We start from the raw sequence: 113,641 nt of genomic DNA, 5'->3' as shown, positions 1-113,641 counted from the left end.
AGCTTCGAAGTCGGCACGGGGGATGCCTTCGTCATTCCCTCCGGCGCCGAGCATGGCTGTGTCTGTTTGCAAGCGGGAGAGTTGATCGACAACTTCACCCCGCGTCGCGACGATTTTCTGTAACAGGAGTTTTCATGACCCATGTCGAAACCCGCCACGCCATCCATCCCGACCATGCCAAGGCGATGGACACCGAAACATTGCGTCGTCACTTTCTTGGAGAGGGACTGTTCGCGGATGGCGAGATCCGGCTGATTTATACCCATTACGACCGCTTTACCCTTGGGGGTGCGGTGCCAGCAGGCAAGACGCTGACGCTGGACAAGATCGACGAAACCAGGACCGAGACATTTCTTGAACGGCGCGAGATGGGCATCGTCAACATTGGCGACACCGGCACGGTCGAGGCCGCCGGCCAGTCATGGGATATGAAGAAAGGCGACGTGCTGTATCTGGGCATGGGATCGGGCGCGGTGACGTTTTCCGGACATGGAAGATTCTATATTACCTCGGCACCCGCGCATCGCGCGCTGCCCTGCCGCCTGGTTACGGTCGAAGAGGCGAAAGAGGTCAAGCTCGGGGCGGTCGAAACCAGCAACAAGCGGACCATCCGGCAGTTCATTCACCCTCTGGTCATGGAAAGCTGCCAGCTCGTGCTTGGCTATACCACGCTTGAGGACGGATCCGTCTGGAACACCATTCCCAGCCACCACCACGACCGCCGGATGGAGGCCTATCTTTATCACGGGATGGACCCTGAATCGCGCGTGCTCCACCTGATGGGCGAACCGCAGGAGACGCGGCATCTGTTCGTGGCGAATGAGCAGGCGGTGATCTCGCCCACATGGTCGATCCATTCCGGAGCCGGGATCGGCAGCTATACGTTCATCTGGGCCATGGCCGGGGATAATGTCGATTACACGGACATGGATTTCGTACAACCGGAGGATATGCGGTGAACCCATTTTCGCTCGAGGGTCAAACGGCGCTTGTGACGGGTGCGAATACCGGCATCGGTCAGGCCATCGCAGTCGCCATGGCACAGGCCGGCGCCGAAGTTATCGCGGCCGGTCGTCGCGATTGCGACGAGACGCTGGCCATGATGGGCCGCAAGGGGCGTGGGATGCGGCTCGACTTCGCGGACCCGATGGCCGCGAAGGACGTCTTCTCCGCTGAGCCTATCGACATTTTGGTTAACAATGCCGGGACCATCCGCCGCGACGATATTGAGGAGTTCTCGGAGGCCGATTGGGACGAGGTGATGGACGTCAACCTCAAGGCGCTGTTCTTCACCTGTCAGGCGTTTGCACGGGCGGCCCTGCCCCGAGGCTCGGGAAAGATCGTCAATATCGCCTCGCTGCTGTCATTTCAGGGTGGAATCCGCGTGCCATCCTATACCGCCAGCAAACATGGTGTGGCGGGGCTGACCAAGCTGATGGCGAATGAATGGGCTGCGCGCGGCTTGAACGTCAACGCCATTGCGCCCGGCTACATCGAAACCAACAATACCGAGGCGCTGCGCCGCGATCCCGAACGCTCGCAAGCGATCCTCGACCGGATCCCGGCGGGTCGCTGGGGCAAGGCCGAAGATATCGGACAAACCGCCGTTTTCCTTGCTGCACCAGCGTCTGAATATGTTAACGGCGCGGTGCTGAATGTGGATGGAGGCTGGCTTGCCCGATAGATTGTACCGCGCAAGGCTCCGTTGCAGACATCTCCAGCGACGGCAGTCGTCCCTTCGCGGGACGGAGTCATGATGCGAGACGCTTTTCGATGAAGCCCATGGCTTCGGTCATAAGACGCCACCCGACACCGAAGGCGCGTTCGATCATACGTTTCTCGCCGATGGGATCGCGGGTCAGATTGGCCTTGTTGCGCTAATCGGAGGCCAGGATGATCGGCCCTTTACCCATAGGCTTCAGGCGACGGCTTCGATCTCGGTCCGTCCAAGGGCCGAGTAGCGGTTCATAATAGCGATGCGGGTTTGGATTTCGGCGGTCTGGCGATGAGGGTCTCTTGAAATGATCCGATCACCGAAAAGCTTGAGGCGGTTCGTCTGGGCCTCGACGCGACTTCGGGCATGATAACCACCCGGTTTTCCCAGGTCGATCGCCCTAGACACCGCGTTGCCCGGAAGACCTCATCTCGTGAGGTTGCGGCGGGGCAAATTGGCTTCCAGACTCGCGACCAGACCGACGGTCTGGCGAAGCGGAGGGCCGAACAACACTTTCAGCGACAGGCAGGTCTGAATGGCGCTGTCGGAGAAGTTCTCTGGATGACCACGCTTGCCGCTTTGGTCCGCCTTCCAGGGCATTTCATGATCGAACCAGATGGACAACGTTCCTCACCGCTTCAGGGAAGCGTTTTTATCAGACCAGTTGGATGTGCAGTAGCGGGGGTCGGCAAGCTTTGCCCTACCAACGATCTAACCATCAGGACCCCCAAGCTGAATCCCTCTGGCCGATATTTGCAATAACCCCTAGCGGTCCCGGACCGCGCCGGGCTTCTGCTGTGCCGCGTGGCGACGTGCGGAATTACAAGGCTTGGCGCGCTCCGTGATTTGCGCAAGAACATGCAGAGGCGGCGCGCCGAGCCGGGATCGGCCGGTTTTTCCATGCACGGGAGAGAAATGCATCATGTCCAAACCTGACCTTCTGATGATCGGTCCGCAGAATGACGATGTCACATCGGCACTTGAGGAGAGGTTCAAGATCCACAGATACTGGGAAGCAGAGGACAAGCAGGCCCTGTTGAAAGATCTGTCCGACAAGGTTCGGCATATCGCGACCGGCGGAAGTCATGGCGCCTCCAGAGAGATCATCGAGGCGCTGCCCAAGCTCGAACTGATCTCTTCTTTCGGTGTCGGCTATGACGCGGTCGATGTGACAGCCGCGCGTGAAGCGGGTGTCCGGGTCACTAATACGCCGGATGTTCTGAATGACTGCGTTGCCGAGGTGACGTTGGGGCTGATGATCTCGCTGGCCCATCGTATACCTCAGGCTGATCGCTATCTGCGGGATGGCAAATGGGAAAGCGAAGGGTCCTATCCCCTGACCGACGAGCTGACGGGCAAGCGAGCGGGCATTCTCGGGCTGGGTCGCATCGGCAAGGAGATCGCCCGGCGCTTGCAGGCGTTCAAGATGGAAGTCGTTTATCACGGGCGCAATCGCCAGCCCTACGAGCCTTACCCATATTACGACGACCTTGAGACGATGGCCCGCGAGGTGGACTGGCTGATCGTGATCGCGCCGGGGTCCAGGTCAACCGACGGGATTGTCAGCCGGCAGGTCATCGAGGCACTCGGCCCCGAAAGCTATCTCGTCAATATCGCGCGCGGATCGCTCGTGGACGAGGATGCGCTTGTCGAGGCTTTGGTATCGCGCAAGATCAAGGGCGCGGCCCTTGACGTCTTCGCCGCCGAGCCGAAGGTTCCCGCGAGGCTGATTCCGCTGGATAACGTCGTGATGCTGCCACACACGGGCAGCGCGACGCACAAGACACGCAAGATGATGGGCGATCTCGTGGTGAAGAACCTGCTGGCGCATCTCGATGGCAATCCGCTGATCTCACCGGTGGTCTGAGATCGCGGCAGGCGCCTTCTGGCGGCGATCCAACTGGTCCGCAAAACCCGGTTCCGCTTTACGCATCAAGGCAGGCGGCGCGCACCGCACGCCGATCGGTCTTGTCCGTCGCGCCGCGAGGGAGCGGAGCATTCTGCATCCAGAATCGTTCGGGGATCTTGAATGCGGCAAGGCGGGATTCCAGAAACTTGGTCAGCTCTGCCTCGGTGACGGATGCACGCAGCTGAAGCGCTGCCCCTGCGACCTCACCGAGCCGGTTGTCCGGCACCGAAAACACACAGGCTTCGATCACCGCCGGATGGGCGTGCAGAGCCTCTTCGACCTCGGCGCAGGATATATTCTCACCGCCACGGATCACGATATTCTTCTTGCGATCATGGATGGTGACAAAGCCGTCACTGTCCACCGAGCCGATGTCCCCCGTCGAAAGCCAGCCGTCACGCAACACCTCTGCGGTGGCGTCCGGCCGCCCGAGATAGCCGCGCATCACCGCGACGCTTCTGACCTGAAGTTCGCCCGGCTCGCCGACCGCGCATTCTTTGCCGCTTTCATCCATGACGCGCAGTCTCTGGATCGGGGGATAAAGCCGGCCGGCAGCGTCGGGTCGGGCGGTGTAGTCGTCACCGATCATGCCGATGCCCAAGGCGGTGGTCTCTGTCATGCCCCAACCGGTCGCGACAGTGCCGGCGGGAAAGGCGCGGGCCAACCCGGCGACATGCGCGGCGGGCCGTTTGGCGCCGCCTGATCCCATATAGCGCAGCGAGGGCAGCTCGATCCCGGCGGCCTCCACCGCAGCAGTCAGATCTGCGGTCTGGGTGGGCACGCCGATAAAGCGTGTCACCTCTTCGTCGCGGATGATCTTGATCGCCTCCTGCGCGTCCCATTTGTGCATGATGGTGATCTTCGCGCCCACGGGAATGCCAAGCATGTAAAGCGGATATAGCGCGGTGACGTGAAAGAACGGGGTGACCACCAGATAGGACGGAGGCATCGGGGCCGGTTGAGGCTCATCGGGTCCGGCCATCAGCGGCTTGAGATGGGGCTGCATCATCCAGCTCCAGACCGCGTTAACCACGCCACGGTGTGTCTGGATCACCCCTTTCGGCGCACCTGTGCTCCCAGAGGAGTACATGATTGCAAATTCGTCATCCGGCGCAATCTGAGCCTCAGGCATAGGGGCGTCGATATGGGTCGCGACGAGTGCCGACCAGTTATGCGCACCCTGTTCCTCGGCGTCCCTGATCCCGACCAGCTTCAGATCCAGACGGTCACGGAGCGGCATCAACCGTTCCAGACGCGGCCCGTCGGCGATTGCGACGCGGGCGTTGCAGTCGGTCATGCCGAATTCCAGCTCTTGCGATGTCCACCAACCGTTCATCAGGACCGGTACGGCTCCGACGACAGAGATCGCATGCAGCGCGATCACCATCTCGGGATAGTTTCGCGTGACGATTGCCACGCGATCGCCCGCGCGGACGCCAAGCTGATCACGCAGCGCCGTTCCTGCGGCGGCAACTTGCCCGAGAAAGCTGTTGAAACTCAGGCGCTCATCCCGATACACCAGATGGGTCTTGGATCCACCGCCATAGGCGGCCCGTGCGCCGAGCAGCATTTCGGGGACAGTCTGCGGGGCGTTTGCAAAGATCGGGTAGCGTTCCCCGCGAATTTCGATTTCCTTGAGCAAAAACGTGGGATTCGTTGTCGTCACATATGCGACTGCCTCTTCGAACCCAAGCGAATGTGGTTCGATATTCCGAGGGTGTTCCGGGACCGTGTCACGGGTCATCTTGTCCTCCCTGGGCATGGGCGGATTTTCACTGATCGCGAAAACCGTGGCGTACCGCACAACGAAACCCAATTCCGCAGCAATGAGCAACCCTAAACTGCGCATCGCAGCAGATGACAGCCACGCCCCGAGAAACTGCACGAGATTCGCCGCCGCGAGTATGCGTATGTCGCCTTGGTGCAGGCCAACGCGAGGTGCCGGCTGGTTTGCGGGGTTGTGCATCATCTCCTCCTCGCGCACACGCAGAGTACGGCGATCAGCAGCTTTGCGTTGGGTGACAGGGGGAAAGGCCCGCAATGCTCTCTCCCGGTGCAGTTTCCGGGTTTCCCGTAGATAAAGCGTCAAAGCCTGCTCAAGCCCAAGGCTGCCATCTGTCAATAGCCACGACAGTGTAGGGATCCCGTCCACAAAACACAGGCGCTTGCGAATGCGGCAATGCTATGGAAGGAAGCCTATGTGAAGGATGCCGCCAGTCACCCCAAGCCATGCGGAGTTCGTCCGCGCCAGGTCCGCTAGATGGAGCTGGCGCGTCAGTCCCGCTATGTGCCGCCCCGCGATGCGGCTGTTCTGCTTCTTGTGCGACACGGCGAATCCATGCCGGCCATCCGGGATCAGAGTTTTCAACTCCGGGACGGGCAGGGCGATCCGGAGTTGCACCCGGACGGAAAGGCCCAGGCCCGTCTGGTCTGTGCCCGCCTTTTACGGGAGGGCGTAGACGCCGTGGTCGTCTCGACCTTAACGCGCACGCAACAGACCGCCGCGCCGCTGCTTGAGGCGACCGGGTTGAAGCCGGTGATCGAGGCGGATCTCCGAGAGGTCCATCTCGGCGAATGGGAGGGCGGTGCCTATCGCTTCCACGCGGCTGAAGGGCATCCTGCCATCCGGCGGGCCCGTGACCTCGGAGAGTGGGGCGAAATTCCGGGGGCAGAAACCACGGCAGAACTTCATCGGCGGGTCCGGGCGAGCCTGATCCGAACCGCGCAGGCTCATCCGGACCAGCGGGTTGCCTGCTTCGTTCATGGCGGTGTCATCGGAGCAGCGCTGTCTCTTGCGACCGGGGCCGCACCCTTTGCATTCAATGGCGCTGCGAATGGCTCGATCTCAGAACTGGTCGTGAAGGGCCAGCATATGCAGGTCCGCCGCTTCAACGATTGTGCGCATCTCTAGCCCGCGCACTCTTGTCAGTCATTTTTTGAAATGCAATTCTGCTAAGCGAAACGCAGAAAGGGAGGATCACCATGCGCGACGCCGTCATCGTTTCCACTGCCCGCACGCCGATCGGGAGGGCCTTCCGGGGCGCGTTCAACGACACCCAGGCGCAGACCCTGATTGGACATGCGGTCAAGCACGCGGTCGAGCGCGCAAATGTCGATCCGAACGAAATCAGGGACTGCATCGTCGGCTGCGCCATTCAGCAGGGATCGACAGGCGGCAATATCGGCCGCCAGGCCGTGATCCGCGCGGGCCTGCCGGATACGGTTTCCGGGATGTCCCTGGATCGCCAATGCGCATCTGGCCTGATGGCCATCGCGACGGCGGCCAAGCAGGTCATTCACGACGGGATGGATGTGGTGATCGGGGGAGGGGTGGAAAGCATCTCTCTCGTCCAGAACCAGAATATGCGTCAGGACCGTAGAATGGATCCGTGGATCAGCGAGCATCGTCCGGAGCTCTATATGTCCATGCTGGAGACGGCGGAGATCGTGGCCGACCGCTACGATGTCAGCCGCGAGGATCAGGACGCCTATGCGCTTCGCTCGCAGCAGCGCACTGCTGCGGCTCAGGAGGCGGGCAGGTTCGACGATGAGATCGTCCCGCTGACCACTGTGATGAAGGTTCAGGACCGCGAGACGGGCGAGATTTCCGAGCGAGAGGTAACGCTGGACAAGGACGAGGGCAACCGCCCGGACACGACGCTCGAAAAGCTTCAGAAGCTGGACCCGGTCTTCAAAGACGGCCAGCGGGTAAAGCAAGGGAAGTTTATCACCGCAGGGAACGCTTCCCAGCTTTCGGACGGGGCTTCGGCCAGCGTGGTCATGGAGGCGGGCAAGGCGGAAAAGCTGGGGCTTTCTCCGCTGGGCCGTTATGTCGGCATGATGGTCGGCGGGCTCGGTCCCGAAGAGATGGGTATCGGCCCGATTCACGCGGTTCCCGAACTTCTGCGCGTCCACGGCTTGTCCGTGGAGGATATCGGTCTTTGGGAACTCAATGAGGCATTCGCCAGTCAGGTGCTGCAATCAGCACGGGTTCTGGGCATCCCCGACGATATCCTGAACGTCAATGGCGGTGCGATTTCGGTTGGCCATCCCTATGGGATGTCCGGTGCCAGAATGGTCGGTCATGCCCTGATCGAAGGGAAGCGCAGGGGGGCGCGCCATGTGGTCTGCACGATGTGCGTCGGTGGGGGGATGGGTGCTGCAGGGCTGTTCGAGGTTCTGTGACTCAGAGCTTGCGCAGCGGGACGCTCGCTGCGACGGCAGCGCAGGCCAGGGCCATGAGCGCGATCGCCCCAAAGATCGCAGAGAACGCCGCATCGAAGGTCCCGGGCCGGATTTCCGCCGGCACGTCGCTGCGCGTCATGAGGCCTTCGAACAGCGCCTGCGCGCTGGGATCGCGTGAGAGCACCACGTAGAGTATCGTGCTTGAAAGCGCCGTGCCGCAGGCCGCGCCCATCAGTCGCGACACGTGGATGGTCGAAGAGGCCGAGCCGAGATCACTCGCTGCCGCGGCCAATTGGACCACGATCTGCACCGGACCCAGAACCGTGCCCATGCCGAGCCCTATGAAGAACAGTCCGAAAAGGATCGCGTGCAATGACAGGCCCGGAACCAGAGAAAAACCGGCGAGCACCAGCGACATGCCGGTCATTCCGCAGACCGCCCAGGACAGGACCATGCCGGTCCGCGCGACAAGCTGACCTGTGGCCAGCGAGCTAACCACCAGCCCGACGCTGATCGGAAGCATGGATATCCCGATTTCGGATGAGGAAAGACCATGAACGGTGCGGTAATAGATCGGCAACACGACAAGAAGCGGCACCGAGCAAACCCCATACAGCATGACTGCGAGATTGACCCGGCGGATCGAGCTGTCGGATATGACCGCTGGCGGGATAAGCGGATGCGTGCTGCGCCGTTCCTGGATTATGAAAAGGATCAGCGCCACAGCGGCGGCACCGCCCAGTGTGGCGGCGACCCGAGTATCGCGTGCGCCCGCCTCGGAAATTGCCACGAGTGCACCGACGAAGATCGCCAGCAAGAAGACGCCCGCGATATCGAGTTGAAACGGCGCTCGCGGCAGGTCCCGGTCAGGTAAGCGCCGGGCAAACCACAGAATAGCCAGTCCAAACGGGATGTTCAGCAGAAAGATCGCGCGCCAGTCGGCGAACTCGGTTAGCAGCCCGCTGAGGATTGGTCCTGTCGCATAGGAACCGACCACGAAGGTCGCGATATAGCCCTGATAGCCCGCGCGTTGACGGGGCGGGATACGTTCGGCCAACAGGGCGGAGGCAAGGGCGACCAGACCGCCGGCGCCAATGCCCTGAACCGACCTGAACGCCACCAGAGCCCAGAACTCCGGCGCAAGGATGCAAAGCCCCGATGCCGCGATGAAAAGGCCGGCCGCAGGTCGCAGCATGGGTTTGTGCCCGAAGGCGTCGCCGAGACGCCCGAAGACCGGTGCCGCGACCATCATCGCCACGAGATATGCCGAGATGATCAGGGGCGCGCGGGTCGGCTCTCCGAATTCCGCAGCGAGCGCGGGCAGGGCCGTGGCGACGATGGTGTTGTCCCCGAACGAGACGAACATCGCCAGGGACACCACAGGGAATAATAACCAGAAGCTGCGCCGTCCCTCTGCGAGATCGGCGGCATCCGGTTCGAGCGTGGTCATGTCCCGTCAAGCGCCTGGAGCCCGCCCTCGACGAAAAGCGGGATGCGTTTGCCAACCGCGGCCGCTTTCGCCGGGTTGGAGGCGTTGCCTTCAAGACCTCGCTTCTTCACGCCCTGTATGATCGCGGCCATTCGGAAGAAGGCGAAGCCAAGATAGAAGCCGAAATCGGAAATACCCGGCAGATTCCGGCGCGCGCAGTAGGATCCGATGAAGGCCTCGTCACTGGGTAGCCCGAGCGCCTCACGCTCAAGCCCGGCCAATCCGCGACCCTCGTCACCGGGGGGCATCTGCCACTGCATGATGACAGCGGCGAGATCGGCATAGGGATGCCCGATCGTGGACAGTTCCCAATCCAGCACGGCGCGGCAATCGGTGCCTTCCGCGGCGAAAATCATATTGTCTATGCGGTAGTCTCCGTGAACCAGAGTGCGCTCGCCCTGATCCTCGGGGATACGCTCGCTCAGCATGTCGATCAGCCGGTCCATGCGCGGCATCGGTTCCGTTTCCGAGGCGCGATACTGCTTGGTCCAGCGTCCGATCTGGCGCTCGTAGTAATTGCCGGGTGGGCCATAGTCAGACAGGCCCCGTGCGTCGATGTCGACCTCATGCAAGGCGGCGAGCACGCGGGCCATTTCATCCGTCACGCCGCTGCGAGTGGCGTCGTCTTCTCCCGGAAGGTCGGGGCGCGCGAAATTGCGACCCGGCACCAGATCCATCACATAGAACATCGAGCCGATGACGCTTTCATCCTCGCAAAGAAAATGCATCTTCGCGACCGGAACGTCACTGTCCTCCAGCGCGGACTGGACCCGGAATTCGCGATCCACCGCGTGAGCAGATTTAAGAAGCTGTCCGGGCGGCTTGCGGCGCAGCACGAGGTCTCGACCGGGCAACGAGAGACGATAGGTCGGGTTCGACTGGCCCGTGTCGAACTTGGTGACCTCGACCGGTCCTTCGAAACCCTCGATCCGTTGCGAAAGATACCGGGTGAGGGATTCGATATCCAGTGTAGCAGCGTGGCGCATGTTGGGCTCCTCAGGCAAGGGCGTGAAGCGCGGCGATTATTGGCGCGCTCGGATGCGGCAGGCAATTGTCATCCTTCGCGCGGAAGGACGTCTGCCCATGGCGGGTGATGCAGCGTTCAGCCATTTTTCCCATATTCCGCACAGCAGAATTACATTCCATTTTCTCATTGACAAGCCGGTCGGCGCGCGATGTGCTACGGTCAACTGCAGAGAGGTAGCCGTCATGCGAGCAATGCTGAGCCATTCGCCCGGTGGACCGGAGACGCTGGAGCTTGCGGATCTTCCGGACCCCGCCCCAGGGCCCGGTCAGGTCTGCATCAAGGTTGCTGCGGCGGGTGTCAACTTTCCGGACACGCTGATCATCAGGGATCTCTATCAGGTCAAGCCGGAGCGCCCGTTTGCTCCCGGCGGTGAAATCGCTGGAACGATTTCGGCGGTGGGCGAGGGGGTGTCGCTTGAACCGGGCACGCGGGTTGTCGCACTGACCGGATTTGGAGGCTTCGCAGAGGCTGTAATTGTGGATGCGTCACGGGTCCTGCCGATCCCCGACGCGATGCCTTTCGACGAGGCCGCCTGTTTCGTTTTTACCTACGGGACCTCTCATCATGCGCTGAAGGATCGGGCAAGGCTGGCTGCTGGCGAGACGCTTCTGATACTCGGTGCTTCCGGTGGGGTAGGCGCTGCGGCGATCGAATTGGGCAAGGCCGCAGGCGCAAGGGTGATCGCTGCGGTATCATCGGCCGAAAAGGCCGCGTTCTGCCGCGAGATCGGGGCCGATGAGACGATCATCTACGGTCGTGAGATGGATCGTGAGGGTCAGAAGGCTTTTTCGAACCGCGTGAAGGAACTGACGGATGGCGAGGGCGCCGATGTGGTCTATGACGCCGTTGGGGGCGACTATACAGAGCCAGCCTTGCGCGCGACCGCATGGAACGGCAGGTTTCTTGTTGTCGGCTTTCCGGCGGGCATCCCGAAGCTGCCGATGAACCTGCCGCTTCTCAAGGGTTGCGAGATCGTCGGTGTTTTCTGGGGCGCCCATACCCGCCGCGAACCAGAGAAACATGCTGAAAATATGGCCGACCTGTTTCGATTGCATGGCGAAGGAAAGCTGCGGCCCCGTATCCATGCGCGTTACCCGATAGAGCGGGCCGGGGACGCGATTGCAGCACTGTCTGAGCGGGGGGTGATGGGCAAGGTGCTTGTCACCATGCAGTCGTGAGCGCCTCGGCAAATGCGCTTCAGCAACTTCACGCCCAGATCGGCAAAGATCTGGGCAGCTCGGACTGGGTGCTCGTCGATCAGGCAATGATTGATCGCTTCGCAGAGGTTTCCGGCGATCATCAATGGATACATCTGGACGCCGCGCGGGCGAAAGAGACGCGCTTTGGCGGTACCATCGCACACGGTTTCCTGACGCTTTCGCTGGCCTCTCGCTTTGTCCAGGATGCGCTGACTCCACTGAAAGACGTGCTGATGTCGGTGAATTACGGCTTCGACAGGCTGAGATTTCTGTCGCCCGTGCCCGCGGGTTCGCGCGTTAGGGGGCGCTTTGTTCTCGAAGGTATTCAACGTCGCGATGCAACATCGCTTCTACGGACCCTTGGCCTGACGATCGAGCTTGAAGGCTCTGACAAGCCCGCGCTCGCTGGGAGCTGGCTGGGTCTCGCGATCTTTGCAGATTGAATCAAAGGGAGATGCAGGATGTTTTGCAGAGTGCTAACGGATCGCGCGCCGGCTGTCATTGCGCCCGACAGAAAAATCGAGATCTGCGGGCCGCTTGCCTTCTCCGGGTGACACCGGCGGAGAATTAGTTTCGCATGGTTACGCTGACGTCCTGTGCTCGGATCACACTCGACACCGAGCCGCTGTATTGAAAGCCCGGACCGCACAGAGAAGCAAAGGAGCAAATGATAATGGCCAACGCAGACGCCGCCGCCGTCGTCACCACCGAGCGCCATGACGATGTCGCGCTGATCCGTATCGACAATCCCCCTGTGAACGCTGCCGGCATCGCCTTGCGCGAGGGGCTGGTCAAGGCCGTCAGGGAACTGACGGCGGATGGCGAACTCAAGGCTATCGGCCTTTATTGCGCCGGGCGCACCTTTGTCGCCGGGGCCGATATTCGCGAATTCGGGAAACCTCCGAAGAAACCCTCGTTGCCCGAGGTTTGCACTGTTCTTGAGGATTCTACAGTGCCGATCGTGGCGGTTACCCACGGCACGGCGCTTGGCGGCGGGCTGGAAATCGCGCTGTCCTGTCAGGCACGCGTCGGGATCAAAGGCTCCAAGATCGGTCTGCCCGAGGTGAAGCTTGGTCTGCTGCCCGGCGCAGGCGGAACCATTCGTCTTCCGCGTGTCACCGATACGGAAACGGCGCTCGGACTCATCACCAGCGGCAACCCCATCGCTGCCGAGGAGGCACTCCGGGCGGGCATTCTGGACCGCGTCGAAGAGGGAGAGCCGGCCGAGGTCGCGCTTGCAATGGCCAGGGCCCTGCGGGACGGCGAATTGAAGCCGCGCAGAACGCGTGACCTTGATCCCTCGATTGACGAGACCGTGTTGAAAGACGCGCGCGCAAAGTTCGAGAAGCTGGGTTCCAAGGGCAAGGTGCCCATGCGCGCTCTGCTCGCCATGTCGCACGCAGGGGACAATTTCGAGGACGCGCTTGCCAGCGAGCGAGAGCTCTTCATGGAAGCGATGAAAAGCGATGAACATGCCGGCCTCAAGCATGCGTTCTTTGCAGAACGCGCCGTCTCGAATATTCCCGAAGCCAGGGAAACGCCTCGCGACATCGACTCGGTTGGCGTCATCGGCGGCGGGACCATGGGTTCGGGGATTTCGACGGCGATGCTGTTGTCGGGACTGCCGGTCACGCTGGTCGAGACCGCAGAAGACCGTGCCGACGCGGCGCGCCAGACCATCGAGAAAAATCTCGATGGGGCGGTGAAGCGCGGGAAGCTGCAAGCGGAGAAGCTGGATTCGGTCAAGGGAAAGCTCACCGTCACCACTGATATGCAGCTGCTGAAGGACGTTGATCTGGTCATCGAGGCTGTCTTCGAAAGCATGGAGGTCAAGCATGATGTGTTCGGCCAGCTCGACAAGATCTGCAAACCCGGTGCGGTGCTGGCTTCGAATACCTCCTATCTCAATATCGACCGCATTGCCGAGATCACCTCGCGGCCGGAGGATGTGATCGGGCTGCATTTCTTTAGCCCGGCGCATGTCATGCGTCTTCTCGAGGTGGTCGTGGCGGACAAAACCGCGCCGGACGTGGTTGCCACCGGGTTCGCTCTGGCCAAGCGCCTCAAGAAAGTGGCCGTGCGGGCGGAGGTTTGCGACGGGTTCATCGGCAATCGGATTCTGTCGCATTATGCGAAATCCACCGGCTACATGATGCTGGACGGTGCCTCGCCGCAGCAGATTGACGCGGCCCTTGAAAACTGGGGGGCCGCGATGGGTCCGTTCTCGGTGGGTGATCTGGCCGGGCTCGATATCGGCATGGCCGAACGTAAACGCCGCGCGCCGACGCGTCCCGCAGAGGAGCGTTATGTCGAGGTGGCTGATCGTATCACCGCCGAGGGTGATTACGGCCGCAAGACCGGCAAGGGCTGGTATGTCTATGAGGACGGCAAAAAGACCGGGCCGAACCCCGATCTTGAGACATATCTGTCCGAAGAGCGGGAGGCAAAAGGCATAACCCCACGCGAGTTCTCGGATGAGGAAATCGTGGAGCGTTACATCACCGCGATGATCTCGGAAGCGACCCGCGTCGTAGAGGAAGGTATCGCGCTGCGCCCCATCGACGTCGATGCCGTGTTTCTTTTCGGCTATGGCTTCCCTCGCCACAGGGGCGGCCCGCTGCACACCGCTGATCAGATCGGCGCCAAGACCCTTGTGGACAGGATCGAACGCTACGCCGAGGAAGATCCCCATTACTGGCAGGTGCCCGACCTGCTGCGCCGAATGGCCGCAGAAGGCACGAGCTTTGCCGAGATGAATGAGAAAGGCTGATCCATGGACTTGACCTTCACCCCTGAGGAGGAAGCGTTTCGCCACGAGGTCCGCAGCTTCTTTCGTGAGAACCTGCCGGACGATCTTCGCGAGAAGGTTCGCGGCAACAGGCCGCTTGCCAAGGAAGATTACGAGCGCTGGCAGGCGATCCTGCATGAGAAGGGCTGGCTCGCGGCGTCCTGGCCCGAGAGATATGGCGGTCCCGGATGGACCGCCACCGAGCGCCATATCGTTGCCGAGGAAATGGCGCTGGCCTATGCGCCGAGGCTGGTCGCCTTCGGTCTGAATATGCTGGGGCCGGTCTTGATCAAGTTCGGGAGCGAAGAGCAGAAGAAGACGATCCTGCCGCGCATCCTGGATGGAAGTGACTGGTGGTGCCAAGGTTATTCCGAACCGGGCGCCGGGTCGGATCTTGCCAACCTCAAGACGACCGCCACTCGCGACGGCGACGACTATATCATCAACGGACAGAAGACCTGGACCACCCTGGGTCAGCATGCCGACAAGATCTTCTGTCTTGTGCGCACCGACCCGGAAGCGGCGAAGCCCCAGGAAGGAATCAGCTTCATCCTCGTCGATCTGGAGACGCCGGGCATCGAAATGAGGCCGATCCGCACGATCGACGGCGGCTATGAGGTGAACGAGGTGTTCTTCACCGATGTACGCGTGCCGGCGGCCAATCTGGTTGGCGAGGAAAATGCGGGCTGGACCATTGCGAAATACCTGCTGACGCACGAGCGCACCAATATTGCCGGTGTCGGCTTCGCGGCGCGCGACCTTTCCGCATTGAAGGAACTGGCCGCGCGTTCGTTCCGCAACGGCAAGCCGCTGTCAGAGGACCCTCTCTTCATGGCCGAGCTGATGAGGACGGAGATCGATCTGGAAGCGATGCGCATCACCAATCTGCGCGTCCTCGCAGAAAGCGAAAGCGGCGCCGCTGGCGGGCCGGAAAGCTCGATGCTCAAGATCAAGGGGACGGTGATCCTTCAGAAGCTGAACAGCCTGACGCGCCAGGCGCTCGGGGCGGCGGCCGCACCGTTTCCGGCAGACGCCCTTCCTCCGAACCTGCTGACTGTGGCACCGGAAAACGCCTCCGCCGCCGCGACCTATTTCAACAATCGGAAGCTGTCTATCTTCGGTGGATCGAACGAGATCCAGCGGAACATCATCGCCAAGGATCTTTTCGGAAAGTAAGCTCATGGATTTCACACCCACCGAAGACCGCAGGATGCTGTCGGACACGCTGCGCCGATTTCTGACCGATTCCTATCCTTTCGAAACCCGCAACAAGCTCGCATACGATCCGCCGTATCATTCGCCAGAAAAATACACCGAGTTGGCCGAGCTCGGGGTGATTGGCGCTTTCGTGAAAGAGGATGCCGGAGGGTTCGGCGGCGAGGGGTTCGATATCACGACGGTATTCGAGGAAATCGGCCGCGCCCTCTGCCCCGAGCCTCTGTTGGGCACGCTGATGTCGGTTCGTGCCCTCGCTGATCTGGGAAAAACCGACATGGTCGAGAAGATCATCGCCGGCGAGATCCGGCCGGCATTCGCAGTGTTCGAGCCAGAGGCGGGCGAGCGGTTGGACGACATCCGGACCGAAGCGTCAGGCAAAAAACTGACGGGGCGCAAATCTGTCGTCTACGGTGCGGAAGGTGGCGACCTTATTCTCGTCGCCGCACGGCTTTCGGGGAATATCGCTCTCTACGCTGTCCGTGACGCCGAAATCTCCGGCTATGCCATGATGGATGGTGCCGGTGCGGGCGAGGTGCTGCTCGACAATACCGAAGCGGAATTGCTTTCGGAAGATTGCCGCGAGGTGATCGAGGCGGCGCTTGATGCGGGCCGTCTTGCGCTTTGCGCCGAGGCTGTCGGTGCGATGGATGTGCAGCAGGCCATGACCATCGATTATATGAAGCAGCGAAAGCAGTTCGGGCGCCCCATCGCCGCGTTTCAGGCGCTTCAGCATCGCATCGTCGACATGGCAATCGAGATCGAGCAGGCGCGCTCGATCACCATTCTCGCGGCATCGCATCTTGGCGGCGAGCATCGGTCGCGTTTTGTTGCCATGGCCAAGAATCTCGTCGGACGGGCCGCCGAGCTGATCTCGGAAGAATCGGTTCAGCTTCATGGCGGGATCGGAATGACGTGGGAATATCCGGGTGCGCATTATGCCAAACGGCTTGTCATGATCGATCACCAGCTTGGCAGCGCCGAGTCTCATCTGCTGCGACTGATGGAGGCTGCCTGAGAAGGGAGCGACCGGGAGACGCGTCTCAAGCAAAGGAAAAAAGAGAGGCCGGGATCAGATCGTCCCGGCCTTTTGTCGTTTCACCTTTCAGACGCGCTCAGCCGTAAAAATATTCCGGTATCCAGAGCGCGATGCCAGGGAAGATGATGATCAGCAGCACACCGAGGATCGTCACAAGCACATAGGGAACGACGCTGGCATAGATATCGCCCATGGTCACATCCGCCGGAGCCACACCTTTCAGATAGAACAGGTTAAAGCCGAAGGGCGGCGTCATATAGCCGACCTCCATCATGATGATGAAGAGAATGCCGAACCAGATTGCGTCGAAACCCGCCGACTCGACGATGGGCAGGAAGACCGGCAGGGTAATCAGCATGATGCCAACCGGGTCCAGCACCATTCCGAACAGAAACAGGATGAACAGCATGAACGCCAATGCGCCCCAGTTTCCGCCCGGCAGCCCGGTCATGAGATTCGAGATCAGGCTCGATGCACCGAGCGCGGTATAGGCCGTCGAGAATGCGTGAGCGGCAAACAGGATCCAGATGACGAGCGCGGTGAGGCGGAGCGTGGCAATCGCTGCCTGGTGGATGACCTGCCACGACAGCTGCCTGTTAACGCCGGTCGCGACAAGCGCGCCGAAGACCCCGATCGCGGCGGCCTCTGTCGGCGTTGCGAAGCCGCCGAAGATGGCACCGAGAACGATGGTCACGATGAGGATCGGCAGGATGACAGCCCGAAGCGAACGCAGCTTGTCCATCAGGTCGCCACGCTCTTCCTTTGGGAGCGCAGGGCCGAGTTCGGGCTGGATCAGGCAGCGCACGCCGATATAGACCGACACAAGGGCGAACAGCAGCAGCCCGGGCCCGATCCCCGCCGCAAAGAGGCGGCCGACGGAGACCTCGGTGAGCAGCGCGTAAAGCACCATCAGGATCGACGGCGGTATCAGGATGCCCCAGCCGCCGCCCGCATTGATCGCGCCGAGCGCCAGTTTCTTGTCATAGCCGCGCTCTAGCATTTTCGGCAGGGCGATCGTGCCCATCGTCACGACGGCAGCGCCGGAGATGCCAGACATTGCGGCGAAGATCACACAGATCAGCACGGTGCCGATGGCCAGCCCGCCGCGCAATCCGCCGAGCCATTTATGCATCATGTCATAGAGGTCGTCCGCGACTCCTGATTTTTCCAGCAGAATGGCCATGAAGACGAAAAGGGGGATCGCCATGAGTGTTGCGTTCTGCATCGTCTCCCACATTTTCGACGCAATGAGGTAGAAGCCCAACGGCCCCATCTCGAAGAACAGGAAGATGACCGAAACACCCCCGAGAACGAAGGCGAGCGGCGCGCCGAGCATCACGAAGACGAGCAGAGAGCCGAAGAAGAGAAAGGTAAGGAGTTCAACGCTCATTGGGCAGGCTCCGCGCGCTTTTCTGCTTCGGTATCGGAGGGTGTCGCGGGCACGCCAAACACGTCTTCCGGAACCGGAAGCCCGCGCAGCACGCGTATATCGGACCAGAGCCGCACGATGGCCTGCAACAGGAGTAGGATCGCCGCGACCGGGATGAGTGCCTTCGTCGGCCAGAGCGGCGCTTTCCAGACGGAGTTGGAGCGTTCCAGATCGGCAATAGACTCCGCCGCGATCTCCCAGCCCTGCCAGAGAAGGATGCCAACGAACAGCAGCAGTAGAGGGGAGGTGACGATATCCACGAGCGCTTTGCGTTTTCGGGACAGGCGGCCGTAAAGAATGTCGACATTCACATGCCCTCGCTCGGCCAGCAGATACCCGCCGCCGAGGATGGCATATGCGCCGAAGATCAGCGTGGCCAGTTCAGCCGTCCAGATCGCGGGCGCGCCGAAAAGATAACGAAGCACGACATCCGCAAACAGAAACGCGAAGATTATCAGAACAGCAAGCGAGACCCACCGCCCGATGAACCGGTTGGTCTGGGTGACGGCGCGGGCAATTGACAACATGAGGTCGCTCCGGACGCGAGAGGCGCGCGCGGAAAAGGCCCGCGCCCGCGGCTTTCAATCAGCTCGTGTAACCCAGATCGGTCATGAGGGTGCGATAGATGTCCGCTGCGGACGCCGCATTCTCGCCCTTCTGCCCCTCGGTTTCCAGAATGCTTGCCGATGCCTCCTCCAGAAGGCCAAGAACATCTTCGGGAAGCTCGACGATCTCGATGTTGTTCTGCTCGATTCCTTCGCGAAGGGCGATGGCCTCCTGATGCTGGTACTCAGCCGTGCGCAGGAAGAACCGGTTTTCGACCACGTCGAGAAGCGCGGTGCGCAGTTCATCGGGAAGCTCGCCGAGCGCATCCATATTGATGATCCAGGCATCGGTCGTCTGCGCCAGAACCGGCTTGTAATGGTATTTGCAGACTTCCCACAGCGACATGGACTGCGCACCGATTGCCGCGCCCCAGTGCGCGCCGTCAACCACACCCGAACTGATCGCCTGATACAGCTCGGAGCCCGGCACGTATTGCGGCGCGGCCCCGGCGGCGGCGAGATAGTCGAGCATGGTGCCGGACGAGCGGATCTTCAGACCCTCGAAATCGCCCGCATTCTCGATCTTCTTCGACAGCGTCATCTCGGTGGGCAGGACCTTTTCGGCACGGATGGTCACGCCTTCGCTTTCGAGGTCTTTATTGACGAGGTCTTCGATGCCGAGATTCTTGGTGGCGTGCTCCATTTCCCAAGCCTGGCGCAGCGTGCCGGGAATCCCGTAAAGGAAGGACGCGGCTGCGGCATTGTCCTCGATATAGGAGGGGCTGATCGAGCCCATCGGCACGACGCCGCGGCGCACCACATTGAAGATGTCGGGACCCTTGGCGAACTCACCTGCGCCGAGAAGTTCAAGCTTAAAGGCGCCCTCCGTGCGCTCTTCCAGCGCGGTGGCGAGCGCGCCGAGGCTGCCGTCAAAGGAACCCGATGCTTTCGGCCAGTGCGACTGCACGCGCCAGGTGACTTGTGCCTGCGCGCTTGCGCGGCCAACCATGGCAGGCGCGGCGAAGGCTGCGACAGCGCCGCCGCGGATCATGGTGCGCCGGTTGATACCCTTTGTATTGCTGGTCATGTCTTCCTCCCTGGATGCGCGGCGAGCGGCAGCGCGATGACAGAATGCTGCCGTTCTCCCGACCCTTATTCAAGAGGACGATAAGCGCGCTGGCGCGGGCAAGTCAACAAGCGGAACTATATTTCGCAATGCGGACAAAAATGCTTGTGTCGCCTTGACCGCTGGAAGATCATCCCCTTAGGCTCACTGACAAATGTCAGGGGCTCTAGACGTACTAATCCCGGTTTTCTCTCATCTTTGTCCTGAGGGTCTCATGTCTCACGCGCTTTCCGAAGACGAACTGCACGATCTGCGGATGTCTGCCGACGCTCGTCCCCTGCTTGAAAAAGTGATCCGTCACGTCCACGACAACTGCATTCCCGCCGAGGCAGAATATCAGCGTCTCGGAAAGGATCGCGCCGAACGTTTCGCTTTCGCGCCCGGCCAGCTCGAACTTCTGGAAGATCTGAAGCGCAAGGCGCGCGAAGCCGGGCTGTGGAATTTCTTCCTGCCCGACTCGGAAACCGGCGAAGGGCTTTCGAATCTGGACTACGCCTATATCGCTTTCGAATTGGGCAAGTCGTCGCTGGCGCCCCAATCGCTCAACTGCGCCGCGCCGGACACAGGGAACATGGAGGTGCTAGAGCGCGTCGGCACCCCCGCTCAGAAGGAGCGGTGGCTCAAGCCGCTTCTGGCCGGAGAGATCCGCTCTGCCTTCGCGATGACAGAGCCGGATGTGGCGTCTTCCGATGCCAAGAATATCAGCACGAGCGCGGTGCTTGAGAATGGCGAGTGGGTTCTGAACGGCGAGAAATTCTATATTTCGGGCGCGGGCGATCCGCGCTGCAAGATACTGATCGTGATGTGCAAGACATCGCCTGAAGCAGAGGCGTTTCGTCAGCAGAGCCAGATCCTCGTGCCAATGGACACGCCGGGTCTGGAGATTGTCGGGCCGATGACGGTATTCGGGCAGGATCACGCCCCGCACGGCCATATGCATCTGCGCTTCAATGACGTGCGCGTGCCCGAAGAAAACATCCTGTGGGGCGAGGGTCGCGGTTTCGAAATCAGCCAGCTTCGCCTTGGTCCGGGCCGCATTCATCACTGCATGCGTTCCATCGGCTCGGCCGAGAAGGCCCTCGATCTGATGATTCATCGGGGCACCACACGTGAGGCCTTCGGCAAGCCCATCATAGACCTCGGCAAGAACATGGAGACGATTTCGCGCGCTCGAATCGATATCGACGCGATGCGGCTGTTGGTGCTCAAGGCGGCCAAGGCAATGGACGTGCTGGGCAACAAGGAGGCCCGGATCTGGGTGTCTAAGGCCAAGGCGATGGTCCCCGAGATCTGCTGCCGAATCATCGATGAAGCGATGCAGATCCACGGCGCGACCGGCATAAGCCAATGGTCCGACCTGCCGTCTATGTATGCGCATCAGCGGACGCTGCGCTTTGCCGACGGTCCCGATGAGGTGCATCACCACGTCATCGCGCGCGCCGAGCGTCAGGCTTTCGAGGCCTCCAATGAGCGCCAGGCGGTCGCGCAGGAAGCATCGCGGCGATGAATGTCTCGGGCAAACTCGCCGTTGTGACCGGCGCAGGGGGCGGAATCGGTCTCGCTCTTGGCAGGCGTCTTGTCGCGGAGGGGGCGAGGGTTGTCTTCTCCGATCGGGACGAGATGGCCTTGCGCGATGTCGCGGGGATCGGCCGGACAGAGGTCGTCGACGTTGCAGAGCCGGGAGCGACCGAGGCCATGATTGACACGGTGGAAGGAGAGCTCGGACAGATCGATCTTTTCTGCTCGAATGCCGGAATCATGCGTCGCGGCGGCGTCGAAGTGCCGGACCAGGACTGGCAGCATATGTGGGATGTGAATGTCATGGCCCATGTGCGGGCCGCGCGGCATCTCATCCCGCGCATGGCGGCGCGCGGCGGAGGCTATCTTTTACACACCGCCTCCGCTGCCGGATTGCTCAGCCAGGTCGGCTCTGCGCCTTATGCGGTCACGAAACACGCCGCTGTGGGCTTTGCGGAATGGGTCGCCCTGACCCACGGGGATGACGGGATCAGGGTCTCGGTGCTATGCCCGCAAGCGGTGAACACGGATATGGTCAGAGGCAACGAGTCCGGCGTCGCCAGCCTCGACGGGATGCTGGAACCCGATGCGGTGGCGGATGCAGCGCTCAGGGGTATTGCGGAAGAGCGCTTTCTGATACTGCCCCATCCCCAGGTGCTGGACTACATGCGCAACAAGACAGAGAGTTACGACCGCTGGATCGGTGGCATGCGTAAGCTCAACCGGCGCTTCGCGAAGAGCAAGGATGGTTGACGCCTCGGCACAACTTCTCGGGCTTCTCGACATGGAAAGCCTCGAGGTCGATCTCTTCCGGGGGCACGATCTGCCCGATCCGGGAAGCCGACGGATCTTCGGCGGTCTGGTCGTGGCGCAGGCGCTGATGGCGGCTTACGAGACGGTAGAGGACCGAAGCCGCGTCTGCCATTCGCTGCACGCGTATTTTCTGCGCGGAGGCGATCCCGAACAGCCAGTGATCTATCAGGTGGACCGCTCGAGGGACGGCGGAAGCTTCAGCACCCGCCGGGTCGTGGCGATCCAGCACGGCGCACAGATCTTCCATCTTTCGGCATCCTTCCACATCGCAGAGGAGGGCTGGGAACACCAGCACGCCATGCCTGCGCTGCCGGGGCCGGAGGAATGGACCGACCGGCGCGAATTGCGCTCGGAGGATGCCGCAAGGATCAAGGATCCGCGCGTGCTCGATTATCTGCGGGATCGCGCGATCGAAGTGCGCGAAGTCGAACCGCGCGACATTTTCGAGCCTGAGCCGGTGTCGGACCGAAACGCCGTCTGGTTCCGGATTCCCGCGGCCAAGGGGCAGGACATACGAATGCAGCAATGCCTGCTGGCCTATGCGTCGGATATGGGACTTCTGGGCGCCGCACTCCGGCCACATGGGCTAAGCTGGTTCCAGGGCAAAGTCATGAGCGCCAGCCTGGACCATGCTATGTGGTTCCATAGCGATGTCCGTGCCGAGGACTGGCAGCTCTATGCGATGGATTCGCCCTTTGCCGGCGGGGCTCGGTCCTTCAACCGAGGCAGCATCTATGACCGTTCTGGCCGCCTCGTCGCGAGCGCCGCGCAGGAGGGGCTCATGCGCCCGCTTCGAAAGAAGAGCTGATCCCCTATTCGTAGACCGACCATCCGCCATCGATGATGAGGGTCTGCCCTGTCATCCATGCGCCCGCATCGCTGGCCAGGAAATGCACAGCGCCGGCGATATCGTCCGGCTCGCCCAGGCGTTTGAGCGCATAGCTTTCCGCGACCTGTCTTGCACGCTCCTCGTTCTCCCAGAGTTTCCGGGCAAAGTCGGTCTTTACCAGCGCCGGAGCAATTCCGTTCGCGCGGATGTTATCCTTGCCATAGCAGACTGCGAGGTTCCGAACGAGCTGAGCGTCAGCGGCCTTGGTCAGCGCATAGGTCCCGAGCATATCCGAGCCTTTGAACCCCGCGATTGAACTGATGACGACGATCGCGCCGCCGCCAGCCTTTTGCATGCCGGGGATCACCCGCTTGGCCAGTCGCATGTTCGACCGGATATTGACGCGAATGGTCTTTTCGAACGCATCATCGGGAATGTCGAGGAACGGTCCGTGATAGGGATTGACCGCGGCGTTGCAGACAAGCACATCAACCGGACCGAGTTTTTCTTCGGTCGTTTTCACCAGATCTTCGAGTTCGTCATCTCGCGAGATATTCGCGGGAATGGGCGTGGCGTCACCCCCTGCATCACGGATCTCTGCGGCCACGCGCTCGCAATCCTCTGCGGTGCGGCTCGAGATCACGACGCGTGCGTTTGCAGCGGCGAGCGCCTCTGCCGACGCCCGGCCGATACCCTTGGTGGACCCCGTGATGAGTGCCGTCTTACCGGAAAGATCGAACAGGCGCATGATTTCCTCCCTTGACGTCACGATAAAACGGAGGCCTGAACATCTTGTCAACCAACTGCGGAACTCAATTTTGCGAGGCGGAACGTTTGGAGTATGATAACGTTGCGAGAGCGGTCGTGAAGGCAGAGATGCTTCATCCTCAGATGCGGCGCGCCAGATGGCCCAGAAGTGCCGGAACGGTTTCCTCGACAACAACGATGGCTGTCGTTAAGACCATTCGAGCCCTATCGCCGCTGGTCCGGCAAAGCGCTCCAGATCTCATCCTAGAGCGCTATCGCAAGGAAAGACCCTGAGATGATGGAAGATCATATCGATCTCGATCTAGGCACAGATCGCAACTTTGTCACCGCGCTGGCGCGGGGGCTGGAAGTTCTGCGCTGTTTTCGCCGCAACGAGACGAGCCTGTCTAACAGCGATATCGCGCAGCGCACCGGCTTGCCGCGCCCGACCGTGACACGTCTGACCCATACGCTGTGCCAACTCGACTACCTTGTGCATATGGAGGACTCAGGAAAATATCGCCTCGGGGCGGGCGTTCTGAGGCTCGGCTATGGGGTTCTGGCCGGTATCGATATCGCCAGCCGCGCATCGGAAGTGATGCGGGGGCTTTACGAGGGGGGGCCGAACCCCAACGCGACGGTGGCCTTCGGTGAGCGCCATCAACTGAGCATGATCTACACATCCGTTCACCGCCCGAACAGCGACGTATCGCTGACACTCGGTGTGGGGTCTCGATTGCCGCTCTTTCGGTCCGCGATGGGGCGCGCGCTTCTCTGTGCCCTTCCCGACGATGTCCGCGAGAGACTGCTTGTCCAGGCGGAAGACGCCGGCCGCGAGAACATCAAAGAGATCCGCAAGGGGCTGGAGCGCGCCTTTGAAGAATATGCCGAATACGGCTGGTGCTCTTCCTTCGGCGACTGGCGTCCGCAGATCAGCGGAATCGCGGTGCCGATCCTGTCGTTGCATGGGGACCGTATCTACAGCATGAACGTAGGTGCCCCCAGCTTCCTTATCACGCCTGACGAGCTGCGCGAACATTACGGCCCCCGCCTCATCGCGGCGGGGCGGGCTCTGAGCGACATTCCGGGCCGGCTTTGACCGACGCAGCCAGCCGTCCGGTTACATCGCCTCGATCCCCGCGCCAAGGCGGCGCGAGATGGTCGATGAGATCTGCGTCAGCGCCCTGACGATCACCTCCCGCTTGTCGGGCGTCGCCTCGCGCACGGGCAGGCTGACGGCAACGCCGGCCACGGCTTCGTTGGAGGCGTTCAGGACAAGGGCGCCGAAGCAGATCATACCGTCGCTCACCGCCTGGTTGTCTATGGAATAGCCGCGCTGTCGCGCCTCTGCGACGAGTTGCAGAAGCTCATCAAGCGACTGTGGCGAATGCGGTGTCATCGGCGGCGGCAGACCATCCGCGAAACGATTCCGGATCTCGGTCTCTGACATGCGGGTCATGAAGGCCTGCCCGGTGGCGGTAAATGCCATCGGCAGACGCATGCCGATGCTGAAGTTGAACCAGGGCGTATGATCGGAGTTGCGCGCGCCGATATAGACGACGTCGTTGCCGTTCAGCACCGACAACGTGATGGTCGCGCCCTGAAGCTGGTCGGTGCCTTCATCCCAGATCCGGGCAAACTCTGCCGTCACATCGCTGCGGCGCGCGAAGGCGCGCGACCAATGCATGACATGCGGGCCGATCGCGTAGCTGTTGTCGGAGTTCCGCACGAGCAGGCCGAGCTCTTCAAGGGTACTGCACTGCGCGTGGACCGAGCTTTTCGCCAGCCCCAAGCGTCTCGCCATGCTTGCAATGGTCAGGCTGTCGGGTTCATCGGCAATGAGATCCATGAGCGCGGTCGCCCGACCGATGGCAGGGACAGAGAGTTTACGACTGCGATCGGTCGCCATCGGTTCTCTCATTTTAAGCTTTTCAGCAAGCGAATGTTTGACACAGTCCGAATCCGCGTTATCATCCAGAATAATGAATATCGTTCAGTATACTGGACGCCTACGCATGCCGCAAGCGTTTCGGGAGGCGCTGGCGGCGGTCGCTGGATGCGCCGTCGCACAAGCGCGGCCGCGACTGAGCATAAAAAGCGGGTCGGCTTCATCGAGCTAACCTGATATTTCGGGAGGAGACACATCATGAAATACCACATCGCCGCGCTGACGCTTTGCACGGCCATCGTCCCCGCGACGGTCGGCCACGCGCAAGAGGACAGCTTCAAGATCGGGGTGCCGGTCTTCCTGTCCGGAGCCGCCGCCGGCCCGTTCGGCGAGCCGGAAAAGAATGCCGCTGAACTGTTGTTCGACGCGCTCAATGCCGGTGAGGTTCCGGCCCCCTATGACAGCGTCGGGATCAACGGCCGCAGCATCGTCGGCACCTTCACCGATGAGGCCTCGGATGCCGCAGTCGAGTATCGCAATCTCGTCGATCGTGAGGCGGTCGATGCGGTGATCGGTTATACGTCGTCGGGGAACTGCCAGACGGTCGCGCCGCTCGCCGAGGAGCTGGAGACCTTTACCGTTTTCGTCGATTGCGGCACACCGCAGATTTTCGAACAGGTGGTGACCGATCCGAAGTTTCTGTTCCGGACCGGGCCGACAGCAACACCCGATGCCGTGGGCGCGGCCCGCTATCTGGTCGATACCGGCGCGGATCTGTCGCGCGTGGCCGGCGTGAACCAGAATTACGCCTGGGGTCAGGACAATTGGCGGGATTTCACGGCCTCTCTTGAAGCGCTCGATACCGGTGCAGAGCTGGTTTCGGAACAGTTTCCGCAGCTCGGCGCCGGGCAATACGGTGCGGAGGTCTCGGCGCTGCTGACATCCTCCCCGACGGTTGTGTTCAGCTCGTTCTGGGGTGGCGACCTCGAGGCGCTGGTCCTGCAATCGGCCCCGCGTGGTCTTTTTGCGCGCTCGACGGTGCTGATGACCTGCGGCGAGGCTCTGTTCCCCGTCATCGCCAAGGATGTGCCGGAAGGTGCGATCATCTCGGCGCGCGGCCCGTATAGCGTGTTCGCGCCAGAGAATGAACTCGCAAGCTGGTTCACCGCAGCCTATGAAGAGCGCTTCGGTCAGAAGCCCACCTATCCGGCCTGGAAAATGGCGCAAGCGGTGCTGGGCACCAAGGCTGCATTCGAAGCGGCGGGCGAGAATGCGACAGGCGCGGAAGCGGCCGAAGCTTTCGCCGGCATGGAATTCGAAGCCCCCTCCGGCACGGTTCGCATGGCCAATGCCAATGGCCACCAGGCCATCCAGGGCATCGGCTTCGGCACCTATAAGCTGAGCGAAGACGGTGAGCCGGGTGTCGAGAATGTCATTTTCTACGACGCCGAATGCGTGAGCCCACCCGCTGATATGACCGCGGAAGAATGGATCGAGTCGGGCTTCGAAGGTTCGACTTGCAGCTGAGCCGTGATCCTTGGGCGGATCCCTGTCGCAGGGATCCGCCAACTGCATTCGAGCTTCCGGGACAGTAGATGCTGAAATTCACCGCCATTATGCTCGACGGCATGAACTACGCCGCCTGGCTCTTTCTGGTCGCAGTAGGGCTCACGCTGATCTACGGTGTGATGCGTATCCTGAACATCGCACATGGGGCCTTCTACGCTATAGGCGCCTATATCTGCGCCTCGGCGCTCGGGGCCTATTACGGTGCGGGATTGCCTCAGGCCGGGGCGTTTCTGGCGATGGGGATGGCCGCCGTTGTCGTCGGCTTCGTGGTGGGTCTGGCCATCGAACGCGGCGTTCTAAGATTTCTGACCGGGAAGGACGAGGTGCTGATGGTCCTCGTCACCTATGCAATGTTCCTGATCCTCGAAGATGCGGTAAAGCTGATCTGGGGCGTGAACAGCTATTTCGTCTATGAGCCCTATGCCTATTTCGGCTTCGTCGAGATCGGTGGGCTTCCATATCAGGTCTATGATCTGCTGATGGTGGTGCTGGCCGTCGTGCTTGGCTTTGCCCTGTGGTTCTGGCTCGAGCGAACGCGGATGGGCCGGATGACGACCGCTGTGGTGGCCGACCGCGAGATCAGCGCGGCCATGGGCATCAATGTCACGCGGATATTCTCTACAACCTTCGTCATCGGCACCATCTTCGCGATGATCGGCGGTGTCATCACGGCGCCGAAAATCGCGATCACGCCAGGCATCGGGGTTGAGGTCATCATCCTTGCTTTCGCAGTCGTGGTGATCGGCGGCCTGGGCTCGATCCCCGGTGCGGCGATCGGCGCGATCTTTGCGGGTTATGCGCGTGCGCTGTCGGTGCATCTCGCGCCCGAGTTCGATCTCTTTGCGATCTATGCTGTGATGGCTGCGGTTCTGGCGGTCCGGCCTCACGGGCTTTTTGCGAAAACCTCGGGGCGAAAAATATGACGAAGACGGATTTCCGCCGCGAACATATCTATATAGCGATCCTCGCCTGCCTGCTGATCGCCGGGTTCTTTTTGCCGGGGTGGCTGCGCTTTCTTTTGCAGACGGCGCTGGCGGGCGGTCTTGTCGCGCTTGGCGTCGCGCTTCAGATGCGCGCAGGGTTGGTGAATTTCGGGCAGGGCCTTTACTATTGTATCGGCGGCTATGCGGTCGGGATGCTGGCGGCGAAGCTGGGCATCACCGATGCGGCTCTGCTGCTGCCCGCGGCGATCCTGGCGTCACTGCTGACCGGCGCAGTGCTGGGCCTGCTTCTTGCGCGCTACCGGGAAATCTTCTTCGCCATGCTGTCACTGGCCGTGTCGATGATCCTCTACGGACTTCTCGTCCGGGCATCATGGCTGGGGTCCACCGACGGCTTCAATATCCCGCCGGTCAGCTATCTGGGCTGGTCACCCGAACGTGCGATCCGGCCTGCGATAACCTATGGTGTCACCGCCGCTCTCACCGTCTTGTCCTGCCTCGTCGTGGCGCGTTATCTGCGCTCGGGCGCAGGTATGCTGTGCGAAGCCGTGGCCGAGAATGAAATCAGGCTGGAATATCTGGGCGCTTCTCCGAAGCGGATCGTGTTCATCGCGATTGCCGTTGCCGCTGCGCTGTCTGGGCTCGGCGGCGGTCTGTTCGCCATTTCGACCGGGCATGTCGATCCGACGATGACGAACTGGACGACGTCGGGCCAATTCGTCTTTGTCGCGCTGCTCGCGGGGCGTGGCAGCGCAATCGCGCCGGTAATTGGGTATTTCCTGCTGCAACTCGTGAGGACCTATGCGCTCGATATCGCGCCGAACGCATGGCAGATGATCCTCGGAGCGGTGATGCTGAGCGTGATCCTGCTGCTGCCTGACGGGCTGTGGTCTCTGGTGCAGAAACGGAGAAAAGCATGACCCGCGAAGCCATCCTGCGCACGGAAGGACTTGGCAAAAGCTTCGGCGGCGTCGTCGCGGCAGAGAACATCTCCATCGCCATGTATCCTGGTGAGACACTCGCCGTGATCGGTGCCAACGGCGCTGGCAAGACGACGTTCGTCAACATGGTGACCGGGTATCTCACGCCCTCCACCGGTCGGATCAGCTTTCGGGGCCAGGACATCACCGGCTGGTCGCCCAAGGATACGGCGCGTGCCGGGATCCGTCGCAGCTTCCAGATCAGCCAGATCTTCCCCGAGCTGACCTCGCTGGAAAACCTGATGATCGCAGATGTCGCCGCCAAGGAAACCAGCGGCGGGCTTTGGGCGCCGTCCATCACGGCCGCGCGGGTCGAGGCCGCGGGCGTTGTCCTGGAACGTTTCGGTCTGGAACGGTTTGGCGATCACGTTGTGGGAACGCTGCCGCAAGGTGTCAAGAAGCAGCTCGATATCGCCATGGCGGCGGTCAACGACCCTGCCGTCATTCTGCTGGACGAGCCCACCTCTGGCGTGTCCGTCGATGAAAAGATCGAGATGATGGAGACCGTCATCAAGCCGCTTGAGGACGGTGAAACGACGCTTATGTTCATCGAGCACGACATGGATATCGTCGAGCGCTTCGCGCGGCGCACCGTGGCCTTCTATGAAGGTCAGATCCTCGCGGATGGGCCGACCGAAGAGGTGCTGCGCAACGACAAGGTGCGGCAGTATGTGGTCGGAGGCGCCCATGCTTGAGACACGCGATCTCGATGCCGGCATAGCAGGGACCACCATCCTGCGCGGTGCCAGCCTGTCGATCCGCAGCGGGTCCTCTGCCGGTCTTGTGGGCCGCAACGGGGCCGGCAAGACCACCTTCATGCGGGCGGTGATGGGTTTGATCCCGCCCTCGGGCGGCACCGTTATGATTGACGGCCAGGACGTCACGTCGGCGCCCGCACATATCCGCGCATCGCTCGGCGTGGGCTACATGCCCGAAGATCGGCGCCTGATCCCGGAATTCAGCGTCGAGGAAAATATCCTTTTGCCGATCCGCGCCACCGGTCAGGGCGGATACGAAAAGCGGCTCAGCATGGTCTATGAGCTCATGCCCGAGATCGCGCGCTTCTCGGAACGCAGGGCGCTGGCGCTTTCGGGCGGGCAGCAGAAGCTGGTGGCGCTGGGTCGTGCGATGATGATCGGCACGCGGCTGCTGCTCCTGGATGAACCATTCGAGGGCGTCGCACCGGCGCTCGCCCAGCGTCTGATCGAGGTAATTTCATCGCTGCGGGGCGAGGGCCTGTCGGTGCTGCTGTCCGAATCCGACCACGTCCATTCTGCGGGTCTGATCGACTCGCTTTTCGTGATCGAGCGCGGAGAGATCACCGAGCGCAACCCGTCGGCGCAGGATGAAACTCCGGCCCATTGATATTCAAAAAGGGAGGAAACTGACGATGAAAACCGCATTTACAGCCATTCTGGCCGGAGCAGCGTTGTTGTCGAGCTCGCTCATGGCGCAGGAGGCCAGTGACGACGCGGAACCCGCCGCAGCCGCCGAGGCTCAGGCGGGCGCCGATCAGGCAGAGTCAGAAGATGGCGCTGCCACCGAGGACAGCGCCGCCCAAGACTGGTTCCCCTCGACATACGGAGCCGATGACGAACTCGGCGCCGCCAATCTGCTGTCGCCGGAACTGGTGCTGAAGGCCGCAGAGCTGGTGACCGAAGGGAAGGCCTATCCGCTCGGCATTCCGGTCGGCGCAAACACGCCCGGCTTCGGCGTTCGGGAACTCGACATCAATATCTTCATGCCGGGCCAGGAGGGGGGCAGCTCGATCGGGCCGAATAAAATGACCTATGTGGATGATGTCATCATGGGCTGGGTGGGTCTGGGCAGCCAGATCGACGGTCTCGGACATCTGGGAATCGACAATGTTTTCTATAACGGGAACACTCCTGCCGACTATGTGACGACTGGCGGCCTGACGAAGATGGGCATTCACAACATCCCGCCCATCGTGACCCGCGGACTGGTCATCGACGTGGCCGGCGCGCGCGGCGTCGATGTGATGGAGGCCGGCGAATATATCTCGCTCGACGAGATCCAGAGCATTCTCGAGGACAGCGATCTCACCGTGGAGGAAGGCGACGTCGTTCTGCTGCATACCGGTTGGCTGAGCCTGATCGAAAGCGAGCCGGAACGCTTCGCGGAAGGAGAGCCGGGGATCGACCGGGTTGCCGCAGCCTGGCTTGCCGAACAAGGCGCCATCGCGGTCGGGGCGGACACGTGGGGGCTGGACGCGGTTCCGGGGCCCGAAGGAACCGCGTTTTCCGCGCATCAGGAGCTGCTGGCGAAGAACGGGGTCTATATTCTGGAGAACATGGCCACTCAGCAGCTTGTAGATGACGGTGTGACCGAGTTCATGTTCGTGCTTGGCCAGCCCCGTCTCGAAGGCGCGGTGCAGTCGATCATCAATCCGGTCGCGATACGCTGACCGGCAGCCACCACAGGAGAGATCCGATGAAGGCCAAAGTCGCCCTGCTCAGGGAAATGTCGCTGCCGCGCCCCTATGGAGAAAGCAAGCCGCTCGATATTGTCGAAGCTGAACTTGCCGATCCGGGGCCCGGCCAGGTTCTGGTGCGCATGGCGGCGGCGGGTTTATGCCATTCGGATCTCTCTGTCATCAACGGTGACCGGCCGCGCGACACGCCGGTGGCGCTTGGCCACGAAGCCTCCGGGGTGATCGAAGCGGTTGGGCCAGGTGTGTCGCGGCTGAAAGAAGGCGATCATGTCGTGATGGTCTTTGTGCCCTCCTGCGGTCACTGCGTGCCCTGCGCCGAAGGCAGGCCCGCTCTGTGCGAGCCTGCCGCTGCGGCCGGTGCGGAGGGCACCTTGCTCGGGGGGGACCGCAAGATCAGCGTGGATGGGCAGGTGGTCAACCATCACATCGGTGTATCGGCCTTTTCGACCCATGCGGTGATGTCCGAAAATTCCTGCATCCGCATCGATGACGACATTCCGCTCGACAAGGCCGCGCTTCTTGGCTGTGCCGTTCTGACCGGCGTGGGGGCGGTGCTGAATTCCGGTGCGCTCAAGATGGGCGAAAGCTGCGCCATCGTCGGGCTCGGCGGGGTCGGGCTGGCCGGATTGCTGGGGGCCGTCGCAGCCGGTGCCGAAACGACCGTGGCTGTGGATCTGTCCGAGGACAAAAGGAAGCAGGCGCTCGAACTGGGTGCCACCCATGCGATCGACCCGACGGAAGAGGGCGCCGAGGCTCGGGTGAAGGAATGGACAGGCGGCGGTGTCGATCTGGCCGTCGAGCTGGCCGGCGCCGCGCCGGCGCTGGAATTTGCCTATAGGATCACAAGGCGAGGCGGAACCACCGTGACAGCGGGACTGCCACATCCAGACGCGCGTATCTCGCTTCCGCCGGTATCTATCACTGCTGAAGAGCGCTGCATCAAAGGCTCCTATGTGGGTTCATGCGTGCCGCTTCGCGATATTCCCCGCTTTGCCAAACTCATGCAGACCGGCAAGCTGCCGATCGAGAAGCTCATGACCCATCGGCTGCGTCTGGATGAGATCAACGAGGGGTTCGAACGCCTCGCGGCGGGCGACGCGATCCGGCAGGTGATCGTCTTCGACTAGGCAAGCGGTCGTCAGACAGATGTGTTCCGGGCGGGGATGGTCCTCGCCCGTCCTCGCTCAGCCGGGGAAGCGAAACCGCGCCAGCGTCTCGTCCTTGATCCGGATCGAAAATCCCGGCTGATCCGGCGGCATATAGGCGCCGTTGCGGATCTCGCAGGGGTCGGTGAAATGCTCGTGAAGATGATCGACGAATTCGATCCGCCGGTCCTCGCGCGTGCCGCTGACGGCGACATAGTCGATCATCGACAGATGCTGCACATATTCGCACAGCCCCACCCCTCCTGCATGGGGCCAGACCGGAAGCCCGTATTTCGCGGCCATGAGCTGCACCGCAAGCACCTCGTTCAATCCGCCCAGACGGCAGGCGTCGATCTGGACCACGTCGATTGCACCGGCTGTGATGAACTGCTTGAAGATGATCCGGTTCTGGCACATTTCGCCCGTGGCAACACGTATCGGCGCGACCGCCTCGCGGATGGTTCGGTGGCCCAGCACGTCGTCGGGCGAGGTCGGCTCTTCGATGAAATAGGGCTTGGCGAAGGCCAGTCTGTCGACCCAGTCCACGGCCTGCCCAACCTCCCACACCTGGTTGGCGTCGATCATGAGCGCGACGTCCCAGCCGAGTTCCTCGCGGGCGATGGTCAGCCGCCGGATGTCATCGTCCAGATCGCGGCCCACCTTCATCTTGATATGGGTGAACCCGGCGGCCTTCGCCTCGCGGCACAACCGACGCAGCTTGTCGTCCGGATAGCCGAGCCAACCGGCCGAAGTGGTATAGCAGGGATAGCCATTGGCCTCGAGATCGGCGATGCGCGCCTCGCGGCCATCGGTGGCGCGTTCGAGGATTTCGCGCGCCTCGTTCGGGGTCAGCGCATCGGAGAGATAGCGGAAATCGACAATCCTGAGAATGTCTTCGGGGCGCATATCGGCCACAAGTCGCCAGACCGGCTTACCTTCGGCCCGCGCCCACAGATCCCAGACCGCGTTGACGATAGCGCCGGTCGCCAGATGGATGACCCCCTTGTCGGGGCCGACCCAGCGAAGCTGGCTATCGCCCGTTACATGGCGCCAGAACCGGCCCGGATCCTCGCGGATCCAGTCCAGATCCAGCCCGACGACGCGAGGCGCTAGGGCGCGGATGGCAGCCTCGCACAGCTCGTTGCCGCGTCCAATGGTGAAGGTCAGCCCAAATCCTTCCAACCCGGCATCGGTTTCCAGCACGACATAGGCAGCCGAATAGACCGGATCGGGATTCATCGCGTCCGAGCCGTCGAGCGCGCCTTCGGAGGGAAAGCGCAGATCGAAGCTGCGCAGCCCGGTGATCCTCATCCGTCGGCCACCACGTCCTGACGCTGCTGGCCCAGCCCTTCGATCCCGAGCTCGACCACGTCACCGGGTTTCAGGAATCGGGGCGGCTTCAGCCCCAGCCCGACGCCGGGCGGCGTGCCGGTCGAGATGACGTCGCCCGGATGCAGCGACATGAACTGTGACAGATAGCTGACCAGATGCGCGACCCCGAAGACCATGGTCGCCGAGCTGCCATTCTGCATCGTCTCACCGTTCACGGTGAGCCACATCGACAGGTTTTGCGGGTCTGCGATCTCGTCCCTGGTCACCAGCCACGGCCCGATCTGACCGAAATTGTCGCAGCTCTTGCCCTTGGTCCACTGCCCCGAACGCTCGATCTGGAAAGCCCGCTCAGAGACATCGTTGGTAACGGCATAGCCGGCCACGTGATCCATCGCCTCGGCTTCCGTCACGTATTTGGCGCGTTTCCCGATGATGACCGCAAGCTCGACCTCCCAATCGGTTTTCTGTGAACCGCGCGGGATGATGATGGGATCATTCGGCCCGCAAATCGCCGAGCTGGCCTTCATGAAGATGATCGGCTCCTTCGGGACCTCGGCACCTGTCTCGGCGGCGTGATCCGAGTAGTTCAGGCCGATGCAGATGAACTTGCCCGTGCCCGCCACACAGGGTCCGAGACGCGGGTCGCCCTCGACGAGCGGCAGGGTAGACGGGTCGATTTCGGCGATATCCCGCAGCCGGGCCGGATCGATATTCGCGCCGGAAATATCGTCGACATGGCCGGACAGGTCGCGGATCCGTCCCTGAGCGTCGATCATCCCGGGCCTTTCCGCGCCCGGTGCACCGTAGCGTAGCAGCTTCATGACATTTCTCCTTAAATCGTCCACCCACCGTCGATGCAGACAGCCTGCCCGGTGGTATAGCTTGCCCCCGCGAGATACAGCGCCAGATCCGCGATTTCCTCGGCCTCGCCAATCCGGCCCATGGGTTGCCGGGCGATGAAATCGCGCCGGGCCCGATCGTAATCGCCGGTTGACGAAAGCCTTTCGTCAAGCGAGGGCGACTGCACCGTGCCCGGGCAGATCGCGTTGCAGCGGATGCCCTGAGTCACGAAGTCGGCCGCGACGGATTTGGTCAGGCCCAGAACCGCGGCCTTCGTCGTGCTGTAGACAAACCGATTGGGCACGCCCTTGATCGAGCTGGCGACCGAGCTCATGTTCAGGATGCACCCTTCGCCGCGCTCGATCATTCCCGGCAGCACCGCCCGGATCATGCGGATCATCGAGCGGACGTTGAGATCGAAGGCGAAGTCGAGATCCGTGTCTGGCATGTCCAAAATCGTTCCGCCATGCACGAAACCTGCGCAGTTGAACAGCACATCGACAGGTCCAGATGCCGCCACCAGATCGTTGACCATCCTGTCGTCCAGCACATCCAGCCGGTCGGTGCGGATGCCCGGGGTGTCGTCGAGCGTTGCGAGCGTTTCCGCGTTGATGTCCGTCGCCAGAACCTCTGCGCCTGCGCGGGCGAAGGCCTCGGCTGTGGCGCGCCCGATGCCCTGTCCCGCTGCGGTGATGAGCACGCGCTTTCCTGTCAGATCAATCATGCCGTCCCCTGTTTCTCGATGATATAGATATGCTCGCAGGCCATCACGACCTGATCATGCTGGTTGAGCACTTCGACCGTTTCGAAAAGCCGCCCAGCGTTGGGTCTTTTGGGATCGTCCTCCTTGCGCGCGGCGGTGACGCGGGTGCGGATCGTGTCGCCGATGAAGACCGGGCGGACGAAGCGCAGCCGGTCATACCCATAGGAGAACGCGACCGGATTGATGACCGTCGCGGTCAGCCCGATGCCTATGGCGAAAACCATGGTGCCATGGGCGATACGCTGGCCGAATTCGCTATCGGCCATGAACACCGAATCCATGTGATGCGGAAAGAAATCGCCCGTATGGCCGGCATGGACGACGAAGTCCGTCTCGGTGATGGTGCGGCCAAAGGTGACCCGGCTTTCGCCGATCTCGATGTCTTCGAAGTAGCGGGTGATTTCCATCAGGGCAGGCTTTCGATGGGTGTGGCGGGTTGATTGGATGATCTATAGGCCGCCTCGACAAGCGCCATCGTGCGCCATGCATCCTCGACCGGCGAGATGAGTTTCTCCTCGCCTTCAGCCGCGCGCTGAAGATTGTGCATCCGTCCGGTGAATGCGTCAGGAAACCATGCGCCTGTCAACGGCACATCCAGCCAGTCGCCGCCTTTGGGACAAAGGCGCAGGATGTCCTTCTCGCCCGTTGGATAGTCGAGATTCACGCCGAATTGCAGATAGGCTGCGCCTTCGGTCCCGGCGACGCGCATCTCGCAGGCCTGATGGGGCCGGCCGAAATTCCAGTCGTGGTTGATCGACAAGGTGCAGCGGACCCGGTCTCCGTAATCGAGGATCGCGGATGTGCGGGTCTGGGCGACCCCATGTGCGGGATGGCCGAGCGTTTTCGCATGCACGCCGACAGGATCGCCGAGCAACTGGCGTATGCTGTCGAGATAATGGATCGAGTGCATCGTGATCTCGATCCGCGGCAGACCGTCAAGAAACGCCCAGAGGCTCCACGGCGTCGCCAGCACGCCGTGCAGTTCCACATCGACAAGCTCGCCCAGCCATCCTTTCGCGATGGCATCACGCAACGCGATCATCATCGGGGCGAAGCGCAGCTGAAAATTTACCGCTGCCAGCAATTTGCGCGCGCGGCAGACGCTCAGGATCTCGGAAGCTCCGGCGAGATCCATGCCCATCGGTTTCTGGATCAGCACCGGCGCGCCCTCGGGTAATGCGGCGAGAATCGCGGCATGGGCGGCGGGCGGCGTGGCCAGATCGAACACAGCGCCTTCGACAGCCGCAGCCTCCTCGACCGAGGTGAGGGCGCGAAAGCCAAGATCCGCCGCTTTCTGCGGTTCGGGGTCATAGATCCCCGCAATTTCGTAACCGCCTTTGGCATAGGCGGGCAGATGCGCGTCGCGCGTGATTGAGCCCGCGCCGAAGATCACGATGGGCCGCCGCCGCGTCGAGCCAGGCCAGTGCCGGGTCAGGCTGCCAGCGTCACTCATGGAAGAACACCTCTTCCATCGGCGCCCACCACTCGCCCTCTCTGGCACTATCCATCTTGCGCTGGCAGGGTTCGCATAGCGCCCACCATTCCCGCGTCACCGGATCGGCGGCCATTTTGGCCTGATCCGCTGCCCAGTCAGCGCCGTGATACTCGAAATGTGAGAACAGGAGGTTTTCCGGCTCGCGCAGATAAATCACGTAGTTGCGGATATTACAGGCGCTGATGGTCTTGAGCACGCCCGGCCACGCCCTTGCGTGAAGCGCCTTGTATTCGGAGATTTTCTCGGGCCTGATCCCGATGACGGAACCCATGCGGATCATGTCGGGGCCTCCGTTATGGTCATGTTGAATTCGGGAATTGCGCGGGCTGCGATGGCCTCTGGATCCCAGTCGATGCCGATGCCGGGGGTTTCGGGTGCGAAGGCATGGCCATTCTCGATCCTCAGCGCGCTGCCGGTGATGTCATCGAGCTGCGGAATATATTCGACATAACGCCCGTTCTGCACCGCGCAGACAAGGCTGACATGCAGCTCCATCAGGAAATGCGGGCAGACCGGCAGATCGAATCCCTCGGCCATATGCGCGACCTTGAGCCAGGGTGTGATACCGCCGATCCTGCCAGCGTCGACCTGGATGATCCCGCAGGCGTCGCGCGCCGCATATTCTGCGAAATGACGGATCGAATAGAGCGACTCTCCGACTGCGATGGGGATCGGGCTCGATCGTGCCAGCGACGCATGTCCGGCAATATCGTCCGCGGGCAGGGGTTCTTCGATCCACGCCAGCCCGAACGGCGCGAGCGCCTCGGCCCGTCGGCGCGCGCTGTCGCGGGCAAAACCCTGGTTGGCGTCGGTCATGATTTCGTAGCTGTCGCCGACCGCATCGCGCAGCGCCTTCAGCCGGGCCACATCATCGGCGATGGCGGAGCGCCCGATCTTGACCTTGGACCCGGTAAACCCCTGCGCCTTCGCGGCAAGCGCGTCCTCGACAATGGCCTCTGTCGGCAAATGCAGCCAGCCGCCTTCTGTCGTATAGCAGGGTGCCGATGCCCGTGCCCCGCCCGCGAGTCGCCACAGGGGCAGTCCCGCTTTGCGGCAGCGCAGATCCCACAACGCGGTGTCGATGGCGGCAAGCGCGATCGAGGTGATCGCCCCGATCGTAGTGGCATGGGTCAGAAATTCGAGATCGTGCCAGATCGCCTCGACCTCGGTCGCATCGCGCCCGATCAGGCGCGGGCAGAGATGATCGGCCAGCAGGCGCATGACCGACGAGCCGCCAGTCCCGATTGTATAGGAATACCCGATGCCCTGCGCGCCGTCGCTGTCGGTGACGGTGACGAGCGGGGTTTCCTGACTGACGAAGCTCTGGATCGCATCCCTGCGTTCGACCTTTGGTGCAAGATCGACCATCGCCAGCTCAACGCGTTCGATCCTTGCCATCATGCCTCCCTCAGGCTGCGGCCGGTCTCAGCGTCGAACAGATGCGCGCGCGACAGGTCGAACTGGAACTCGACCGTATCGCCGCTTCGGATGGGGCGGGGGTTGAGCATCCGGCTGGTCCATTCGGCCCCGGCAAAGCGGACGAACAGCAGCGTCTCATTGCCGAGCGGTTCGGTCAGGGCGACCTGCAGCGGAAGCGTTTCGACATCTGTTCCGCTATGCAAACCGTGGCCCACCGGATAGACATCGTCGGGACGCAGGCCGAAGGTGACCCGGGCGCCGTCCTCGAGCCGGTCGAAATAATCGCGCGGCAGTGGCAATTCGGCCCCATCCGCGAATCGCAGCCGGTCGCCGCGGCGCTGCGCATCCGCAATGTTCATTGGCGGAGAGCCGATGAATCCAGCGACAAAGCGCGTGGCCGGTCTGTTGAAGACCTCGTCCGGCGTGCCGGCCTGCTCGATCCGCCCGTCCCGCATGATGACGATGCGGTCGGCCAAAGTCATCGCCTCGACCTGATCATGGGTCACATAGACCACCGTAGCGCCGAGCCTCGCATGGAGCTTCTTGATCTCGGTCCGCATCTGCCCGCGCAGCTTGGCGTCGAGATTGGAGAGCGGCTCATCGAACAGGAACACGTCCGGGCTTCGCACGATGGCGCGCCCCATGGCCACACGCTGACGCTGCCCGCCGGAAAGCTGCGCCGGGCGGCGGTCCAGAAGAGGCTCGATCTCGAGCGCGCGCGCGGCCTCTGTCACGGCGTCGTCGATTTCGGCTTGCGGGCGCTTGGCGATCTTGAGCGTGAAGCCCATATTCTCGCGCACTGTCATATGTGGATAGAGCGCGTAGGACTGGAACACCATCGAGATATTGCGCTGCCGCGGCGCCAGATCGTTGACCAGCCTGTCGCCGATCGAGATATCCCCTTCCGAGATATCTTCGAGACCGGCGATCATCCGCAGCGTCGTGGATTTACCGCAGCCTGACGGGCCGACAAGGGCGACGAATTCGCCGTCCTCGACGCTCAGATCAATCCCCTTCACGGCGTGGAAAGCGCCATATTTCTTGTCGAGCTTCGACAATGTCAGGTCGGCCATGATCCTATCCCTTCACGGCGCCTGCGGTCAGACCGGAGACGAGATGTTTCTGAACGGCGTAAGTGAGCAGCAGCGCCGGCACGATCATCACCACGGCCAGTGCGCACATGCCGCGCCAGTCGATGGTGAACTCGGCGGTGTAATCCAGCAATCCGACCGGCAACGTCTTGCTGTTGGTCGAGCGGGTGAGCTGAGAGGCAAGCGCGAACTCGTTCCAGGCCGTGAGGAAGGCGAAGATCCCGGCGCTCGCGATGCCGGGGCGGGCAAGTGGAAACTCGACCTGCCAGAAAGCCTGCCAGCGGGTGCAGCCGTCGATCTGCGCCGCCTCGGCGAGATCGCGCGGGACCTGCCGGAAGAACCCGTCGATCAGCCAGATCGTAAACGGCACATTCATCGCGACATAGGCCAGGATCAGCCCGAAATGCGTATCGATGATCCCAAGCTTTGCGTAGATATAGAATAGCGGTAGCGAAAGCGCGATGCCCGGCACCGTCCGGGTCAGCATCAGCCCCAGAAACCACCCCGACTTACCCCGAAAGCGATACCGTGCAAACGCATAGCCGCCCGCCATTCCGATCATGAGCGCGATCACCGTCGAGGTCACGGCGATGATGATCGAGTTGCGGAAATAGTCGATCACCGGAATACCCCCGCTGCCCACACCCGAGAACATCGCCACATACGCGTCGAAATTCAGCTCTCGCGGGAGCCAGACCGGTGGCTTGGCGATGATCTCGACCGTGGGACGCAGCGAGTTCAGCACGATCCACAGTCCTGGCAGGCAGATGATCGCCATCGCCAGGAACAGCGCAGCATTCAGCGCCCACCGGGTGAGAAGTCTGCGGATGCGTGAAGAACGGTTGGCGTCCATCTCTACCACTCGGCCGCGATCTGCTCGCGGGATTGGGCGAGCTTGCGGAAGAAGATCACCGTGAACAGGATGGACAGCAGGATGGCGACATAGGCCATCGCATTCGCCATCCCCATCCGCGCATCCGAATAGCCCGTGCGCGCGATCAGGGTCCACAGCACCTCGGTGCGCTGCGCCGGGCCGCCATCGGTCATGATCTTGATGATGTCATAGGCCCGCGCAACATCCAGCGAGCGGATCGTCATCGCGATAAAGGCGAACGGCATCAGAAAGGGCCATGTCACATAGCGAAAACTCTGCCACGGCGTGCAGCCATCGACGCGCGCGGCCTCAATCGGATCGCGAGGCATCGACATCAGCCCGGCGAGGATGAAAATCGCGAAGACGGAAGTCGAGGACCATACCTCTGCGGCGATGATCGAGAACATGGCGAGATTCTGGTCGATCAGCCACGGGATCGCCCGGTCGGTCAGCCCGATAGATTGCAGCGCGTTATTCACCAGTCCGATATTGTCGTTGAACATGAACTTGAACTGGAAGCCCACGAGCACCGGAGAAAACATCATCGGAAACATCAGCAGCGTGCGCAGGATGCGTTGACCGCGGCTGGCCCTCTCGATCAGCAGGGCGAGGCACAGCCCAAAGACAAGCTCCAGGTTCAGCGCCACGGTCAGCAGCAAAACGGTGCGTCCGAAGGCCGACCAGAAATCCCCGTCGCTCAGCAGCCTTGCATAGTTGCGCAGTCCGACAAAATCATAGATCGAGTCCGGCCGGGTCAGCCGGAACGGGGTCAAGCTGGACCAGAGCGACAGGATCAGCGGCAGGACCACCACCGCCACCAGCACCAGAACGGCGGGCAGCAACAGCAGCATATGCGGAGGAAGTCGCCACGGCTTCATGTGGTCACGGCCCTGCTTGAGATCATGGTGCCGGAGAGAGAGCTTGCCCTCTCCGGCCAGTGACGGCTCGGCTTACAGTTCGCCGGCGTCTTCAAGGACCATCGTGGCCTCTTCGACGGCGGTGTCGAGCGCCTCTTGCGCGGTCTTGTCGCCCAGGATCGCGGCCTGAAGCTCTGGGTAAACGGCATTGGTGATCCCGATCCAGCTTGGCGTTCGCGGCACCGGATAAGCGCCCTCCGACGCTGTCTGGAACGCGGCCAGAGCCTCGGCGCGATAGGGGTCGTCCTGCGCCTCTTCGATCACGTAATCCCAGACCGCGTTTCGCGTTGGCAGCGGTCCTGCCGAGCTTTCCAGCTTCTGGCTGTCCTCATTGGTCAGGAACCACGCCAGCGACGCGGCGGCTTCGGGATTGGCACAATCCTCGGTTACTGAGAAACCGTGGAAGCCCGACCAGCCGCTGCGCTCGCCCGAAGATCCTTTGGGCGGCGGCACAACACCGATATTGCCGGCGACCTTGCTGGAAGACGGGTCGCCGAAGAAGCCCATCCAGCCGGGCCAGTCATGGTCAATCGCGACAGTCCCCGATGCGAAACCCTGTCCGAGATCGTCCCACAGATAGTTCGGCACCCCATTGGGCACCGCGCCGGCCTCGTAGAGATCGACAAACCACTGCATCGTCTGGAGCCCGGCCTCGGAATTGAAGGCGGGGCGGCCCTCTGCGTCCAGAAACTCGCCGCCATTCGACAGCAGCATCTCATAGAAGCGCCCGGCGATGGCTTCTTCCTTCCCGGCATATTGCGTTCCGTAGAAATCCGGCGGATTGGCGAAGAATTTCGCCTGATCGGCAAGCTGGTCCCAGGTGTCGGGCGGAGCCAGCTCATAGCCGTATTCTTCCTGAAAGGCGCTCTTGTTGTCCTCATCCTCATAGAGCGACTTCTGGTAATAGACTGCCGATACGTCGAACTGGGCGCGCGGCAGCATCACCAGACGGTCCTCCAGCGTGGCGGCCTCGAGCGTGGCGGGCACGAAATCGGCCAGCGCGTCTTCAGGCAGCAGCGCGCGCAGATCGGTATAGATTCCCGGATATTGCGGCGCGAAAGAGGAGTGGTTCGATCCGACGCACCAGCCGAGCTGGCCGGTGGCGATGTCGGATTTGATCTCGCGGTCCAGTTCGAAGTGGTTCTTTTTCGAGATCACGCTGACGGTCGCGCCGGTCGCCTCCTCCCATTCGGCGATCCGCGCATAGAGCGCTTCGTATTGCTGTCCGCCGATCAGCTTCGCTTCGATGGTCACGCCCTCGAAATTGCCTGGCAACTCCTGCGCACCCGCCACGCTGGCCAGCAGGACCCCGCCAAGCAACGCTGTGCTCGTCGTCAAGATTTTCATGGTTCTCCTCCCCTCGAGCACCGGCTACGCGCAAATCTATTGCATTGGTGAGTGCTCGATTTATATACAAATACTCAGCGGTCAGCCTGTCAAGAAACTTCTGGGCACCCGTTCAGCATTGACCTATGTGAATGCTCCGCTTCATGGAGGAACGATGTCCCAAGACGAACGCTACCGTGCGCCTGCCCTGGACAAGGGGCTGGATATCCTTGAGTTGCTGGCCGGAATCGATGGCGGGCTTTCGCAGGCAGAGATCGCAAAACAGCTCGGCCGGACCCCGAACGAGCTCTACCGGATGCTCGACCGGCTTCAGCGGCGCGGCTATGTCACGCGAATCGATGGAGATCGGTTTGCGCTGACGCTAAAGATGTTCGGGCTGGCGCAGCTTCACGCGCCGACCCGCCGGCTGGTCAGCTATGCGACTCCGTTGATGCGCGATCTCACGCAGCAGGCGCGGCAAGCGGTGCATCTCGCCGTGTTCGACCGCGGGCGCGTGGTTGTGATCGCTCAGCAGGAGGCGCCGGATTACTGGGGCATCAGCGTCCGTGTGGGCTCTCACATCGGGCTGTTCGACACCGGCTCGGGTCATATCCTGCTTGCCTTCACCTCGCCCGAGCGGCGCGAGATGATGATCGCGGAAAACCGCTCTGAAGGCAGCGGAGCGGTCCCTGAAAGCCTTCGACAACGGTTCGGGAGAATCCGTGAGCAGGGCTATGAAACGATGCCTTCGGCGCAAACGGCGGGGGTTTTCAACCTGTCTGCTCCGATTCTCGCTGGGGACGGGAACGCCATCGCCGCTTTGACCGTGCCCTATATCTCGCTGGTGAATACGACTGCTGCGCCCGACATGTCCGATTGCGCGCATCTGCTGGTCCGGACCTGCCGGAAACTCTCGGAAATGGCCGGCAACAGGAACGGGGAAAACTGACGCCGCCAGTTGCGGCAGGGGAGGAGACATGACCGGGATTTTGGATACCCATTTGCACACTGTGGATCGCAGCCGCATCCGCTATCCGTGGATTGACGGTGCGGGCGCGTTGGATCGCGACTGGAGCCATGCCGAATATGCGACCGAGGCGGCCGGGCTCGGCATCGTCGGCGCGCTGCATATGGAGGTCGACGCGGCACAGGAGATGATCGCAGCCGAGACCGAGATGATCGCGGGGTTGCCGCCGCGCGATGATGTGCCCATCCTGGGGATCATCGGTGCTTGCCGACCGGAACATGACGGCTTCGCAGCCGAGATCGAGCGTGCTCAGACACGCAAATCGGTGGTCGGCTTTCGGCGCGTGCTGCATGTCGTGCCGGACGCGCTTTCCGAAAGCGAAACCTTCCGCGCGAATATCCGCAGGCTCGGCCCGGCGGGTCTGCCCTTCGATCTTTGCGTGCAGGCACGGCAGCTTCCGCTGGCGATTGCCCTGGTAGATGCCGCACCGGACACGCAATTCGTTCTGGATCATTGTGGCGTGCCGGATATTGCCGGTGGCGCCTTCGAAGGCTGGGCCTCCGATATGGCCGAGTTGGCGCAGCGCCCCAACGTCGCGGCGAAGATCTCTGGTCTTCCGGCCTATGCCTCGGCGGGTTGGACAGCAGATGATCTGAGGCGGTGGACGGATCACGTCGTGTCGCATTTCGGCTTCGACCGTCTGGTCTGGGGCAGCGACTGGTTCGTCTGTACGCTGGGCGGCGGGCTGACGAAATGGGTCGAGGCAAGTCGGGCGCTGTTCGGCGACGGCTCCGACACAGAAAAGGCTGCGCTTTTCGCGGGCAATGCGCGACGGATCTGGCGGCTGACAGACGGCTGAAAGGTCAGTCTGCCGCGAAGCTGGCCGCGAAAAGCGTTTCCAGATCATTTATCGCTGCACCGAAATCCCGGTCGCGCAGCGCCTGGCAGATGCGCTGCGAGGCGCGCTGCTGAAATCCCATATAGCCGTCATGCCGCGGCCTGAGCCATGCAGCGCCCAGACTGCGCGCGGTGCCGGAGTAGAAGCCGCCAGCCGCGGCATCGACCTGTGGATCGGTCCAGGCCGCGGCATGTCCGACTTGTCCGCCTGATGCGGCGTAACGGCCGCGCTGCACCTCGGGCCCTGCGATATGCTGTGCAAAGGCGATCGCCGCGTCGCAATGCTGCGAAAAGGCCGACACCGCGATCCCGGTGCCGCCAAGTGCGGAGCCGCCGACACCCGCGCCGGGATAGCTCTGCGGGATGTCGTGAAAGCTGAGCCGGGTGGCCGTGCAGTCGCGCCTCGCATAGCTGACATAGCCATAGATCAGCGGCGCGCAGAGGATGCCGGTCCCCGTCGCCATCCGGTCGAGCAGGTCGATCGGGTCCCAGTCGAAACAGGCCGGATCGATCAGCGCCGTCAGCCGGGAGAGGCGGTCCAGGCTTTCGATCCCGGCCTCGCGGGGGATCAGTTGGCCTGCGCCCTCATTCCGGCAGGGATGCCCGGCATTGGCGCAGAGCGTATAGAAACACATCAGGGCATGCGGCGCGCGCAGCGGCAGCGCCACGACTCCCGACGCGGCCAGATCCAGCACCTCATCCCAGTTCTCCGGCGCCGCCGCGAGTTCGGGGCGCAGCGCCTGGACCTGAGCCGCCGCGTCGATGGGATAGGCCCATTGCTGTCCCTGCCAATGATAGCTGGGATAGGACAGCCCGACACTGCCCCGCGCAATCTCGGGAGCGCCCGGCAGGGGAATGAGGCAGCCCTCCGCGGTGATCTGTCCGACATGGGGATGGTCTATGACGATGAGATCGTAATTTCGGGCAAGCTCCTCGACCGGATAGCTTTCGAAATCCTGAAGCGAACGCTTGTCCCAGGTGATCATGGGATTTCCGTTCTCGGCCCAGGCCGCCGACACGGCCAGCATCGGGTCATAGCCGCGAGGATGGCTCCAGGTCATGCCGCGCAGGGTGGTCACAGCCCGAATTCCCGCCGGATCAGCGCCGAGTGATCGCCGATACCGGGCGCGGCGGCGCTGCAGGTCGGGCGTCTTCCGTCGATCGTCAGCGGAATGCGGGTCGTGTCGATTGTAATGCCGTCACTCCGGCTCACCCGCTGCAACATATCAAGCTCGGCGAATCCCTCGCTTTCCAGCAGAGCAGGCCAGTCCATCACCTCGGCGCACCAGATATCTGCGGGTTGCATAACGGAAAGCCAATGCGAGACGGTTTCCTGCAAGAGCCGTGCCGCGATTGCCGCCTTGATCTCATCGCGCAGCCGAAAGCCAGCATCCGCGTCGCCTTTGGTCAGGTCCGGTAAGCCGATCAGCTCGAACAGGTCGGGAAGCGGTGTCATCGCAAGGGCAAGATACCCGTCCTTGCAGGCATAGACGCCATAAGGGGCCGAGAGATATGCGTGGGCGCCATTGACCGCCGCCCGGCGCGGCGGGCGGCGGCCGTCATTGAGATGGGTGGTCAGCACCTCGAACTGAAGGTCGATCAGTGCCTCGATCAGCGAGGTCTCGACAAGCCGTCCCCGCTCGCTTACCGCGCGCCCCACCAGTGCCGCGAGGATCCCCTGGCTCAGCGCGACACCCGCCATCATATCGGCCACCGCCAGCCCCATCGGGACCGGGCCCTGATCGGCGTCCCCCGTCAGCCACATCAGCCCCGAGCGCGCCTGCGCCAGCAGATCCTGACCCGGCAGCCCGACCCATGGACCGCCGGTCCCATAGCCGCTGATCGAGCCATAGACGAGACGCGGGTTCAGCGCGTGGACAGGCCCCCAGTCGAGCCCCATCCGCGCGGCAACACCGGGTCGGAAGTTCTGGATCATGACATCGGCCTGCGCGAGCAGTTTCCGAAGCGCCTCGAGATCCTGCGTATCCTTGAGGTCTAGGGCGATGCTCTCCTTGCCACGATTGATCGCGTGAAAAATCGTGCTGTCTCCGCCTATCTCGGTATCCGAGAGATAGAGCCGCCGCGAGAGATCGCCGACGCCGGGCCGCTCGACCTTGATGACGCGCGCGCCGAGGTCGGAAAGGCGCAACGAGCAGTAGGGACCGGAGAGAAACTGGCTGAGATCGACGACGATCAGCCCTTCCAGCGGCAGGTCGCCGCGCTGTCCGGCATGGTCGCCGTAATCCCGCTGGGTCATGCCCGTCCCCGTTCCCGTTGTGACAGCGACGTTAGCGGCGGCGGGAAGGGGTTTCAAGTTCGCATATGAAGATCGCGTTCATATAAGAATCCGCCCAGTGTCATATAACAGCCGGTAGCCCGAAAATGATCGCCAACCCGGCGATCAGCGCCAGCCCGACCTGCAGCGGGCGGCGCAGCCCGATCAGCCCGTGAGAGATCACAACACAGCCCAGGCCGACCGCAAATGCCGAAGCGACTGCCGCGACGGGGGACTCGGCCAGACGGATCAGCTCGGGCCATGCAACCATTCCCATCGGAATCAGGTAAAGCCCGACCCCGAGCGCCATCGCCGTCAGCGCGACGCGCAGCCAGTTCTCTTGCGCCATCCCCGCCGCGATGAACACCGCTCCGCAGACCGGTGGGGTGATGGTCGACAGAAGCGCGAACCAGAAGACGAACAGATGCGCCTGCAATGGCTCCAGCCCGAGCGACGTCAGAGCTGGCCCGGCAACCGAGATGCAGATGACATAGGCGGCGGTGGTCGGCACCTCCATACCGAGCACGAGGCAGGCGAGGGCGGTCAGTATCAGCGAAGGCCAGATCTGCCCGTTCGAAGCCGACAGGATCAGCGAGGTGATCTTGACGCCCAGCCCGGTGATCGCCAGCACGCCGATGATGATCGAGGCGCAGATAATGATCGCCGCGATCAGCGCGACCTGCCGTGCGGCGGTGATCAGCGCCGTTTCGGCCCGCGACGCAGCCCGGCTCAGATCAAAGCGCAGATCGGCCCCGAACAGCAGCAGAGCAGCCCCGGCAATAATCGCAAGCGACGCCGCGTATTGCGGTGTGTAGCCGATCAGGAACATACCCAACAGAAGAACCGCGAAGGGCAGGGCGAAGAAGGCCGAGGTGATCGCAAGCTCGCGCCGGCCGGGCCGCTGATCGGCGGGCAGCGCGCCAAGACCCATTCGCCGCGCATAGGCGTCGATGCCGAACCAGACCACGGCGAAATACAGGATAGCCGGCAGCAGCGCCGCCGCAATGATCTGGGTGTAGGGCACCCCGGTCAGCTCGACCATGACGAAAGCGCCAGCGCCCATCAGCGGCGGCATGATCTGACCGCCCGACGAGGCGACCGCTTCCACGGCGGCGGCGATGCGCCGGGGATAGCCAAGCCCGATCATCGCCGGGATGGTGATCGCGCCGGTCGAGGCAACATTGGCCGAGGCCGACCCCGAGATAGAGCCGAACAGCGCCGAGGAAATCACCGAGACCTTCCCGGCCCCCCCGCGAAGCCGCCCGGCGACGGCGGCGGCGAGATTCATGAAGCCGCGCCCTGCCTCGCCCGCATTCAGCACCGCGCCAAAAATCACGAAGATGGCCACCACACCGACCGAAACCCCGGTGAGCTGGCCGAAAATGCCGCCCTCCGCGAGGGTCAGTGTCCCCATGAGGCTTGCCGGTGGAAGGGGTGCATGACCGAACTCGCCCGGCACATATTGTCCGAAAGCCGCATAGAGCAGCGCCAGAGCGGCAATAAGCGGCAGCGGCCAACCGATGGCGCGGCGTGCGGATTCGAGCACCGCCAGCAGAAGTATAGCGCCGACCGCATACTGAAAACCGGTCTCTACGAAGCCGTATTGATCCGCCAGACGGTCGGCGTTCATCGCGATCCAGAGCGCTGCCGCCATGGCAGCGACCGCAAGCGCGGCGCCGATCAGATCGGGCACGCGCCCGCGCGGCTCCGCAAAGATAAAGATCCAGGGCAGGATCAGCGCCAGATGCAGCGGCCGGGCGACCAGATTTGGCACGATCCCCGAAAAGATCAGCCCGAGATGAAAGCCGACCAGCACGATCGCGGCGGCCAGCATGGCCAGCCGCCGCGTCTTTGGGGTCGTCTGCGGTGTCATTCGGCGATCGTGACGCCTGCTTCTTCGTAATAGCGCGCCGCACCGGGATGCAGCTGGCCCAGTTCGGCGACCTGTTCGGTGCCGACCCCGGCCCACCAGGGCGCGGTCTCGGCCATCTTGTCGCGCTGTTCCCAGAAGGCCTTGGTCAGCGCATATGCGGTGTCATCGTCCATGTCGGTCGTGGTGAACGCCACGACCGGGAGCCCGGTGGTTGTGATGTCCCCCGATTGTCCCGGATAGACATCCGCGGGAATCAGGACTTTGGCCTGACCGGTCTGGGCGATCTGTTCCTCGCTCAGCGACAGGATGCGAACGCCGTCCCCGGCAGCCGCCTCGATCACATTTGGTGCGGGATAGCTGCCCGCAGTCACGAAACCGTCGATCTGCCCGTTGGTCAGCGCATCACCGGCATTAGACAGCTCGGCATCAGCAATGGTGACGCTGTCGGTCAGCCCGAAAAGATCGAGATATTTTTCGCCTTCGCGTGCCCCGAAACTGCCTTTGCCCAGAAGAATGCGCTTACCTTCAAGCGCGTCCAACGTGGTCGGCCCCTCGCTACCGCCCATGACGAAATGCATGGTCAGCGACGGAATCGGAAACAGCGCCCGGATCTCCGAGAATTTGGGATCTCCCTTGCCTTCGAACGGGCCAGAGCCCTCTTGCGCACCCGCGACAAGCGAGGGCGGGCTGGTAAAGACATAGTCGCCACCGCGGGCCCGGACTTCCATCACGTTCTGGACCGAGCCCTGACTTTCCTCGACGGTCATGGTGATGTCGTCGCCGGTTGCTGCCTTGACCGCCTCGGCCAGCTCCACCCCCATCTGATAATAGGAGGTGCCGGTTTTGGCGGATTTATAGGTGAGCCGGGTGTCCGCCTGCGCGGCGGACGCGGCCAGAATTATCGTCCCGGCCAGAGCCGCCTGTCGCCAGTAAGTCATCATCAGTTCCTCCGATCTGTCTTCGCGACTACAATCGGCGGTTCGCGCCTGCTGTCAACCGATCCCAGGCCCTCAGCGCGGCGAGGCCGAGAAGACCTGTGGCGCCGTGCCCGCCTCGGTCCGGCTCAGGAATTCGCGCGCAGTGTTCAGCGCCTCGCGGATCGTCACATCCATGTCGAGATAGCGATATGTCCCCAGCCGGCCTACGAAGGTGACCCCGTCCTGCTGCTCGGCCAGAGAGATATAGTCCTCAAGCAGCGCCTTTTCCTCGACCAGACGGATCGGGTAATAGGGAATGTCTTCGGGCCCGGCGGCGCGGCTGTATTCGCGATAGCAGACGCTGCCTTCATGGTCCTCCCACGGGCTGAAATGCTTGTGCTCGGTGATGCGGGTATAGGGCACGTCGCGGTCGCCGTAATTCATGACCGCGCAGCCCTGATAGTCGCCCTGATGGGTGAAACGCTCGAAATCAAGCGTCCGGTAGCCGAGCCGCCCCAGCCGGTAATCGAAGAACCCGTCGAGCTGGCCCGACCAGAAGACGTGATCGGCCCCGTCGCGCATCTCGGGAGCAAAGGGGGTGTTCAGCTCGACCGTGATGTTCTCATGATCGAGGATCGCCTCGATCATCGGCGTATAGCCGTCCTTGGGCATGCCCTGGAATTTGTGGAAGAAGTAATTGTCGTCATAGTTGAAGCGTAGCGGCAACCGCTTGAGAATGCTGGCCGGCAGATCCTGCGGCGAGCAGCCCCATTGCTTTTCGGTATAGCCCTTGAAGAACGCCTCATACAGAGCCGGCCCGACGAAGCGCAACGCCTGCTCCTCGAAATTCTGCGGCTCGTCGATGCTGGTGTCGGCCTGTTCCTCCTGGATGAAGGCACGGGCCTCTTCGGGGCGCATGGTGCGGTCGAAGAACTGGTTGATGGTCAGCAGGTTGACCGGCAGCGAATAGACCGCACCCTGCGCGGTGGTCTTGACCCGGTTCTGGAACGGCATGAATTCGGTGAAGCCGTTGACATAGGCCCAGACCTCTTCGTCATCGGTGTGGAAGATATGCGGGCCGTAGACATGCATCATGACCCCGGTCTCCTGATCGCGCTCGGTATGGCAGTTGCCGCCGATATGGTCGCGCGCGTCGATGATCCGGCAGCGATGCCCCGCCTCGGCCAGGCAACGCCCGATCACCGCGCCGGACAGCCCGGCCCCCACCAGTAGAATATCCATCGCCAAGCCTTGCTCCTGTCTCTCTCGGTCACGCGCGCCCATCCCTTATCAGCGCGGCAGGCTTTGCGGAAGATGACCTATTCTCAGGAAAATCTCGACCCTTGGTCTGTGCGTTGACGCTGCGTCGCTTCCTCCATCAGCTTTCCATGAGTTTTTTGAAGTGTCTTGAGAGGAGGAGGAGACCGAAGAAGAGGGTGATGGCGGTGATGGCGAGGACATAGGGGAGGGAGATATATTCGCCTTCATATGTTGGATAGAGGCTTTTGCGCATGAGGCCGACGAGATGCATGAGGGGGTTGTACCAGAGGATGTTCTGGGCTGTCGGGGGCAGGGCGTCATAGGTGAAGAAGATGCCCGAGATCAGGAAGAGGGGCCGGGTGAGGATGGACCAGATGCGTTCATAGGTTGGAAAGGAGGTCATGATATAGCAGTTCAGCGTGCCGATCCCTGCGGAGAGGAGGGTGACGAAGATCAGGGCGGTGGCCAGCGTGGTCAGGTCGACCCGGAAGGGCAGGTCGTAGATGACGAGGATGCCGGAGATGACGATGGCGATGACGACGGCATCGGTGAGGGCGTTGAGCACGAGCCTGGCGATCAGCGCATCCATGAAGGTGACGCAGGGATAGGCCATGAAGGGGCGGGAGAACTGGACCGAGCGGGCGATTTTCTGGGAAAGCGAGTTGAAGGCGACGAAGGGCAGATAGCCGCTGGCATAGAAGAGGGGGAAGTTATCTCCCAGCGGCGGGCTGCGCAGGGCGAGGGAGAAGACGACGGAGAGCAGCACGATGCCGAGCACCGGATCGAGGATGGCCCAGAGATAGCCGCCGACCGAGCGGCCATAGGTTGTGGCCATCTCGCGCAGCATGAGGGCCATGACCGTGCGGCCCATCTGGAAGCGGGGCCGTTTGCGGATCTGGTGCAGCGCGGCCTGGTGCTGTGGCGCGGTGTCGGAGGGCAAGGCGGGGTTTCCTGCTGTGGCGGTCACGGGTTCTGCAGCGGGGCCTGCGGCGGACTGGTCCTTGCAGCCTGGCCGGTTTAGAAGGCATTAGGGCGCAAAACAACCGAAAGAGCGCGATGTGAGCCAGAGCTCTCCTCCCCCGACCTCCCCGATCCCGGCCTCGCCAGAGGCGGAGACGCCCGGCGCTGGCGCAGGACACGCCCGGGCCGGCGCGGCGGCGCCGGATGCCGGTCCAGACCGGGCCGGATCTGCCGGAGACGGGCGTGACGCCCGGGCCGGCGCAGCCGGTGCGGGGAACACGGCTGGCGGGCCGGATGGTGCGGAAGCGCGGGATCGGGCTGCGGTCTCCGGGCGTGGCGCGGCGGCAGCGGCGACGCGCATCGATCATGGCGGGTCGGCGCCTGGCACGCCCGGCCGCGGCAAGGCCGGGCAGCGGAAGGCCGGTCAGGCGAAAGCCGGGCAGGGCAAGGCCGGTCAGGGCGTCCGGGCGGCTTCGGCAACGGCCGGCGGGGGCAGCCGCAGGGCGGCATCGCGCCCGCCGGATGGGAATGCGGACGGGCCCGGCATCCCGGTGCATCCACCCGTCTCGCGGACCGGGGCGCGGCTGCGGCACTGGGTGGTGCTGTTGTCCTTCATCCTGGTGGTGCTCGCCCCGAGCGCGATCAGCGGCTGGTATCTGTGGAGCCGCGCGGTCGATCAATATGTCTCGACCATCGCCTTTTCGGTGCGCAAGGAAGAGGCCGCGCCGTCGGTGGATTTCCTGGGCGGGCTGACCCAGCTGACCGGCGGCTCGGCGGCCTCGGACACCGATATTCTCTATGATTTCCTGCGCAGCGAGGACATCGTGGCGCGGCTCGACGAGACGGTCGATCTGCGGGCCAGGTTCTCGAAGGCCTGGCCGCAGGACCCGGTCTTCGCGCTCGACCCGGCCGAGCCGCTGGAAGAGTTGACCGATTACTGGCAGCGCCAGGTCCGGGTGCTGTATGACAACGCCACCAGCCTGATCACGCTGGAAGTGGCGGCCTTCACCCCCGAAGACGCGCTCGAGATCGCGCAGGCGACCTTTGCGGAAAGCTCGTCGACGATCAACCGGCTCTCGGATATCGCGCGCGAGGACGCGACCAGCTTCGCGCGGGGCGAGCTGGAACAGGCGCAGTCCCGGCTGTCCGAGGCGCGCCAGGCGATGACGGCGTTCCGCACCCGCACCCAGATCGTCGATCCGGCGGCGGATATCGCCGGGCAGATGGGGGTGCTGAACTCGCTTCAGGCGCAGCTGGCCGAGGCGATGATCGCGCTCGACACGCTGAGCCAGAACGCGCGCAGCGACGATCCGCGGGTGATCCAGGGCCAGCAGCGCATCGACGCGATCCGGGGCCGGATCGCCGATGAGCGGTCGAAATTCGGCGCGCAGGAGCAGGGGCCGGCGGGGGAAAGCTATGCCGAGCTGATGGCGGAATATGAACGCCTCGCGGTGGATATGGAATTCGCCGAGACCAGCTATCGCGCCGCGCAGGTCGCCTATGAGACCGCGCTTGGCGAGGCGCAGCGCCAGTCGCGCTATCTGGCCGCCCATATCGAGCCGAAGCTGGCCGAGACCTCGCTCAAGCCGGACCGCCCGGTGCTTCTGGCGGCGGTGTTCGGGGTGTTGCTGGTGATCTGGTCGATCATGCTGCTGATCTATTACAGCATCCGCGACCGGCGCTGAGCGCGATGATCGTCCTGCAGAACCTGTCCAAGAGCTATTATCGCAAGGGCATCCGCACGGTGGTGGCGGATCGGGTGAGCGCGGTGTTCCCGACCGGGGAGTCGGTGGCGCTGATGGGGCGCAACGGGGCCGGGAAATCCTCGATGCTGCGGATGATCGCGGGCACCATGCTGCCGGATTCGGGCGCGATCCTCAGCGACGGGACGGTGTCCTGGCCGGTGGGCTATGCCGGCAGTTTCCACCGCGAGCTGACCGGGGCGCAGAATGTGCGCTTCGTGGCCCGGATCTATGGCGTCGATACCGATGAGCTGGTCGCCTATGTCGAGGATTTCGCCGAGCTCGGGGTGAATTTCCACAAACCTTTCGGGACTTATTCCTCGGGGATGCGCTCACGCCTGGCGATGGGCACCTCGATGGGGATCCATTTCGACACCTATCTGGTCGACGAGATCACCAGCGTCGGCGACGCCGCCTTCAAGCAGAAATCAACCGCCGTGTTCCGCGAGCGGATGCGCCGTTCCTCATCCATCGTGGTCAGCCACTCCCTCCCCTTCATCCGCAAGACCTGCACCATGGGCGCCGTCCTCCACAACGGAACACTCACATTCTGCAACTCCATCGACGACGCAATCGAACTCTATCAGACAAATACATTTCAAGGGTGAAGGGCTTACATCAGCTCGTCGCGTGACCGGTCGAGCCGGCCCTTCAGACCGTCGCGCATTGCCAGTCGCAGCAAGTCGCGATAGCGCGGCGCGTCCTCGCCGTAATCCCGCGCCTTGCGCCACCATTTAAGCGCCAGCACCGGGACCAGCGGCCAGAACGCCCACCCCGCCGCGACACGATAGGCGATCAGCGCGTTGCGATACATGTAATACACCTTCCAGAGCGGTCGCAGCACCACGCCCGAGGCGCCCTGAGTGGCCTCGGTGTCATGCTCGAAGCTGATCCGAGGATCGAAGCCGATGCGCAGCCCGCGGCGGCGCATGTTCAGCGTGTAAAGCTGATCGTCGCCATAGATGAACAGCCGCGGATCGGGATAGCCCGCGCGCTGAACGGCTGCCCGCGAAAGGAACAGCCCGACGAAAGAGGACATATCCACGGCAATCACCCCGGCCTCGGGCCGATAGGCGTCGTCGCTGAGGTGAAAACCGCGCCGCCCCTTGCCCGCAAGCGTGCGCAGGAACTCGGGCAGGTGCCAGAAGGGGTTGCGGTAGGGGCGGTTCATCTCGCAGATCTGCCCGGCCGGGGTCAGCACAGCCGCACCGATCGCGTCCCAGGCAGTAACATCCGCGTCGCGAAACGCGGCCACGGCACCCGCTGCGGGACGCCCGTCATCATCCATCAGGATCGTCCAGTCCGGGTCCCAGAGCTCTGTCGCCAGCCGCAGCCCCTCGGAAAACCCGCCCGCCCCGCCGGAGTTGATCTTGGCAAGATGCACATGCAGCCTGGGGTCGTCCTGATCTTCCAGCCAGATGGCGGTGCCGTCGGTCGAGGCATTGTCATAAACCAGCACATGCTCGACCGGCTCGGCCAGCAGCCGCGCCACCGTCTCGCGCAGCTTGTCCAGCCGGTTATGCGTGACCACCAGGGCCGCGATGTTCAGCCTCTCCTCCATCAGCTTTCCATGAGTTTTTTGAAGTGTCTTGAGAGGAGGAGGAGACCGAAGAAGAGGGTTATGGCGGTGATGGCGAGGACATAGGGGAGGGAGATGTATTCGCCTTCATATGTTGGATAGAGGCTTTTGCGCATGAGGCCGACGAGATGCATAAGGGGGTTGTACCAGAGGATGTTCTGGGCTGTCGGGGGCAGGGCGTCATAGGTGAAGAAGATGCCCGAGATCAGGAAGAGCGGCCGGGTGAGGATGGACCAGATGCGTTCATAGGTTGGAAAGGAGGTCATGATATAGCAGTTCAGCGTGCCGATCCCTGCGGAGAGGAGGGTGACGAAGATCAGGGCGGTGGCCAGCGTGGTCAGGTCGACCCGGAAGGGCAGGTCGTAGATGACGAGGATGCCGGAGATGACGATGGCGATGACGACGGCATCGGTGAGGGCGTTGAGCACGAGCCTGGCGATCAGCGCATCCATGAAGGTGACGCAGGGATAGGCCATGAAGGGGCGGGAGAACTGGACCGAGCGGGCGATTTTCTGGGAAAGCGAGTTGAAGGCGACGAAGGGCAGATAGCCGCTGGCATAGAAGAGGGGGAAGTTATCTCCCAGCGGCGGGCTGCGCAGGGCGAGGGAGAAGACGACGGAGAGCAGCACGATGCCGAGCACCGGATCGAGGATGGCCCAGAGATAGCCGCCGACCGAGCGGCCATAGGTTGTGGCCATCTCGCGCAGCATGAGGGCCATGACCGTGCGGCCCATCTGGAAGCGGGGCCGTTTGCGGATCTGGTGCAGCGCGGCCTGGTGCTGTGGCGCGGTGTCGGAGGGCAAGGCGGGGTTTCCTGCTGTGGCGGTCACGGGTTCTGCAGCGGGGCCTGCGGCGGACTGGTCCTTGCAGCCTGGCCGGTTTAGAAGGCATTAGGGCGCAAAACAACCGAAAGAGCGCGATGTGAGCCAGAGCTCTCCTCCCCCGACCTCCCCGATCCCGGCCTCGCCAGAGGCGGAGACGCCCGGCGCTGGCGCAGGACACGCCCGGGCCGGCGCGGCGGCGCCGGATGCCGGTCCAGACCGGGCCGGATCTGCCGGAGACGGGCGTGACGCCCGGGCCGGCGCAGCCGGTGCGGGGAACACGGCTGGCGGGCCGGATGGTGCGGAAGCGCGGGATCGGGCTGCGGTCTCCGGGCGTGGCGCGGCGGCAGCGGCGACGCGCATCGATCATGGCGGGTCGGCGCCTGGCACGCCCGGCCGCGGCAAGGCCGGGCAGCGGAAGGCCGGTCAGGCGAAAGCCGGGCAGGGCAAGGCCGGTCAGGGCGTCCGGGCGGCTTCGGCAACGGCCGGCGGGGGCAGCCGCAGGGCGGCATCGCGCCCGCCGGATGGGAATGCGGACGGGCCCGGCATCCCGGTGCATCCACCCGTCTCGCGGACCGGGGCGCGGCTGCGGCACTGGGTGGTGCTGTTGTCCTTCATCCTGGTGGTGCTCGCCCCGAGCGCGATCAGCGGCTGGTATCTGTGGAGCCGCGCGGTCGATCAATATGTCTCGACCATCGCCTTTTCGGTGCGCAAGGAAGAGGCCGCGCCGTCGGTGGATTTCCTGGGCGGGCTGACCCAGCTGACCGGCGGCTCGGCGGCCTCGGACACCGATATTCTCTATGATTTCCTGCGCAGCGAGGACATCGTGGCGCGGCTCGACGAGACGGTCGATCTGCGGGCCAGGTTCTCGAAGGCCTGGCCGCAGGACCCGGTCTTCGCGCTCGACCCGGCCGAGCCGCTGGAAGAGTTGACCGATTACTGGCAGCGCCAGGTCCGGGTGCTGTATGACAACGCCACCAGCCTGATCACGCTGGAAGTGGCGGCCTTCACCCCCGAAGACGCGCTCGAGATCGCGCAGGCGACCTTTGCGGAAAGCTCGTCGACGATCAACCGGCTCTCGGATATCGCGCGCGAGGACGCGACCAGCTTCGCGCGGGGCGAGCTGGAACAGGCACAGTCCCGGCTGTCCGAGGCGCGCCAGGCGATTACGGCGTTCCGCACCCGCACCCAGATCGTCGATCCAGCGGCGGATATCGCCGGGCAGATGGGGGTGCTGAACTCGCTTCAGGCGCAGCTGGCCGAGGCGATGATCGCGCTCGACACGCTGAGCCAGAACGCGCGCAGCGACGATCCGCGGGTGATCCAGGGCCAGCAGCGCATCGACGCGATCCGGGGCCGGATCGCCGATGAGCGGTCGAAATTCGGCGCGCAGGAGCAGGGGCCGGCGGGGGAAAGCTATGCCGAGCTGATGGCGGAATATGAACGCCTCGCGGTGGATATGGAATTCGCCGAGACCAGCTATCGCGCCGCGCAGGTCGCCTATGAGACCGCGCTTGGCGAGGCGCAGCGCCAGTCGCGCTATCTGGCCGCCCATATCGAGCCGAAGCTGGCCGAGACCTCGCTCAAGCCGGACCGCCCGGTGCTTCTGGCGGCGGTGTTCGGGGTGTTGCTGGTGATCTGGTCGATCATGCTGCTGATCTATTACAGCATCCGCGACCGGCGCTGAGCGCGATGATCGTCCTGCAGAACCTGTCCAAGAGCTATTATCGCAAGGGCATCCGCACGGTGGTGGCGGATCGGGTGAGCGCGGTGTTCCCGACCGGGGAGTCGGTGGCGCTGATGGGGCGCAACGGGGCCGGGAAATCCTCGATGCTGCGGATGATCGCGGGCACCATGCTGCCGGATTCGGGCGCGATCCTCAGCGACGGGACGGTGTCCTGGCCGGTGGGCTATGCCGGCAGTTTCCACCGCGAGCTGACCGGGGCGCAGAATGTGCGCTTCGTGGCCCGGATCTATGGCGTCGATACCGATGAGCTGGTCGCCTATGTCGAGGATTTCGCCGAGCTCGGGGTGAATTTCCACAAACCTTTCGGGACTTATTCCTCGGGGATGCGCTCACGCCTGGCGATGGGCACCTCGATGGGGATCCATTTCGACACCTATCTGGTCGACGAGATCACCAGCGTCGGCGACGCCGCCTTCAAGCAGAAATCAACCGCCGTGTTCCGCGAGCGGATGCGCCGTTCCTCATCCATCGTGGTCAGCCACTCCCTCCCCTTCATCCGCAAGACCTGCACCATGGGCGCCGTCCTCCACAACGGAACACTCACATTCTGCAACTCCATCGACGACGCCATCGAACTCTATCAGACAAATACATTTCAAGGGTGAGGCGGCGCAGCCCGGCTAGCCTGGGGCACTGCGACCTGACATGGCGCCCAAAGAGCAGGATCAGGCAGAAGCGATCTGATGGGCGACGGATTCGATAGCGCCGAGATAGGCTTCTCGACCTGCCGCACGTCCCTGGTCAAGGCTTTCGGCGAAGCTCTTGATCCTGTCGAAACTTTCCGCGACCTGCGGCGCGCGCAGCGGCATGCGCTCATTCAGCTCCAGAAACTGCTCGGCGGCGAGGGCGAGGACCAGATAGCCGGCCGCGTCTTCGGGCTGGCTGGCGGCATTGCGGCGCAGCATCCCGGCGACGTCGTTATAGGCGTGGATGCTCTTGCCGTTGGTTTCGATGATCTCGATCACGTCGCTGAACATGCGTTTCTCCTTTATGCGGTACCGATCCGGGTCGCGCCGCCATGTTCGCCCGACCATTCCAGAGGTGCATGCAGGAAACGTTCGAGATTTTCCAGCTCTGCCCCCGCGAAAACATCCATTTCGCGGGCAGCATCCAGCACCGCCCACCAATCCGAGAGCCAGTGAAGCTCCAGCCCGTCGCGTTTCAGCCCGGAGACGGTTTCGGCATAGATGTTATAGAAGAACAGCACCACGGCGTGATCGACCTGTGCGCCCGCGCGGCGCAGCGCCTTGCAGAATTGCAGCTTGCTGGCGCCATCCGTGGTCAGGTCCTCAACCAGCAACACCCGCGCGCCCGGTTCCAGATCGCCCTCGATACTGGCATTCGGGCCGAGACCGCGCGGCGATTTGCGCACAAATATCATGGGCAGGGACAGCTTTGCGGCGATCCACGAGGCGAAGGGGATGCCCGCGCTTTCTCCGCCCGCGATCACGTCGAAATTGTCCCGGCCGATATCGCGCTCGATGGTGGCGAGGAGGAAATCGACAAGCGTGCCGCGCAGCGCCGGATAGCTGATGACGCGCTTGCAATCGACATAGACCGGGCTGGCGAGACCGGAGGTGAAGGTGAAGGGCCGTTCTGACGCGAAGCGGATCGCGCCGAGTTCCAGCAGCATCTTCGCGGTCATGCGCGCCATCAGCTTCTGATCGGGATAGTGCTGTATCATAATCGCGTCCTCAGCCCTGCGGCGTCATCAGATATTGCAGCATGATCCGGGCGCCGGCCACAAGATCCTCGATTTCCATCGCTTCATCGGGATTGTGCGAACCGTTGCGATTGCGCACGAAGACCATCCCGGCGGGGATACCGGCATTGGCAAAGACCGCCGCGTCATGGCCGCCGCCCGAGGGCATGGCAAGGGGTTCCATCCCAAGAGCGTCCATCGCGGTTTTCAGCCCCGCGATCATGCCCGGATCCATCAGCGCCGGCGCGTTCCGGCTGGCCGGGCCGGTGTCGAAGCTCACCTTTCGGCGTCGCGCGATATCCTCGATCTCTGTGTCCAGCAGACCCTGCATGCCGCTCAGCGTCTGGCTATCCTGGCTGCGGATATCGAGGCTGAAGCTGACGCTATCGGGAATACGCGACAGGGCGTGGCGTTCCGGATCGGTGCCAAGCATGCCAGAGGTAAGCACCAGATCGCCGCCGGTCTGGACGATGGTTGACCAGCTTTCATCCAGCCGGTGCAGCAGGTCGGCCATCGCCATCACCGGATCGCGGCGATATGCCCGCGGCACGGCACCGGAATGGCCCGGCTCGCCGGTGACGATGATATTGCGGAAGCGCAGATTGCCGCGAATGCCAGAGACAGCGGCGGCGGGAAGGTCGCGCTCGGCCAGAAGCGGGCCCTGTTCGATATGCAGTTCGAGATAGGCGGCGATCCGGGAAAGCTCGGCCAGCGGCACTTTGGCACGCAGCTTGTCGACCGGGATCCCCAGATCCGCCAGATGATCGCCAAGCGCGCGCCCGTCGCCCTTATGCAGCGAGGCGGCTTCATCATCTTCCAGCGATCCGGTCAGCATTTTCGATGCGATATAGCACGGCCCGAACCAAGCGCTTTCCTCGGCCCGCATGGCGATGGCATGGACCGGCATGGGCAGGCTCAGCCCCTCGCGCTCGGCCGCCCGCAGGCAGAGCAGCGATGCGACGACCCCGGCCAGCCCGTCGAAATTTCCGCCCTGCGGCACGGAATCGACATGGCTGCCGGTGAGGATATAGCGGACCGCGTCCCTCTGGCCGGGCCGCGCATAGACTGAATTCTGTGCCGGATCGCGCCATGTCTCCAGCCCCGCTTCGGAGGCGCGTTGATCGAGGAAATCAAGCACGCGGGTTTCGACTTCTGACAGGGCGGGCCGGCTGACGCCCGCGCTGTCGGGGGACATGGCGGCGACTTTCTCAAAAAGCTCTGCTGCCCATGCCGCGTCGTCGTCATTGATCGCGAAACCCGGCGCGGTCATGGCGCGGCCTCTGCGAAGATCATCGCGTCGGGGGCCTCGTCATCGCGGACCGAGCCGACGAGCCCGTCCAGCGAGGCGATGCCGCGCGCATCCATCCATGATTCGAGCTCATGGACCAGCCGGGGCATGATCGCGGGTTCAATGAAGCTTGCGGTGCCGACCTGAACCGCCGCCGCACCCGCGATCAGATATTCCAGCACATCGTCCAGCGACGAAATCCCGCCGCAGCCAATCACCGGGATCGAGACAGAGCGCGCCGCCTGATAGGCCATGCGCAGGGTGATCGGCTTCAGCGACGGCCCGGACAGCCCGCCCATCAGATTGCCCAGACGGGGCTTGCGGCTGTCCACATCAATGGCCATCGCCAGCAGCGTGTTGGCCACGACAAGCGCATCCGCCCCCGCTGCCTCGGCCGCCTGCGCCACCTCGACGGTCTGGCCGGTATTGGGCGACAGCTTCGCCCAAAGCGGCAGATCGGAGGAAGCGCGCAACGCCTCCATCGCGCGCGTGGTGGTTTCGGGACGCATGGCAAAAGCCTTGCCGTCCTCTTCGATATTGGGACAGGAGATATTGACCTCGATCGCCGCGACGCCCGGCTGGCTGACCTGCGCGCAGAGCCGCGCGAAATCATCCGCCGTGCCCGCCGAGATGCTGACGATCAGCGGCACGTTCCAGCGGCGATATTCGGGGATCACCTTTTCCACGAAATGCGCGACTCCCTTCGAGGGAATGCCGATCGAGTTCAGCATTCCGCCCGCGACCTCACACACACGGGGCGTCGGATTGCCGCCGCGCGTCTCGGCGGTGATCGTCTTGGTGACATGGGCGCCGATCAGTCCGAGATCGAAGACCTGGCTGAGCTCATCGGTGAAGGTCCCCGAGGCGGGCATGATCGGGTTGCGCAGCCGCAGCGTCCCGAGTTGCGTCGTCAGATCCGCCATTACGCCTCCATCGCTTCGGTCATGTCGAAAACCGGGCCCTCGGCGCAGACCCGCAAATGGCGGATGCCCTGGGGCTTGCGGAACGAGCGCACGCAGCATTGGCACATGCCCAAACCGCAGGCCATCTGCTGCTCCAGTGCAATCTGGCCGGGAATCCCATGGGCGGCGCCGGCCTGCTGACACAGGCGCAAGAGCCGGTTCGAACCGCAGGTGAACATCGCATCGACGCGCCCGGCTGCGACCAGCTCGTCGATCACGGGGCGGATCGCCTCGGGCGCAGAGCTTCCATCCTCGTCGGTCACCGGGATCACCGTCGCACCGAACCCGCGGAACATATCGACCGACATCAGCACATCGGCGCGGCGCGCACTGCAGATCGCGGTGATGCCGCGCCCGGTGTCGCGCGCGAGATGGGCCAGCGGCGCGAGCGTGGCAAGCCCGACCCCCCGCGCCACAAGCAGCAGGTGCCGCCAGCCATCCTCAAGCCAGAACCCGTTGCCGAGCGGGCCGAGCACATTCAGCCCGTCGCCCTCGCGCAGCGTGGCGAGCGTGCCCGTCCCCAGCCCCGTGACCTTGTAGAGAAACTGCAACTCTCCGGCATCTTGTAGCGCGGCATAGATGCTCATCGGGCGGCGCAGGAAGGGCGCGGCACCCGCGGTTACCGGGCAGAGCAGGTGGAAGAACTGTCCCGGTCGGCACATCCGCATCAGATCCGCAGGGGCGCGCAGGATCAGAAGGCGATATTCGTCATTGACCGGGTCATTGCTTTGCACGCGCAGCTCGGTCTGGCGGATCGGGAAATCGGCGCGGGTCATGCGGGTCAGCCTCCGAAAATCAGGCGCGGAACGAAAAGCGAGATCGACGGCACATAGGTCACGATCAGCAGCACGATGACGTTTACAGCGATGAAGGGCAGCACGCCGCGCATGACCGACAGAACGGGCAGCTTCAGCGTGCTGGCGGTCACAAAGATATCCAGCCCGAAGGGCGGGGTGATCATGCCGAGACTGATATTCAGCGTCACGATCATCCCGAAATGCACGGGGTCGATGCCAAGCGACTGCGCCACCGGAAACAGGGGCGGGATCAGGATCAGCATTGCCGAGTTCGGGTCGATGAACATCCCCGCGATCAGGAACAGGATATTGACGATGATGAGGAAGGTGACCGGGCCCGCCTCCATCGCGGCGAGGGCGGCGGTGATCTGCGCAGGCACCTGCGCCATGGTCACGAAATAGGAGATCAGCCCCCCCATCGCCAGAAGTATGAAGATCACCGTGGTGCCGATCGCGGCCTGTTCGGTGATGCTGACCAGCTTGCGCGGGCCGATATCGCGATAGATCAGCATTTCGACCACGATGGCGTAGACGACACTGACCACGGCGGCCTCGGTCGGGGTGGTCATGCCGCTATAGATGCCGCCGAGGATGATGACAGGCATACCGATGGCCCAGATCGCGGCTTTCAGTGCCGCCAGTCGCTGCGCGGCACTGGTGCGCTCGGCCGGTCGGACGCCACTGCGACGGGCCTCGATCTCGACCATGATGGCAAAGGCCAGTCCCAGCACCAGCCCCACAGCCAGCCCCGCAGCGAAAAGCTGGGCGATCGAGGTGCCGGTCATCCAGCCATACACGATGAAGGTGATCGAGGGCGGGATCAGCAGCGCGGTCTCGGCGCTCGAGGCCAGAAGGCCGACGCTGAATCGTTCGGAAAACCCGGTGCGCCGCATCTCCGGATAGACCAGCCCGCCAAGCGCTGCGACCGTCGCCGGAGCCGAACCCGAGACCGCGCCAAACGCCATCGAGCCGCCGACGGTGACATGACCCATCCCGCCCCGCGTATGGCCGAGAAGCGCCTGCATCAACCCTGTCAGATCCTTCGCGATCCGTCCCGACGCCATGAGATTTGCCGCCAGAACGAAGAACGGGATTGCCAAAAGCGTGGTGTGGTCGATCCCGCCAAAGATTTTCTGTACGACCGCAGGGTCAGGGAGGCGGGCGAAATAGCCTTCCTTGACCAGCAGGGTCGGCAGGCCAAGCACGAGAAACATCTCGAACCCGGCGATCAGCAGCAGAACGGCGACGGCGGCGATGGCGATCAGCATCAGGCGTCTCCGAGATTGGCAGCGTCATGGGCGGCTGCGTCGCCTTGCGGGGTAAATCGGTCGATACGCCCGCTGAGCGACAGCAGATAACGCAAGGCCAGAAGCAGGAACCCGATCATCGGCGCCAGATACAGCCAGCCGATCTCGATCCCCAATGTCGGGCTACGCTGCCCGGTGCCCAGGACAAACCGCGCCAGACCCCAGGCCAGCCACGCCATGTAAAGCGAAAAGATCAGCCCGGTCAGGTCGATCAGCTTCAGCAGCGGCAGCCGCAGCATGCGGGGCAGGCGGTCGCGGAACGTGTCCACCGCGATATGCCGCCCGGCCTCCAGCGTCAGCCCGAGCGAAAGGAACACCATCACCGTATTGGCACGGCGCACGGCCTCTTCGCTCCAGGCCATTTGGCTGGCATAGGCGGGGAAAAGCTCGCGGATCACGACATTGGCGAAGAACAGCGTCACCATCCCCAGAAACAGGGAGACGATGACGAATCTTTCGATCCGGCGGAGATATTGCATGGCAGCGTTCCGGTGGATGGTCAGGTGGTGTCGCCGGGCCGCGACACGGCCCGGCCGGACGGGGCGGGTTATTCGCCGGTTTCGGCTTCGTAGATGTCGATCACGGCCTGACCCTCATCGCCGGCGAGGCCCAGATAGGCCTCGACCGCGGCGTCATAGGTCGCGTCGCGCAACGCCTGGCGCTCGGCCTCGTCCGCCTCGCGGATGGCGACATTGCCACGGCTGCGGATATCTTCCAGAGCCGCGTCGACGGCAGCTTCCTTGTGCTCGACAAGCTCGGGCACGACTTCGCGGAACGTGTCGGTGATGGTCTGGCGGTGTTCCTCGGGCAGGCTTTCCCAGAACATCGGACTGAACAGCACGAAATCCTCCATTGCGCCGTGATCGGTGATCACCAGATGCGACTGAACCTCGTCGAATTTCATCCGCTGGATGGTGTCGAGCGGATTTTCCTCGCCATCGACCACGCCGGTCTGGAGCGCGGTGTACAATTCGCCAAAGGGCAGCGCGATGGCCGAGGCGCCGAGCGCGTCGAATTGCGAGATCAGCACACGGCTGTCCATGACCCGGAATTTCTGGCCGGTGAAGTCCTCGACCGATTCCAGAGGTTTGTTCGACGTCATCTGCTTGCGCCCGTTCGGCCATTGGGCGACGGCGACCACGCCGCGCGAATCGAAGCTGTCCAGAAGTGCCTGCCCGAACGGGCCTTCGCGCAGCGCCTCGGCCTCCTCGGGATCGGTCGGCAGCAGATAGGGAATGTCGAGGATCGACACGACCGGATTGAACCCGCCGAGGAAAGCCGCGGGTGCCACCGTCGCTTCGAGCGAGCCAAGCTGCACGCCTTCGGTCATGGTGCGCTGATCGCCAAGCTGCGACTGCGGAAAGATCTGGAACTCCACCTCGCCGCCGGTGCGTTCCTTCACCAGTTCAGCGACCTTTTCCAACATCACGTGGCGGCTTTGCTCGGGCGATTCCAGATGGCCGATCTTGGCGACATATTCCTGCGCGAGTGTCGGCAGGGCGGGCAGGCAAAGTGCGGTGGTGATAAGCGCGACGGCGGCGCGGCGCTGGATGGCCAATGGCATGGCGGAGTCCTCCTCTTGTCTGATTCGACGTTCCCCGGACAGCCCGGTTCAGTCAACGCGAATCTCATAATTGAGACAAATCGGCCATTCTGATAGATATGTTTTGCGACAATTGCGTGCAGGAAGGGTGTCGGAGCCATGCAGACGGATCGCGACCGGATCGCCGCCCTGGGTGAGCGGCTGCGGGCCTATCGGCTTGGGACTGGGCTCTCGCCCGAGACACTGGCAGACCGGATCGGCGTGTCCCGCGCGGCGATGTATCGCTATGAATCCGGCCAGCCGATCCGGGTCGACAAGCTGGCGCGGATCGCCGAGGTGCTGGGTGTCTCGATGGCGACGCTTTTGGGGGCGGGGTCGGAATACACATCGTCCCCGGTCACCTTTTTCTCGCGGATGCAGCAGCTTGAAGAACAGGCCGATGAAATCACCGTGCTGTTCGGCCCGGTCTCCTACCTGCTGACCACGGATGGTTTCGACAGGCTGCTGCCGCGCGTGATGGCCGAAAGCATTCCTGCCGAAGCGCCGTCCCGCACCCGCTCCGTGCAGGAAATCGGCACGATCATGGAGCTTCTCGCTCGCCGCAAGGAGGTCTGGCGGAGACGGCGCATGGCGGTGCGTAGCATCGTCTCGGTCGCCGAGATCGAACAATTCCTGCATTACGGCTTTGCCGGCCGCGCCGATCTGGGTCATGGCGCGCGCGAGACGCGGCGAAAGGTGGCGCGAGACGAGGTGGAAAGCATTCTCGCCATGATCGAGGCCCCTGCTTCGGGGATCAGCGTGGGGGTTATCGAGGATTCAATGCCGGTCGGAAGCTTTCAATTGATGCGCTACGGTCGGACGCGGGTCCTCGTGCAAAGCCCGTTCCGGCTGGGGACCTTCGCCAATATCAGGATTGGCGTGGCACAGCTGAGCGCCGCCGAGGAAGCGGTGCGGCTGCATGAAGAGGTGATCCGCAATCTCTGGGACAATGCGCTGAAAGGGGCCTGGGCCGCGGCCCGGCTGCGCCGCGTCCTGTCAGGGTGAGCGGGCCGCGTCTATTGCTGCGCCGGGGGCCTGCTGACCGGACCGGCCAGCCATCGTCTGCAGCATGGCGGCCGCGACGACATACGCAACCTGCGCTTCATGGGCCCCGGAAAGCCGAGGCTCATGGCGTCTCATCATTGTCGCGGTTGGCGCGCGCAATGATGCTGTCACCGATGGCCGTTGCGGCGGCAACGAACAGACCCAGCCCAAACAGCACGTAGACGCTGGTGAAGATCTTTCCGAGCGCGGTCTGCGGCGCGAAATCTCCATAGCCGACGGTCGAGATGGTGATGACCGAGAAATAGATCGCGTCGATCCAGCCCCAACCTTCGACAAGATGATAGAACACCGCCGCGCCGCCGATCAGGATCGCGGTCAGCGCCAGAAGCACCCGCACGCGCGGGCTGGAGAAGGCCGCTCGAAGACCCTCGCTGAGGTCGCGGAACGGGGTCATGGCGCCCTCTGACTCAGCTGCCGCGCGCCTGACGGTGCATGGCGAGCAGCCCGCCGATCAGCGCGGCCACGCCGGCGGCCATCATCGGAAGCCAGCATCTCATCGCGCACTCCCCCGCAGATTTTTTTTGTCATCACCGCAGGCTGGCAGAGTTGCGGGCGCCCGGCAAGCATCTCTGCCCGGATGGCGGGTCAGATGCGGCGCGGGTCTGGTGCGGTCTCGAACGGTGTGACGTCATGGGCAATCAGCACCGCGAAGGGGCGGGTCGAGTCGAAGCTGCGCATGATGATGGCGATGATCGAGGTCAGGGGAATCGCCAGGATCGCTCCGGCAATGCCCCAGACCGAGGACCACAGCGCCAGCGCGACCAACACCACGAAGGGCGACAGGTTCACCCTCTGCCCGACCATGCGCGGCTCAAGCACATTGCCGACCCACATCTGCGCCCCGGTCAGCAGCGCAGCGATCAGAAGCGTGGTCTGAACCGATCCGAACTGCGCCATCGAGAGCACAACCGGAAACACCACCCCCAGCATCGAGCCGACATAGGGGATATAATTGAGGAGCGCGATCAGGATCGCCCAGAACAGGGCAAAATCGACACCGATTGCCCACATCGCGCAGAACGAGATCAGCCCGAGCATCGCATTCACCAGCGTCTTGACGGCGATATAGTCGCTGATCGCACCGTTGATCTGGGCGATGATCTGCCCGGCGCGTTCGGCCCGCCCGCCGGGCAGAGCGACGGCGACCTTGTGGGCAAAGCCGCGCCGTTCGCTCATCAGGAAGATCGCATAGACCACGACCATGAACAAAAGCCCCGCCGCCGAGCTGATCGAGCCGAGAATCACCCCGGCCAGCTCTTCCAGCGGGATCGACGCGCGCAGATTGTCGAAGACCTCCCGCAGGTCGGGGCTGGCCGTGAAGCCGAGCATGTCGGTGATCTGATCGTAGAGCCCGCTGATATTGGCCTGATATTCCGGCATCCTGTCGCTGACCTCGCCCGCCGTCGACACCATGATCCCGCCAAGCCATAGCGCCACGACCAGAAAACCGGCCAGCACGATGGCGCGCAGCGACCATTCCGGGAAACGGCGGGTCAGGGCAAGGCCGCGCAACGCCTCGGTCGCGGCAGTGAGCACATAGACAGAGATCACCGCGATGATGATGGGCAGCAGAAAGGATTTCCCGGCGATCATGAAGCGGCCGATCAGCGCCACCAGCAACAATGACAGAACCACGCCAAAAAGGCCGCGCAACGGATCGGATTGCTTGAACATGCCAGATCCTCTCGGACGGGAGCCGTGGTGATGCGGCGGTGGGAGCGGGCTCTCTGATCCCGGCAAGCATGTCACAGCCCGCCGGTCAGGTCCATCTCGGGGGCCTGCACGTCCCGCAGCCGGTTTGCGTGTCGCCCGAGACTCGCATTATGGTTCGGTTGATTTCAGACAAGCCGCGTCCGCAGGGTCCGGCGCGGCGCGGGTCCATTTCGCCCGCAGGCAAGGAGCGATGATATGAACTGGAAATATCCTCTCGGTCTGTCGCTCTTGCCGCTGTTCCTGGCGTTGCTGTTCTTTGCCGCCTCGCTGACCCCCTCGCTGATCCCTCGTGGCTGGTTCATGCAAGGGGTTCTTGGCGGTGTCGTCGCCGCGCTCGGCTATCTGGCAGGAAGGTTTCTGATGATGTTGTGGCGGCAGATGGCGCTGCCCCGGCTGCGCGGCACAGCCTTCCTGATCGGGCATCTGATTGTCGGGGTACCGGTGCTGGTCATGCTTGTGCTGGCGCTGTCCAAGGCCGGCGCATGGCAGAACGCGATCCGCAGCCGCATGGGGATGGAGCTGATCGACGCCACCCCGGTGATCCGGATGATCGGGCTGGCGCTCGTGGTGTTCGGCCTGCTTGTGCTGCTCGGCTGGCTGGTGCAGATCCTCTTCGACCGTCTGCGGCACTGGCTGTATCGCTTCATGCCCGAGCGGACGGCGAACATTGCCGGGCTGGTGATCGTCGCGCTGTTGCTTTTCGTGATTACCCGCGACGGGCTTCTCGACCGGCTGATCGGGTTTTTCGACGAGAGCTATACCATGGCGCAACGCCTCTTCGACACTGATGACCCGCCGCCGGACGAGCCGCTGCGCTCGGGCAGTGCCGAATCGCTGATCGACTGGGGCGCGATGGGCCAGCCGGGGCGGAATTTCATCAGCGGCGGACCGCGCGCCGACGCGATTGCCGATTTCAGCGGCGCCGCGGCCATGGACCCGCTGCGTGTCTATGTCGGGCTCGCCAATGCGGAGGATCCGCAAGCACGCGCCGACCTGGCCCTGCAAGAAATGCTGCGCGTCGGCGCGTTCGAGCGCGAGGTGCTGATCGTAGCGATGCCCACCGGCACGGGGTGGCTGGACCCGGGCAGCTTCGATCCGCTGGAATATATGCATGGCGGCGATGTGGCGACGGTGGCGGTGCAGTATTCCTATCTGCAATCGCCGCTGGCTCTGATCCTCGAAACCGATGCCGGTCTGGCGCAGGCCCGCGCCCTGATTGCGACCGTGCATGAATACTGGCGCGGCCTGCCGGAAGAGGATCGCCCCCGGCTCTATATGCACGGCCTCAGCCTTGGGGCCTGGGCGTCGATGTATGGCACCGATCTCAAGGCGCTGCTCGACGATCCTATAGACGGCGCGCTTTGGGCCGGGCCGCCCTTTCCCTCGGCCCGCTGGAACGAGGCGATGGCGGCGCGCAATCCGGGATCGGCATATGTCGCGCCCGAGGTCGGCACCGGGAGGCTGTTCCGGTTTGCCAGCCATACTCAGGATGCGGGAGGCCCCGGTGGCTGGGGAGGGATGCGGCTGATGTTTCTGCAATATTCCAGCGACCCCATCGTTTTCTACGAGCCCGCCTCGCTGTTCCGCCCGCCCGAGTGGATGACCGAGCCGCCCGCCGAGGATGTCTCGCCCGATCTGCGCTTCATGCCGGTGGTGACGCAGTTCCAGCTGGCGCTCGACATGGCCTTCGCGCTCGCAGCGCCGGCCGGGCATGGCCATAGCTATTACGCGCATGATTACATCGGCCCGTGGAACGCCGTGACCGCGCCGGAAGGCTGGAGCGATGCCGATACCGGGCGGCTCAAGGCGCGCTGCGACAACGGTCTGCAACAGGGCTGCGACAATTGAAGCGTCGATGGTACTGGCTCGTCGCGGGGCTGTTCGTGCTGGCAATGGCGGTGCTTGGCGCCAATACGGTGCGGCACCGGCTGGGCCTCGTCGTCTACCAGCACACACCGGCCGAACAGCGGGCCCGGCTGGCCGAATACTGGCGCATGGTGCCGCCCGAGACGCCGCTTTCCGAGGCCGGGGCCATCGTGCTGTCCGGCTGCGACGGGGTGCGTGACAATATGGATTTCTGGGCTGGCTTCCTGTCGGATCGCGAGCATGACGCCCTGATCCTCGACAGCCATAGCCCGCGCGGGCTCGATGACTTCGAGACCTGGCGGCTGCTATGCGTGGGTCAGGTGCTGCCCGGCGCGCAGCGCGCGGGCGATCTGGCCGTGGCCTTGGCCGAGACCTCTCGCGATGACATGCTTCTGCTGGGCGCCTCGCATGGCGGTTGGACGGTGCTTGAGTTTCTGCGCCAGGCCCTGACCGAAGAGCTGCCGCCGGGGCTCAGCGAATGGCCGGCCGCGCCGCAGCAGCTTCTGGCACGTGTCGGCGCGGCGGTGGTGCTGTATCCCTATTGCGGCGCGCTGAACGGCGCGGCAGAAGGCGACTGGTCCATGATGCCGCCTGTTCTGATGGTCATCGCCGCAGAGGACGAGCTGGGTCTCACCGAGGATTGCGTTGCGATGGCGGAAGCGCTGCAAGATCGCGGCGCAACCGTTGAGACGCCGGTCTATGAGGGGGCCGGTCATGGCTTCGATCAGAAGGAGCGAGCAGCATTCTCGGTGCTCGAATACCGGCCCGATTTGCGGGCGCGGGCGGCGGCGGATGTTGCCGGCTTTCTTGAGCGCCACGGGCTTTGATGGTCCCCAGCATGTGAGACGCATCGGGGATCGCGGTTGACCCCGGATCGCAGGTTGGTGCGGGAGATTGCTGTCATGTAAAGGCCGGGCCGAATATGGCCCGGCCTCTGGGTCGATGGATTAACCCAGCACTTCTTGGATCGCGCCCCTGGTTGCCTCGACAATCTGGTCGGCCTCGTCCCGCGACAGGCAAAGCGGCGGGGCAAAGCCCAGAATATCGCCCTGCGGCATGGCGCGAGAGATCACGCCGCGCTTCGCCATTGCGCCGACGACCTTGGCGCCACGGCCTTCCGAGGCTGGGAAGAATTCGCGCTTTTCCTTGTCGGCCACCAGCTCGACCGCGCAGAGCATGCCTTCGCCGCGCACCTCTCCGACATGGGCATGACCGCCCACCGCATCGGCCATCGCCTTGTTCAGATAGGCCCCCACATCGCCCGCATTCTGCACCAGCCCAAGCTCGTCAATCAGCTTGAGATTGGCGATCCCGGCCGCGGCCCCGATGGGATGGGCGGAATAGGTCCAGCCGTGGCCCAACACGCCGAATTCGTCATTGCCCTTCATCAGCACATCCCACATGCGCTGCCCGACAAGCGTGGCCGAGAGCGGCGCATAGGCCGAGGTCAGCCCCTTGGCGCAGGTGATCAGATCCGGCTTCAGCCCGTAGTGATCCGAACCGAACATGGTCCCCAGCCGCCCGAAGCCGGTCACGACCTCATCGACGATCAGCAGGATATCGTGCTTTTTCAGTACCTTATGGATCGCGTCCCAATAGCCTTCCGGCGGCGGCACGATGCCACCCGTGCCCAGAACCGGCTCGCCGATGAAGGCGGCGATGGTGTCGGCGCCTTCTGCTTCGATCAGCTCTTCGAGCTTCTGCACGCAATGGGCGGTGAAATCGGCCTCGGACATGGCGGCGTCGGGGCGGCGGAAGTAATAGGGCGCCTCGGTATGGATCACCTGTGCCAGCGGCAGGTCGAATTTCTTGTGGAACAGCTCCAGCCCGGTCAGCGAGCCGGTGACCAGCCCCGAGCCGTGATAGCCGCGCCAGCGGCTGATGATCTTCTTCTTCTCGGGCCGGCCGAGGATATTGTTGTAATACCAGACCAGCTTGACGTTGGTTTCGTTCGCGTCAGATCCGCCAAGCCCGAAATAGACCCGCGCCATGCCTTCCGGCGCGCGGTCCATGACCATTTTCGAGAGCGTGATATTGGCTTCCGACCCATGACCCGCATAGGCGTGGTAATAGGCCAGCTCATGCGCCTGCTTGGCAATGGCCTCGCTGATCTCCGTCCGGCCATAGCCGACATTGACGCAGTACAGCCCGGCAAACCCGTCCAGCAGCCGGTTGCCGTCGCGGTCGGTGATGAAGACGCCTTCGCCGCCGGTCACGATGCGCTGCGCGGCCTCGCCCCGCGCGAATTGCGCGAGATGGGTCGAGGGGTGCATGAAATTCTCGCGGTCCCATTTGGCGAGTTCGTCATTGGTCAGCATGTTGGATTCCTTTTTAATCTCTATTCACAGTGAGCATTCGGCGCGGCAGAGGGCAAGTGTCAGACCGCGGGCTGACGCTTCCGGCATCTATTCAAGGCGTTTTATGGTGCACCCCCGCTGAACCTCTGTTCGGCGCGGATCGGCAAAGAAACGTCCGCCCTGGGGGCGGTCGGACGCTGGCCCGGCGGGGCTGCGCCCCTTGATTCCGAGCCGGGTACGACGCACAGGCATCATCCCCAATCACGGCAGACATATTTGATCTCCGTGAAAGCTTCGAGCCCTTGCCGTGCACCCTCACGCCCGATGCCGGATTGTTTCATCCCACCGAACGGGATCGGCGCACCGGTCACCTTGGTGCGGTTCACCGCGACCATGCCGTATTGCAGCGCCCGCGTGGCGCGATAGATGCGGCGCGGGTCGAGGCTGTGGACATAGGCCACCAGCCCGTATTCGCTGTCATTGGCACGGGCATAGACCTCTTCCTCGCTGTCGAAGGGCGTCAGCGCCGCGACCGGGCCGAAGGTTTCCTCGCGCATGATCGCCGCATCATCGGGCACATCGGCCAGCACCGTCGGTTTGAAGAACAGCGGACCGAGGCTGTCGTCAACCTCACCGCCGGTCAGCAGCCTCGCGCCTTTTTTCACCGCATCCGCGACATGCGCCTTCTGCTTCTCGATCTGGCGATCATGGATCAGAGGGCCGATATCGGGATCATCCATGCCGCGCCCAAGGCTCAGCGTCTCGACGGCGCTGGTGAAGCGCGTGCAGAATTCGTCGTAGATATCGCGATGGATGTAAAAGCGGTTCGCGCCCAGGCAATCCTGTCCCGAAGTGGCGAATTTTGCCTTGATCCCCTCGGCCACCGCGCGGTCCAGATCGGCGCGCTGAAAGACGATGAACGGCGCATGACCGCCCAGCTCCATCACCAGCCGCTTCACCGTATCGGCGGATTGACGGTAGAGCAGCCGCCCCACCTCGGTCGAGCCGGTGAAGGACAGCGCCCGCACCCGTTTGTCGGCGGTCCACTCGCCGACGATGGTCGCGGCGTCGCCGATCACGGTGTTATAGACCCCATCCGGGAAGCCGGCCCGCCGCGCCAGAACCGAAAGCGCCAGCGCGGATAGCGGCGTCTCGGCAGAGGGATGCACCACCACCGTGCAGCCCGCCCCCAACGCCGCCGCCGCCTTGCGGGTGATCATCGCGCAGGGGAAATTCCACGGCGTGATAAGCGCGGCAACGCCGACAGGTTCGCGCCAAAGCTCCATCTCGGCGTCGGGCAGGTGGCTGGTCACGCCTTCGATATTCGGGCGCAGCGCTTCCTCGGCATAGAACTGCACGAAGCTGGCGGCATAATTGATTTCTCCGCGTGCCTCGCTGATCGGCTTGCCCTGTTCTGCGACCATGATCGTGGCGAGATCCTCTTTCGCGGCAAGGATCAGATCATACCAGCGATGCAGGATCCCTGCGCGGTCCTGGGGTAGCATGGCGGCCCAGCCGTAAAAAGCCTTCTGCGCGGCGTCTACTGCGGCACGAGCGCCGACCGCGTCGCTCATCGTGACCTTCGCGATGACCTCGCCGCTGGCGGGGTCGCGCACCGCAAGACGGCCCTCTCCGGCGAAATCTCCCGTGGTCGAGAGCAATTCGGGATCGTTAAGACTGCGGGCCAGCTCGGTCTTGGGGTCGTCCAGCATCATGCGCCTCCTTGTTGAGCGCATGATGAGCCGAAGCCGGCAGGGGAATTCACCGAAGTTCTGGTCGCAGGCAGAGGAATTCTCTTTTCCGGCCTAGTCGCGGAGAGGATTTCTTTCTTCCCTGCCCATCATCACGGGGTGAGCATCGCCGAGGCGGGTGGTTCGTTCTTTACCGGCTTGGTCACGATATAGCTGTAATAGCGCCGCACCCCGGCGCGGCTTTCCAAGAGCCCGTCCATGAGCTCCTGAAACGCTGCCACATCCGCGGCGACCACCTGCATCAGATAATCATAACCGCCGCCGATGGCCCAGCATCCGGTGATCTCGGACATGGCTGCGATGGTCCGTTCAAAGATCTGGAAGCTCTCGGCGCGGTGGCTGTCAAGCTCGAGCGTGACGAAGACCTGCACATGGGGGCCGAGCGCCGCCAGGTCGATCTCGGCACGATAGCCGCGGATCAGGCCGGATTTCTCCAGCCGCTTCATCCGCTCCCAGCAGGGGGTGGGCGACAGATTCACTTTCGCGGCAAGATCGGTTTTCGCAATACGTCCCTCGCGCGAGAGGGTCGCGAGAATAGCAATATCACGGTCATCCAGGCGAGGCGCGGTCATGATCCGCTTGTTCCGCCGCCGCCGTACTTTGTCAATCTGTGGCGAATGATGCGAAGCCAACGAATCAGCGGGACTCCTACCGATCCGTCGCGCGGGACGCGGTTCACGCCAACAGATCGCCGCGATCCGGTGATGCGGCGCTTCGGTCGTTCCGAAGGCGCGATTGAGGTCGCGCAGAGCGCCGACATGACCGCGACGAAATGGCGTTTGCGCCGCTCATAGCGGGATTTGGGCGCATCGGTCCGATCCGTCACGCCTCATCTTCATCGCAAAAAGCGAGCCATGCGGCCGCGTGTAAGACACGGCGCCATGCGAGAATCGGAACCATCGCGGCGGGCGGGTCGTTTGACACTCATCGGGCGACTTGCAATGGTTTGCCTTGGAAACAGACAGGAATTCCGCCGCCGCCGGTCTTTCGTCGGCGGCGAAGCCGGTTCGCAAGGGGCCGGTCGAAACAACCAGAAACGGAGGCCGGATCGCGGTATCGCGACATGGCCCGCCACAGGAGGTAACATGACCTATAAGACGCTTACAGCTGCCAGCATCACCGCTTTGATGGTCGGCTCCGGCATGGCTCAGGCCGATACCTGGCGCTATGCGTTTGAAGAAGCGCTCGATGAGGTTCAGGGCGTCTACGCCCAGAAGTTCAAGGAAGAGGTCGAGGCGAATTCCGACCATACGGTCGAGCTTTTCCCCTTCGGCACGCTCGGCGAGTCGGCAGACACGATGGAGCAGGCCCAGTCGGGCATCCTGCAATTCGTCGACCAGTCGCCGGGCTTCACCGGCGCTCTGATCCCCGAAGCTCAGGTCTTTTTCGTGCCGTATCTGCTGCCCGAAGATCAGGACGCGCTGTTCAGCTTCTTCCGCAATTCCAAGACCATCAAGGAACTGTTCCCGCCGCTCTATGCCGAGCAGGGGCTGGAGCTGCTGACCATGTTCCCCGAAGGCGAGGTCATGATGACCACGCAGGAGCCGGTGACCGGCCCCGCCGACCTGAACGAGGTCAAGTTCCGGGTGATGACCAACCCGCTGATCGTGGAAAGCTATCAGGCGTTTGGCGCGACCCCGACGCCGCTGCCCTGGGGTGAGGTTTATGGTGCGATGCAGACCGGCATCATCCAGGGTCAGGAAAACCCGGCCTTCTTCATCGAGTCGACGAAGATGTATGAGGTCAGCGAGCACATCACCCGCGCCGGCCATAACAACTTCACCACCGCGGTCATGGCCAATAAGGAATTCTATGACGGGCTCTCGGACGAGGATAAGGAAGTTGTTCAGAACGCCACGCAGGTGGCCTTCGACTATATTCTCGAATATCAGGACGGTCTGACCGAGGAATCGCTTGAGAAGATCAAGGAAGCGAAGCCCGAGATGACCATCACCGAACTGTCCGAGGAAGAGCGCCAGCCCTTCCGCGACACGGCTGCCTCGGTGGAAGAGCAGTTCCTGGAGATCGGCGGCGACCAGGCGCAGGAAATCCTCGACCAGATGAAGGCGGACCTCGAAGCGGCTGCCGCTGATGCCGGAGGCGAGAGCGCCGACAGCGGTGAATCTGCCGAAGCCGACATGGCCGAGGGCGACGCTGCTGAAGGCGATAGCGGTGAGGCCAGCCCGGAGGCGAATGCCGCCGCCGAGGGCAATGCCGAAGCTGCGGAGGGTGATGCTGCCGAAGGCGAGATGCCGGAAGCCAACGCCGCCGAGGGCGACTCCGCTGAAGGAGATGACGCGATGGCAGCGGATACCGCCACGGATGCCGAGGCAGAGGCCGGTGCTGACGCGGATGCGGATGCGGATGCGTCTGACGAAATGGATGCGGAAGCCGATGCCGACGCTGAAATGGATGCCGACGCCGACGGCGAAGAAACCGAAACCGCCCCGGCCAACTGAGGCGGCTCGCATAGCGACTGATCCGGCCGGCGGTCCCTCTGCCGGCCGGATTTGCAGATAAAGACCAAACTCAGCGCGAGGGACCAGCGGCATGACGCTTGACGACAAGCACGCACCGAAGCCCGATCCAGATGTTCTTGCCGCCGCCGAAGTCGCCTCCGTTGACGACGATATCGACGATTCCAAATATGTGTCCGGCCTGCCCGGCTTTCTGGGCGTCATCGATGTTGCCATTGCCCGGATCGAGGCGGTGCTGTTGGCGCTCGGCGTGCTGGCCATGGCGATCAACACGATGGCCAATGTCGTCGGCCGCCTGATCGGACGCACCATTTTCTTTAGCGAAGAGCTGAATCAGGCGCTTATCATCCTGATCACCTTTGCCGGGATCTCTTATGCGGCGCGGCACGGTCGGCACATCCGCATGTCGGCATTCTTCGATGCCATGCCGTTCCGTCCCCGCAAGCTGCTGATGATCTTCATCGCGGCTGTGACGGCGGCGATGATGTTCCTGCTGACCTGGTATTCCTTTAGCTACGTGCTGGAACAGGCCTCGCGCGGGCGGGTCCTTCCCGCGATGCAGATCCCGCAATGGTGGATCATCGTCTGGGCGCCGCTCGGTTTCCTGCTGACCGGCATCCAGTACACGCTCGCGGCGATCAAGAACCTGATCGACAAGGATATCTGGCTGTCGACGAGCACTGTTGAAGGCTATGATGACAGCGCGGAAGAGGAGGTCTGAGCCATGACCTGGGCCATTTTCGGGACCATGATCGTCCTTCTGCTGCTGGGTTTCCCGATGATGATCCCGCTGCTGGCGGGTTCGCTGATCGGCTTTGTCGCGCTATTCGGAGGTTTCGGGCAGCTCGACACGATGGTGCAGCAGGTGCTGGCCGGGATTCGTCCCGCAAGCCTCATCGCGGTGCCGATGTTCATCTTTGCCGCCGATATCATGACGCGCGGCCAGTCGGCGACACGGCTGATCGACCTGGTTATGTCCTTTGTCGGACATTTCCGCGGCGGTCTGGCGATCTCGACCGCCGGAGCCTGCACCATGTTCGGTGCGGTCTCGGGTTCCACACAGGCAACGGTGGTTGCGGTCGGCGGGCCGCTGCGTCCGCGGATGCTGAAGGCGGGCTATAATGACAGCTTCGTGCTGGCTCTGATCGTCAATTCCTCCGACATCGCCTTCCTGATTCCGCCGTCGATCGGGATGATCATCTACGGTGTCGTGTCCGGCACCTCGATTTCCGAACTGTTCATTGCCGGGATCGGGCCGGGCCTGCTGATCCTGTTCCTGTTCTCGGTCTATTGCTACTTCTACGCGCGCCGGAACAACGTCCCGACCGAGCCGAAATCGACATGGGCGGAGCGTGGCACGGCGATCCGACGCGCGCTCTGGCCGCTCGGCTTCCCGGCGATCATCATTGGCGGCATCTATGGCGGCATCCTGTCCCCGACCGAGGCGGCGGCGGCCTGCGTGCTTTATGCGCTGATTCTGGAGATGATCGTGTTCCGCGAGATGAACCTGACCCAGCTCTATGCCACGGCAAAATCGACCGGGCTGATCACCGCCGTGGTGTTCATCCTTGTGGGGGCAGGTGCGGCGTTTTCCTATGTCATCAGCTTCGCGCAGATCCCGCAGCAGATCCTCGCCGGGATCGGGATCGACCAGATGGGGCAATATGGCGTGCTGTTCACGATCTCGATCGCGTTCTTCGTCGGCTGCATGTTCGTCGATCCGATCGTGGTCATCCTGATCCTCGTCCCGATCTTCGCGCCTGTGGTGGCCGATGTGGGTCTGGACCCGGTGCTTGTCGGTACGATCATCACGCTCCAGGTCGCCATCGGTTCGGCCACGCCGCCCTTCGGCTGCGACATTTTCACCGCCATCGCGGTGTTCAAGCGGCCCTATACCGAGGTGGTCAAGGGCACGCCGCCCTTCATCATCATGCTGCTGAGCGTCGCGGTGCTGCTGATCTTCTTCCCGCAGATCGCGTTGTTCTTGCGTGATCTGGCATTCCCGGATTAAGGCTCGGCCATGTTTACGAAGATCCTTGTTCCCTATGACGGCTCGAAGGGCGCGCAGCGTGCGCTCGATCGCGCGACCGAGATGGCGAAGCTCTGCGATGCGCAGCTCATCGTGCTGACCGTCTATCGCCACCATTCGATGCTGGAGGCGTCGCTGTCGATGGTGCGCGGCTCGGTCGAGCGTGGCGGCAATCTGGACAATGAGATGCGCGAGGCCGCGCGAGAGGCGGCGGATTACGCCAAGCGGCGCGCCAAAGAGGCCGGGCATGAAAAGGTCTCGGCCTTTATCAAGGCCGGCCAGCCGGCGCGCACCATCATCGCGACCTGCAAGGAAAAGGAGTGCGACCTGATCGTCGTCGGCTCACGCGGGCTCGGCGCGACCGAGGGCTATTTGCTGGGCTCGGTCAGCCACAAGGTGACCGGGCTCGCGAATTGCCCGGTTCTCGTCGTCTGAGCGCAGGCCGCCCGTCCATGTGGCGCGACCCTCACCACCATCGCTTTGGGCTGATTGCCCTGTCCACCGACATGACGGTCGAGGCGGATGCCGCGCGGCTGTTGCCCGAAAACTGCCGGCTTCATGTGACGCGCATCGCGTTCGACAACCCGACCACGCGTGAAAACCTTCTGAAGACCGGCCCCCGGCTGCGCGCCGCCGCCGACCTGCTGGTTCCGGAGGTCGAGCTGGACGGAATCGGCTTTGCCTGCACCTCGGCCTCGGCCGTGCTCGGAGATGCGGTGCATGAGGCGATCGGGCATCGCGGGAGGTTGGCCACTCCGGGGGGCGCGGCCATCCGCGGCTTTGCGGCGCTCGGGGTCGGACGCGTGGCGCTCATGACGCCTTATCTCGCCGCGACGGCTGATCTGGTCGGCGATCATTTCGAGGCGCATGGGCTGGAGGTGGTGCGCCGACATTCGATGGGGTTCGAGGACGACCGCGACATGGCGCTGCTGCCTGCGGACCGGATCATCGAATTCGCGCTCGCCGCCGATGACCGCCGGGCCGAGGCGCTGTTCATGTCCTGCACGGCGCTGCCTGCCGTCGCGGTGATCGACGAGATCGAGGACAGGCTTGGCAAGCCGGTCATCAGCGCGAACCTCGCCCTGTTCTGGGCCATGCTTGACGCCGCCCGGATCCCGGCAGAGGGGCCCGGGCGGTTGTTCGGGACGCGGACATGGTGAACCCCCGCGAGGTCGTGCCCGACGATGTTTACGCCGCAGCCGAGCGTATCCGGGACATGGTACGGCTCACCCCGTTTCGTGCCTCTCCCAGCCTGACGCGGCTGGCGGGCGGGCCGGTCTGGCTGAAATGCGAACATCGTCAGGAAACCGGCGCTTTCAAGCTTCGCGGCGCCTCCAATGCGGCGGCGCGGCTTGGCGATGTGGCGGGCGTCACCACGGCCTCGACCGGCAATCACGGCCGCGCGCTTGCTCATGCCGCGCGACATCTGGGTCTGCCGGCGGTGATCTGTGTCTCGAAACTGGTGCCGCAGAATAAGCTGGACGCGATCACCGCGCTCGGAGCCGAGGCGCGCGTGGTCGGGGTATCGCAGGACGAAGCATTTCACGAGGCGCGACGCCTGCGCCGGGAAGAAGGCTTTGCGCTGATTCCGCCCTTCGACCATCCCGATGTCATCGCCGGGCAGGGCACGCTGGGGCTCGAGATCATCGACCAGGTCCCCGATGCCGCCGCCATCGCGGTGCCGCTGTCGGGCGGGGGATTGCTGGCCGGGGTTGCGCTCGCGGCGAAATCGCTGCGCCCGGATATCCGCATCATCGGCATCAGCATGGAACGGGGCGCGGCAATGGCGGCCAGCCTCAAGGCCGGGCACCCTGTCGAGGTCGAGGAGCTGGAAACGCTCGCCGACAGTCTCGGCGGCGGGATCGGGCTGGAGAACCGCTACAGCTTCCGCATGGTTCGTGACCTCATGGACGAGCTGATCTTGCTGAGCGAAGATGAAATCGCTTCCGGCATCCGCCATCTTGCGCTTGAGGATCACGAAAAGGTCGAGGGCGCGGCGGCTGTCGGGGCAGGCGCGGTGCTGGCGGGCAAGCTGCGCAGCGAAGGCCCTCTGGTGCTGATCCTGTCGGGCGAAAATATCGATCCGGCTCGCCACGCCGCCATTGTCAGAGGTGAGAAATGAGCGAGATCCGCATCCTGCAGGAGGACGAGCTTCGGTCGCGCGTGACGCTGGACGCCGAAGCGATCGCGGTGGTCGAACGGGCCTTCGCGCGGCTGGCCGAGGGCGGTGTCGAGATGCCGCCGGTGCTGTCCATGCATCTGCCGGAGGTGAATGGCGAGGTGGATGTCAAAACGGCCTATGTGCCGGGGCTGCCCGGTTTTGCGGTCAAGATCTCGCCCGGGTTTTTCGACAACCCTGCCAAGGGACTGCCCTCGACCTCCGGGCTGATGGTGGTGCTGTCCTCGGAAACCGGGCGGGTTCAGGCGGTGCTTCTCGATAACGGCTATCTCACCGATCTGCGCACGGCGGCCGCCGGCGGCGTGGCCGCGAAGCATCTTGCGCGGGAGGATGCCAGCCGCGCTGCCATCTTCGGTGCGGGGTTGCAGGCGCGGATGCAGTTGCAGGCGCTTCGGCTTGTGCGCCCGATCTCCGAGGCGGTGATCTGGGCGCGCGATCCGGCGAAGGCGCAGGCTCTTGCCGCTGCGATGACTGGTGAAGGGCTGGCGGTCCGTGCCGAGGCCGATCCCGAGGCGGCAGCCTCATGGGCCGATATCATCGTCACAACAACCCCCGCCAGCCAGCCCATCCTCAAGGCGGAATGGCTGCGGCCCGGCCAGCATGTCACGGCGATGGGCAGCGATCAGGACGGCAAGAACGAGCTGGACCCGCTTTGCCTCGACCGCGCCGATCTTTATGTCGCCGATCGGGTCAGCCAGACTCAGTCGCTCGGTGAATTGCAGGCCGCGCTCAGCGCCGGGATCATCGCGGATACGACCGAAATTCCCGAGCTCGGCCAGATCATCAACGGCCAGCACCGCGGCCGCATCGCGCCCGATCAGATCACCATCGCCGACCTGACAGGGACCGGCGTGCAGGACACCGCCATCGCAACCCACGCGCTGAATGCGCTATCGAAAGATCGCTGAATGCCTGAACTGCAAAGGACGCCGGAACGGTTCTCGACCGCCGAATATGAACGCCGCCTGCGCCAGACGCGCGAAAGCATGGAGAAGCTCGGGCTGGACCTGCTGATCGTCAGCGATCCGTCCAATATGGCCTGGCTGACCGGCTATGACGGGTGGTCCTTCTATGTGCATCAATGTGTGATCGTCGGCCCGACCGGCCAGCCGATCTGGTTCGGGCGTGGTCAGGACGCCAACGGCGCGCTGCGCACCGTCTGGATGAGCGACGATCACATCATCGGCTATCCCGATTACTATGTGCAGTCGGTGGAACGGCACCCGATGGACTATCTCTGGGCGACGTTGGCCGACAAGGGCTGGCATCGCGGCTTCATCGGCGTCGAGATGGATAATTACTGGTATTCGGCCAAGGCCCATGCCCGGCTGAGCTATGGCCTGCCCGAGGCGGAGATCCTCGATGCGACCGGGCTGGTGAACTGGCAACGCGCGGTCAAATCCGACGAAGAGCTATCCTATATGCGCAAGGCGGCCCGGCTGGTCGAAAGGATGCATCGCCGCATCGCCGACAAGGTCGAGGTCGGGATGCGAAAATGCGATCTCGTCGCCGAGATCTACGATGCCGGGCTGCGCTATGACGAATGGGAGGGGCATGGCGGAGACTATCCGGCCATCGTGCCGCTGCTGCCGTCCGGGCCGGATGCCGCCGCGCCGCATCTGACCTGGGACGACATGCCGATGAAGAAGGATGAGGGCACGTTCTTCGAGATCGCCGGCTGCTATCAGCGCTATCACTGCCCGCTTTCGCGCACGATCTTTCTCGGCACTCCGCCAAAGGCAATGCTGGAGGCGGAAAAGGCGGTGCTCGAGGGCATGGATGCCGGGCTCGACGCCGCTCGCGCGGGCAATAGCTGCGAAGACATCGCGGCAGCGTTCTTCACCGTGCTGGACCGCTACGGCATCGTGAAGGACAACCGCACCGGCTATCCGATCGGCCTGTCCTACCCGCCGGACTGGGGCGAGCGCACCATGTCCCTGCGCCGCGGCGACCGGACCGAGTTGAAACCGGGTATGACCTTCCACTTCATGACCGGGTTGTGGATGGAGGATTGGGGCTATGAGACGACCGAGTCGCTCATCATCACCGACGGCGAACCCGAGCTGTTCTGCTCGCTGCCCCGCCGGATGCTGGTGAAGTCATGACCGCGAACCCGATCCGCCCGACGATTTCGCTCGACGCGCAGGGCAAGGCGCACGGCTTTTTGCGCCTGCCCTATAGCCGCAATGACAGCGCCTGGGGCAGTGTGATGATCCCGCTGACGGTGATCGGCAATGGCGAGGGTCCGACGGCGCTGCTGACCGGCGGCAATCACGGCGATGAATATGAGGGCCCCATCGCGCTGCAACAGCTCGCATGGGAGATCGAGCCCGAGCAGGTTTCGGGCCGGATCATCATCGTGCCTTATATGAACTATCCCGCCTTCCGCGCCGGAACGCGGGTCAGCCCGCTGGATGGTGTCAACCTGAACCGCGCTTTTCCGGGCAGGCCCGACGGCTCGGTCAGCCAGAAGATCGCCCATTATTTCAGCGAGACGCTTGTGCCGCTGGCGGATGTGGTTCTGGATTATCATTCGGGCGGCAAGACGCTGGATTTCCTCCCCTACGCGGCGGCACATTATCTGGATGACAAGGACCAGCAGAGAAAATGTGTCGAAGCCGTCAAAGCCTTCGGCGCGCCCTACAGCATGATGATGCTGGAGATCGACGCGGTCGGCATGTTCGACACCACCGTCGAGGAAAAGGGGAAGGTGTTCGTTACCACCGAACTCGGCGGTGGCGGGACGGCTACGGCCCGCTCGGCGGAGATTGCCGTTCGCGGCGCGAGAAATCTGCTGCGCCATGCCGGTATCCTCTCCGGCGAGGTCGAGACATCGAAGAGCGTCATGCTGGACATGCCCGGCGACGACTGTTTCCACTTTGCCGAACGTGACGGGCTGATGCACCCGCTGGCGGATCTTGGCGAGACGGTCCGCGCGGGTCAGCCCATCGCGCAAATCTGGCCTGCCGACCGCAGCGGCAGCGCGCCGATCCAGATTGCCGCGAACCGCGACGGCATCCTTGCCGCGCGGCATTTTCCGGGACTCGTCCAGATGGGCGACTGCCTCACGGTGATCGCCGTTGCGTGATGTCCCCGCCACGAATTGCTGCGACAGAACGACGCGATAGGACAGAAATCCTGACCAACGCGGCGTCCGATTAACCCTTCGTTAAGCTATCTTAGCCAAGAGCGCTGGCCTGAGCCGCGGGATGACGCGACTCCCAGCAATGAAGGCAAGGATATGCAACAGCTCACCATCCAGCAAATCTATCTGGGTAAACATGCCGATCTCGACCCCAAGGAATATGGCGACGGAGATCAGGACGGGTTCAACGAGAATGAAACAGTGCCGAGCTTCAAGCCCGGAGTCGTCTTTGACGAAACCTCGATGAAGCTGGTCGAGATCACGCAGAATGATACGGTTCTTGATGACGACCCGTTGCGGCTCGAAGAAAACGACGACTGGGACCATCCTACGACCCCGGTCCGCGGTGACAGCTATACCTATGACGCAGGCGACGGTGCCGGTGAGGTGACCTCTTATGTCGATTCCGTCTTTCAATGGGAGGTGACGATCATCTCGGCCTCGGGAGACGTCTACAAGCCGACGCTTTCCTTTGTGCAGCTTGAGGATGGTTCGATCTTCACCAATTCCAGCGAATATTTCGACGATTGGGCGATCCAGTCGATCCGGCTCGACGCTCCTGGAAGGCGGGATTTCTATGGTTCCGACGTTGGGCGCAGCATCGATAATCTTGAGATTGTTTGCTATGCGCGCGGCACGATGATCGCGTCGGGCGGGTCGGACGCACCGGTGGAGACGCTGAAAATCGGCGATCTCGTCGATACCGTGGATCGGGGGCCGGCCCCGATCTTGTGGATCGGTCGCCGCCGGTTGGAAGCGATCGAGCTGGCCCGTCATCCGCATCTGCGCCCGATCCGGATCCGGGCTGGCGCGCTTGGGCCCGATCTGCCGGTGCAGGATCTTCTGGTGTCGCCACAGCACCGAATCTTGGTGCGGGGCGCCATACCGACACGCATGTTCGGCCAGCAAGAGGTGCTCGTTGCGGCGAAGCAGCTTTTGGCGCTCGATGGGGTAGAGATCTGCGACGACAGTGACGGGGTCGAGTATTTCCATCTGTTGCTGGCCGATCATCAGCTCGTTCTGGCCAATGGCGCGCCTGCCGAAACCCTTTTCACCGGGGTGGCGGCGCTTGAGGCCATGACCGAGGAACAAACCCGCGAGCTTACCGATCTCTTCCCCGAAATCGCCGGCCTGTATCCCGCCCAGGCTGCGATGCGACTGGCGCCCGCGCCGGTCAGGCTGATCGCGCCGGGCAGGCGGGCGCGGCAGCTGGCAGCACGGATGAAGCAGAACCATAAACTGCCGCTCGCCTGCTGAGGCGACGGCTAGATGCGAACGCGCGGGCAGGTCCATTGGGCCGCCTGCCCGCGACCGCAGCGCCTTGCCATCATCCTGCAAATGGCTAGCCTTCCCGATATGACCAATTGCAGGAGCGGATTGATGAAAACCCCTATCCCGATGAGCCGCCGCGGGTTTCTGACAGCCTCTGTCGCCGGTGTCGGCGCGGTGATGCTGCACCCGTTCTCGGCCCGCGCGCAGGCCGGGCAGGCGCATCTGCGCATCATGGAGACGACGGATCTTCATGTGCATATCTGGCCCTATGACTACTATGCGGATACGGCGATCGATACGGTCGGGCTGTCCCGCACGGCGGCTCTGGTCGAGGCGGTGCGCGCCGAGGCGACCAACGCGATCCTTCTCGACAATGGCGACTTCCTTCAGGGCAATCCGATGGGTGACTACATCGCCTATGAGCGGGGCATGAACGAAGGCGATATGCATCCGATCGTCACCGCGATGAACACGCTCGGCTTCGATGCGGGCACGCTCGGGAATCACGAATTCAACTATGGGCTGGAATTCCTGCGCAACACGCTTGCGGGTTCCGAGTTTCCGGTCGTGTGCTGCAACGTCGCGACCGAGGCGGGTGAGACGCCGGATCAGGACACGACACTTGTGCCGCCATACACGGTTCTCGAACGTGAGCTGACCGACGGCGCAGGTGAAACCCATCCGATCCGCATCGGGCTGATCGGCTTCGTGCCGCCGCAGATCATGCAATGGGACCGCAAGCATCTGGAGGGCAATGTCACCGCACGCGGCATCGTCGAGGCCGCCGAGGCCTGGCTGCCCAAGCTGCGCGAGGAAGGCGTCGATCTTGTCATCGCGCTGTCTCATTCCGGGATCGAGGCACTGCCGCTGGAGTCCGGGGCCGAGAACGCTTCGCTGGCGCTTGCCGGGATCGAGGGGATCGACGCGGTGCTGACCGGGCATCACCACCTGGTGTTCCCCGGACCGGATTACGAAGGGATCGAGGGCGTCGATGCGTCGGCCGGAACCCTGAACGGCAAGCCTGCGGTCATGGCCGGGTTCTGGGGCAGCCATATGGGTCTGATCGACCTCATGCTGGAACGCGACGGCGAGGGCTGGCGGATCGCCAGCCACACGGCCGAGGCCCGCCCGATCTATGAGCGCGACGAGGATCGCAACGTCGTGCCTCTGGTCGAAAGCGTCGCGGCGGTCGAAGACAGCGTGGCCGAGGAACATCAGGCGACGCTGGATTATGTCCGGCAATCGGTCGGCAAGACCTCGGCGCCGCTCTACAGCTATTTCGCGCTCGTCGCCGATGATCCAAGCGTGCAGATCGTTACCAATGCGCAAAGCTGGTATATCGAACAGATGATGGCCGGGACCGAGAATGAGGGCCTGCCGATCCTCTCGGCGGGTGCGCCGTTCAAGGCGGGCGGTCGCGGCGGGCCAGATTACTATACCGATGTTCCGGCGGGCGATGTCGCGATCAAGAACGTGGCGGATCTGTATCTTTACCCGAACACGATCCGCGCGGTGAAGATTACCGGCGCGCAGGTCAAGGACTGGCTGGAACGCAGCGCCGGCATGTTCAATCAGATCACCCCCGGAGAGGCGGATCAGACTCTGCTGAACCCGGATTTCCCGAGCTATAATTTCGACGTGATCGACGGGGTCGAATACCAGATCGACCTCTCGCAACCCTCGAAATTCGACAGCGAGGGCGCAGTCGCGAATCCCAACGCAAATCGCATCGTGAACCTGACCTTCGATGGCCAGCCCATCGATCCGGAGGCCGAATTCATCGTCGCCACCAACAACTACCGCGCGGGCGGCGGTGGCAGCTTCCCCGGCAATGATGGCTCGACCATCGTCTTCGAAGGGCCTGATACCAATCGCGACATCATCGTGCGCTATATCGTCGAGCAGGGAACCATCGACCCGGCGGCGGATGGCAACTGGTCCTTCAAATCCTTGGACGGCGCAACGGTGCTGTTCGAGACCGGACCGAAAGCCGCGGATTATCTCGATGCCGTCGACGGTCTGGAGATCGAGGCTGCGGGTGACGGCGCTGACGGGTTTGCGCAATACCGCATCACGCTCTGAGCCGGCTCATTCGACGATGCTGGCAAGGCAGGGATCGAGGATCACCTGCGCGCTGTCTCCGCCGGCATAGCCACCGGCCAGCATGACCTGCTGGCCGGGCACGATCTTTTTCGGCTCGTAGGTCACGCAGATCACCCGCGTCTCATTCTCGGGGCACATCAGCAGATAGGCGAGCGCACCATCCCAGTCGCTCGCCACCAGCTCTCCCGTGATGGCCATGCTGATCCGCCCGTCATGATCCGGCGCGCGCGCCACCCATCCGGTGAGCGTGTCACAGCTGGCCGGGTTCTGCGGCAGAGCCTCACCGAGCGCGAAGGGACCGTTCGGGTCAATCTGCGTTGCCGAGACCGGTGCCGCACCGAGCAGGGCGGCGGCGAAAATGCCGGTCGCGATTCGGCCGGGTGATAACTTCACGCTTGGCTTCTCTCCCGTCAGATGACCCCGATGATACGAAGCCGCGACGGCCCCCGCAATCTCAAAAAATGGGTATCAGCCGCTTCCATGGCATTCGATCCAGTGTGTCCAAGCGCCATTCGCACCGGCGCAGACGGTCTCACGTCATTGAAAAGAAAAAATCTCTTCTCTTTGACGGATCGCGATGCTGTTTCTAGCCTTGAAGCGTTACAGAGCCTGCACAGGGGGAAGATGCACGCGTGAACGAGATTTTCTGCTGCCATGGCAGCGACATAAATTGTTCTGGGCCGCGCAGTGGCGCGCCGTCGCAGCGCGCGAGACGATGACCGACGCTGACAGGATCGTCGCCGAATATCTTATCGAAACGCCCGCTGCGCCCGAGGCCGTGGCCGAGACGATGGCGGCAGAGCAGTCCAGCGGAACCCTGTCGCGGATCTCGGGCCGGATCGACCGGCTGCGGGCGCAGGCCGCGGCAGAGATCCTGTCGGTCGAGCAGATCGACGAGGTAGAGGCACCATCGCTTCATTCCGCCTATCTCGTGCGGAAGGGCGTTACCGGGCCTTATCGGCGGGCGCGGGTGCGGCTTTCCTATCCGACCAGCAATATCGGGCAAAACCTTCCGACGCTTGCCGCGACCGTGTCCGGAAATCTTTATGATCTGGGTGAGATGACCGGGCTCAAGCTGGTCTGGCTCTCCATCCCGCGCGACTATCGGCGCCGCTATCCGCAGCCTTCGCACGGCGTCGCCGGCACGCGACAAGCGGTGAGGGTAAGGGATCGGCCGGTGTTTGGCACGGTCATCAAGCCAAATCTCGGGATGCGGGCAGAGGATATTGCGGCGCTTGTCGACCGGCTCTGTGCGGCAGGGGTGGATTTTATCAAGGACGATGAAATCTGCGCCAATCCCGAGATCGCGCCGCTGTCCGAGCGTGTCCCTGCGGTGATGGAAGTGATCCGCAAATGGCAGGATCTCACCGATCGGAAAATCATGGTTGCCTTTAACGTCACCGACGAAGCCTGTGCCATGCGCCGCCATGCCGATCTGGTCGCGGCAGAGGGCGGAAGCTGCGTCATGGCCAGCCTGAACTGGTGCGGGCTGTCGGGGATCGCGGCGCTGCGTGCCCATACCCCCCTTGCCATTCATGCCCACCGCAATGGCTTCGGCGCGCTCAGCCGGCATCCGCTTCTCGGAATGGGTTTTCAGCCCTATCAGTCGCTGTATCGTCTGGCCGGGATCGACCATATGCATGTGCACGGCATCGGCGGCAAATTCGCAGATACCGCAGACGAGGTCACCGCCGCCGCCCGCGCCTGTCTTTCGCCTCTTTCCGAGGACGGGCCGGATGATGCGGTCATGCCCGTGTTTTCCTCGGGGCAGTGGGCCGGAACGCTGCCCGAGACGCTTCAGGCGGCGCAAGGGTCCGATCTGATGTTTCTCTGCGGAAGCGGAGTTCTGGACCATCCTTCGGGACTGGCGGCGGGTGTCGCGTCGCTGCGAGAGGCCTATGACGCGCTGCGGCAGGGGCTTACGCTGGAGGAAGGCGCGCATGACCGCCCATCGCTTTCCACCGCATTGCGCTTCTTTGGTGGCTGAGACCTGTCGCGCTGGGATATGTCATGTGGCATGACAGGCCGCGATGCGCCATGCTGGATGGGTAGACGAGGAGGATCGGATGGATCTCAACAGCGATATGGGCGAAAGCTTCGCCGCATGGCAGATGGGAGACGACGCCGAAATGCTGCGCATCGTCAGCTCGGCCAATATCGCCTGCGGTTTTCATGCCGGCGATCCGGCGGGCATTCTGGACACGCTGCGTCTGGCGACGGAGCAGGGCGTGGCGGTGGGCGCGCATCCGGGGTATCGCGATCTCGCCGGTTTCGGGCGCCGTCCAATGGATATTGCCGCGCGTGAGCTGACGGCGGATGTGATCTATCAGATCGGGGCGCTTGACGGGCTGGCGCGCGCGGCGGGCACACGGGTCAGCTATGTGAAGCCGCATGGCGCGCTGTATAATACCATCGCTCAGGGCGGGCCGCAGGCCGATGCGGTCATTCAGGCGGTGCTGGATTACGACCCCGGCTTGCCGCTGATGGCGCTTGCCGGGTCGCCCATCGTCGACCATGCCCGTGAAGCCGGATTGCAGGTCATCACCGAGGCCTTCGCCGATCGCGGCTATCGCCCGGACGGGCAGCTTGTCTCGCGTCGCGAAAAGGATGCGGTGTTGCATGATCCCGATGAGGTCGCGCAGCGGATGCTGCGTTTCGCCCGTGAGGGTGTGATATGTGCCACGGACGGTCAGGACATCCGGGTCGAAGCGCAATCGATCTGTGTGCATGGCGACAGCCCCGGCGCGGTCGAAATGGCCCGCCGAATCCGCGCATTGTTCGATGCCGAGGGCATCGAGATCGCGCCGGTCACGAAGGCGCGGGTCTGAGGATGCGCTTTTTGCCTGCCGGAGAGAGCGGAGTTCTGATCCATCTCGACAATCTGGATCAGGTGCTCGCCCTGCATGCAAGCCTGCAAGACAGCCCGCCAGCGGGCATCGTCGAAATGGTGCCTGCGGCCGAAACGCTGATGATCATCTTTGACCGGCGCATGACGACGGCGGAGCGTCTGGCGGCTGCGATCGCGTCGCGGAATGTGCAGGGCAGCGCGCAGGGTTCGGGACGGGTGGTCGAAATCCCGGTGCGCTATGACGGGCAGGATCTGGACGATGTTGCCAGCCTGACCGGGCTCAGCCGGGACGAGGTGATCGCGCGCCATACCGGCACGAATTGGCGAGCGGCCTTTGCCGGGTTTGCCCCCGGCTTCTGCTATCTCAGCGGTGGCGACCGCGCGCTTGAGGTGCCGCGCCGCAGCAGCCCACGCACGGCGATTCCGCCTGGCTCGGTTGCGCTCGCCGGGCTTTTCTCGGCGGTCTATCCCAAGGAAAGTCCGGGTGGCTGGCAGATCATCGGCACGACGCCGCAGCCGATGTGGGATCTGGATCGCGACCCGCCCGCCTGGCTCATGCCCGGCGACGAGGTGCGCTTTGTCGATCTGGCAGCACAGCCGAAGGAATTCCCCCGTCCCGCGCCGGCGCCTGACCCTCCCGCGCCCGAAAAGCCCGATGCAAGGCTGGACGTCCTTGCCGCGCCGTTCCCTCTGCTGCTTCAGGATGGCGGGCGGCAGGGCAAGCTGGCGCAAGGTGTCTCTGCCTCGGGTGCGGTGGATCAGGGGGCGTTGCGGGCGCTGAACCGGCTGCTCGGAAATCCGCCCGGCACCGCCGCGCTTGAACTGATCGGCGGCGGGATCCGTCTGCGCGCCACCGCCGCCTGTGAGATCGCCCTCACCGGAGCGCCTCGGATCGTGACCATCGAGGGCGGGGCGAAATATCCCTCTCATGCAGCGATCCCGCTCGATGCAGGCGATGTGCTGAGGATCGGACCGCCCTCGGGCGGGATGTATGGCTATCTCGGGTCGCGGGGCGGTTTTGAGGTCGCGCCGGTTCTGGACAGTGCCGCGACGGACACGCTGGCGCATCTTGGTCCCGCCCCGCTGACTGCCGGAGGCTGGGTCGGGCTGGCCCGGGCGCGCGCCGATGCGATTGCGCCGCCGCTTGACCCGCCATCTCTGCCGCAGCCCGGCGATGTGGTCGAGATCGACGTGGTGATGGGTCCGCGCGCCGATTGGTTTCCGCCCGAGATCCGCTCCCGCCTGACCGATCAGGACTGGACCGTCACCCAGCAATCGAGCCGCATCGGCAAGCGGTTGGAGGGCGAGGCGCCGCTGATCCGCGATGACAGCACCGAACTGCCCAGCGAGGCCACGCTGACCGGCGCCATCCAGGTCCCGCATTCCGGCCAGCCGGTTCTGTTCCTCGCGGATCACCCGCTGACCGGCGGCTATCCGGTCATCGCCGTGGTCGCCGCCCATCATCTCGATCTTGCGGCGCAGCTGCCGCCCGGCGCCAAGCTCCGTTTCCGCGCGCTTGCGCCCTTCGCCCCGATCATTCCCAGCCAGGAAGAAGACCAGTCATGAAGAAGATCCTCATCGCCAACCGGGCCGAAATCGCGCTGCGCGTCATCCGCGCCTGCCGCGATTATGGCGTCGGCGCGGTCGCGGTCTATGCCGATCCGGATGCCGATCTGCCCTATGTGCGGCTCGCCGATGAAGCCTATGCGCTGGAGGGCAGCACGCCCGCAGAGACCTATCTGAACATCGAGTCGCTGCTGGAAATCGCGCGGCGCTCGGGTGCGGATGCGGTGCATCCCGGCTACGGGTTCCTGTCCGAAAGCGCCGAATTCGCCCGCGCGGTGCAGCAGGCGGGGCTGATCTGGATCGGGCCGGGGGCCGAGGCAATTTCGCGGCTTGGCGACAAGATCGCCGCCCGCGCCATCGCGCGAGAGGTCGGCGCACCGCTTGCGCCCGGCACGGACGGGCCGGTCTCGGATGCCGCCGAGATCCGCGACTTCGTGGCCGAGCACGGGCTGCCGGTGGCAATCAAGGCCTCTGCCGGCGGTGGCGGGCGCGGCATGAGGGTCGCGCGCGAGGATGCCGAAATCGAAGAGCTTTTTGCCGCCGCCGCGAACGAAGCCCGCACCGCCTTCGGCAATGGCGATTGCTATGTGGAACGCTTCCTCGACCGTCCGCGCCATGTCGAGGCGCAGGTGATCGCAGACACCCATGGCAATGTCGCGGTGGTCGGTCTGCGGGATTGTTCGCTACAGCGCCGCAATCAGAAGCTGGTCGAAGAGGCGCCGGCGCCCTTCCTGCCCGACGGCATGGCCGAGCGGATCGAGACCGCCGCGCGCGATATCTGCAAGGCGGCGGGCTATACCGGGGCCGGCACGGTCGAGTTCCTGCTGGGCGCGGATGGGCTGCTGACCTTTCTCGAGGTGAATACGCGGTTGCAGGTCGAGCATCCGGTGACGGAAGAAACTTCGGGGCTGGATCTGGTGGTCGAACAGCTGCGCATCGCCGATGGGGCGCGGCTTTCGATCGACGCGATGCCAAGGCCGCGCTGCCATGCGATCGAGTTTCGCATCAACGCCGAAGACCCCGGACGGGGCTTCCTGCCGACTCCGGGACGGATCACCCGTTTCGAGCCGCCAGCCGGGCCGGGGGTGCGACTGGATAGCGGCGTCGGCGCGGGCGACAGCGTTGCCGGGCAGTTCGACAGCCTCATGGCCAAGCTGATCGTGACCGGCCCCACGCGAGAGATCGCCATCGCCCGCGCCCGCCGTGCTCTGGTGGAATTCCGCATCGAGGGGGTGGCGTCGGTCTTGCCGTTTGCGCGCGCCGTGCTCGCGGCAGAGGACTTCAACGGCAGCGGCGATTTCGCCGTGCATACACGCTGGATCGAGACCGGTTTCGCCGCTGAGCTGGAGGCGGCGCTGCGGGTCGAGCCGGCGCCCGAAACCGTGCTGCGCCTGCCGGTCGACATCGACGGGCAGCGCCGGGATATCGGTCTGTCCGGTGCGGCGCTCGCGCGATTGGCCACAGCAGTCGGCGCCCGCGCAGCGCAAGGCGGAACCGGGCCGCAGCCTCCTGATCGCGCCCAAAGCAATGATGGCCGCGAGGGGCTGCGCGCGCCGGTCGCCGGCACGCTGAGCGCATGGAAGGTCTCGGATGGCGACAAGGTCGAGAGCGGCCAGACCGTCGCCGTGATGGAGGCGATGAAGATGGAGATGAGCATCACCGCCGATCGCGCCGGCATTATCCGGCAGAAGGTCGAGCCAGGCGAGCAATTGGCCGAGGGGGATTTGCTGGCCGATTGGGACTGAGAGGTCGCCGCCGATGCCAGGCCAGCAGGCGGTGCCGCGATCCCGCCCCTCATGCAAGCGTGATGTGTTGCCGCCGCGCCCGGCATCGACAAGCCGTTCTTTTTGACGAAACATGCCGCCGCGCCGCCATTCGCGCCGCAGCACGCTGTCGATCCGCCCCGAGACGAGGCCCGCATGACCGATCCGAACCCGCAGACCGAACGCGCCGGTGACCGCTATGCGCGGGAGTTGGAACGCCATCTGGACTGGCTGGACAGCTTCACCTCGACAGCACTTGGCGTCCTGGCCTCGGCCTCCGGGATCTATACCTATCTCGGGGTGCGCACTCTGCTGGACGATCCCGGGCTGTGGACGACTTTCGCGGCGCTTGCCTATTCTATCGCGGTATCGGTCGGTATCTTCGTCTTCTGGTCCTATCTGCTGAGGCTGCTGCCTGCGGTGCGCGGCGCGGCCTCGCGGCTCGGGCTGTTTCTGGCCATGGCGCTTGGCTGCGTGGCAATCGTTGCCATGTCCTCGTGGCTGAACGCGGCGGCGCTTGCTGGCGGCGCGGCGGTGGAAACCCATATGGCGACGACGATCCAGCACTATCAGGCCTCGCTGGAGCGCGCCCATTCCAACGCCGTCGCCGGGCAGTCGCTGTCACGCGACGTGGCAAGGGTGCGGCAGAGCTTCGACGACCTGTCCGAACAGGAGGCCGGCGGCACCTTGTCCGGCTTTTCCGGGCGCGGCGCGGTGTTCCGGGTGCTGACCCAGAAAGGCGCCGAGCTGGAGGCTCTGGAGACTCAGCTCACCGAGGTCGGTGATCCCATCGAGACCACTTTCGCTCAGGGTAACGACATCCTGTCGCAGATGCGCAGCACCACGGTCGGGCCGGGCGCACTTTCCGAGCGCACCGTGCAGTTCTCGGAAGACGCGGTGGAGCTGGCCGGGCTGATCACGCAGCTGCGCCAGCTGAACCCGGCCCCATTGGTCTCACGGGCGGCGCGGGATCTCTCCGATGCGGTGGTGCTGCCGGAACTCGACGGCTCGACCGCGGCCGTCCAGCAGGGGCAATCCAGCACGATCAACTCGGTGCTGACACTGGTAGAGCAGCGCGCGGGCACGCTGGCCAATGCCGCCGCCGAGGTCGAGGCGCTGCCGCCGCCCGACGAGGCGATCTATACACCGATGTCGGCGGCGGATGCAGTGATCGTCTATGCGGGGAATTTCGTGCCGGCCTGGGCGGGGGCGATTTCCATCGACCTGCTGCCGGCGGTGCTGGTCTTCATCATCATGGTCATACAGGCCGCGATCCGGTCCGGGCGCGGGGTGCATCACAGCGACGACCGCATGACGGTGGGCGAACTTCGCGCAGCTCTCGCCGCCGCCGAGATTCTGCGCGAATATGACGAGCATCCGGTCCAGCCGATCCGCCACGCGACCGGCCCGGCCGAGTATCGCAGCCCGCCCTGGCAGTCCCCGACCGCGCCGAAAAACGGCCGCGGCACCGCGCCTGACGCCGCGATTGACGACGAGGCCGCCGATGGCCGCCCCACGGGGACGGAGCGCTGAGGGTGAGGGTGCTCAACTCTCCCCGCGCGGCGATCCGGGCGGTGCTGCTCTCGCAGGTGCTGCTCGCCGGGGCCATTGTCTGGATGGATCTTCGAACCAACCCCGGCACGGCGGCGCCCGGGCTGTTCTCGCCGCCCAGCGACGGGCCGAGCGTCCGGCCCTATCGCCGCGACCTGCGCCCTGCCGAGCCGGGCGCACCCGCCATGCGCCCGATGCCGTCAGAGCTGGAGTTCGAGATCGCGGATGGCGCGATCCGCCTGTCGGGCCAGATCGCAGGCGGCGACGCGGATCGTTTTGCGACATGGCTGGACGAGACCCGCCCGGCGGAGCGTTTGGTCTGGCTCGACTCCTCTGGCGGGTCGGTGGCAGACGCGCTGGCCATTGGCCGGACCATACGCGCCGCCAGGATGGACACCGAGGTCGCGGACGGCTCTGTCTGTCTCTCGGCCTGTCCCTATGTCTTGGCAGGCGGGGTGAATCGCCGGGCAAGCGAGGGCGCGGTGGTCGGGGTGCATCAGCATTTCTTCGGAAAGAACACCATCCTGCCCGCCTTCATGGCGGTGCGCGACGTGCAACGGGCTCAGGCCAGCGTGATGGATTACCTTGACGAGATGGGCGTCGATCTGCGGCTGATGAGCTATGCGCTGCGCACGCCGCCCGAAGAGATCCATATCCTCGACGCCGACCGGCTGGCAGAGTTCGCGCTGACGAATGACAGCGAGAGCTAGGCGTGAACGGTCCGAAAGCTTTTGCGCTGATCCCTTGATCCCAAAAGAAAGGCCCGGCATTCGATCCGGGCCCTTCACGATCAGCGAACCGTCGCTTACCAGCTGGTCAGCACCGCGCCCTCGTATTTCTCGTCGATGAAGGCTTTCACTTCGTCAGATTGATAGGCCTCGACAAGCTGGCTGACCCATGGCGCATCCTCGTCGCCTTCGCGCACCACGATGATGTTCACATAGGGGCTGTCGGCCTTTTCCATGGCGATGGAATCGTCCTTCGGGCTCAGGCCCGAGGCAAGCGCGTAGTTGGTGTTGATGATCGCGATATCGGCGTCGGCCAGGGCTCGGGGAAGCTGCGCAGCGTCAAGCTCCAGGAACTCCAACCCCTTTTCGTTCTCGGTGATGTCAAGCACGCTCGGCACCAGACCCGTATCCTCGGCCAGCGAGATCAGCCCCAATTCCTGCAACAGCAGCAGCGCCCGGCCGCCATTGGTCGGATCGTTCGGGATCGCCACCTGCGCGCCTTCGGGCAGCTCGGCCATATCCTCGATCTCGTCGGAATAGATGCCCATCGGGGTGGTGATGGTCGTCGCCACCTCGACCAGCTCGAAGCCGCGATCCTTGATCTGGTTTTCCAGATAGGGCCGATGCTGGAAGCTGTTGGCGTTCAGGTCGCCGTCATTCAGCGCCTGGTTCGGCACGACGTAATCGGAAAACTCGACCACGTCGATATTCAGCCCCATCGGCTCGGCGATCTTGGCGACTTCTTCCATGATCTCGGCATGTTCGCCGGGCGAGACACCGACGCGGATATCCTCGGCCATGGCGGCGCTTGCCAGCGCCAGGGCGGAAACGAAAGTCGTGAGACGAAGCATATTGACCTCTCTTCGTTGAAAATTAGTTGCCGCGATTGCGCGGCGCGCGCTTGTCGACCAGCCGGGCGATCCATTCGCCGACGGATTGGACAAGCTGAACCATGACGATCAGGATGATGACCACGGCCAGCATCACATCGGGCATGAAGCGCTGATAGCCATAGCGGATGCCCAGATCGCCCAGACCCTCTCCGCCGACCGCGCCGACCATGGCGGAATAGCCGATCAGACTGACTACGGCCAGCGTCAGGCCCAGAACCACGCCGGGCATCGCCTCGCGGATCAGCACCTTGCGGATGATCTGGAACGGGGTGGCGCCCATGGCGCGGGCGGCCTCGATCAGCCCGGCATCGACCTCGCGGATGGCATTCTCGACCAGCCGGGCGATAAAGGGGATGGCGGCGATGGTCAGCGGCACGATCGCCGCCGTGGTCCCGATCGAGGTGCCCGCGATCCAGCGGGTGAAGGGGATGATCGCCACCACCAGAATGATGAACGGGATCGAGCGGGCGGCATTCACCACCAGCCCAAGCGCCTTGTTCCACAACGGCGCGGACATGAGCTCGCCCCGCTGCGAGGTGGCCAGAAAAACACCCAGAGGCAGTCCGAACACCGTGCCCAGGATCGCCGAGACGGCGACCATATACAGCGTCTGCAAGGTCGCGTCGTAAAGCAGGCCGATCAGATTAGCGGACATAGCCCATCACCTCCGTCATCAGACCGTGACGCTCCAGAAAGCCGCGCGCCTCGGCACCCTTCGCGGCATCGACCGAGATCAGCAGATTGCCGAAAGGTTGCGTGCCGATTTCCTCGACCGCCCCGGCAAGGATATTCGCCGCCACCCCGATGTCCGAGGCCAGCCGCGCCAGCATCGGATCGGTAGCATGCGCACCCGAGAAGGTGACGCGAATGATCTCCTGCGCTGCACCCTCGGGACGGCTGTCCTGCAACCGGGCGGAGATGAAGCCGGGCAAATTGATGCCGGTGACACCCGACAGGAAGCTGCGCGTCGTGGGGTGTTGCGGGCTGACAAAGACGTCATGGGTCGGCCCTGCCTCGACGATGCGCCCGCCATCGATCACCGCCATGTCGCTGGCGATGTCGCGCACGACGCCCATCTCATGGGTAATCAGCAGGATGGTCAGCCCGAGATCGCGGTTGATGTCGCGAAGCAGCGCCAGCACCGTCTGCGTGGTTTCGGGATCCAGTGCCGAGGTCGCCTCGTCCGAGAGCAGCACCTTGGGCCGGGTCGCCAAGGCGCGGGCGATACCGACGCGCTGTTTCTGCCCGCCCGAAAGCTCTGCCGGATAGCGCTTCGCCTGCGCCTCCAGCCCGACGCGCGCGATCAGGTCATTGACGCGTGTGCGGATCTCGGCCGCTTCAATGCCCGCGATTTCCAGCGGCAGGGCGATATTGCCATAGACCGTCCGTGAGGCGAGCAGATTGAAATGCTGGAAGATCATCCCGACATCGCGCCGGATGTTGCGCAGCGCCGCGCCCCTTGCGCGCCCAACATCATGCCCGCCGACAGTGACGGTCCCCGCGGTCGGGCGTTCCAGCCCGTTGACCATGCGCAGCAGCGTCGATTTGCCCGCCCCTGAGCGGCCGATGATCCCGCAGATCGCGCCGGGCCGCACCTCGAGCGACACATCGCTCAGCGCCACGACGCGGCCCTTGCCCTCGGCGTCGAAGGCTTTTTCGACCGCATCGAAGCGAATGGCGGCGCCGGTATGGGTCGAGTCTGTCATGCGAACGGCATCTTCCTGTGATCGCCGGGCGGCGTATCCCGATTCAGAACGGAAAGGCAAGCGGCACGGGCGCGCGGAGGGCGAAGAAGAACAGTGTTTTGCTGCGGTGCGGCGCGAGGAAAAGGCGTTTCGCGCGCGGTGAGATCGTCATGATAACAGGCCGATGCCGCAGCCCGGATCATGGGCGACGTTCCAGCGCGCCGCGCATGTCGCGGCGCTCAACCCGCTGCGGATGGTCATTGACTCAGCTCGGTCGCGCGGCTCAATCTGTCGATCTGCGCGGCCCGGCGGGCAGGGCGGCGCCGTATCGCGTCCCTGCTTCTTGCGCGTGCAGGATTCTGCCATATCTGGTATTCTCGCCCCCAGCCAACCACCCTGGATAGCCCATCATGACCCGCTTCGCTGCCCCCATCGCCGAACAGATATGGGAAATGAAATACCAGCTCCGAGATGCAGAGGGGCAGCCCATCGACCTCTCGGTCGAGGATAGCTGGCGCCGCGTCGCGCGCGATCTCGCGCGGGTCGAGACCGACCATGCCGCATGGGAGGATCGCTTTTATGCCGCGCTAGAGGATTTCAAGTTTCTGCCGGCGGGCCGGATCCTCGCCGGAGCCGGGACGGGCAGGGCGGTGACGCTGTTCAACTGCTTCGTCATGGGCACGATCCCCGACAGCATGGGCGGGATCTTCGACATGCTGAAAGAGGCCGCGTTGACCATGCAGCAGGGCGGCGGGATCGGCTATGACTTCTCGACCATCCGGCCCAAGGGTGCGTCGGTGCAGGGTGTCGCGGCGGATGCTTCGGGGCCGCTGAGCTTCATGGATGTCTGGGACGCGATGTGTCGCACGATCATGTCGGCGGGCTCTCGTCGCGGGGCGATGATGGCGACGATGCGCTGCGATCATCCCGATATAGAGGCGTTCATCGAAGCCAAGCAGGACAGCGCGCGGCTGCGCATGTTCAACCTGTCGGTGCTGGTCACCGATGATTTCATGGAGGCTGTGAAGAGCGACGAGAGCTGGGATCTGGTCTTTGGCGGCAAAGTCTATCACACGGTGCAGGCTCGCGATCTGTGGAACCGGATCATGCGGGCGACCTATGATTATGCCGAACCGGGCGTCATTTTCATCGACCGGATCAACCAGGCCGACAACCTGCACTATGCCGAGACCATATCCGCGACCAATCCCTGCGGCGAGCAGCCTTTGCCGCCCTATGGGGCATGTCTGCTCGGTTCGGTCAATCTCGCCCGGCTGGTCAGCGACCCCTTCACCGATGCCGCGCGTCTGGATGCCGATGCGCTTGACGAGCTTGTGCGCACCGCGATCCGGATGATGGACAATGTCGTCGATGCCTCGCGCTTCCCGCTTGAGGCGCAGGCCGCCGAGGCGCAGGCCAAGCGGCGGATCGGGCTTGGCGTTACGGGACTTGCCGATGCGCTTCTGATGCTGGGGCTGCGCTATGGCGCCCCCGATGCGGTGGCGCAGACCCGCGACTGGATGAAGGCTATCGCCCGCTCGGCCTACCTCGCCTCGGTCGATCTCGCGAAAGAGAAAGGCGCCTTTCCGCTTTTCGACGCGGACGCGTTTCTGCAATCCGGCTTCATGCAGCGCATGGATGAGGATGTGCGTGACGCCGTGGCCCGGCACGGTATCCGCAACGCGCTGCTGACCTCCATCGCGCCAACCGGGACGATCAGCCTCTATGCCGGCAATGTTTCTTCGGGAATCGAGCCTGTCTTCGCCTATGCCTATAAGCGCAAGGTGTTGCAGAAAGACGGCTCGCGCAGCGAGGAAGAGGTCGTGGACTACGCAGTCCAGATGTGGCGGGAATTGAAGGGTGACGCGCCGCTGCCCGATCATTTTGTCAATGCGCAGACCCTCGCACCTGCCGATCATGTCGCCATGCAGGCGGCGGCGCAGGAATGGGTGGACAGCTCGATTTCCAAGACCATCAACTGCCCTGAGGATATCTCTTTCGAGGATTTCAAGGATGTCTATCTCTCGGCCTGGGATCTGGGCTGCAAGGGCTGCACAACCTATCGTCCGAACGATGTGACGGGCAGCGTGCTGTCTGTCAGCGAGGCGTCCGAAGATGCACCCGAGGCGGATCGGGGGGCGGAGGTGGTCTATCTGACCGAACCGCTCGACCGCCCGGCGGCGCTGGAAGGGGCGACCTACAAGCTCAAATGGCCGGGCAGTGAGCATGCGATCTATATTACCGTCAACGACATCGTTCAGGCGGGACACCGGCGGCCCTTCGAGGTGTTCATCAACTCGAAGAACATGGAGCATTTCGCCTGGACGGTTGCGCTGACGCGGATGATCTCGGCGGTTTTCCGGCGCGGCGGCGAAGTGAGTTTCGTCGTCGAAGAGCTGAAAGCCGTGTTCGATCCGCGCGGCGGGGCCTGGTTGCAGGGGAAATACGTGCCCTCGATCCTCGCCGCGATCGGCGGGGTGATCGAGCAGCACATGATCGCGACCGGGTTTCTCGCCGGCGAGGGGATGGGGCTGAAATCGGACCCTCAGGCCGATGTGGTGGCTATCGGAGAGCGTCCCCGCGGCCCCGCCTGTCCGAGCTGTGGGCAATACGGGATGCGGATGATCGAAGGCTGCATGACCTGCCCAAGCTGCGGTCATTCGAAATGCGGCTAGGGCTCAATCCGTTCGGGTAAATCGGCAAACCGCCCGGCGCCGCCGGGGGCTAAGCGGCGCGCAGCGAGCGAACTGGGAGAGGCCGGAAAAATCCTATCAAACTCCGCAGTTGCCGCAGCGGCGCGGTAGAGACATGATAGGAGATCATGAGCGCCCGGGACGATATCGCGACACTGCTTCTCGATGAAGCCAACCCTGCCATTGTGCGAATGGCGCGGGCGCTGGGGCGGCTGCGCTCGACGATCAGCGTGATGAACATCTGCGCCCATCCCGGCGATGAATGCAGCGGATTTCTGGCATGGCTGCGTCATGGCATGGGGATGCGCGTTGCGATTGCCTGCGCGACGCGGGGCGAGGGCGGGCAGAACCTGCTCGGCCCGGAGCGGGGCGATGCGCTTGGCCTGCTGCGCACCGCCGAGATGCAGGACGCGGCGAAGGTGCTGGACGCGCATCTGTTCTGGCTCGGTTTCGGTATGTCCGACCCGGTGCATGATTTCGGCTTCTCCAAGGACGGAGATGACACGCTGCGCCGCTGGAAGGGCGATCTGGTCATCCGCCGCCTGGCCGGTGCCTATCGCATTCAGCGCCCCGATATCGTCGTGCCGAGCTTTCTGGACGTTCCGGGCCAGCACGGTCATCACCGCGCCATGACAATCGCCACCCGCGAAGCGATTTCGCTGGCTGCCGATCCGGGGGCCGATCTGGGTGAAGTGCCGGGTTGGGACCGTCCGGCGTGGCAGGTTGCGAAGCTGTATCTTCCCGCGTGGGAGGCTGCGGGCGATCAGCAGTCAGACGGGGCATCGGTGCCCGAGGCAACGGTTGTCGCGCGGGCGGATGCCCTCGATCCGATCAGTGGCGCGCCCTATGACAGAATCGGAGAATGGTCGCGCCGCCGCCATGCCACGCAGGGGCTGGGAACGTGGCCCGACCCGCCTCGGCGTGAATGGCCGCTGCACCTGCCGGGCGGCGGACCCGAGGAGGCGATCACCGACGGTCTTCCCCATGATCTTCGCAGCCTGGCTGCCGATTGCGTGGATCTTCCGGGGCTGACGCGGGTTGCCGATCAGCTGGATCTCGCGATTGCCGCCTTCCCGGACAGCAAGGCCGTCGTCCCGCCTCTCATCCGCGCCTATGAAAGTCTGCATGAGGCCGAGCAGCAGATGACGGCGAGCTGCGCCGCGCTTCACGCCCATCGCATCGCGCGCAAGAAACACGAGGTGGCCCTTGCCGTGTCGGTCGCGCTGGTCTTGCGGCCCCGCCTGCATATCCGCCCCCGCTTCGTGCCCGCAGGCGGTTCGGCCGAGATCGAGCTGGCCTCTGAACCGGTCGAAGGGGTCCGGTTTGCCGGGGTCGAGTACCATATTCCACAGGGCTGTTCGCTGAATGGAAGCAGTCTGACCGTCGCAAAAAGCGCCAAGCCGACCCAAAGCCTGGCCGTGCCCTGGTCGCCGCTCGGAGATCAGGCGGTGCTTCGCGCGGATGTCAGCTTTGACATGTTCGGACAGCGGCTCACCGTGCCGGTGGTGCCGAAATACGATCTGAGAATCATGCCGCCGGAAACGGTCGAGGCTTTGCCTCGCAGGATCGTGCTGACACCGGATCACCGCGAGGCCTGGGTCCGGCTGAGTCGGCAGACGGCGCGGATGTCCCGTGCCTCGGGGTTGGAAATTGCGCAGCATGGCGAGCATGTTTCGCTGAGCTGGCCTGCAACCGCCCCGCCCGGGAAACAGGCTCTGCGGTTGCGGATTGCGGACGGTAAGCCAGCGTTTAGCGCGGTGCCGACTGCCCTGCCCGATCGCGGCGAGGAAAGGCTTGTGACCCCTGCGCTGATTACGGTGCTGTCTGTCGACACCGCGCCGATCTCGGGACGGATCGGTCTGATCTCGGGGTCGGATCACAGCGGGAAATGGCTGGACCGGCTCGGTGCCGATATGACCTTGCTGCGTGGGCCGGATGCGGCCAGCCTGGCGCGGTTCGACACGGTGGTCATCGGCAGCATGGCGCTCGCGGACGAAAAGATTGATCGCGATGCCATGCAGCATTTCGTTGAGCGCGGTGGTAATCTCCTATGTTTCTCTCAACGGGCTGACCTTGGTTGGGATGAGGGACGCAGTGCGCCGCTCTCGATCCGTCTCGCCATGACCCCGATAAGATTCCGTGCAACCGATCCCTCGGCAGAGGTCGAGGTTCTGGCGACAGACCACCCGCTGCTCTGCGGTCCGAACCGGGTCGGGCCCGAGGACTGGCAAGGCTGGGTCCAGCATCGCAGCCTGGGCTTTGCCGTGGCGTGGGACGACGCCTTTCGCCCGCTGATTGCGCTGTCGGAAGATAATGGGAGACAGCACCGCGGCGCACTGCTGAGTGCGCAGATCGGGGCCGGGCGCTTCACCTATTGCGCATTATCTCTGCCAGAGCAGATGGATGCGCTCGTCTCCGGCGCGTTCAGACTGTTCGTCAATCTGGTTGCGCCGGTCGCTGCGGGGCGGGGGGGGTAGGTTTCGCCATGAGCGCGCCGCCTCAGACCAGCTTTTCACGTTGCATGAAGCTGCGCAGTTTCGCCTGCTGAGCGTCGGTCAGCGGCCAGGCCGAGGGCGGTCGGGTCGGTCCGCAATCCCGGCCCATCATCTGCAATGCGGATTTCACGCCGGTCACATTCGTGCCGTTCATCTCTTCGGCGCGGATATCCTCGAAATCGCGCATCCCGGCGATCAGCCGGTTGGCCTCGCTGTAGTCTCCCGCCTCAAGCGCTGCGTGGATCGCCATAGAGCGTTCCGGCCAGACATTGATGAGCCCCGAGGTGAATCCCCGCGCGCCGACTGCATAGAAGCTGGGCGCCCAGATTTCGGCAAGCCCGCCGACCCAGATGATGGCCGGATCGCAGGCGGCCTTGGCCTCGGCAAGCTTCATCGGATTCGGCGTGGCCCATTTCACGCCCTTCACGCCGGGCACCGCACAGAGATCGGCAATCGCCTGCGTGCCGATTGCATCGTTGCGCAGATAGAGCATCATCGGCAGCCCGCCCGAGGCATCGTTGATTGCGTGCAGGTAATCGACCACACCGCGCGGTGCGACGAAAGGGTCGGGCGGCTGATGCACCATCAAGGCCGTCGCACCGGCCTCCGCCGACATCGTCGCCAGACGTGTCGCGTCGCGAAGCCCGCGCCCGACACCGGCCAGCACAGGCGCGCGGTCCCCGACCATTTCGCAGACCGCCCGCGCCATGTCGCAGGCTTCATCGGTGGTCAGCGCGTAGAACTCGCCGGTATTTCCGTTGACGACCGGCATATGCAGCCCCGCGCTCAACGCGTGGTCGATGATCGGGGACAGCCGGTCGGGCGCGATTTCTCCGGTCTCGTCATAGGGCGTGACGAGGATACCGGAAATCCCGGTCAGAGCCGCATCGAGTGAGAGTGACATATCATGCTCCTGCGTCCCGGCGGGGCCGGGCGATTCCTTTGTTCCTGAGTGAAATGGAGGATGGCGTCGGGCAACATAAAAGTCAATTTTATTTGCAAATAGCGCCGGCGCTTGAGCTGTCTTGTGGCTTATCTGGCTAGTCTTACCGCAAAATATAGTCGAACTTGAACGGGCTGGCCCTGGAGGCATAGCGCATTTGTTATTAAAACTGACCTGCGTTACATCAGTGAGGGGGCCCTCATCGTCCCTCGTCGATGATACGGTTCCGAACGCTGGTGAGGTGATAACCCATATACAGCTTGGCCATTTCTGCGTCCCCCGCGCTGATTGCGCTGCAAATATCGCGATGCTCCTGCAACACTTTCTCGCGTCGGTATTTCGAGCGTTTGCCGGTGATGCTCAGCGCGATGCGCATCGTGCCCATCATGTCGGGGCGCAGGAACAGCAGCTGCTTTTCGAAAAGGTCGTTACCCGTCGCCCGCGCAATCTCCAGGTGGAACTGGAAATCCGCCTCGAGCCCGCTTTCTCCACCGCGCATGGTTTCCTCCATCGCGATGAGCGCATGCTCGATGCGCCGGCGATGGGTCTGGTCGATGCGCAGCGCTGCCAGGCGCGCGGCCTCGACCTCTAGCCCGCGCCGCACCTCATAGGCGCGCATATACTGCGCGATGCGGGCGCCATCGGTATAATGCGCCATTTCATGCGGGGGCAGGCGGCGCACGAAGGTGCCAGAGCCGCGGCGCGCGTCGATTAGCCCATCATTGGTCAGATGCTGCAATGCCTCGCGCACGACGGGGCGGGACACGTCGAAGCTGGCCGAGAGATCCTTTTCCGTCGGCAGCCGGTCGCCGACCTTGTATTGCCCGGTCGAGAGCTGAAGCAGGATCTGGGCATAGATCTCATCCGCGAGGCGGCGCTTGCGCAGCGGGGCGGCGGAAACGCCGATGTCGGGGAGTGCGGGCGGGGAGTTCATGCGCGAGCCCTTGGGTGGAGTTGTCAATAAGTAAGCGCGCGCGCGACGAATTTGTCAATTGAAACCGGAGCAGGCCCTTGGCGCGGCGGCCTCTTCAGGCTGACTGCCGGCGCACCAGGCGGAACCCGACATCTATCGTCGCTGGCCCGGCCTGACCGTTGCCGAACCGTTCAAGCAGAGCGCTCGCCGCCGCCTTGCCAAGCGCGTCCCGATCCACGCGGATCGTGGTCATGGCCGGATGGGTGCTCTCGGCGAAGACCTGATCGCCGAAACCGATCACCGCGATATCTTCGGGCACGCGAAGCCCGCGCGCCATCGCCTCGGTCAGGATGCCATGCGCATATTGGTCCGAGCTGCAAAACACCACGCCCGCCATGAAGCCCTGCCGGTCAATCAGATCGGCAAGCGCGGCGCGGCCTTGTCCCAGTGTCGCGGTGCCGGCGGGGTAGTCGAAACGGCAGGGCGCCGGTCCGCCCATCGCGGCAAAGCGCTGGATGAACGCATCGCGACGCCGCATGGCCCGCACATCTCCGGCAGTGACGGTCGCGGCGCGCGCATAACCCGCTTCCTGCGCAAATTCCGCCGCGAAGCGTCCGACCTCGGCATGAGAAAACCCGACGCAGCAATCGATCGGGGTCTCGGTGATGTCCCAGACCTCGACGACGGGGATGCCGGCGGCGATCAGCATGCGCCGCGCATCGGGGCTGTGATGGATGCCGGTCAACAGCATGCCGTCCGGGCGGCGGGCGAGATGCGTGGCGATGACCTCTTGCTCCTGCGCGAGATCGAAACCGATCTCCGAGGTCATCAGCTGATAGCCATGCTGCCGCATCAGATCGGCGAAACCGTGCAGCAGGCTTGAATAGACGATATTGGTAATCGACGGCACCAGCGCCGTGACAAGGTTGCTCTTGCGCGAGGCGAGCGCTCCGGCGACGGCATTCGGGACATAGCCGGTGGCCTCGATCGCCTCGTGAATCCGGCGCAGCGTGTCGGGCGACACTTTCGACGGATCGGACAGCGCCCGCGAGACGGTGACCTGCGACACCCCGGCCATGCGGCCCACGGTGGTCATGGTGACCACACCCTTGCCGCTTCCGCGGTAATTGCCGGGTCTGCTTCGCGGTTTCATATCACGGGTATGGCGGGCCGACGCCCGGCCCGCAAGCCTCGTCACCCGCGCGCCGCGGCGGCGGCTGCGCGCTCGCGCGATTTGCGCCGCGCCAGCAGGGCCGACCCGATCACCGATCCCGCGATCAGCACCCAGAGCAGCATGGCGATCCAGCTTTTCGTGAAGAAGATTCCAAGCGTGCCGAAGCTTTCCAGCGATTTCACGAAGTAGATCTCTGCCGAGGGTCCGAGGATGAAGCCGATGATGAACGGCGCGACCTCCAGCCGCAGCTTGACCATGAGCCAGCCGAAGATGCCGAAGATCAGCAATGTCCAGACATCGAACATGATGCCGTAATTGATCGTATAGGCCCCGATCACGCACATCATCAGGATGACCGGGAACAGGATATGTTTCGGCACCGCCACGACCATGGCCAGCCAGCGAATGGCGAAATACATGATCGCGAACATGAAAATATTGGCGATCAGCATGGCGACGATCATCGAATCCCACGTCATCGGGTTGTTGCCGATGAATAGCGGTCCGACCTGGACGCCTTGCAGGGTGAAGGCACCGATCAGCAGCGCTGTCGTCGCATCGCCCGGAATCCCGAGCGACAGCAGCGGCACCATCGCGCCTCCGGTCAGCCCGTTATTGCCTGCTTCCGAGGCCATGATCCCGGCCGGATTGCCCTTGCCGAAACTGTCCGGTTCTTTCGAGGCGGTCTTTGTCGCGGTGTAAGACAGGATCGACGCGGCCGAGCCGCCGACGCCGGGCAGGATGCCGACGAAGGTCCCGATGCCGGAGGAACGCAGCAGGTTCACGATCTGCCCCTTGAAGACCGACAGTGAAAAGCGGGAATGCTCGCCCACCTTGATATCGTCGAGGCTTTGCCCCCGTGGCATGCCCTGTTCGGCGCCCTCCAGGATCGTGGCCAGACCGAACAGCCCGATCAGAACGGGCAGCAGCGAGAACCCATATTCCAGCCAATATTCGGTCCCCGGCGGGATCAAGCGATATTGCCCATTGCCGCCATCAGTCACGTCATAGACGCCGATCAGGCTGATGAAGATGCCGAGGAAACCGGAAAAGATCCCCAGCAACATATTCTCGGACAGCGCCGCCATGACGGTCAGCGCGAAAAGGATGATGAGGAATTTCTCGACATAGGAGAACGCGATGGCGAACTCGGCCAGTGCCGGAGCAAAGAAGAACAGCGCCAGCAGCGACACGATCCCGCCCACGAAAGAGGCGACGACGCCGATGCGCAGGGCCTTTTCACCCTCGCCTTTCCGCGCCATCGGATAGCCGTCGAAGGTGGTGGTGATCGAGGAGGGCGTGCCGGGAATGCCCAGAAGGATTGCCGGGACCAGCCCGCCCGAGATCCCCCCGACATACAGCCCCAACAGCAGCGCCAGCCCGTTATCGAGGCCAAGCGAATAGGTCAGCGGCAGGCACACCGCGACCGCCATGGTGGCTGTCATGCCGGGGATGGCGCCGAAGATGATGCCGACCAGAGTGCCCGCGAAGATCAGGAACACATATATCGGCGAGATGAATTCGAAAACGGCCATGACCGCGGCTCCTTATGGCAGGGTCAGCGCGAAGACATAGGTGAAAAGCCACCAGACCAGCGTCGGTGCGACGACCGCGACGATCATTGCCGGAATCAGGCTTCGCCCGTTGCGTTCGTGCATGTAGAGGATGCTTGTCAACGCGACGAAGGGGATGGAGCAGATCAGGAAGCCCAGCCCCGTATTCGGCCAGATATTTCCGACCGGCACCATCAGCAGGAAATAGATCACCGTCAGCGCGAGCGTGCCGAAGAAACGGGCCTTGTCCATATGCGCGAAAGCCCGCGACCACATTCCACCGGACCCTGCGATCGCGCGGCGATGGGTCAAGGCGATGGCCAGGCCGAGAAGCATCAGGATGACGCCGATCAGCGTCGGAAAGATGAGATGCGACCTGTCGAAATCGACGGTCACCTGCAGCAGTTCGGCCATGGTGCTCCTCCCTCCGAAATGCGGTTGGCTCACGGGTGCGGTGGTGCCGGGGCCGCCTGCCGGGCAGCCCCGGGTCGACGGGTTACTGGCTCGCGGCCTCGGTCTCACCCTCAGCCTCGGCACTGTCATCGCCGCCGCCCTCATCGCCGGATTGCAGCGATGAGATCACCTCGGCATAGGAATCGCGCTTCTCTCGCAGATGCGCCGCGCCTTCCTCCATCGGCCGGTAATCGGGGATGAAAAATGCCTCCAGCATCCGCTCGCGCAGCGCGTCGCCCTCGAAGATGGTGGCGAGCGCGGTGTCGATCGTCTCCATCTGGGCAGGGTCCATGTCCTGATTGTAAATCAGGAAGAACTCCTTATCGAAGGTGAAGGGCTCGGATTCGGTCATCGGAACCGTGGTGGCCGGTGCGGCGAATTGCAGCATGTCCTCGCGGCTGAGATTGCCCATGCCGGCCTCGGGGCCCTGTTCCAGAGCCTCCTGCGAGGCGGTGATCCAGACGAAGCGCATCGCCTTCTGATCATCTTCGGGCAGCGCGGTGAATTGCTCATTCGCCTGGATCGAACCGTTGATGACATCGGCCAGACCGTCATACATCGCCTGGTTCTTGTCGGATTGAGAGCCGGTATTGACCGGGACGATATTCTCCTCCGAGCCGGGCTGGTTCATCCGCGCGGCGTTAAGCATTGCCGAAAAGCCGATCTCGGACACGCCACCCGGCTGGATGGCGACGCGGACCCGCTCGCCATCCGCGGCGGCCTGCAACACGTCATCCATCGTCTGGTAGGGCGAGCTTTTCGGCACCAGATAGGCATTGCCGGGATTGATCGCGAGCGTCGGGCCGACGACATAGCCTTCGAACGGGTCCGGATTGCCGGGCACGCCGTAGAGATTGGCCAGATAGGACTGGTCGTGATGCAGCATGATGGTGGTGCCGCGGCTGTCGCGTCCGACGGCCTTGAACGCCTCGGACGGGCCGACCGCATCGACCTTGATATTGATGCCCAGCTCTTCAGCGAGCGCGTCGGCAATCATCGAGGATATCTGATAGGTGTCGCCGCCCGTCGAATTCGAGCCGATCACCATCCGCACATTGCGCGGCAGATCCTGCGCGGCGGCAGCGAAGGGCTGCGCGATCAGCGCGGTGGTGCAGGCCGCAGCGGCCAGAATGCTTCTGCGGGTGAATGTCATCTTAACCTCCCATGGCCGCCCAAGCCGCGACCGTCTCATGTGGTCTGCCGGAAGGCTCCCCCATTCCGGCGGCGTATGTATACGCATACATTAAAGGCAACACGAATCGGGGTTTCCTGTCAAGAATAATTAAAATCCACCTCTAGAGCGGCATATACCATTGACAGCATCGAATGGATACGCATTCATAGGGGGCACGCGCCTATCTATGGGAGGAACCGCAATGGCCCGCGAGGGAGGCAAGACATCTGAGCAGCTGAGAAGCGCCCGCTGGTTTGCGCCGGACGATCTGCGCAGCTTCGGGCACCGGTCGCGGATGATGCAGCTCGGCTATTCGGAAGAGGAATTCATTGGCAAGCCGATCATCGGCATCATGAATACCTGGTCCGAGCTGAATTCCTGCCACGGCCATTTCCCGGAGCGGGTGAAGGATGTGAAGCGCGGCGTTCTTCAGGCCGGCGGTTTCCCGGTCGAGATGCCGTCGCTCTCGGTCGATGAGAGCTTCACCAAGCCGACCTCGATGCTCTATCGCAACATGCTGGCGATGGAGACGGAAGAGATGATCCGCTCGCACCCGCTTGACGGTGTGGTGCTGATGGGCGGCTGCGACAAGACCACGCCGGGCCTGGTGATGGGCGCGATCACGGCGGGCGTGCCGTCGATCTTTCTGCCCGCCGGGCCGATGCTGCGCGGTCACTATGCTGGCAAGATCCTCGGTTCCGGCTCGGATTCGTGGAAATACTGGGACGAACGCCGCGCCGGCAATATCACCGATGAAGAGTGGCTGGGGATCCAGGGGGGCATTGCGCGCTCGGTCGGGACCTGCATGACGATGGGGACCGCCAGCACCATGACGTCGATCACCGAGGCGTTGGGCCTGTCTTTGCCCGGTGCTTCCTCGATACCGGCTGCGGATTCAGGGCACCAGCGGCTTGGCAGCGATTGCGGGCGGCGCATCGTCGAGATGGTGTGGGAGGATCTGACCCCGGACCGTATCGTCACCGAAATCTCGGTGCGCAACGCCGTGATCGTGGCGATGGCGACAGGCTGTTCGACCAACGCCGTTGTGCATCTTATCGCCATGGCGCGACGCGCAGGGGTTAACCTGACGCTTGACGATCTGGACGCGCTCAGCCGCGAAACCCCAATGATCTGCAATGTCCGGCCCTCGGGGAAAGACTATCTGATGGAGGATTTCTTCTATGCGGGTGGCCTGCGTGCGTTGATGACCCAGCTGGGCGAAAAGCTGGACCGCTCGGCGCTGACCGTGACTGGCAAGACCCTCGGTGAGGGCATCGAAGGGGCGCAGATCTATAATGACGATGTGATCCGCCCGCTGTCGAACCCGGTCTATCACGAAGGCTCGCTCGCCGTGCTGCGCGGCAATCTCTGCCCCGATGGCGCGGTCATCAAGCCGGCCGCCTGCGATCCGAAATTCTATGTTCATGAAGGCCCCGCGATTGTCTTTGACAGCTATCCCGAGATGAAGAAGGCCGTGGATGACGACGATCTGGACATCACTCCCGATCACGTGATGGTGCTGCGCAATGCAGGGCCGCAGGGCGGGCCTGGCTTCCCGGAATGGGGGATGCTGCCGATCCCGAAGGCGCTGATCAAGCAGGGCCATCGCGACATGCTGCGGATTTCGGATGCGCGCATGTCAGGCACGTCTTACGGCGCTTGCGTGCTGCATGTCGCGCCGGAGAGCTTTATCGGCGGGCCGCTGGCCTTGCTGCAAACGGGCGACACGGTGCGGCTCGACGTGCCGAACCGCCGGCTCGACATGCTGGTCGACGAGGCAGAGATCGCCCGCCGCCGCGCCGCATGGCAGCCGCCGCAGCCGCGCTTCGACCGGGGCTATGGCTGGATGTTCTCGCAACATGTCACCCAGGCTGACAAAGGTTGCGATTTCGACTATCTGCAACGGGATTTCGGCAAGCCCGCCGGAGAGCCGGATATTTTCTGAGCCGATTGCATTCACCGAATATCGAACCCGTACCATGCCGGGTTCGTTTGACCGAAGATGACCAAATCCGAGGACCAGGACATGAGTTTCAAACCCCACGGCAAACACCTGATCGCAGGCGAATGGGTCGGCAGCGATGACAGCTTTGCCTCTGAACCCGCCCACGGCCCGAGCCATGATTTCAGCGCCGGTACAGTAGGCTTGGTGAACCGCGCGGCAGAGTCCGCCGAGGACGCGTTCTGGAGCTATGGCTATTCCAGCCGGGAAGAGCGCGCGAAATTCCTCGAAGCGATTGCGGATGAGATGGAGGCCCGCGCCGATCAGATCACCGAGATCGGGACCCAGGAAACCGGCCTGCCGGAAGCGCGGTTGCAGGGCGAGCGGGGGCGCACAACGGGCCAGCTGCGCCTGTTCGCGGACCATATTCGCAAGGGCGATTATCTGGACCGCCGCCACGACAGCGCATTGCCCGACCGCGAGCCGCTGCCGCGTCCAGATCTGCGCATGATCCAGAGGCCCATCGGTCCGGTGGCGGTGTTCGGGGCGTCGAATTTCCCGCTGGCCTTTTCGACCGCGGGTGGGGACACCGCCGCCGCGCTCGCCGCCGGCTGCCCGGTGGTGGTCAAGGGCCACTCCGCCCATCCCGGCACCGGCGAGATCGTGGCTGAGGCGATCCACGCTGCCATCGAGAAGACCGGGATGCCTGCGGGTGTGTTCAGCCTGATCCAGGGCGGCAATCGCGAGGTCGGGCAGGCGCTTGTCCAGCATCCGCTGATCAAGGCGGTGGGCTTCACCGGATCTCTGGCCGGTGGCCGGGCGCTGTTCGATCTGTGCGCGCAGCGCGACGAGCCGATCCCGTTCTTCGGCGAATTGGGCAGCGTGAACCCGATGTTCGTCCTGCCCGAGGCCACAAAGGCCCGCGGCGCCGAGATCGGCAAGGGCTGGGCCGGAAGCCTCACCATGGGCGCGGGCCAGTTCTGCACCAATCCCGGCATCGCCGTGATCGGGAAAGGCGCCGAGGGCGATGCGTTCGTGAAGGCCGCAGCCGATGCGCTGAAGGAGGTCGGCCCGCAGGTGATGCTGACCGAGGGCATCGCGAAGGCCTATCGCGACGGCAAGTCCCGCTTCGACGGGCGCAACAGCGTCGAGCCAATCGTGACCACCGACAGCGCGGGCCGCGAAGCCAACCCCAATCTCTATGAAACCGACGCGCAGACCTATCTTCAGGATCACGCGCTTGGCGAGGAGGTGTTCGGCCCGCTGGGTCTGGTGATCCGCGTCGACGGCGTCGATGAGATGGTGCAGCTCGCCAAGGGATTCGAGGGTCAACTGACCGCGACGATTCATATGGATGACGGCGACACCGATGCGGCGCGCAAGCTGCTGCCGGTGCTGGAACGCAAGGCGGGCCGGGTGCTGGCGAACGGCTTTCCGACCGGCGTCGAGGTGGCCGATGCGATGGTTCACGGCGGACCTTACCCGGCCAGCACCAATTTCGGCGCGACATCCGTCGGCACGCTGTCCATCCGCCGTTTCCTGCGGCCGGTCAGCTTCCAGAACATCCCCGAGGGCGTGCTGCCCGCCGACATCGCCTGAGAGGAGGGGCGGCCATGAACATGCAAACCCGAGAAAAGCTGATGGGTGTATCTGTCGCGACGCTGGCCACGGCGCTGTATAAGCGCGGTCTGCGGAACCAGGTCATTCAGGGCGTCCACCCTGTCGGCTGGAAAGGGCGCAACATGGTCGGCCCCGCCTTCACCCTGCGCTACATGCCCGCACGTGAGGACCGTAACACGCTGGCCGCGTTCCGCAGCCCGGAGCATCCGCAGCGCGTCGCGATCGAGACCTGTCCCGAGGGGTCGGTTCTGGTCATGGACAGCCGCAAACAGGCCAATGCCGCATCCGCCGGGGATATCCTCATCACCCGGCTGATGAAGCGCGGCGGGGCCGGGGTCGTCACCGATGGAGGCTTCCGCGACGCTGCCGTCATCGCGGAACTCGAGATGCCGGCCTATCACACGCGGCCCTCCAGCCCGACCAACCTGACCAATAACGAGGCGATCGCGATCAACGAACCCATCGGC

102 protein-coding genes and 2 pseudogenes (2 of these 104 only partly in view) are annotated in these 113,641 nt (G+C 63.6%); 53 read left to right on the top strand and 51 right to left on the bottom strand.

Annotated elements, in window-relative coordinates; translation table 11 throughout:
- The 3 genes in view from PAF18_RS11830 to kduD are tightly spaced (at most 11 nt apart) and all read left to right on the top strand, a layout consistent with a single transcriptional unit that may run on beyond the window.
- Positions 1-123: the 3' portion of a cupin domain-containing protein gene (locus PAF18_RS11830; RefSeq protein ID WP_271115917.1), read on the top strand. It extends 159 nt beyond the left edge of the window; 123 of the gene's 282 nt are visible here — the last part of the coding sequence; the start codon falls outside the window, past its left edge; the stop codon is at positions 121-123.
- A gap of 11 nt (positions 124-134) precedes the next feature.
- Entirely contained in the window at positions 135-959 is an 825-nt protein-coding gene (gene kduI / locus PAF18_RS11825) for a 5-dehydro-4-deoxy-D-glucuronate isomerase (protein ID WP_271115916.1), read from the top strand.
- Positions 956-1,684 (top strand): 2-dehydro-3-deoxy-D-gluconate 5-dehydrogenase KduD, encoded by a 729-nt coding sequence (kduD, locus tag PAF18_RS11820; RefSeq protein WP_271115915.1) that lies wholly within the window; start codon positions 956-958, stop codon positions 1,682-1,684. Before kduI ends, kduD begins: the two co-directional genes overlap by 4 nt.
- Positions 1,685-1,918: 234 nt before the next feature.
- Here kduD and PAF18_RS11815 read toward each other — a convergent pair.
- Positions 1,919-2,425: pseudogene (locus PAF18_RS11815) on the bottom strand (transposase).
- 211 nt (positions 2,426-2,636) lie between these two features.
- Between PAF18_RS11815 and PAF18_RS11810 the strand changes: the two are divergent.
- Positions 2,637-3,581, top strand: coding sequence for a 2-hydroxyacid dehydrogenase (locus PAF18_RS11810; RefSeq protein ID WP_271115914.1), 945 nt, complete (start codon positions 2,637-2,639; stop codon positions 3,579-3,581).
- Between the two features lie 58 nt (positions 3,582-3,639).
- Here the strand turns inward: PAF18_RS11810 and PAF18_RS11805 are convergent, their stop codons facing one another.
- Positions 3,640-5,367 carry a class I adenylate-forming enzyme family protein gene (locus tag PAF18_RS11805; protein WP_271115913.1) on the bottom strand — a complete coding sequence of 576 codons (1,728 nt, stop codon included), beginning with the start codon at positions 5,365-5,367 and terminating at the stop codon, positions 3,640-3,642.
- Positions 5,368-5,883: 516 nt separating this feature from the next.
- Between PAF18_RS11805 and PAF18_RS11800 the strand changes: the two genes are divergently transcribed.
- The gene (locus tag PAF18_RS11800) at positions 5,884-6,534 is read left to right on the top strand and encodes a histidine phosphatase family protein (RefSeq protein ID WP_271115912.1); all 651 of its coding nucleotides are present in this window, start codon (positions 5,884-5,886) and stop codon (positions 6,532-6,534) included.
- 71 nt (positions 6,535-6,605) lie between these two features.
- Entirely contained in the window at positions 6,606-7,808 is a 1,203-nt protein-coding gene (locus PAF18_RS11795) for an acetyl-CoA C-acyltransferase (protein ID WP_271115911.1), read from the top strand.
- A 1-nt stretch (position 7,809) separates the two neighbouring features.
- Here PAF18_RS11795 and PAF18_RS11790 read toward each other — a convergent pair whose 3' ends face one another.
- Both PAF18_RS11790 and PAF18_RS11785 read right to left on the bottom strand, forming a co-directional pair.
- Positions 7,810-9,258: an MFS transporter gene (locus PAF18_RS11790; protein WP_271115910.1), complete on the bottom strand. Its 1,449-nt coding sequence runs from the start codon at positions 9,256-9,258 to the stop codon at positions 7,810-7,812.
- Positions 9,255-10,283, bottom strand: a complete 1,029-nt coding sequence (locus PAF18_RS11785; RefSeq protein WP_271115909.1) for a phosphotransferase family protein — start codon at positions 10,281-10,283, stop codon at positions 9,255-9,257. The genes PAF18_RS11790 and PAF18_RS11785 overlap by 4 nt, the downstream gene beginning before the upstream one ends.
- 223 nt (positions 10,284-10,506) lie before the next feature.
- On the opposite strand from PAF18_RS11785, the gene PAF18_RS11780 reads away from it, so the two are divergent.
- The 5 genes from PAF18_RS11780 to PAF18_RS11760 all read left to right on the top strand — a co-directional run bounded on the left by PAF18_RS11780 (position 10,507) and on the right by PAF18_RS11760 (position 16,544).
- On the top strand, positions 10,507-11,502 hold the full coding sequence (locus PAF18_RS11780) for an NADPH:quinone oxidoreductase family protein (RefSeq protein ID WP_271118123.1): 996 nt from the start codon (positions 10,507-10,509) through the stop codon (positions 11,500-11,502).
- Positions 11,499-11,966, top strand: a complete 468-nt coding sequence (locus PAF18_RS11775) for a MaoC family dehydratase (RefSeq protein ID WP_271115908.1) — start codon at positions 11,499-11,501, stop codon at positions 11,964-11,966. The genes PAF18_RS11780 and PAF18_RS11775 overlap by 4 nt, the downstream gene beginning before the upstream one ends.
- Positions 11,967-12,196: 230 nt before the next feature.
- Positions 12,197-14,293: a 3-hydroxyacyl-CoA dehydrogenase NAD-binding domain-containing protein gene (locus tag PAF18_RS11770; protein WP_271115907.1), complete on the top strand. Its 2,097-nt coding sequence runs from the start codon at positions 12,197-12,199 to the stop codon at positions 14,291-14,293.
- Positions 14,294-14,296: 3 nt separating this feature from the next.
- Positions 14,297-15,487: an acyl-CoA dehydrogenase family protein gene (locus tag PAF18_RS11765; protein WP_271115906.1), complete on the top strand. Its 1,191-nt coding sequence runs from the start codon at positions 14,297-14,299 to the stop codon at positions 15,485-15,487.
- A 4-nt stretch (positions 15,488-15,491) separates the two neighbouring features.
- The gene (locus PAF18_RS11760; protein WP_271115905.1) at positions 15,492-16,544 is read left to right on the top strand and encodes an acyl-CoA dehydrogenase family protein; all 1,053 of its coding nucleotides are present in this window, start codon (positions 15,492-15,494) and stop codon (positions 16,542-16,544) included.
- Positions 16,545-16,641: 97 nt separating this feature from the next.
- On the opposite strand, the gene PAF18_RS11755 is transcribed toward PAF18_RS11760, so the two are convergent.
- The 3 genes from PAF18_RS11755 to dctP are packed head-to-tail and all read right to left on the bottom strand — an operon-like array spanning position 16,642 to position 19,626.
- Positions 16,642-17,955, bottom strand: a complete 1,314-nt coding sequence (locus PAF18_RS11755; RefSeq protein WP_271115904.1) for a TRAP transporter large permease — start codon at positions 17,953-17,955, stop codon at positions 16,642-16,644.
- Positions 17,952-18,521: a TRAP transporter small permease subunit gene (locus tag PAF18_RS11750; RefSeq protein WP_271115903.1), complete on the bottom strand. Its 570-nt coding sequence runs from the start codon at positions 18,519-18,521 to the stop codon at positions 17,952-17,954. The genes PAF18_RS11755 and PAF18_RS11750 overlap by 4 nt, the downstream gene beginning before the upstream one ends.
- A 58-nt stretch (positions 18,522-18,579) precedes the next feature.
- Positions 18,580-19,626: a TRAP transporter substrate-binding protein DctP gene (gene dctP / locus PAF18_RS11745; protein ID WP_271115902.1), complete on the bottom strand. Its 1,047-nt coding sequence runs from the start codon at positions 19,624-19,626 to the stop codon at positions 18,580-18,582.
- 253 nt (positions 19,627-19,879) lie between these two features.
- Here dctP and PAF18_RS11740 point away from each other — a divergent pair, with 253 nt between their 5' ends.
- Genes PAF18_RS11740 through PAF18_RS11730 form a run of 3 tightly spaced genes read left to right on the top strand, consistent with a single transcriptional unit; the run spans position 19,880 to position 22,804 of the window.
- Entirely contained in the window at positions 19,880-21,172 is a 1,293-nt protein-coding gene (locus PAF18_RS11740; RefSeq protein ID WP_271115901.1) for an acyl-CoA dehydrogenase family protein, read from the top strand.
- Positions 21,169-21,936: an SDR family oxidoreductase gene (locus PAF18_RS11735; protein ID WP_271115900.1), complete on the top strand. Its 768-nt coding sequence runs from the start codon at positions 21,169-21,171 to the stop codon at positions 21,934-21,936. The genes PAF18_RS11740 and PAF18_RS11735 overlap by 4 nt, the downstream gene beginning before the upstream one ends.
- Positions 21,929-22,804, top strand: a complete 876-nt coding sequence (locus PAF18_RS11730; RefSeq protein ID WP_271115899.1) for an acyl-CoA thioesterase — start codon at positions 21,929-21,931, stop codon at positions 22,802-22,804. The genes PAF18_RS11735 and PAF18_RS11730 overlap by 8 nt, the downstream gene beginning before the upstream one ends.
- A 4-nt stretch (positions 22,805-22,808) precedes the next feature.
- Here the strand turns inward: PAF18_RS11730 and PAF18_RS11725 are convergent, their stop codons facing one another.
- Positions 22,809-23,765 carry an SDR family NAD(P)-dependent oxidoreductase gene (locus PAF18_RS11725; RefSeq protein ID WP_271115898.1) on the bottom strand — a complete coding sequence of 319 codons (957 nt, stop codon included), beginning with the start codon at positions 23,763-23,765 and terminating at the stop codon, positions 22,809-22,811.
- Between the two features lie 102 nt (positions 23,766-23,867).
- On the opposite strand from PAF18_RS11725, the gene PAF18_RS11720 reads away from it, so the two are divergent.
- Positions 23,868-24,671 (top strand): IclR family transcriptional regulator, encoded by an 804-nt coding sequence (locus tag PAF18_RS11720; protein WP_271115897.1) that lies wholly within the window; start codon positions 23,868-23,870, stop codon positions 24,669-24,671.
- Between the two features lie 21 nt (positions 24,672-24,692).
- On the opposite strand, the gene PAF18_RS11715 is transcribed toward PAF18_RS11720, so the two are convergent.
- Entirely contained in the window at positions 24,693-25,481 is a 789-nt protein-coding gene (locus PAF18_RS11715) for an IclR family transcriptional regulator (RefSeq protein ID WP_271115896.1), read from the bottom strand.
- A 237-nt stretch (positions 25,482-25,718) separates the two neighbouring features.
- Here PAF18_RS11715 and PAF18_RS11710 point away from each other — a divergent pair, with 237 nt between their 5' ends.
- From PAF18_RS11710 to PAF18_RS11680, 7 genes are all read left to right on the top strand, one after another.
- Positions 25,719-26,987: an ABC transporter substrate-binding protein gene (locus PAF18_RS11710; RefSeq protein ID WP_271115895.1), complete on the top strand. Its 1,269-nt coding sequence runs from the start codon at positions 25,719-25,721 to the stop codon at positions 26,985-26,987.
- 68 nt (positions 26,988-27,055) lie between these two features.
- Complete coding sequence (locus tag PAF18_RS11705) at positions 27,056-27,952, top strand: branched-chain amino acid ABC transporter permease (protein ID WP_271115894.1); 897 nt, start codon at positions 27,056-27,058, stop codon at positions 27,950-27,952.
- Complete coding sequence (locus tag PAF18_RS11700; RefSeq protein WP_271115893.1) at positions 27,949-28,890, top strand: branched-chain amino acid ABC transporter permease; 942 nt, start codon at positions 27,949-27,951, stop codon at positions 28,888-28,890. Before PAF18_RS11705 ends, PAF18_RS11700 begins: the two co-directional genes overlap by 4 nt.
- The gene (locus PAF18_RS11695; protein WP_271115892.1) at positions 28,887-29,645 is read left to right on the top strand and encodes an ABC transporter ATP-binding protein; all 759 of its coding nucleotides are present in this window, start codon (positions 28,887-28,889) and stop codon (positions 29,643-29,645) included. The genes PAF18_RS11700 and PAF18_RS11695 overlap by 4 nt, the downstream gene beginning before the upstream one ends.
- Positions 29,638-30,315, top strand: a complete 678-nt coding sequence (locus tag PAF18_RS11690) for an ABC transporter ATP-binding protein (RefSeq protein WP_271115891.1) — start codon at positions 29,638-29,640, stop codon at positions 30,313-30,315. Before PAF18_RS11695 ends, PAF18_RS11690 begins: the two co-directional genes overlap by 8 nt.
- Positions 30,316-30,340: 25 nt before the next feature.
- Positions 30,341-31,378 (top strand): cyclase family protein, encoded by a 1,038-nt coding sequence (locus tag PAF18_RS11685; RefSeq protein ID WP_271115890.1) that lies wholly within the window; start codon positions 30,341-30,343, stop codon positions 31,376-31,378.
- Between the two features lie 26 nt (positions 31,379-31,404).
- The gene (locus tag PAF18_RS11680; protein ID WP_271115889.1) at positions 31,405-32,532 is read left to right on the top strand and encodes a zinc-dependent alcohol dehydrogenase family protein; all 1,128 of its coding nucleotides are present in this window, start codon (positions 31,405-31,407) and stop codon (positions 32,530-32,532) included.
- 57 nt (positions 32,533-32,589) lie between these two features.
- Here the strand turns inward: PAF18_RS11680 and PAF18_RS11675 are convergent, their stop codons facing one another.
- The 11 genes from PAF18_RS11675 to PAF18_RS11625 all read right to left on the bottom strand — a co-directional run bounded on the left by PAF18_RS11675 (position 32,590) and on the right by PAF18_RS11625 (position 42,628).
- Positions 32,590-33,861, bottom strand: a complete 1,272-nt coding sequence (locus PAF18_RS11675) for an L-fuconate dehydratase (RefSeq protein WP_271115888.1) — start codon at positions 33,859-33,861, stop codon at positions 32,590-32,592.
- Positions 33,858-34,703 carry a fumarylacetoacetate hydrolase family protein gene (locus tag PAF18_RS11670; protein WP_271115887.1) on the bottom strand — a complete coding sequence of 282 codons (846 nt, stop codon included), beginning with the start codon at positions 34,701-34,703 and terminating at the stop codon, positions 33,858-33,860. The genes PAF18_RS11675 and PAF18_RS11670 overlap by 4 nt, the downstream gene beginning before the upstream one ends.
- Positions 34,704-34,714: 11 nt before the next feature.
- Positions 34,715-35,446: an SDR family oxidoreductase gene (locus tag PAF18_RS11665; protein ID WP_271115886.1), complete on the bottom strand. Its 732-nt coding sequence runs from the start codon at positions 35,444-35,446 to the stop codon at positions 34,715-34,717.
- Positions 35,443-35,892 (bottom strand): MaoC/PaaZ C-terminal domain-containing protein, encoded by a 450-nt coding sequence (locus PAF18_RS11660; RefSeq protein ID WP_271115885.1) that lies wholly within the window; start codon positions 35,890-35,892, stop codon positions 35,443-35,445. The genes PAF18_RS11665 and PAF18_RS11660 overlap by 4 nt, the downstream gene beginning before the upstream one ends.
- Positions 35,892-36,938 (bottom strand): Gfo/Idh/MocA family protein, encoded by a 1,047-nt coding sequence (locus tag PAF18_RS11655; protein WP_271115884.1) that lies wholly within the window; start codon positions 36,936-36,938, stop codon positions 35,892-35,894. The genes PAF18_RS11660 and PAF18_RS11655 overlap by 1 nt, the downstream gene beginning before the upstream one ends.
- Positions 36,931-37,260, bottom strand: coding sequence for an L-rhamnose mutarotase (locus PAF18_RS11650; RefSeq protein WP_271115883.1), 330 nt, complete (start codon positions 37,258-37,260; stop codon positions 36,931-36,933). Before PAF18_RS11650 ends, PAF18_RS11655 begins: the two co-directional genes overlap by 8 nt.
- Entirely contained in the window at positions 37,257-38,378 is a 1,122-nt protein-coding gene (locus PAF18_RS11645; RefSeq protein WP_271115882.1) for a mandelate racemase/muconate lactonizing enzyme family protein, read from the bottom strand. Before PAF18_RS11645 ends, PAF18_RS11650 begins: the two co-directional genes overlap by 4 nt.
- On the bottom strand, positions 38,378-39,472 hold the full coding sequence (locus PAF18_RS11640; protein WP_271115881.1) for an ABC transporter ATP-binding protein: 1,095 nt from the start codon (positions 39,470-39,472) through the stop codon (positions 38,378-38,380). Before PAF18_RS11640 ends, PAF18_RS11645 begins: the two co-directional genes overlap by 1 nt.
- Before the next feature lie 4 nt (positions 39,473-39,476).
- Positions 39,477-40,343, bottom strand: a complete 867-nt coding sequence (locus tag PAF18_RS11635; protein WP_271115880.1) for a carbohydrate ABC transporter permease — start codon at positions 40,341-40,343, stop codon at positions 39,477-39,479.
- Between the two features lie 2 nt (positions 40,344-40,345).
- Positions 40,346-41,215 carry a carbohydrate ABC transporter permease gene (locus PAF18_RS11630; protein WP_271115879.1) on the bottom strand — a complete coding sequence of 290 codons (870 nt, stop codon included), beginning with the start codon at positions 41,213-41,215 and terminating at the stop codon, positions 40,346-40,348.
- Between the two features lie 99 nt (positions 41,216-41,314).
- On the bottom strand, positions 41,315-42,628 hold the full coding sequence (locus PAF18_RS11625; RefSeq protein ID WP_271115878.1) for an ABC transporter substrate-binding protein: 1,314 nt from the start codon (positions 42,626-42,628) through the stop codon (positions 41,315-41,317).
- Between the two features lie 154 nt (positions 42,629-42,782).
- Between PAF18_RS11625 and PAF18_RS11620 the strand changes: the two genes are divergently transcribed.
- Together PAF18_RS11620 and PAF18_RS11615 are read left to right on the top strand one after the other, a co-directional pair.
- Positions 42,783-43,556, top strand: coding sequence for an IclR family transcriptional regulator (locus PAF18_RS11620; protein ID WP_271115877.1), 774 nt, complete (start codon positions 42,783-42,785; stop codon positions 43,554-43,556).
- Between the two features lie 28 nt (positions 43,557-43,584).
- The gene (locus tag PAF18_RS11615) at positions 43,585-44,433 is read left to right on the top strand and encodes an amidohydrolase family protein (RefSeq protein WP_271115876.1); all 849 of its coding nucleotides are present in this window, start codon (positions 43,585-43,587) and stop codon (positions 44,431-44,433) included.
- 4 nt (positions 44,434-44,437) lie between these two features.
- Here PAF18_RS11615 and PAF18_RS11610 read toward each other — a convergent pair whose 3' ends face one another.
- From PAF18_RS11610 to PAF18_RS11585, 6 genes are all read right to left on the bottom strand, one after another.
- On the bottom strand, positions 44,438-45,550 hold the full coding sequence (locus tag PAF18_RS11610) for a type 2 periplasmic-binding domain-containing protein (RefSeq protein WP_271115875.1): 1,113 nt from the start codon (positions 45,548-45,550) through the stop codon (positions 44,438-44,440).
- Positions 45,547-46,728, bottom strand: coding sequence for a CaiB/BaiF CoA transferase family protein (locus PAF18_RS11605; protein WP_271115874.1), 1,182 nt, complete (start codon positions 46,726-46,728; stop codon positions 45,547-45,549). The genes PAF18_RS11610 and PAF18_RS11605 overlap by 4 nt, the downstream gene beginning before the upstream one ends.
- A 100-nt stretch (positions 46,729-46,828) precedes the next feature.
- Positions 46,829-48,619 (bottom strand): TRAP transporter permease, encoded by a 1,791-nt coding sequence (locus PAF18_RS11600; RefSeq protein ID WP_271115873.1) that lies wholly within the window; start codon positions 48,617-48,619, stop codon positions 46,829-46,831.
- Complete coding sequence (locus PAF18_RS11595) at positions 48,616-49,560, bottom strand: TAXI family TRAP transporter solute-binding subunit (protein ID WP_353620658.1); 945 nt, start codon at positions 49,558-49,560, stop codon at positions 48,616-48,618. Before PAF18_RS11595 ends, PAF18_RS11600 begins: the two co-directional genes overlap by 4 nt.
- Positions 49,561-49,629: 69 nt before the next feature.
- On the bottom strand, positions 49,630-50,778 hold the full coding sequence (gene glf, locus PAF18_RS11590; protein WP_271118121.1) for a UDP-galactopyranose mutase: 1,149 nt from the start codon (positions 50,776-50,778) through the stop codon (positions 49,630-49,632).
- Between the two features lie 136 nt (positions 50,779-50,914).
- Positions 50,915-51,763 (bottom strand): ABC transporter permease, encoded by an 849-nt coding sequence (locus tag PAF18_RS11585; RefSeq protein WP_271115872.1) that lies wholly within the window; start codon positions 51,761-51,763, stop codon positions 50,915-50,917.
- Between the two features lie 91 nt (positions 51,764-51,854).
- Between PAF18_RS11585 and PAF18_RS11580 the strand changes: the two genes are divergently transcribed.
- Complete coding sequence (locus PAF18_RS11580; protein WP_271115871.1) at positions 51,855-53,441, top strand: KpsE/RkpR family capsule polysaccharide export protein; 1,587 nt, start codon at positions 51,855-51,857, stop codon at positions 53,439-53,441.
- Positions 53,442-53,446: 5 nt separating this feature from the next.
- A complete protein-coding gene (locus PAF18_RS11575) occupies positions 53,447-54,106 on the top strand; it encodes an ABC transporter ATP-binding protein (protein ID WP_271115867.1) in 660 nt (219 codons plus the stop codon).
- Between the two features lie 5 nt (positions 54,107-54,111).
- On the opposite strand, the gene PAF18_RS11570 is transcribed toward PAF18_RS11575, so the two are convergent.
- The gene (locus PAF18_RS11570) at positions 54,112-55,059 is read right to left on the bottom strand and encodes a glycosyltransferase (protein WP_271115870.1); all 948 of its coding nucleotides are present in this window, start codon (positions 55,057-55,059) and stop codon (positions 54,112-54,114) included.
- The gene (locus PAF18_RS11565) at positions 55,059-55,880 is read right to left on the bottom strand and encodes an ABC transporter permease (RefSeq protein ID WP_271115869.1); all 822 of its coding nucleotides are present in this window, start codon (positions 55,878-55,880) and stop codon (positions 55,059-55,061) included. Before PAF18_RS11565 ends, PAF18_RS11570 begins: the two co-directional genes overlap by 1 nt.
- Positions 55,881-55,998: 118 nt before the next feature.
- Here PAF18_RS11565 and PAF18_RS11560 point away from each other — a divergent pair, with 118 nt between their 5' ends.
- Positions 55,999-57,585, top strand: coding sequence for a KpsE/RkpR family capsule polysaccharide export protein (locus PAF18_RS11560; RefSeq protein ID WP_271115868.1), 1,587 nt, complete (start codon positions 55,999-56,001; stop codon positions 57,583-57,585).
- 5 nt (positions 57,586-57,590) lie between these two features.
- Positions 57,591-58,250: an ABC transporter ATP-binding protein gene (locus tag PAF18_RS11555; RefSeq protein ID WP_271115867.1), complete on the top strand. Its 660-nt coding sequence runs from the start codon at positions 57,591-57,593 to the stop codon at positions 58,248-58,250.
- Positions 58,251-58,310: 60 nt separating this feature from the next.
- Here PAF18_RS11555 and PAF18_RS11550 read toward each other — a convergent pair whose 3' ends face one another.
- The 8 genes from PAF18_RS11550 to PAF18_RS11515 all read right to left on the bottom strand — a co-directional run bounded on the left by PAF18_RS11550 (position 58,311) and on the right by PAF18_RS11515 (position 65,265).
- Positions 58,311-58,622: a hypothetical protein gene (locus PAF18_RS11550; protein WP_271115866.1), complete on the bottom strand. Its 312-nt coding sequence runs from the start codon at positions 58,620-58,622 to the stop codon at positions 58,311-58,313.
- An 11-nt stretch (positions 58,623-58,633) separates the two neighbouring features.
- Positions 58,634-59,329 (bottom strand): orotate phosphoribosyltransferase, encoded by a 696-nt coding sequence (locus tag PAF18_RS11545; protein ID WP_353620656.1) that lies wholly within the window; start codon positions 59,327-59,329, stop codon positions 58,634-58,636.
- A 10-nt stretch (positions 59,330-59,339) separates the two neighbouring features.
- Complete coding sequence (locus PAF18_RS11540) at positions 59,340-60,617, bottom strand: Zn-dependent hydrolase (protein ID WP_271115865.1); 1,278 nt, start codon at positions 60,615-60,617, stop codon at positions 59,340-59,342.
- A complete protein-coding gene (locus PAF18_RS11535) occupies positions 60,614-61,558 on the bottom strand; it encodes a dihydroorotate dehydrogenase (RefSeq protein WP_271115864.1) in 945 nt (314 codons plus the stop codon). Before PAF18_RS11535 ends, PAF18_RS11540 begins: the two co-directional genes overlap by 4 nt.
- Positions 61,558-62,373, bottom strand: coding sequence for a dihydroorotate dehydrogenase electron transfer subunit (locus PAF18_RS11530; protein ID WP_271115863.1), 816 nt, complete (start codon positions 62,371-62,373; stop codon positions 61,558-61,560). The genes PAF18_RS11535 and PAF18_RS11530 overlap by 1 nt, the downstream gene beginning before the upstream one ends.
- A gap of 5 nt (positions 62,374-62,378) precedes the next feature.
- Positions 62,379-63,662 (bottom strand): TRAP transporter large permease, encoded by a 1,284-nt coding sequence (locus PAF18_RS11525; protein WP_271115862.1) that lies wholly within the window; start codon positions 63,660-63,662, stop codon positions 62,379-62,381.
- Positions 63,662-64,180, bottom strand: coding sequence for a TRAP transporter small permease (locus PAF18_RS11520; RefSeq protein WP_271115861.1), 519 nt, complete (start codon positions 64,178-64,180; stop codon positions 63,662-63,664). Before PAF18_RS11520 ends, PAF18_RS11525 begins: the two co-directional genes overlap by 1 nt.
- 68 nt (positions 64,181-64,248) lie before the next feature.
- Positions 64,249-65,265: a TRAP transporter substrate-binding protein gene (locus PAF18_RS11515; RefSeq protein ID WP_271115860.1), complete on the bottom strand. Its 1,017-nt coding sequence runs from the start codon at positions 65,263-65,265 to the stop codon at positions 64,249-64,251.
- A 138-nt stretch (positions 65,266-65,403) separates the two neighbouring features.
- Here PAF18_RS11515 and PAF18_RS11510 point away from each other — a divergent pair, with 138 nt between their 5' ends.
- On the top strand, positions 65,404-66,288 hold the full coding sequence (locus PAF18_RS11510) for a helix-turn-helix domain-containing protein (RefSeq protein WP_271115859.1): 885 nt from the start codon (positions 65,404-65,406) through the stop codon (positions 66,286-66,288).
- Positions 66,289-66,409: 121 nt separating this feature from the next.
- Here the strand turns inward: PAF18_RS11510 and PAF18_RS11505 are convergent, their stop codons facing one another.
- Positions 66,410-66,742 (bottom strand): potassium channel family protein, encoded by a 333-nt coding sequence (locus tag PAF18_RS11505; protein WP_271115858.1) that lies wholly within the window; start codon positions 66,740-66,742, stop codon positions 66,410-66,412.
- A gap of 191 nt (positions 66,743-66,933) precedes the next feature.
- Positions 66,934-68,022 (bottom strand): AI-2E family transporter, encoded by a 1,089-nt coding sequence (locus PAF18_RS11500; RefSeq protein WP_271115857.1) that lies wholly within the window; start codon positions 68,020-68,022, stop codon positions 66,934-66,936.
- A gap of 234 nt (positions 68,023-68,256) precedes the next feature.
- Between PAF18_RS11500 and PAF18_RS11495 the strand changes: the two genes are divergently transcribed.
- Both PAF18_RS11495 and PAF18_RS11490 read left to right on the top strand, forming a co-directional pair.
- A complete protein-coding gene (locus PAF18_RS11495) occupies positions 68,257-69,909 on the top strand; it encodes an alpha/beta hydrolase (protein WP_271115856.1) in 1,653 nt (550 codons plus the stop codon).
- Positions 69,906-70,754 (top strand): dienelactone hydrolase family protein, encoded by an 849-nt coding sequence (locus PAF18_RS11490; RefSeq protein WP_271115855.1) that lies wholly within the window; start codon positions 69,906-69,908, stop codon positions 70,752-70,754. The genes PAF18_RS11495 and PAF18_RS11490 overlap by 4 nt, the downstream gene beginning before the upstream one ends.
- A gap of 120 nt (positions 70,755-70,874) precedes the next feature.
- On the opposite strand, the gene PAF18_RS11485 is transcribed toward PAF18_RS11490, so the two are convergent.
- The 3 genes from PAF18_RS11485 to PAF18_RS11475 all read right to left on the bottom strand — a co-directional run bounded on the left by PAF18_RS11485 (position 70,875) and on the right by PAF18_RS11475 (position 74,547).
- On the bottom strand, positions 70,875-72,245 hold the full coding sequence (locus PAF18_RS11485; RefSeq protein ID WP_271115854.1) for an aspartate aminotransferase family protein: 1,371 nt from the start codon (positions 72,243-72,245) through the stop codon (positions 70,875-70,877).
- 230 nt (positions 72,246-72,475) lie between these two features.
- Positions 72,476-73,936, bottom strand: a complete 1,461-nt coding sequence (locus tag PAF18_RS11480; protein WP_271115853.1) for an NAD-dependent succinate-semialdehyde dehydrogenase — start codon at positions 73,934-73,936, stop codon at positions 72,476-72,478.
- Between the two features lie 131 nt (positions 73,937-74,067).
- Positions 74,068-74,547 (bottom strand): Lrp/AsnC family transcriptional regulator, encoded by a 480-nt coding sequence (locus PAF18_RS11475; protein ID WP_271115852.1) that lies wholly within the window; start codon positions 74,545-74,547, stop codon positions 74,068-74,070.
- Between the two features lie 513 nt (positions 74,548-75,060).
- Here PAF18_RS11475 and PAF18_RS11470 point away from each other — a divergent pair.
- The 11 genes and pseudogenes from PAF18_RS11470 to PAF18_RS11420 all read left to right on the top strand — a co-directional run.
- Positions 75,061-76,062: pseudogene (locus PAF18_RS11470) on the top strand (TRAP transporter substrate-binding protein); the annotation flags it as partial.
- Between the two features lie 463 nt (positions 76,063-76,525).
- Positions 76,526-77,173, top strand: coding sequence for a TRAP transporter small permease (locus PAF18_RS11465; protein ID WP_271115851.1), 648 nt, complete (start codon positions 76,526-76,528; stop codon positions 77,171-77,173).
- A 3-nt stretch (positions 77,174-77,176) separates the two neighbouring features.
- On the top strand, positions 77,177-78,463 hold the full coding sequence (locus PAF18_RS11460) for a TRAP transporter large permease (protein ID WP_271115850.1): 1,287 nt from the start codon (positions 77,177-77,179) through the stop codon (positions 78,461-78,463).
- A gap of 9 nt (positions 78,464-78,472) precedes the next feature.
- Positions 78,473-78,916, top strand: a complete 444-nt coding sequence (locus PAF18_RS11455) for a universal stress protein (protein WP_271115849.1) — start codon at positions 78,473-78,475, stop codon at positions 78,914-78,916.
- A gap of 17 nt (positions 78,917-78,933) precedes the next feature.
- Positions 78,934-79,641, top strand: a complete 708-nt coding sequence (locus PAF18_RS11450; RefSeq protein ID WP_271115848.1) for a maleate cis-trans isomerase family protein — start codon at positions 78,934-78,936, stop codon at positions 79,639-79,641.
- Complete coding sequence (gene eutB, locus PAF18_RS11445) at positions 79,635-80,603, top strand: hydroxyectoine utilization dehydratase EutB (protein ID WP_271115847.1); 969 nt, start codon at positions 79,635-79,637, stop codon at positions 80,601-80,603. The genes PAF18_RS11450 and eutB overlap by 7 nt, the downstream gene beginning before the upstream one ends.
- A complete protein-coding gene (locus tag PAF18_RS11440) occupies positions 80,600-81,568 on the top strand; it encodes a cyclodeaminase (protein ID WP_271115846.1) in 969 nt (322 codons plus the stop codon). The genes eutB and PAF18_RS11440 overlap by 4 nt, the downstream gene beginning before the upstream one ends.
- The gene (gene doeA, locus PAF18_RS11435; RefSeq protein WP_271115845.1) at positions 81,569-82,765 is read left to right on the top strand and encodes an ectoine hydrolase DoeA; all 1,197 of its coding nucleotides are present in this window, start codon (positions 81,569-81,571) and stop codon (positions 82,763-82,765) included. It abuts the gene before it with no gap.
- The gene (gene doeB / locus PAF18_RS11430; RefSeq protein ID WP_271115844.1) at positions 82,762-83,748 is read left to right on the top strand and encodes a N(2)-acetyl-L-2,4-diaminobutanoate deacetylase DoeB; all 987 of its coding nucleotides are present in this window, start codon (positions 82,762-82,764) and stop codon (positions 83,746-83,748) included. Before doeA ends, doeB begins: the two co-directional genes overlap by 4 nt.
- 153 nt (positions 83,749-83,901) lie before the next feature.
- Positions 83,902-85,062, top strand: coding sequence for a Hint domain-containing protein (locus PAF18_RS11425; protein WP_271115843.1), 1,161 nt, complete (start codon positions 83,902-83,904; stop codon positions 85,060-85,062).
- A 123-nt stretch (positions 85,063-85,185) separates the two neighbouring features.
- Positions 85,186-87,159, top strand: a complete 1,974-nt coding sequence (locus tag PAF18_RS11420) for a bifunctional 2',3'-cyclic-nucleotide 2'-phosphodiesterase/3'-nucleotidase (protein WP_271115842.1) — start codon at positions 85,186-85,188, stop codon at positions 87,157-87,159.
- Positions 87,160-87,165: 6 nt separating this feature from the next.
- Here the strand turns inward: PAF18_RS11420 and PAF18_RS11415 are convergent, their stop codons facing one another.
- Positions 87,166-87,573 (bottom strand): hypothetical protein, encoded by a 408-nt coding sequence (locus PAF18_RS11415; RefSeq protein WP_271115841.1) that lies wholly within the window; start codon positions 87,571-87,573, stop codon positions 87,166-87,168.
- Between the two features lie 322 nt (positions 87,574-87,895).
- On the opposite strand from PAF18_RS11415, the gene PAF18_RS11410 reads away from it, so the two are divergent.
- The 6 genes from PAF18_RS11410 (at position 87,896) to PAF18_RS11385 (ending at position 95,618) form a co-directional block, all read left to right on the top strand.
- The gene (locus PAF18_RS11410) at positions 87,896-89,167 is read left to right on the top strand and encodes a RuBisCO large subunit C-terminal-like domain-containing protein (protein WP_271115840.1); all 1,272 of its coding nucleotides are present in this window, start codon (positions 87,896-87,898) and stop codon (positions 89,165-89,167) included.
- A gap of 79 nt (positions 89,168-89,246) precedes the next feature.
- Positions 89,247-90,008, top strand: coding sequence for a LamB/YcsF family protein (locus tag PAF18_RS11405; RefSeq protein WP_271115839.1), 762 nt, complete (start codon positions 89,247-89,249; stop codon positions 90,006-90,008).
- Between the two features lie 2 nt (positions 90,009-90,010).
- Positions 90,011-91,594 (top strand): 5-oxoprolinase subunit B/C family protein, encoded by a 1,584-nt coding sequence (locus tag PAF18_RS11400; protein WP_271115838.1) that lies wholly within the window; start codon positions 90,011-90,013, stop codon positions 91,592-91,594.
- Entirely contained in the window at positions 91,591-93,339 is a 1,749-nt protein-coding gene (locus PAF18_RS11395; RefSeq protein ID WP_271115837.1) for an acetyl/propionyl/methylcrotonyl-CoA carboxylase subunit alpha, read from the top strand. The genes PAF18_RS11400 and PAF18_RS11395 overlap by 4 nt, the downstream gene beginning before the upstream one ends.
- Before the next feature lie 174 nt (positions 93,340-93,513).
- A complete protein-coding gene (locus PAF18_RS11390) occupies positions 93,514-94,890 on the top strand; it encodes a hypothetical protein (protein WP_271118119.1) in 1,377 nt (458 codons plus the stop codon).
- Between the two features lie 2 nt (positions 94,891-94,892).
- Positions 94,893-95,618, top strand: coding sequence for a COG3904 family protein (locus PAF18_RS11385; RefSeq protein WP_271115836.1), 726 nt, complete (start codon positions 94,893-94,895; stop codon positions 95,616-95,618).
- Positions 95,619-95,713: 95 nt separating this feature from the next.
- On the opposite strand, the gene PAF18_RS11380 is transcribed toward PAF18_RS11385, so the two are convergent.
- From PAF18_RS11380 to PAF18_RS11370, 3 genes are read right to left on the bottom strand one after another with little or no spacing between them, the layout of a single operon-like run.
- Entirely contained in the window at positions 95,714-96,487 is a 774-nt protein-coding gene (locus PAF18_RS11380) for a MetQ/NlpA family ABC transporter substrate-binding protein (RefSeq protein WP_271115835.1), read from the bottom strand.
- A 22-nt stretch (positions 96,488-96,509) separates the two neighbouring features.
- A complete protein-coding gene (locus tag PAF18_RS11375) occupies positions 96,510-97,184 on the bottom strand; it encodes a methionine ABC transporter permease (RefSeq protein WP_271115834.1) in 675 nt (224 codons plus the stop codon).
- Positions 97,174-98,235, bottom strand: coding sequence for a methionine ABC transporter ATP-binding protein (locus PAF18_RS11370; protein ID WP_271115833.1), 1,062 nt, complete (start codon positions 98,233-98,235; stop codon positions 97,174-97,176). Before PAF18_RS11370 ends, PAF18_RS11375 begins: the two co-directional genes overlap by 11 nt.
- Positions 98,236-98,624: 389 nt before the next feature.
- On the opposite strand from PAF18_RS11370, the gene PAF18_RS11365 reads away from it, so the two are divergent.
- Both PAF18_RS11365 and PAF18_RS11360 read left to right on the top strand, forming a co-directional pair.
- Complete coding sequence (locus tag PAF18_RS11365) at positions 98,625-100,889, top strand: adenosylcobalamin-dependent ribonucleoside-diphosphate reductase (RefSeq protein ID WP_271115832.1); 2,265 nt, start codon at positions 98,625-98,627, stop codon at positions 100,887-100,889.
- Between the two features lie 146 nt (positions 100,890-101,035).
- Positions 101,036-103,384 (top strand): PIG-L family deacetylase, encoded by a 2,349-nt coding sequence (locus tag PAF18_RS11360; RefSeq protein WP_271115831.1) that lies wholly within the window; start codon positions 101,036-101,038, stop codon positions 103,382-103,384.
- 22 nt (positions 103,385-103,406) lie between these two features.
- Here PAF18_RS11360 and PAF18_RS11355 read toward each other — a convergent pair whose 3' ends face one another.
- The 6 genes from PAF18_RS11355 to PAF18_RS11330 all read right to left on the bottom strand — a co-directional run bounded on the left by PAF18_RS11355 (position 103,407) and on the right by PAF18_RS11330 (position 109,591).
- Positions 103,407-104,306 carry a dihydrodipicolinate synthase family protein gene (locus tag PAF18_RS11355; RefSeq protein ID WP_271115830.1) on the bottom strand — a complete coding sequence of 300 codons (900 nt, stop codon included), beginning with the start codon at positions 104,304-104,306 and terminating at the stop codon, positions 103,407-103,409.
- Positions 104,307-104,544: 238 nt separating this feature from the next.
- Positions 104,545-105,279, bottom strand: coding sequence for a FadR/GntR family transcriptional regulator (locus PAF18_RS11350; protein ID WP_271115829.1), 735 nt, complete (start codon positions 105,277-105,279; stop codon positions 104,545-104,547).
- Between the two features lie 94 nt (positions 105,280-105,373).
- The gene (locus PAF18_RS11345) at positions 105,374-106,411 is read right to left on the bottom strand and encodes a LacI family DNA-binding transcriptional regulator (protein ID WP_271115828.1); all 1,038 of its coding nucleotides are present in this window, start codon (positions 106,409-106,411) and stop codon (positions 105,374-105,376) included.
- A 41-nt stretch (positions 106,412-106,452) separates the two neighbouring features.
- Positions 106,453-107,967, bottom strand: coding sequence for a tripartite tricarboxylate transporter permease (locus PAF18_RS11340; RefSeq protein WP_271115827.1), 1,515 nt, complete (start codon positions 107,965-107,967; stop codon positions 106,453-106,455).
- A 12-nt stretch (positions 107,968-107,979) separates the two neighbouring features.
- Positions 107,980-108,399 carry a tripartite tricarboxylate transporter TctB family protein gene (locus tag PAF18_RS11335; RefSeq protein WP_271115826.1) on the bottom strand — a complete coding sequence of 140 codons (420 nt, stop codon included), beginning with the start codon at positions 108,397-108,399 and terminating at the stop codon, positions 107,980-107,982.
- A gap of 82 nt (positions 108,400-108,481) precedes the next feature.
- On the bottom strand, positions 108,482-109,591 hold the full coding sequence (locus PAF18_RS11330) for a type 2 periplasmic-binding domain-containing protein (RefSeq protein WP_271115825.1): 1,110 nt from the start codon (positions 109,589-109,591) through the stop codon (positions 108,482-108,484).
- 223 nt (positions 109,592-109,814) lie between these two features.
- Between PAF18_RS11330 and araD the strand changes: the two genes are divergently transcribed.
- From araD to PAF18_RS11315, 3 genes are all read left to right on the top strand, one after another.
- Positions 109,815-111,557 (top strand): L-arabinonate dehydratase, encoded by a 1,743-nt coding sequence (gene araD / locus PAF18_RS11325; RefSeq protein WP_271115824.1) that lies wholly within the window; start codon positions 109,815-109,817, stop codon positions 111,555-111,557.
- Between the two features lie 81 nt (positions 111,558-111,638).
- The gene (locus tag PAF18_RS11320; RefSeq protein WP_271118118.1) at positions 111,639-113,153 is read left to right on the top strand and encodes an aldehyde dehydrogenase (NADP(+)); all 1,515 of its coding nucleotides are present in this window, start codon (positions 111,639-111,641) and stop codon (positions 113,151-113,153) included.
- Between the two features lie 14 nt (positions 113,154-113,167).
- Positions 113,168-113,641, top strand: partial view of a ribonuclease activity regulator RraA gene (locus PAF18_RS11315; RefSeq protein ID WP_271115823.1) — the 5' portion only. 237 nt of this gene lie beyond the right edge of the window; 474 of the gene's 711 nt are visible here — the first part of the coding sequence; it begins with the start codon at positions 113,168-113,170; the stop codon falls past the right edge of the window.

Origin of the sequence: Paracoccus sediminicola, from assembly GCF_027912835.1 — a bacterium.
In the GTDB taxonomy this organism is placed as follows: Bacteria; Pseudomonadota; Alphaproteobacteria; order Rhodobacterales; family Rhodobacteraceae; genus Paracoccus; species Paracoccus sediminicola.
The sequence above is the reverse complement of the archived record's forward strand: the minus strand, read 5'-3'. Positions and strand labels throughout refer to the sequence as shown.

Excerpts from the sequence above, each read along its gene's own strand:
- kduI (WP_271115916.1), top strand. The coding sequence starts at position 135 with ATGACCCATGTCGAAACCCGCCACGCCATCCATCCCGACCATGCCAAG.
- PAF18_RS11810 (WP_271115914.1), top strand. The coding sequence starts at position 2,637 with ATGTCCAAACCTGACCTTCTGATGATCGGTCCGCAGAATGACGATGTC.
- PAF18_RS11805 (WP_271115913.1), bottom strand. The coding sequence starts at position 5,367 with ATGACCCGTGACACGGTCCCGGAACACCCTCGGAATATCGAACCACAT.
- PAF18_RS11800 (WP_271115912.1), top strand. The coding sequence starts at position 5,884 with ATGGAGCTGGCGCGTCAGTCCCGCTATGTGCCGCCCCGCGATGCGGCT.
- PAF18_RS11795 (WP_271115911.1), top strand. The coding sequence starts at position 6,606 with ATGCGCGACGCCGTCATCGTTTCCACTGCCCGCACGCCGATCGGGAGG.
- PAF18_RS11790 (WP_271115910.1), bottom strand. The coding sequence starts at position 9,258 with ATGACCACGCTCGAACCGGATGCCGCCGATCTCGCAGAGGGACGGCGC.
- PAF18_RS11785 (WP_271115909.1), bottom strand. The coding sequence starts at position 10,283 with ATGCGCCACGCTGCTACACTGGATATCGAATCCCTCACCCGGTATCTT.
- PAF18_RS11780 (WP_271118123.1), top strand. The coding sequence starts at position 10,507 with ATGCGAGCAATGCTGAGCCATTCGCCCGGTGGACCGGAGACGCTGGAG.
- PAF18_RS11770 (WP_271115907.1), top strand. The coding sequence starts at position 12,197 with ATGGCCAACGCAGACGCCGCCGCCGTCGTCACCACCGAGCGCCATGAC.
- PAF18_RS11765 (WP_271115906.1), top strand. The coding sequence starts at position 14,297 with ATGGACTTGACCTTCACCCCTGAGGAGGAAGCGTTTCGCCACGAGGTC.
- PAF18_RS11760 (WP_271115905.1), top strand. The coding sequence starts at position 15,492 with ATGGATTTCACACCCACCGAAGACCGCAGGATGCTGTCGGACACGCTG.
- PAF18_RS11755 (WP_271115904.1), bottom strand. The coding sequence starts at position 17,955 with ATGAGCGTTGAACTCCTTACCTTTCTCTTCTTCGGCTCTCTGCTCGTC.
- PAF18_RS11750 (WP_271115903.1), bottom strand. The coding sequence starts at position 18,521 with ATGTTGTCAATTGCCCGCGCCGTCACCCAGACCAACCGGTTCATCGGG.
- dctP (WP_271115902.1), bottom strand. The coding sequence starts at position 19,626 with ATGACCAGCAATACAAAGGGTATCAACCGGCGCACCATGATCCGCGGC.
- PAF18_RS11740 (WP_271115901.1), top strand. The coding sequence starts at position 19,880 with ATGTCTCACGCGCTTTCCGAAGACGAACTGCACGATCTGCGGATGTCT.
- PAF18_RS11735 (WP_271115900.1), top strand. The coding sequence starts at position 21,169 with ATGAATGTCTCGGGCAAACTCGCCGTTGTGACCGGCGCAGGGGGCGGA.
- PAF18_RS11730 (WP_271115899.1), top strand. The coding sequence starts at position 21,929 with ATGGTTGACGCCTCGGCACAACTTCTCGGGCTTCTCGACATGGAAAGC.
- PAF18_RS11720 (WP_271115897.1), top strand. The coding sequence starts at position 23,868 with ATGATGGAAGATCATATCGATCTCGATCTAGGCACAGATCGCAACTTT.
- PAF18_RS11715 (WP_271115896.1), bottom strand. The coding sequence starts at position 25,481 with ATGGCGACCGATCGCAGTCGTAAACTCTCTGTCCCTGCCATCGGTCGG.
- PAF18_RS11710 (WP_271115895.1), top strand. The coding sequence starts at position 25,719 with ATGAAATACCACATCGCCGCGCTGACGCTTTGCACGGCCATCGTCCCC.
- PAF18_RS11705 (WP_271115894.1), top strand. The coding sequence starts at position 27,056 with ATGCTGAAATTCACCGCCATTATGCTCGACGGCATGAACTACGCCGCC.
- PAF18_RS11700 (WP_271115893.1), top strand. The coding sequence starts at position 27,949 with ATGACGAAGACGGATTTCCGCCGCGAACATATCTATATAGCGATCCTC.
- PAF18_RS11695 (WP_271115892.1), top strand. The coding sequence starts at position 28,887 with ATGACCCGCGAAGCCATCCTGCGCACGGAAGGACTTGGCAAAAGCTTC.
- PAF18_RS11690 (WP_271115891.1), top strand. The coding sequence starts at position 29,638 with ATGCTTGAGACACGCGATCTCGATGCCGGCATAGCAGGGACCACCATC.
- PAF18_RS11685 (WP_271115890.1), top strand. The coding sequence starts at position 30,341 with ATGAAAACCGCATTTACAGCCATTCTGGCCGGAGCAGCGTTGTTGTCG.
- PAF18_RS11680 (WP_271115889.1), top strand. The coding sequence starts at position 31,405 with ATGAAGGCCAAAGTCGCCCTGCTCAGGGAAATGTCGCTGCCGCGCCCC.
- PAF18_RS11675 (WP_271115888.1), bottom strand. The coding sequence starts at position 33,861 with ATGAGGATCACCGGGCTGCGCAGCTTCGATCTGCGCTTTCCCTCCGAA.
- PAF18_RS11670 (WP_271115887.1), bottom strand. The coding sequence starts at position 34,703 with ATGAAGCTGCTACGCTACGGTGCACCGGGCGCGGAAAGGCCCGGGATG.
- PAF18_RS11665 (WP_271115886.1), bottom strand. The coding sequence starts at position 35,446 with ATGATTGATCTGACAGGAAAGCGCGTGCTCATCACCGCAGCGGGACAG.
- PAF18_RS11660 (WP_271115885.1), bottom strand. The coding sequence starts at position 35,892 with ATGGAAATCACCCGCTACTTCGAAGACATCGAGATCGGCGAAAGCCGG.
- PAF18_RS11655 (WP_271115884.1), bottom strand. The coding sequence starts at position 36,938 with ATGAGTGACGCTGGCAGCCTGACCCGGCACTGGCCTGGCTCGACGCGG.
- PAF18_RS11650 (WP_271115883.1), bottom strand. The coding sequence starts at position 37,260 with ATGATCCGCATGGGTTCCGTCATCGGGATCAGGCCCGAGAAAATCTCC.
- PAF18_RS11645 (WP_271115882.1), bottom strand. The coding sequence starts at position 38,378 with ATGGCAAGGATCGAACGCGTTGAGCTGGCGATGGTCGATCTTGCACCA.
- PAF18_RS11640 (WP_271115881.1), bottom strand. The coding sequence starts at position 39,472 with ATGGCCGACCTGACATTGTCGAAGCTCGACAAGAAATATGGCGCTTTC.
- PAF18_RS11635 (WP_271115880.1), bottom strand. The coding sequence starts at position 40,343 with ATGGACGCCAACCGTTCTTCACGCATCCGCAGACTTCTCACCCGGTGG.
- PAF18_RS11630 (WP_271115879.1), bottom strand. The coding sequence starts at position 41,215 with ATGCTGCTGTTGCTGCCCGCCGTTCTGGTGCTGGTGGCGGTGGTGGTC.
- PAF18_RS11625 (WP_271115878.1), bottom strand. The coding sequence starts at position 42,628 with ATGAAAATCTTGACGACGAGCACAGCGTTGCTTGGCGGGGTCCTGCTG.
- PAF18_RS11620 (WP_271115877.1), top strand. The coding sequence starts at position 42,783 with ATGTCCCAAGACGAACGCTACCGTGCGCCTGCCCTGGACAAGGGGCTG.
- PAF18_RS11615 (WP_271115876.1), top strand. The coding sequence starts at position 43,585 with ATGACCGGGATTTTGGATACCCATTTGCACACTGTGGATCGCAGCCGC.
- PAF18_RS11605 (WP_271115874.1), bottom strand. The coding sequence starts at position 46,728 with ATGACCCAGCGGGATTACGGCGACCATGCCGGACAGCGCGGCGACCTG.
- PAF18_RS11600 (WP_271115873.1), bottom strand. The coding sequence starts at position 48,619 with ATGACACCGCAGACGACCCCAAAGACGCGGCGGCTGGCCATGCTGGCC.
- PAF18_RS11595 (WP_353620658.1), bottom strand. The coding sequence starts at position 49,560 with ATGATGACTTACTGGCGACAGGCGGCTCTGGCCGGGACGATAATTCTG.
- glf (WP_271118121.1), bottom strand. The coding sequence starts at position 50,778 with ATGGATATTCTACTGGTGGGGGCCGGGCTGTCCGGCGCGGTGATCGGG.
- PAF18_RS11575 (WP_271115867.1), top strand. The coding sequence starts at position 53,447 with ATGATCGTCCTGCAGAACCTGTCCAAGAGCTATTATCGCAAGGGCATC.
- PAF18_RS11570 (WP_271115870.1), bottom strand. The coding sequence starts at position 55,059 with ATGGAGGAGAGGCTGAACATCGCGGCCCTGGTGGTCACGCATAACCGG.
- PAF18_RS11555 (WP_271115867.1), top strand. The coding sequence starts at position 57,591 with ATGATCGTCCTGCAGAACCTGTCCAAGAGCTATTATCGCAAGGGCATC.
- PAF18_RS11550 (WP_271115866.1), bottom strand. The coding sequence starts at position 58,622 with ATGTTCAGCGACGTGATCGAGATCATCGAAACCAACGGCAAGAGCATC.
- PAF18_RS11545 (WP_353620656.1), bottom strand. The coding sequence starts at position 59,329 with ATGATACAGCACTATCCCGATCAGAAGCTGATGGCGCGCATGACCGCG.
- PAF18_RS11540 (WP_271115865.1), bottom strand. The coding sequence starts at position 60,617 with ATGACCGCGCCGGGTTTCGCGATCAATGACGACGACGCGGCATGGGCA.
- PAF18_RS11535 (WP_271115864.1), bottom strand. The coding sequence starts at position 61,558 with ATGGCGGATCTGACGACGCAACTCGGGACGCTGCGGCTGCGCAACCCG.
- PAF18_RS11530 (WP_271115863.1), bottom strand. The coding sequence starts at position 62,373 with ATGACCCGCGCCGATTTCCCGATCCGCCAGACCGAGCTGCGCGTGCAA.
- PAF18_RS11525 (WP_271115862.1), bottom strand. The coding sequence starts at position 63,662 with ATGCTGATCGCCATCGCCGCCGTCGCCGTTCTGCTGCTGATCGCCGGG.
- PAF18_RS11520 (WP_271115861.1), bottom strand. The coding sequence starts at position 64,180 with ATGCAATATCTCCGCCGGATCGAAAGATTCGTCATCGTCTCCCTGTTT.
- PAF18_RS11515 (WP_271115860.1), bottom strand. The coding sequence starts at position 65,265 with ATGCCATTGGCCATCCAGCGCCGCGCCGCCGTCGCGCTTATCACCACC.
- PAF18_RS11510 (WP_271115859.1), top strand. The coding sequence starts at position 65,404 with ATGCAGACGGATCGCGACCGGATCGCCGCCCTGGGTGAGCGGCTGCGG.
- PAF18_RS11505 (WP_271115858.1), bottom strand. The coding sequence starts at position 66,742 with ATGACCCCGTTCCGCGACCTCAGCGAGGGTCTTCGAGCGGCCTTCTCC.
- PAF18_RS11500 (WP_271115857.1), bottom strand. The coding sequence starts at position 68,022 with ATGTTCAAGCAATCCGATCCGTTGCGCGGCCTTTTTGGCGTGGTTCTG.
- PAF18_RS11495 (WP_271115856.1), top strand. The coding sequence starts at position 68,257 with ATGAACTGGAAATATCCTCTCGGTCTGTCGCTCTTGCCGCTGTTCCTG.
- PAF18_RS11485 (WP_271115854.1), bottom strand. The coding sequence starts at position 72,245 with ATGCTGACCAATGACGAACTCGCCAAATGGGACCGCGAGAATTTCATG.
- PAF18_RS11480 (WP_271115853.1), bottom strand. The coding sequence starts at position 73,936 with ATGCTGGACGACCCCAAGACCGAGCTGGCCCGCAGTCTTAACGATCCC.
- PAF18_RS11475 (WP_271115852.1), bottom strand. The coding sequence starts at position 74,547 with ATGACCGCGCCTCGCCTGGATGACCGTGATATTGCTATTCTCGCGACC.
- PAF18_RS11465 (WP_271115851.1), top strand. The coding sequence starts at position 76,526 with ATGACGCTTGACGACAAGCACGCACCGAAGCCCGATCCAGATGTTCTT.
- PAF18_RS11460 (WP_271115850.1), top strand. The coding sequence starts at position 77,177 with ATGACCTGGGCCATTTTCGGGACCATGATCGTCCTTCTGCTGCTGGGT.
- PAF18_RS11455 (WP_271115849.1), top strand. The coding sequence starts at position 78,473 with ATGTTTACGAAGATCCTTGTTCCCTATGACGGCTCGAAGGGCGCGCAG.
- PAF18_RS11450 (WP_271115848.1), top strand. The coding sequence starts at position 78,934 with ATGTGGCGCGACCCTCACCACCATCGCTTTGGGCTGATTGCCCTGTCC.
- eutB (WP_271115847.1), top strand. The coding sequence starts at position 79,635 with ATGGTGAACCCCCGCGAGGTCGTGCCCGACGATGTTTACGCCGCAGCC.
- PAF18_RS11440 (WP_271115846.1), top strand. The coding sequence starts at position 80,600 with ATGAGCGAGATCCGCATCCTGCAGGAGGACGAGCTTCGGTCGCGCGTG.
- doeA (WP_271115845.1), top strand. The coding sequence starts at position 81,569 with ATGCCTGAACTGCAAAGGACGCCGGAACGGTTCTCGACCGCCGAATAT.
- doeB (WP_271115844.1), top strand. The coding sequence starts at position 82,762 with ATGACCGCGAACCCGATCCGCCCGACGATTTCGCTCGACGCGCAGGGC.
- PAF18_RS11425 (WP_271115843.1), top strand. The coding sequence starts at position 83,902 with ATGCAACAGCTCACCATCCAGCAAATCTATCTGGGTAAACATGCCGAT.
- PAF18_RS11420 (WP_271115842.1), top strand. The coding sequence starts at position 85,186 with ATGAAAACCCCTATCCCGATGAGCCGCCGCGGGTTTCTGACAGCCTCT.
- PAF18_RS11410 (WP_271115840.1), top strand. The coding sequence starts at position 87,896 with ATGACCGACGCTGACAGGATCGTCGCCGAATATCTTATCGAAACGCCC.
- PAF18_RS11405 (WP_271115839.1), top strand. The coding sequence starts at position 89,247 with ATGGATCTCAACAGCGATATGGGCGAAAGCTTCGCCGCATGGCAGATG.
- PAF18_RS11400 (WP_271115838.1), top strand. The coding sequence starts at position 90,011 with ATGCGCTTTTTGCCTGCCGGAGAGAGCGGAGTTCTGATCCATCTCGAC.
- PAF18_RS11395 (WP_271115837.1), top strand. The coding sequence starts at position 91,591 with ATGAAGAAGATCCTCATCGCCAACCGGGCCGAAATCGCGCTGCGCGTC.
- PAF18_RS11390 (WP_271118119.1), top strand. The coding sequence starts at position 93,514 with ATGACCGATCCGAACCCGCAGACCGAACGCGCCGGTGACCGCTATGCG.
- PAF18_RS11380 (WP_271115835.1), bottom strand. The coding sequence starts at position 96,487 with ATGCTTCGTCTCACGACTTTCGTTTCCGCCCTGGCGCTGGCAAGCGCC.
- PAF18_RS11375 (WP_271115834.1), bottom strand. The coding sequence starts at position 97,184 with ATGTCCGCTAATCTGATCGGCCTGCTTTACGACGCGACCTTGCAGACG.
- PAF18_RS11370 (WP_271115833.1), bottom strand. The coding sequence starts at position 98,235 with ATGACAGACTCGACCCATACCGGCGCCGCCATTCGCTTCGATGCGGTC.
- PAF18_RS11365 (WP_271115832.1), top strand. The coding sequence starts at position 98,625 with ATGACCCGCTTCGCTGCCCCCATCGCCGAACAGATATGGGAAATGAAA.
- PAF18_RS11360 (WP_271115831.1), top strand. The coding sequence starts at position 101,036 with ATGAGCGCCCGGGACGATATCGCGACACTGCTTCTCGATGAAGCCAAC.
- PAF18_RS11355 (WP_271115830.1), bottom strand. The coding sequence starts at position 104,306 with ATGTCACTCTCACTCGATGCGGCTCTGACCGGGATTTCCGGTATCCTC.
- PAF18_RS11350 (WP_271115829.1), bottom strand. The coding sequence starts at position 105,279 with ATGAACTCCCCGCCCGCACTCCCCGACATCGGCGTTTCCGCCGCCCCG.
- PAF18_RS11345 (WP_271115828.1), bottom strand. The coding sequence starts at position 106,411 with ATGAAACCGCGAAGCAGACCCGGCAATTACCGCGGAAGCGGCAAGGGT.
- PAF18_RS11340 (WP_271115827.1), bottom strand. The coding sequence starts at position 107,967 with ATGGCCGTTTTCGAATTCATCTCGCCGATATATGTGTTCCTGATCTTC.
- PAF18_RS11335 (WP_271115826.1), bottom strand. The coding sequence starts at position 108,399 with ATGGCCGAACTGCTGCAGGTGACCGTCGATTTCGACAGGTCGCATCTC.
- PAF18_RS11330 (WP_271115825.1), bottom strand. The coding sequence starts at position 109,591 with ATGACATTCACCCGCAGAAGCATTCTGGCCGCTGCGGCCTGCACCACC.
- araD (WP_271115824.1), top strand. The coding sequence starts at position 109,815 with ATGGCCCGCGAGGGAGGCAAGACATCTGAGCAGCTGAGAAGCGCCCGC.
- PAF18_RS11320 (WP_271118118.1), top strand. The coding sequence starts at position 111,639 with ATGAGTTTCAAACCCCACGGCAAACACCTGATCGCAGGCGAATGGGTC.